Origin of the sequence: Streptomyces sp. NBC_00237, from assembly GCF_026342435.1 — a bacterium.
Lineage (GTDB): Bacteria > Actinomycetota > Actinomycetes > Streptomycetales > Streptomycetaceae > Streptomyces.
The window spans coordinates 1,265,736-1,381,078 of the sequence record NZ_JAPEMT010000002.1 but is presented as its reverse complement, the minus strand read 5'-3'; the positions used below and the strand labels follow the sequence as shown (position 1 = coordinate 1,381,078).

71 protein-coding genes and 1 riboswitch (2 of these 72 cut by a window edge) are annotated in these 115,343 nt (G+C 70.4%); of the genes, 53 read left to right on the top strand and 18 right to left on the bottom strand.

Annotated elements, in window-relative coordinates; all coding sequences use genetic code 11:
- Positions 1–2,108 carry the 5' portion of a DNA topoisomerase (ATP-hydrolyzing) subunit A gene (locus tag OG897_RS20020; RefSeq protein WP_266658568.1) on the bottom strand. 346 nt of this gene lie to the left of the window's left edge, so the window shows 2,108 of its 2,454 coding nt (coding positions 1–2,108); the start codon lies at positions 2,106–2,108; the stop codon falls past the left edge of the window.
- Positions 2,109–2,383: 275 nt separating this feature from the next.
- Between OG897_RS20020 and OG897_RS20015 the strand changes: the two genes are divergently transcribed.
- The 4 genes from OG897_RS20015 (at position 2,384) to OG897_RS20000 (ending at position 7,250) form a co-directional block, all read left to right on the top strand.
- Positions 2,384–3,781: a pitrilysin family protein gene (locus OG897_RS20015; RefSeq protein WP_266658567.1), complete on the top strand. Its 1,398-nt coding sequence runs from the start codon at positions 2,384–2,386 to the stop codon at positions 3,779–3,781.
- 47 nt (positions 3,782–3,828) lie between these two features.
- Positions 3,829–5,196: a pitrilysin family protein gene (locus tag OG897_RS20010; protein ID WP_266660335.1), complete on the top strand. Its 1,368-nt coding sequence runs from the start codon at positions 3,829–3,831 to the stop codon at positions 5,194–5,196.
- 259 nt (positions 5,197–5,455) lie between these two features.
- Positions 5,456–5,624, top strand: a riboswitch (cyclic di-AMP (ydaO/yuaA leader).
- Positions 5,625–5,637: 13 nt separating this feature from the next.
- Complete coding sequence (locus tag OG897_RS20005; RefSeq protein WP_266658566.1) at positions 5,638–6,432, top strand: M23 family metallopeptidase; 795 nt, start codon at positions 5,638–5,640, stop codon at positions 6,430–6,432.
- A gap of 158 nt (positions 6,433–6,590) precedes the next feature.
- A complete protein-coding gene (locus OG897_RS20000) occupies positions 6,591–7,250 on the top strand; it encodes a GntR family transcriptional regulator (RefSeq protein WP_266658565.1) in 660 nt (219 codons plus the stop codon).
- 198 nt (positions 7,251–7,448) lie between these two features.
- Here the strand turns inward: OG897_RS20000 and OG897_RS19995 are convergent, their stop codons facing one another.
- Entirely contained in the window at positions 7,449–7,730 is a 282-nt protein-coding gene (locus OG897_RS19995) for an HPr family phosphocarrier protein (RefSeq protein WP_266660333.1), read from the bottom strand.
- Positions 7,731–7,893: 163 nt separating this feature from the next.
- Here OG897_RS19995 and OG897_RS19990 point away from each other — a divergent pair, with 163 nt between their 5' ends.
- The 4 genes from OG897_RS19990 to OG897_RS19975 all read left to right on the top strand — a co-directional run bounded on the left by OG897_RS19990 (position 7,894) and on the right by OG897_RS19975 (position 13,422).
- Positions 7,894–10,824, top strand: coding sequence for a GNAT family N-acetyltransferase (locus OG897_RS19990; protein WP_266658564.1), 2,931 nt, complete (start codon positions 7,894–7,896; stop codon positions 10,822–10,824).
- Between the two features lie 99 nt (positions 10,825–10,923).
- The gene (locus tag OG897_RS19985) at positions 10,924–11,520 is read left to right on the top strand and encodes a DUF5998 family protein (RefSeq protein ID WP_266658563.1); all 597 of its coding nucleotides are present in this window, start codon (positions 10,924–10,926) and stop codon (positions 11,518–11,520) included.
- Entirely contained in the window at positions 11,520–12,710 is a 1,191-nt protein-coding gene (locus OG897_RS19980; RefSeq protein ID WP_266658562.1) for an alkaline phosphatase family protein, read from the top strand. Before OG897_RS19985 ends, OG897_RS19980 begins: the two co-directional genes overlap by 1 nt.
- A gap of 61 nt (positions 12,711–12,771) precedes the next feature.
- Positions 12,772–13,422: a thymidine kinase gene (locus OG897_RS19975; RefSeq protein ID WP_266658561.1), complete on the top strand. Its 651-nt coding sequence runs from the start codon at positions 12,772–12,774 to the stop codon at positions 13,420–13,422.
- Positions 13,423–13,981: 559 nt separating this feature from the next.
- On the opposite strand, the gene OG897_RS19970 is transcribed toward OG897_RS19975, so the two are convergent.
- The 4 genes from OG897_RS19970 to OG897_RS19955 form a co-directional block, all read right to left on the bottom strand.
- Complete coding sequence (locus tag OG897_RS19970; RefSeq protein WP_266658560.1) at positions 13,982–14,437, bottom strand: nuclear transport factor 2 family protein; 456 nt, start codon at positions 14,435–14,437, stop codon at positions 13,982–13,984.
- 29 nt (positions 14,438–14,466) lie between these two features.
- On the bottom strand, positions 14,467–15,390 hold the full coding sequence (locus OG897_RS19965) for an NAD(P)-dependent oxidoreductase (RefSeq protein ID WP_266658559.1): 924 nt from the start codon (positions 15,388–15,390) through the stop codon (positions 14,467–14,469).
- The gene (locus OG897_RS19960) at positions 15,390–18,221 is read right to left on the bottom strand and encodes a non-ribosomal peptide synthetase (RefSeq protein WP_266658558.1); all 2,832 of its coding nucleotides are present in this window, start codon (positions 18,219–18,221) and stop codon (positions 15,390–15,392) included. Before OG897_RS19960 ends, OG897_RS19965 begins: the two co-directional genes overlap by 1 nt.
- Positions 18,222–18,326: 105 nt before the next feature.
- The gene (locus OG897_RS19955; RefSeq protein WP_266658557.1) at positions 18,327–18,863 is read right to left on the bottom strand and encodes a 4'-phosphopantetheinyl transferase superfamily protein; all 537 of its coding nucleotides are present in this window, start codon (positions 18,861–18,863) and stop codon (positions 18,327–18,329) included.
- A 660-nt stretch (positions 18,864–19,523) separates the two neighbouring features.
- On the opposite strand from OG897_RS19955, the gene OG897_RS19950 reads away from it, so the two are divergent.
- The 24 genes from OG897_RS19950 (at position 19,524) to OG897_RS19835 (ending at position 39,075) form a co-directional block, all read left to right on the top strand.
- Complete coding sequence (locus OG897_RS19950; RefSeq protein ID WP_266658556.1) at positions 19,524–20,255, top strand: DNA-binding response regulator; 732 nt, start codon at positions 19,524–19,526, stop codon at positions 20,253–20,255.
- A 79-nt stretch (positions 20,256–20,334) separates the two neighbouring features.
- Complete coding sequence (locus OG897_RS19945; protein WP_266658555.1) at positions 20,335–21,129, top strand: LuxR family transcriptional regulator; 795 nt, start codon at positions 20,335–20,337, stop codon at positions 21,127–21,129.
- A 235-nt stretch (positions 21,130–21,364) separates the two neighbouring features.
- The gene (locus OG897_RS19940) at positions 21,365–22,288 is read left to right on the top strand and encodes an ACP S-malonyltransferase (protein ID WP_266658554.1); all 924 of its coding nucleotides are present in this window, start codon (positions 21,365–21,367) and stop codon (positions 22,286–22,288) included.
- A gap of 32 nt (positions 22,289–22,320) precedes the next feature.
- Positions 22,321–23,073 (top strand): thioesterase II family protein, encoded by a 753-nt coding sequence (locus OG897_RS19935; protein WP_266658553.1) that lies wholly within the window; start codon positions 22,321–22,323, stop codon positions 23,071–23,073.
- A gap of 23 nt (positions 23,074–23,096) precedes the next feature.
- Complete coding sequence (locus tag OG897_RS19930; protein WP_266660332.1) at positions 23,097–23,837, top strand: IclR family transcriptional regulator; 741 nt, start codon at positions 23,097–23,099, stop codon at positions 23,835–23,837.
- Positions 23,838–23,962: 125 nt separating this feature from the next.
- A complete protein-coding gene (locus OG897_RS19925; protein WP_266658552.1) occupies positions 23,963–24,217 on the top strand; it encodes an acyl carrier protein in 255 nt (84 codons plus the stop codon).
- Between the two features lie 33 nt (positions 24,218–24,250).
- Entirely contained in the window at positions 24,251–25,513 is a 1,263-nt protein-coding gene (locus OG897_RS19920; protein ID WP_266658551.1) for a beta-ketoacyl synthase, read from the top strand.
- Positions 25,510–26,661, top strand: a complete 1,152-nt coding sequence (locus OG897_RS19915; protein WP_266658550.1) for a beta-ketoacyl synthase — start codon at positions 25,510–25,512, stop codon at positions 26,659–26,661. Before OG897_RS19920 ends, OG897_RS19915 begins: the two co-directional genes overlap by 4 nt.
- On the top strand, positions 26,658–27,530 hold the full coding sequence (locus OG897_RS19910; RefSeq protein ID WP_266658549.1) for a beta-ketoacyl synthase N-terminal-like domain-containing protein: 873 nt from the start codon (positions 26,658–26,660) through the stop codon (positions 27,528–27,530). The genes OG897_RS19915 and OG897_RS19910 overlap by 4 nt, the downstream gene beginning before the upstream one ends.
- Positions 27,531–28,379 (top strand): alpha/beta fold hydrolase, encoded by an 849-nt coding sequence (locus tag OG897_RS19905; protein ID WP_266658548.1) that lies wholly within the window; start codon positions 27,531–27,533, stop codon positions 28,377–28,379.
- The gene (locus OG897_RS19900) at positions 28,376–29,350 is read left to right on the top strand and encodes a hypothetical protein (protein ID WP_266658547.1); all 975 of its coding nucleotides are present in this window, start codon (positions 28,376–28,378) and stop codon (positions 29,348–29,350) included. Before OG897_RS19905 ends, OG897_RS19900 begins: the two co-directional genes overlap by 4 nt.
- A 2-nt stretch (positions 29,351–29,352) precedes the next feature.
- On the top strand, positions 29,353–29,703 hold the full coding sequence (locus tag OG897_RS19895) for a hypothetical protein (RefSeq protein ID WP_266658546.1): 351 nt from the start codon (positions 29,353–29,355) through the stop codon (positions 29,701–29,703).
- A complete protein-coding gene (locus tag OG897_RS19890; protein ID WP_266658545.1) occupies positions 29,704–30,111 on the top strand; it encodes a hypothetical protein in 408 nt (135 codons plus the stop codon).
- Entirely contained in the window at positions 30,111–30,545 is a 435-nt protein-coding gene (locus OG897_RS19885; RefSeq protein WP_266658544.1) for a hypothetical protein, read from the top strand. Before OG897_RS19890 ends, OG897_RS19885 begins: the two co-directional genes overlap by 1 nt.
- Before the next feature lie 31 nt (positions 30,546–30,576).
- Complete coding sequence (locus OG897_RS19880; RefSeq protein ID WP_266658543.1) at positions 30,577–31,695, top strand: beta-ketoacyl synthase N-terminal-like domain-containing protein; 1,119 nt, start codon at positions 30,577–30,579, stop codon at positions 31,693–31,695.
- A gap of 48 nt (positions 31,696–31,743) precedes the next feature.
- Complete coding sequence (locus OG897_RS19875; RefSeq protein ID WP_266658542.1) at positions 31,744–31,995, top strand: acyl carrier protein; 252 nt, start codon at positions 31,744–31,746, stop codon at positions 31,993–31,995.
- Positions 31,995–32,399: a 3-hydroxyacyl-ACP dehydratase FabZ family protein gene (locus tag OG897_RS19870; RefSeq protein WP_266658541.1), complete on the top strand. Its 405-nt coding sequence runs from the start codon at positions 31,995–31,997 to the stop codon at positions 32,397–32,399. The genes OG897_RS19875 and OG897_RS19870 overlap by 1 nt, the downstream gene beginning before the upstream one ends.
- On the top strand, positions 32,396–32,899 hold the full coding sequence (locus OG897_RS19865) for a 3-hydroxyacyl-ACP dehydratase FabZ family protein (protein WP_266658540.1): 504 nt from the start codon (positions 32,396–32,398) through the stop codon (positions 32,897–32,899). Before OG897_RS19870 ends, OG897_RS19865 begins: the two co-directional genes overlap by 4 nt.
- Positions 32,900–32,928: 29 nt before the next feature.
- Entirely contained in the window at positions 32,929–33,675 is a 747-nt protein-coding gene (fabG, locus tag OG897_RS19860; RefSeq protein WP_266658539.1) for a 3-oxoacyl-[acyl-carrier-protein] reductase, read from the top strand.
- Between the two features lie 54 nt (positions 33,676–33,729).
- Positions 33,730–34,371 (top strand): 2-hydroxychromene-2-carboxylate isomerase, encoded by a 642-nt coding sequence (locus OG897_RS19855; RefSeq protein WP_266658538.1) that lies wholly within the window; start codon positions 33,730–33,732, stop codon positions 34,369–34,371.
- Between the two features lie 2 nt (positions 34,372–34,373).
- The gene (locus tag OG897_RS19850; RefSeq protein ID WP_266658537.1) at positions 34,374–34,589 is read left to right on the top strand and encodes an MbtH family protein; all 216 of its coding nucleotides are present in this window, start codon (positions 34,374–34,376) and stop codon (positions 34,587–34,589) included.
- Positions 34,590–34,708: 119 nt separating this feature from the next.
- Entirely contained in the window at positions 34,709–35,422 is a 714-nt protein-coding gene (locus OG897_RS19845) for a thioesterase II family protein (protein ID WP_266658536.1), read from the top strand.
- A 41-nt stretch (positions 35,423–35,463) separates the two neighbouring features.
- Positions 35,464–36,288, top strand: a complete 825-nt coding sequence (locus OG897_RS19840) for an SDR family oxidoreductase (protein WP_266660331.1) — start codon at positions 35,464–35,466, stop codon at positions 36,286–36,288.
- Between the two features lie 75 nt (positions 36,289–36,363).
- Complete coding sequence (locus OG897_RS19835) at positions 36,364–39,075, top strand: non-ribosomal peptide synthetase (protein WP_266658535.1); 2,712 nt, start codon at positions 36,364–36,366, stop codon at positions 39,073–39,075.
- On the opposite strand, the gene OG897_RS19830 is transcribed toward OG897_RS19835, so the two are convergent.
- Entirely contained in the window at positions 39,066–39,647 is a 582-nt protein-coding gene (locus tag OG897_RS19830) for a hypothetical protein (RefSeq protein ID WP_266658534.1), read from the bottom strand. The genes OG897_RS19835 and OG897_RS19830 overlap by 10 nt on opposite strands.
- A 155-nt stretch (positions 39,648–39,802) precedes the next feature.
- Between OG897_RS19830 and OG897_RS19825 the strand changes: the two genes are divergently transcribed.
- The 4 genes from OG897_RS19825 (at position 39,803) to OG897_RS19810 (ending at position 76,802) form a co-directional block, all read left to right on the top strand.
- Positions 39,803–64,642: a non-ribosomal peptide synthase/polyketide synthase gene (locus OG897_RS19825; RefSeq protein ID WP_266658533.1), complete on the top strand. Its 24,840-nt coding sequence runs from the start codon at positions 39,803–39,805 to the stop codon at positions 64,640–64,642.
- A 15-nt stretch (positions 64,643–64,657) separates the two neighbouring features.
- Positions 64,658–74,899 carry a non-ribosomal peptide synthetase gene (locus OG897_RS19820; RefSeq protein ID WP_266658532.1) on the top strand — a complete coding sequence of 3,414 codons (10,242 nt, stop codon included), beginning with the start codon at positions 64,658–64,660 and terminating at the stop codon, positions 74,897–74,899.
- A gap of 98 nt (positions 74,900–74,997) precedes the next feature.
- The gene (locus OG897_RS19815) at positions 74,998–76,011 is read left to right on the top strand and encodes an ATP-binding cassette domain-containing protein (protein ID WP_266658531.1); all 1,014 of its coding nucleotides are present in this window, start codon (positions 74,998–75,000) and stop codon (positions 76,009–76,011) included.
- The gene (locus tag OG897_RS19810; RefSeq protein ID WP_266658530.1) at positions 76,008–76,802 is read left to right on the top strand and encodes an ABC transporter permease; all 795 of its coding nucleotides are present in this window, start codon (positions 76,008–76,010) and stop codon (positions 76,800–76,802) included. The genes OG897_RS19815 and OG897_RS19810 overlap by 4 nt, the downstream gene beginning before the upstream one ends.
- Positions 76,803–76,873: 71 nt before the next feature.
- Here the strand turns inward: OG897_RS19810 and OG897_RS19805 are convergent, their stop codons facing one another.
- The 3 genes from OG897_RS19805 to OG897_RS19795 all read right to left on the bottom strand — a co-directional run bounded on the left by OG897_RS19805 (position 76,874) and on the right by OG897_RS19795 (position 80,411).
- Complete coding sequence (locus tag OG897_RS19805; protein WP_266658529.1) at positions 76,874–78,820, bottom strand: AarF/ABC1/UbiB kinase family protein; 1,947 nt, start codon at positions 78,818–78,820, stop codon at positions 76,874–76,876.
- The gene (locus OG897_RS19800; RefSeq protein ID WP_266658528.1) at positions 78,817–79,359 is read right to left on the bottom strand and encodes a hypothetical protein; all 543 of its coding nucleotides are present in this window, start codon (positions 79,357–79,359) and stop codon (positions 78,817–78,819) included. The genes OG897_RS19805 and OG897_RS19800 overlap by 4 nt, the downstream gene beginning before the upstream one ends.
- Before the next feature lie 368 nt (positions 79,360–79,727).
- Complete coding sequence (locus OG897_RS19795) at positions 79,728–80,411, bottom strand: hypothetical protein (RefSeq protein WP_266658527.1); 684 nt, start codon at positions 80,409–80,411, stop codon at positions 79,728–79,730.
- 343 nt (positions 80,412–80,754) lie between these two features.
- On the opposite strand from OG897_RS19795, the gene OG897_RS19790 reads away from it, so the two are divergent.
- The 4 genes from OG897_RS19790 to OG897_RS19775 all read left to right on the top strand — a co-directional run bounded on the left by OG897_RS19790 (position 80,755) and on the right by OG897_RS19775 (position 86,740).
- Positions 80,755–81,726 (top strand): polyprenyl synthetase family protein, encoded by a 972-nt coding sequence (locus OG897_RS19790; protein ID WP_266658526.1) that lies wholly within the window; start codon positions 80,755–80,757, stop codon positions 81,724–81,726.
- A 42-nt stretch (positions 81,727–81,768) separates the two neighbouring features.
- Entirely contained in the window at positions 81,769–83,310 is a 1,542-nt protein-coding gene (locus OG897_RS19785) for an acyl-CoA carboxylase subunit beta (RefSeq protein ID WP_266660330.1), read from the top strand.
- A gap of 74 nt (positions 83,311–83,384) precedes the next feature.
- Positions 83,385–83,633: an acyl-CoA carboxylase subunit epsilon gene (locus OG897_RS19780; RefSeq protein ID WP_266658525.1), complete on the top strand. Its 249-nt coding sequence runs from the start codon at positions 83,385–83,387 to the stop codon at positions 83,631–83,633.
- 119 nt (positions 83,634–83,752) lie between these two features.
- Positions 83,753–86,740, top strand: coding sequence for a BTAD domain-containing putative transcriptional regulator (locus tag OG897_RS19775; protein WP_266658524.1), 2,988 nt, complete (start codon positions 83,753–83,755; stop codon positions 86,738–86,740).
- A 12-nt stretch (positions 86,741–86,752) separates the two neighbouring features.
- Here the strand turns inward: OG897_RS19775 and OG897_RS19770 are convergent, their stop codons facing one another.
- Positions 86,753–87,049, bottom strand: coding sequence for a hypothetical protein (locus tag OG897_RS19770; RefSeq protein ID WP_266658523.1), 297 nt, complete (start codon positions 87,047–87,049; stop codon positions 86,753–86,755).
- Positions 87,050–87,258: 209 nt separating this feature from the next.
- On the opposite strand from OG897_RS19770, the gene OG897_RS19765 reads away from it, so the two are divergent.
- Entirely contained in the window at positions 87,259–89,121 is a 1,863-nt protein-coding gene (locus OG897_RS19765) for a BTAD domain-containing putative transcriptional regulator (RefSeq protein ID WP_266658522.1), read from the top strand.
- A 105-nt stretch (positions 89,122–89,226) separates the two neighbouring features.
- Here OG897_RS19765 and OG897_RS19760 read toward each other — a convergent pair whose 3' ends face one another.
- On the bottom strand, positions 89,227–89,466 hold the full coding sequence (locus tag OG897_RS19760; RefSeq protein WP_266658521.1) for a DUF6269 family protein: 240 nt from the start codon (positions 89,464–89,466) through the stop codon (positions 89,227–89,229).
- A gap of 148 nt (positions 89,467–89,614) precedes the next feature.
- Between OG897_RS19760 and OG897_RS19755 the strand changes: the two genes are divergently transcribed.
- The 3 genes from OG897_RS19755 to OG897_RS19745 all read left to right on the top strand — a co-directional run bounded on the left by OG897_RS19755 (position 89,615) and on the right by OG897_RS19745 (position 92,530).
- Positions 89,615–91,237 carry a tryptophan 7-halogenase gene (locus OG897_RS19755; RefSeq protein WP_266658520.1) on the top strand — a complete coding sequence of 541 codons (1,623 nt, stop codon included), beginning with the start codon at positions 89,615–89,617 and terminating at the stop codon, positions 91,235–91,237.
- 209 nt (positions 91,238–91,446) lie between these two features.
- Positions 91,447–92,094, top strand: a complete 648-nt coding sequence (locus OG897_RS19750; RefSeq protein ID WP_266658519.1) for a thymidine kinase — start codon at positions 91,447–91,449, stop codon at positions 92,092–92,094.
- 52 nt (positions 92,095–92,146) lie between these two features.
- Positions 92,147–92,530 (top strand): hypothetical protein, encoded by a 384-nt coding sequence (locus tag OG897_RS19745; RefSeq protein ID WP_266658518.1) that lies wholly within the window; start codon positions 92,147–92,149, stop codon positions 92,528–92,530.
- A gap of 114 nt (positions 92,531–92,644) precedes the next feature.
- Here the strand turns inward: OG897_RS19745 and OG897_RS19740 are convergent, their stop codons facing one another.
- Positions 92,645–95,737 (bottom strand): VCBS repeat-containing protein, encoded by a 3,093-nt coding sequence (locus OG897_RS19740; protein WP_266658517.1) that lies wholly within the window; start codon positions 95,735–95,737, stop codon positions 92,645–92,647.
- Between the two features lie 191 nt (positions 95,738–95,928).
- Between OG897_RS19740 and OG897_RS19735 the strand changes: the two genes are divergently transcribed.
- Positions 95,929–102,771: an RHS repeat-associated core domain-containing protein gene (locus OG897_RS19735; protein WP_266658516.1), complete on the top strand. Its 6,843-nt coding sequence runs from the start codon at positions 95,929–95,931 to the stop codon at positions 102,769–102,771.
- Positions 102,772–103,696: 925 nt separating this feature from the next.
- On the opposite strand, the gene OG897_RS19730 is transcribed toward OG897_RS19735, so the two are convergent.
- The 5 genes from OG897_RS19730 to OG897_RS19710 form a co-directional block, all read right to left on the bottom strand.
- Positions 103,697–104,731, bottom strand: a complete 1,035-nt coding sequence (locus tag OG897_RS19730) for a serine protease (RefSeq protein ID WP_266658515.1) — start codon at positions 104,729–104,731, stop codon at positions 103,697–103,699.
- Between the two features lie 38 nt (positions 104,732–104,769).
- The gene (locus tag OG897_RS19725) at positions 104,770–105,282 is read right to left on the bottom strand and encodes a CU044_2847 family protein (RefSeq protein ID WP_266658514.1); all 513 of its coding nucleotides are present in this window, start codon (positions 105,280–105,282) and stop codon (positions 104,770–104,772) included.
- Between the two features lie 132 nt (positions 105,283–105,414).
- Positions 105,415–105,600 (bottom strand): hypothetical protein, encoded by a 186-nt coding sequence (locus OG897_RS19720; protein WP_266658513.1) that lies wholly within the window; start codon positions 105,598–105,600, stop codon positions 105,415–105,417.
- Positions 105,601–105,656: 56 nt separating this feature from the next.
- A complete protein-coding gene (locus OG897_RS19715; RefSeq protein ID WP_266658512.1) occupies positions 105,657–106,478 on the bottom strand; it encodes a class I SAM-dependent methyltransferase in 822 nt (273 codons plus the stop codon).
- Entirely contained in the window at positions 106,475–107,812 is a 1,338-nt protein-coding gene (locus OG897_RS19710; protein WP_266658511.1) for a cytochrome P450, read from the bottom strand. Before OG897_RS19710 ends, OG897_RS19715 begins: the two co-directional genes overlap by 4 nt.
- Positions 107,813–108,239: 427 nt before the next feature.
- Here OG897_RS19710 and OG897_RS19705 point away from each other — a divergent pair, with 427 nt between their 5' ends.
- The 8 genes from OG897_RS19705 to OG897_RS19670 all read left to right on the top strand — a co-directional run.
- The gene (locus tag OG897_RS19705) at positions 108,240–108,608 is read left to right on the top strand and encodes a hypothetical protein (protein WP_266658510.1); all 369 of its coding nucleotides are present in this window, start codon (positions 108,240–108,242) and stop codon (positions 108,606–108,608) included.
- A 72-nt stretch (positions 108,609–108,680) separates the two neighbouring features.
- Positions 108,681–109,625, top strand: a complete 945-nt coding sequence (locus OG897_RS19700) for an ABC transporter ATP-binding protein (protein ID WP_266658509.1) — start codon at positions 108,681–108,683, stop codon at positions 109,623–109,625.
- Positions 109,616–110,533 carry an ABC transporter permease gene (locus tag OG897_RS19695; RefSeq protein WP_266658508.1) on the top strand — a complete coding sequence of 306 codons (918 nt, stop codon included), beginning with the start codon at positions 109,616–109,618 and terminating at the stop codon, positions 110,531–110,533. Before OG897_RS19700 ends, OG897_RS19695 begins: the two co-directional genes overlap by 10 nt.
- A gap of 62 nt (positions 110,534–110,595) precedes the next feature.
- Entirely contained in the window at positions 110,596–111,822 is a 1,227-nt protein-coding gene (locus OG897_RS19690; protein WP_266658507.1) for a cytochrome P450, read from the top strand.
- Positions 111,815–113,077 (top strand): FAD-dependent oxidoreductase, encoded by a 1,263-nt coding sequence (locus OG897_RS19685; RefSeq protein WP_266658506.1) that lies wholly within the window; start codon positions 111,815–111,817, stop codon positions 113,075–113,077. Before OG897_RS19690 ends, OG897_RS19685 begins: the two co-directional genes overlap by 8 nt.
- The gene (locus tag OG897_RS19680; protein ID WP_266658505.1) at positions 113,074–114,123 is read left to right on the top strand and encodes a Rieske 2Fe-2S domain-containing protein; all 1,050 of its coding nucleotides are present in this window, start codon (positions 113,074–113,076) and stop codon (positions 114,121–114,123) included. Before OG897_RS19685 ends, OG897_RS19680 begins: the two co-directional genes overlap by 4 nt.
- A complete protein-coding gene (locus OG897_RS19675; protein ID WP_266658504.1) occupies positions 114,120–114,968 on the top strand; it encodes an alpha/beta fold hydrolase in 849 nt (282 codons plus the stop codon). The genes OG897_RS19680 and OG897_RS19675 overlap by 4 nt, the downstream gene beginning before the upstream one ends.
- Before the next feature lie 121 nt (positions 114,969–115,089).
- On the top strand, positions 115,090–115,343 hold the beginning of the coding sequence (locus tag OG897_RS19670; protein WP_266658503.1) for a hypothetical protein. The gene runs 715 nt beyond the window's last position; 254 of the gene's 969 nt are visible here — the first part of the coding sequence; its start codon is at positions 115,090–115,092; its stop codon lies beyond the right edge, outside the window.

Genomic DNA, 115,343 nt, shown 5'->3' with positions numbered 1-115,343 from the left:
GACAGCTTGATGCCCGCCATGCCGCCTGCCGGGCGGCCCTGCGGACGGACCTGCGCGGCCTGGTAGCGCAGGAGTTGGGCGTCGTCCGTGATGAAGACGAGGTCCTCCTCGCCCGTACGCAGTTCCCGCGCGCCGACGATGCGGTCGCCGTCCTTGAGGGAGATGACCTCCAGCTCGTCCTTGTTGGAGGGGTAGTCGGGGACCACGCGCTTCACCACGCCCTGCTCCGTGCCGATCGCCAGACCGGGGGAGGACTCGTCGAGGGTGGTGAGGCAGATCAGGGTCTCGTCCGCTTCCAGGGAGAGGAACTCGGAGACCGGGGCTCCGCCCGAGAGGTTGGGGGCGGAGGCCGTGTCGGGGAGCTGGGGGAGGTCGATGACGGCCAGGCGCAGGAGACGGCCGGAGGAGGTGACCGCGCCGACGTCGCCGCGGGCCGTCGCGGGGACGGCGGAGACGATCACGTCGTGCTTGGTGCGGCGGGCGTCGTCCAGGGCCAGGGGCTCGCCGTTGGGCGTACGGGCCAGCAGGCCGGTGGAGGAGAGGAGGACGCGGCACGGGTCGTCCGGGACCTCCAGCGGCACGGTGGCGACCGCCGAAGCGCCGGACTCCAGCAGGACCGTACGGCGCTCGGTGCCGAACTTCTTCGCCACGGCGGCCAGTTCGGTGGAGACCAGCTTGCGCAGCTCCACGTCGGATTCGAGGATTCCGGTCAGCTCGTCGATCTCGCCGTTGAGGCGGTCGCGCTCCGACTCCAGCTCGATGCGGTCGAACTTGGTGAGGCGGCGCAGCGGGGTGTCCAGGATGTACTGGGTCTGGATCTCGGAGAGGCCGAAGCGCTCGATCAGGCGCTCCTTGGCCTGCGCCGAGTTCTCGCTGGAGCGGATGAGGCGGATGACCTCGTCGATGTCGATGAGCGCGACGAGCAGGCCCTCGACCAGGTGCAGCCGGTCCCGGCGCTTGGTGCGGCGGAACTCGCTGCGACGGCGTACGACCTCGAAGCGGTGGTCGAGGTAGACCTCAAGGAGCTCCTTGAGGCCCAGCGTGAGGGGCTGGCCGTCGACCAGGGCGACGTTGTTGATGCCGAAGGACTCCTCCATCGGCGTCAGCTTGTAGAGCTGTTCGAGGACGGCCTCCGGCACGAAGCCGTTCTTGATCTCGATGACCAGGCGCAGGCCGTGCGAGCGGTCGGTGAGGTCCTTGACGTCCGCGATGCCCTGGATCTTCTTCGCGCCGACCAGGTCCTTGATCTTCGCGATCACCTTCTCCGGGCCGACCGTGAAGGGCAGTTCCGTGACGACCAGACCCTTGCGGCGCGCCGTCACGTTCTCCACGGCGGCCTTCGCGCGGATCTTGAAGGTGCCGCGGCCCTTCTCGTACGCGTCCTTGATGCCCGCGAGGCCGACGATCCGGCCGCCGGTCGGCAGGTCGGGGCCGGGGACGAAGCGCATCAGCGTTTCGAGGTCGGCGGCCGGGTGCTTGATCAGGTGGCGGGCGGCGGCCACGACCTCGCCCAGGTTGTGCGGGGGCATGTTGGTGGCCATGCCGACCGCGATGCCGGTGGCACCGTTGACCAGGAGGTTCGGGTACGCGGCCGGGAGCGTGACGGGCTCGCGCTCCTTGCCGTCGTAGTTGGGGCTGAAGTCGACGGTGTTCTCGTCGATCGACTCCGTCATCAGCGACGCGGCGTCGGCCATCCGGCTCTCGGTGTAACGCATCGCGGCCGGGGGGTCGTCGTTGCCCAGCGAGCCGAAGTTCCCGTGTCCGTCGACCAGCGGCAGCCGCATGGAGAAGGGCTGGGCCATCCGGACCAGTGCGTCGTAGATGGACGCGTCGCCGTGCGGGTGCAGCTTGCCCATCACCTCGCCGACGACCCGGGCGCACTTCACGTACCCCCGGTCGGGGCGCAGGCCCATCTCGTTCATCTGGTAGACGATGCGGCGGTGCACCGGCTTCAGACCGTCCCGCGCGTCCGGCAGGGCGCGCGAGTAGATCACCGAGTACGCGTACTCAAGGAAGGAGCCCTGCATCTCGTCGACGACGTCGACGTCGAGGATCTTCTCCTCGAACGCCTCGTCCGGCTGCGGGGTCTTCGTGCTGCGGCGGGCCATCGCGCTGCGGCTCCTTCTCACTGTTCAAAGGGGTGGTTGCGGAATCGGTGGTGCGGGACGCGTGGGGTGCTGACGCGGACCATTGTGGACCGCCGCACTGACAACGCCGACCTCGACCCGTCCGTAGCGGTCGCGGAGGCATCCCCGAGGAGAGCCGCGGAGGGGTCCCCGAGAAGAGTGGTGGAACCGGGAACTTCGCGGACTGTCAGTGCGCTTGCATACAGTGGCAGGACTTAATTGCAGGACTTGTCTCATACGCGATCGAAGGGACGTACATGCCCATGGGTCACACGGCCACAACGCAGGCCGGCTCCGGCGGCCTGACAGCGACCGAGCACCGGCTTGCGAACGGTCTGCGGGTGATCCTCTCCGAGGACCACCTGACCCCGGTCGCCGCGGTCTGCCTCTGGTACGACGTCGGCTCGCGCCACGAGGTCAAGGGCCGCACGGGCCTGGCACACCTCTTCGAGCACCTCATGTTCCAGGGCTCCGCCCAGGTGCACGGCAACGGGCACTTCGAGCTGGTGCAGGGCGCCGGCGGTTCGCTCAACGGCACCACCAGCTTCGAGCGCACCAACTACTTCGAGACGATGCCCGCGCACCAGCTGGAGCTGGCGCTGTGGCTGGAAGCCGACCGGATGGGCTCGCTGCTCACCGCGCTCGACGACGAGTCCATGGAGAACCAGCGCGACGTCGTCAAGAACGAGCGCCGCCAGCGGTACGACAACGTGCCCTACGGCACCGCGTTCGAGAAGCTCACCGCCCTCATGTACCCCGAGGGCCACCCTTACCACCACACCCCCATCGGCTCGATGGCCGACCTGGACGCCGCGACGCTCGAAGACGCCCGCGCCTTCTTCCGTACGTACTACGCGCCCAACAACGCGGTGCTGTCCGTGGTCGGCGACATCGACCCCGAGGCCACGCTCGCCTGGGTCGAGAAGTACTTCGGGTCCATCCCCTCGCACGACGGCAAGCAGCCGCCGCGCGACGGCTCGCTGCCCGACGTCATCGGCGGCGAACTGCGCGAGCTGATCGAGGAAGAGGTCCCCGCGCGGGCGCTGATGGCCGCCTACCGGCTGCCCAGCGACGGCACCCGCGAGGCGGACGCGGCCGACCTGGCGCTCACCGTCCTCGGCGGCGGCGAGTCCTCCCGGCTGCACAACCGTCTCGTACGGCGCGACCAGACGGCCGTCGCGGCGGGCTTCGGCATGCTGCGCCTGGCCGGGGCCCCCTCGCTGGGCTGGCTGGACGTCAAGACGTCGGGCGGCGTGGAGATTCCGGAGATCGAGGCGGCCGTCGACGAGGAGCTCGCGCGGTTCGCCGCCGAGGGCCCGACGGCCGAGGAGATGGAGCGCGCCCAGGCCCAGCTGGAGCGCGAGTGGCTGGACCGGCTCGGCACGGTCGCGGGCCGCGCCGACGAACTCTGCCGGTACGCCGTCCTGTTCGGCGACCCGCAGCTCGCCCTGACCGCCGTCGGGCGCGTGCTGGAGGTGACGGCCGAGGAGGTGCAGGCCGTCGCGAAGGCGCGGCTGCGCCCCGACAACCGTGGGGTCCTGGTGTACGAGCCGCTGGCCGCCGCGGAGTCGGACCTCGCGGAGCCCACCGACGCCGCGCACGCCGATGTCGTACAGGAAGTCCAGCAGGACCAGCAGGAAGGGGCGGACCAGTGACGGAGACCGCAGCCACGACGGGCGACACCGCACCCGTGATCAGCGAGATGCAGTTCCACCCGCAGCCGCAGGCGGGCCCCGCCACCCCGTGGGCCTTCCCGGCCCCCGAGCGCGGCGCGCTGCCCAACGGCCTGACGGTGCTGCGCTGCGACCGGCCGGGACAGAAGCTGGTGGCCGTCGAGGTCTTCCTCGCCGCGCCCCTGGAGGCCGAGCCGAAGGGCCTCGACGGCGTCGCCACGATCATGTCGCGCGCCTTCACCGAGGGCACCGACAAGCACTCCGCCGAGGAGTTCGCCGCCGAGCTGGAGCGCTGCGGCGCCACCCTCGACGCGTTCGCCGACCACCCGGGCGTGCGGGTCTCCCTCGAAGTCCCGGTCTCCCGGCTGCCGAAGGCGCTGGGGCTGCTCGCCGACGCCCTGCGCGCCCCGGCGTTCTCGGACGGCGAGATCGAGCGCCTCGTGCGCAACCGGCTCGACGAGCTCCCGCACGAGGCGGCCAACCCCTCCCGGCGGGCCGCCAAGCAGCTCTCCAAGGAGCTGTTCCCCGCGGACCTGCGCATGTCGCGGCCCCGCCAGGGCTCCGAGGAGACCGTCAAGAACATCGACTCGGCGGCCGTGCGCGCCTTCTACGAGGCGCACGTCCGCCCGGCGACCGCCACGGCCGTGGTGGTCGGCGACCTCACCGGCATCGACCTGGACGCCGTCCTGGCCGACACGCTGGGGGAGTGGACGGGCAACACCGCGGCCCCGCGCCCGGTGCCGCCGATCACCGCCGACGACAGCGGACGGGTCGTCATCGTGGACCGCCCCGGCGCGGTCCAGACGCAGCTCCTGATCGGCCGCATCGGCGCCGACCGGCACGACCGCGTCTGGCCCGCCCAGGTGCTGGGCACGTACTGCCTCGGCGGCACCCTCACCTCGCGTCTGGACCGCGTCCTGCGCGAGGAGAAGGGCTACACCTACGGCGTGCGCGCCTTCGGCCAGGTGCTGCGCTCCGCCGAGGACGGCACGGGAGCCGCCATGCTGGCCATCAGCGGCTCCGTGGACACCGAGTCGACCGGGCCCGCCCTGGACGACCTCTGGAAGGTCCTGCGGACGCTGGCGGCCGGGGGTCTCACCGACGCCGAGCGTGACGTCGCCGTGCAGAACCTCGTCGGGGTGGCCCCGCTCAAGTACGAGACGGCCTCGGCGGTCGCGGGCACGCTGGCCGACCAGGTCGAGCAGCACCTGCCCGACGACTTCCAGGCCCAGCTGTACGCGCGGCTCGCCGCGACCGGCACCGTGGAGGCCACCGCCGCCGTGGTGAACGCCTTCCCGGTGGACAGGCTGGTCACGGTCCTGGTCGGGGACGCCTCGGTGATCGCGGATCCCGTACGGGCGCTGAACATCGGCGAGGTCACGGTCGTCACGGGCTGACTGACCGACTGACCGGCTGACCGGCTGACCGATCAAAGACCGATCCAAGGCCACCCGGGCAACCGGTGAAAAGCAGGACAAGTGGGGCCCCGTTGACTTCCGAGTCGTCGGGGTCCTCCTTTATGTCCGGTTTATTGGAGAGGTTGCCTGTCTGCCGTGTGGGCTCCTTCACAAAAGCGGCCGTCTGTTTGGTGATTGAAAGAAGGGCCGCTTAGCGTCGACCCGGCTGTCCGTCAGAGCGCGCCGCAACCGCGGCACCGGGCAGTCATCGCCGAGTCCCCGTCAGGCGCGAGCCTGGGGAGCCGGGGACCCAATCAGTCCCTGGGGTGAATCGGACGCCATCGCCCTTCACGGGCAGGTGGGGCCCGTAGGAGACCTTCCTGCTCCGAACCCGTCAGCTAACCCGGTAGGCGAGAAGGAAGGAAAGGAAACAGCCACTCCATGGCGTTCACCCGTGCCGCCGGGAAGCACCGGCGTCCCTCCGTGCTGTCGCGCAAGAGCGCCAACATCGCCGGAGTCGCCGCCCTCACCACGACCGGTGTCATCGGAACGCTGGCCCCGCAGGCCATCGCCGCCGAGCAGGACCTGGCCGCGGAAGACACCGGCTCCATCCGCGCCGTCGCGCTGGACCACTCCGCCGCAGGCACCCTGACCGCGCAGGTCGAGGCCCAGGCCCTCGCGCAGCAGGAGGTGCTGGACCAGGCCGAGGCCGAGCGCCAGGCGGAGATCAAGCGCAAGGCCGAGATCAAGCGCAAGGCCGAGGCGAAGGCCAAGAAGGAGCGCGAGGAGCGCGAGCGCGCCGCCCGCGAGGCCGAGCGCAAGCGCCTCAACACCTTCCGCCTGCCGGTCGCCGACTCGTACGTCTCCACGAGCTACAAGTCCGGCGGCTCCCTGTGGTCCTCCGGCAGCCACTCCGGCGTCGACTTCCACGCGTCCTCCGGCTCCTCCGTCGTCGCCGTCGGCTCCGGCACGGTCGTCGAGGCGGGCTGGGGCGGCGCGTACGGCAACAACGTCGTGATCCGGATGAACGACGGTTCGTACACCCAGTACGGCCACCTCGCCTCGATCAGCGTCTCGGTCGGCCAGAGCGTCGGCTCCGGCGACCAGATAGGTCTGTCCGGCTCGACCGGCAACTCCACGGGCCCGCACCTGCACTTCGAGGCCCGCACCTCGCCCGAGTACGGCTCGGACATCGACCCGGTCTCCTACCTGCGTCAGCACGGCGTCAGCGTCTGACCGCGCCTCCCGCTCGAAATGCCCCGGCTCCGTGTGAGCCGGGGCATTTCTCGTACCACGGCATGGCTGATTGCCGTACCGGCGAACCGCCTTCCGTAATTCCCGGTCGCTGCAATAGAGTTGACGGAACAATTCAGTGGGCAGACGGAGGTCCGGGCATGCGCATTCCCGCGCATTCGGTGTGTACGGCGATCCGCGACGACATCGTCTCCGGCGTCCTGCCGCGCGGCAGCAGGCTCACCGAGGAAGTGCTGGCCCGCCGGTACGGCGTCTCGCGCGTTCCCGTCCGCGAGGCGCTGCGCACCCTTCAGGCCGAGGGCTTCGTCACCACCCGGCGGCACGCGGGCGCCTGTGTCGCCGAGCCGACCGCCCAAGAGGCCGCCGACCTGCTGGAGATGCGGACGCTGCTGGAGCCGCTGGGCGCCGCGCGAGCGGCCTCCCGGCGCACCGACTCGCACCTCAAAGTGCTCCGTGGCCTGGTCAGGCTGGGGCAGGAGCGGGCGAGGCGGCCCGAGACCGCGGATCTGTCGGCGCTCGGCGGCTGGTTCCACGAGACGCTCGCCCAGGCGTCCGGCAGCCCCGGGCTGATCACGCTGCTCCTTCAGCTCAAGCACAAGATCGCCTGGATGTACGTCGTCGAGGGCCAGCAGCGGCCCGTCGAGGTCTGGGCCGAAAGGGGCGCGATCGTGGACGCGGTGGCGCGGCGGGACGCGGAACGGGCCAGGGCGCTGACCGCGCTGCACGCGGAGCGGGCGGTGTCCGCGTACCGCATGAGGATTCCGCAACGTGCCGTCAACATGACGGGCGGCCGGATTTAACACGCGGGGCCTATAAAAGACGGAGAGCAATTCCCGTGCCGTGAATTCACGGGCAAGGACAGCACCGTGAATTCACGGGCGAACGACAGAAGCCGCGGCCCCCGAATGCGGGATGCCGCGGCTCCTGTGCGAGAATTCGCCCGTACGGGCGCGACCTCATGGGCCGTGAAGTCCGGGGCGAGAAGCCCTCGGGCAGCCTCAGACGGTCTCGGGGAGCTCGTCCAGACCCTCGGCGACCAGCTTCGCGAGGCGGTCCAGGGCTGCGTCCGCGCCCTCGGCCTCGGACGCCAGCACGATCTCCTCGCCGCCCTGCGCGCCCAGGCCCAGCAGCGCCAGCATCGACGCGGCGTTGACCGGGTTGCCGCCCGCCTTGGTGATGGTGACGGGGACGCCGGTGGCCGTGACGGCGCGGACGAAGATGGAGGCGGGGCGGGCGTGCAGGCCCTCGGCCCAGCCGACGGTGACGCGGCGCTCAACCATGATGGTGCCCTTCATGTGCTTATTGGTTGTCTAGACCAGTCTCTCACGTGGTGCGGGCTGCTCTGCCCGGCGAAAGTCCCGAACGGGACGGGCCGAACAGGACGGGCCGAACAGCACCAGACTGCCCCGCTCTCCGGATGCCCGCGAGTCGTAGGCTGCACCCATGGCCAAGGCTGCGGACGGTGCGGATCAGGTGGAGCACGACCAGCGAGGGGGCGAGGCCGACCACGCCTACCCCGACCACTGGGAGGCCGACGTGGTGCTGCGCGACGGCGGCACCGCGCGCATCCGGCCCATCACCACCGAGGACGCGGAGCGGCTGGTCAGCTTCTACGAGCAGGTCTCGGACGAGTCGAAGTACTACCGCTTCTTCGCGCCCTACCCCCGGCTGTCCGCCAAGGACGTCCATCGTTTCACCCATCACGACTACGTCGACCGGGTGGGTCTCGCCGTCACCGTCGGCGGCGAGTTCATCGCCACCGTCCGCTACGACCGCATCAACGCCGACGGCCGTCCCGCCTCGGGTCCCGACGCCGACCAGGCGGAGGTCGCCTTCCTCGTCCAGGACGCCCATCAGGGGCGCGGCGTCGCCTCCGCCGTCCTCGAACACATCGGGGCCGTCGCCCGCGAGCGCGGCATCCGGCGCTTCGTCGCCGAAGTGCTGCCGGCCAACTCCAAGATGATCAAGGTCTTCACGGACGCGGGCTACCAGCAGAAACGCTCCTTCAAAGACGGCGTCGTCCGCCTCGAATTCGACCTGGAGCCCACCGACCGCTCCCTCGCGGTGCAGCGCGCCCGCGAACACCGCGCCGAGGCCCGTTCCGTGCAGCGGCTCCTGGCCCCCGGCTCCGTCGTGGTCGTCGGCGCGGGCCGCTCCCCGCAGTCCGTGGGACGCACGGTGCTGCGCAACCTCCTCGGCGCGGGCTTCACCGGCCGTGCGTACGCGGTGAACGCGGCGCTCGACCCCGGCACCACCGAACTCGAAGGCGTCCCCGCACACCGCTCCGTCGCGGAGATCGGCGCCCCGGTGGACCTCGCGGTGGTCGTCGTACCGGCCGACAGGGTTCCGGCCGTGGTCGCCGACTGCGGCGAGAGCGGGGTGCAGGGGGTGGTCGTGCTGGCCGCCGGATACGCCGAGAGCGGGGCCGAAGGGCGGGAGCGGCAGCGGGAGCTGGTGCGGCAGGCGCGTTCGTACGGGATGCGGATCATCGGCCCCAACGCCTTCGGCATCATCAACACCTCCGACGCCGTGCGCCTCAACGCCTCCCTCGCGCCCCGCTCGCCCGAGCGCGGCCGGATCGGCCTGTTCACCCAGTCCGGCGCGATCGGTATCGCGCTGCTGTCCGGGCTCGACCGGCGCGGTGCGGGCGTGTCGGCCTTCATCTCCGCCGGGAACCGGGCCGACGTCTCCGGCAACGACTTCCTCCAGTACTGCCACGAGGACCCGGACACCGACGCCGTCCTCCTCTACCTCGAATCCATCGGCAACCCGCGCAAGTTCACCCGCCTCGCCCGTCGTACGGCCGCCGCGAAGCCGGTCGTGGTGGTCAAGGGCGCACGCCACAGCGGGAGCACGCCGCCGGGGCACGCGGTGCCGGTGGCGCGCATTCCGGACGCCACGGTCTCCGCGCTCTTCCGGCAGGCGGGTGTCGTCCGGGTCGACACGGTCACCGAACTCGTCGACGCGGGGCTGATGCTGACCGGCCAGCCCCTGCCGCGCGGCCCGCGCACCGCGATCCTCGGCAACTCCGAGTCGCTCGGCCTGCTCACGTACGACGCCTGCCTCGCGGAAGGACTCCGTCCGCTTCCGCCGCGCGACCTGACGACGGGAGCCACCCCGGCCGACTTCCGCCGCGCCCTCTCCGAGGCCCTCGCCGACCCGGCGTGCGACGCGGTCGTCGTCACGGCGATCCCCTGGGTGGGGGAGGGCGGAACGATGGAGTCCGGCGACGGCGAGGTGCTGGCCGCCGCCCTGCGCGAGGCGGCGGCGACGGCCCCCGCGAAGCCGGTGGCGGTGGTCCACGTCGAGATGGGCGAACTGGCGGAGGCCCTGGCGGCGGCGACGAGCACGGCGCCGGGCAGGAACGCGGCGACGAGCACGGCGCCGGGCGGGAACGCGGCGACGAGCACGGCGCCGGGCAGGAACGCAGCGCCGCTAGCTCGGGAGACGGCCCCCGTCGCGCCCGTAACGCCCGCCGAGCCGCCCGCCGACGCCCCCGCCCCCCACTCCATCCCCGCCTACCCCGCCGCCGAGCGCGCCGTACGGGCGCTCGCCGAAGCGGTGCGGTACGCGCAGTGGCGGCGCGAGGCCGCGGAGCCCGGGAAGGTGCCCGAGTACGAGGACATCGACGAGGCGGGGGCCGCCGCCCAGATCGACGCCCTGCTCACCGAGGACGGCGACCCGCGCGGTCTGCCGCTCAAGCCGGACGCCGCCCGTGAACTGCTCGGGCGCTACGGCATCGACGTACGGGACGCCCGCCCCGCGCCCGACCCCGGCACGGCCGTCGCGGCGGCGGCCCGCCTCGGCTACCCCGTCGCCCTCAAGACCACCGCCCCGCACCTGCGCCACCGCCCCGACCTCGGCGGCGTACGGCTCGATCTGGCGGACGAGGACGACCTGCGGCGGGCGTACGGGGAACTGACCGAGGCCCTCGGCAAGCCCGAGGAACTCCTCCTCGTCGTGCAGGCCATGGCCCCGCGCGGCGTGGACACCGTCGTACGGGCCGCCATCGACCCGGCGGTCGGCGCCGTGCTCTCGTTCGGGCTCGCCGGGGCCGCGTCCGAGCTGCTCGGGGACACCGCGCACCGGCTCGTTCCGGCCACCGACCGGGACGCGGCCGGGCTGATCAGGTCGATCAGGACCGCGCCGCTCCTCTTCGGCTGGCGGGGGTCGGCCCCGGTCGACACCGCCGCCCTGGAAGAGCTGCTGCTGCGGGTCTCGCGGCTGGTCGACGACCACCCCGAGGTGGTCGGCGTCGCCCTGGAACCCGTGGTCGTGGCCCCCGACGGGCTGTCCGTCCTGGGGGCGACCGTACGACTGGCACCTCCCGCCGTACGGGACGACCTCGGCCCCCGCCGCCTCCCGAGCTACTGAGCCCCCGCCTCCCGAGCCGCCGAGCCCCCGGGGGTGTCCCCACGTCCCGCCCCCGGCTCAAGGGACATCCGCCCTCCCGGGCCCCGTAGGATGGAAGGCATGGCGAAGACCGGTACGACGACCCAGGGGCTGCGGACAGCGATCGAGCGCAGCGGCTACTACCCGGCTCTTGTGGCCGAAGCGGTGGAGGCCGCCGTCGGTACGGAGTCCGTTTCGTCGTACCTCGTGCACCAGGAGACCACGTTCGACTCGAACGAGGTCCGCCGTCACGTCACTGTCCTGGTCCTCACCGGCACCCGCTTCATCGTCAGCCACACCGACGAGCAGAACGCGGACACCACCTCCCCCTCGCCGTACGCCACGACGTCGACCGAGTCCGTGAAGATCGGCCGGATCTCGTCCGTCGTGGTCAGCCGGGTCGTGGCCAATCCGGAGAAGTACGTTCCGGGGACGCTGCCGCGCGAGGTCGTCCTGACCATCGGGTGGGGCGCGGTCGCCCGCATCGACCTGGAACTCGCCGCCTGCGGCGACCCCGGCTGCGACGCCGACCACGGTTACACCGGCAGCTCCACCGCCGACGACCTGAGCCTGCGCGTCAGCGAGGCAGGCGACGGCCCGGACACGGTCAAGCAGACCCTCGTCTTCGCCCAGGCGCTGTCCGAGGCGACGGCCGCGACCGGCTCGTCCGCCCGCTGATGGCGCTGCCCGCCGCCTGGCAGGACCCCGTCCCCCTCGCGCTCGACACCGCCCCGGTCCCGGAGTACGGCTCCGGCTCCCTCGCGGACCTGCTGCCGACCCTCGTGGCGGGCATGGACGTACCCGGAACGACCGCCTCCATCGACGAGTTGACCCCCGCCGACCGGAACTGCGTGTTCCTGATCGACGGCCTCGGCTGGGAACAGATCAAGGCACACCCGGACGAGGCCCCGTACCTCCACTCGCTCCTCGCCACCTCGCGCGGCGGCACCGGCCGTCCCCTCACCGCCGGATTCCCCGCCACCACCGCGACCTCGCTCGCCTCCGTCGGCACCGGGCTCACCCCCGGCGTGCACGGCCTGGCCGGGTACACGGTGCGCGACCCCGACACCAACGCCCTGATGAACCAGCTCCGCTGGCGTCCCTGGACCGACCCGCACGTCTGGCAGCCGTACCCCACGGTCTTCCAGCTCGCTGACGCGGCGGGCGTGCACACGGCGCAGGTGTCGTCCCCCGACTTCCAGCACACCCCGCTGACCAAGATCGCGCTGAGCGGCGGCACCTTCCAGGGCCGCCTCACCGGCGAGGACCGGATGGACCTCGCAGCCCGGCACCTGGCGGCCGGGGACCGCTCGCTGGTCTACACGTACTACAGCGAGGTCGACGGTGCGGGACACCGCTTCGGCGTCGACTCCGACGCCTGGCGCGGCCAGTTGATGCACGTGGACCGGCTCGCCCAGCGCCTCGCGGAGCAGCTGCCGCCGCGCAGTGCCCTGTACGTCACCGCCGACCACGGCATGATCGACATCCCCTTCGACGAGCAGTCCCGCATCGACTTCGACGAGGACTGGGAACTGGGCGCGGGCGTCGCCCTGCTCGGCGGCGAGGGCCGGGCCCGGCACGTGTACGCCGTCCCGGGCGCGACCGGCGACGTGCTCGCCGTGTGGCGCGAGGTGCTCGGTGAACAGTTCTGGGTGGCGAGCCGCGACGAGGCGATCGAGGCGGGCTGGTTCGGTCCGTACATCGACGAGCGCGTCCACGGCCGGATCGGCGACGTCGTCGCCGCCGCCCACGACGACGTGGTGATCACCGCCTCCCGCAACGAGCCGGGCGAGTCCTCGATGGTCGGCATGCACGGCTCGATGACTCCCGTGGAGCAACTCGTTCCGCTCCTGCAAGTACGCTCGTAATCCGCCCGTTTCTCCCTCTCCCTCCCCCTCCTCCGCACGGCCCCGAAAGGCTCAACTCCTCATGTCCGAGCTCGTGTTCTTCTCTGGAACGATGGACTGCGGGAAGAGCACCCTGGCGCTCCAGATCGGTCACAACCGGTCGGCGCGGGGTCTTCAGGGCGTGATCTTCACGCGTGACGACCGGGCCGGTGAGGGGAAGCTGTCGTCGCGTCTGGGGCTGGTGACGGAGGCGGTCGAGGCCGATGAGGGCATGGATCTGTACGGGTACGTGGTGGACCAGGTGTCGCGGGGCGGCCGGGTCGACTATGTGATCGTGGACGAGGCGCAGTTCCTCGCGCCGGAGCAGATCGACCAGTTGGCGCGGATCGTGGACGACCTGGACCTGGACGTGTTCGCGTTCGGGATCATGACGGACTTCCGGACGCGGTTGTTCCCGGGTTCGCGGCGGCTGATCGAGTTGGCGGACCGGCTGGAGACCTTGCAGGTCGAGGCGATGTGTTGGTGCGGGGCGCGGGCGACCCACAACGCCCGTACGGTGGGTGGCGAGATGGTCGTCGAGGGTGAGCAGGTCGTGGTGGGGGACGTGGACCGGCCCGCGGAGGCCGTGGGGTACGAGGTGCTGTGCCGACGGCACCACCGCAGGCACATGACGAGTGCGTCGGCGCACGCGGGGGCGTTGTCGCCGGACGTGCTGCCGGTGTCCTCCATCTGAGGCTGGTGGGGCGGGGGCGCGGGGCCCGATCCGGGCTGTACCCGGCGTACAGGCCGACTCGTCTGCCGCTATGGCCCTGACCAGGGATTTTTCCTTGGGCGGGGCCATATTTCGTTGAGTGGGTCTTCCCGCTGTGACCTGCGATTTCCCGGAATTTCCCGCGCGGGTGTGCACGCGTTGTGCATGCGGGGCTTGGGCTGACGCCAGGCAATGGGCGCTGGGAGGCTGGCCGCAGGGCTGAGTCTTCGGCAGAAGCCACAAAACATGGCTGCTCAATCGGACGTCGCGCCGCGTGCGAGCGGAGGAACAGCGTGTTGCGGCTGCGATCGATGTGCGCGTCGACGTCGAGGTCGATGAGTTCGTACGTACCCCCCGGGTCCGGCTCGACGGTCCTGAGCTCCCGCGCAAAGCGTCCCTGGCCGCCCGGGGCGTCCTGGCACGACCTGCGGTCGCGGCCGTCCTCGCGGTGGGTCCGGGGGAGGCTGCCGAGGGCGTCGTGCAGGGTGCCGCAGCACCTCTGCGACCAATCTGGCGGACGCGGACCGCTGGGCGGCTGCTGTCAGCTCTCGATCAGCGAGTGGAGGAGCACAGTGTCGAAGATGTCCTCCATCCGCACGGCCCGGCCCTTGCTCAGGGTCCAGGAGTGGACGAAGGGCATCGTTTCCGTACGGCCGCGTCTCGATGTCACCTGGCGGGTGCCGAAAACCACCACCCGGTCGCCCGACTGCACGAACTCCCGTGGGTCCAGGCGCATTCCGCCCAGCACCGACGGGACGTGGGCCAGGAACTCCAGGACACCGTCATGGCCGTGCTTGGTGCCCCCCAGGCCGTACTCCGCCATCCCGTCGGGGTGGACCCACTCGATGTCCGGGGAGAGCGTGTCGAGGAGCGCGTCCACGTCATGGGCCAGGAAGGCCCGGTAGGCGCGGTGGATTATGTCGAGTTCGAGGGTCCTGCCGGGGTGCCGGGTCAGGTAGTCCGTCGTTACGAGGGTCTCCATGCGGGTCTCTATCACGGTGTTGTCTCCTTCAGTGACGGACGTGCTCAGTGACGGACGTGCTCGGGGTGCAGCGCTTCAAGCGTGCGGTGGATGCCGTCGCGCCAGGCGACCCGGCACGGACCGGTCAGCTCCCGGCGCAGCGTGGGGTCGAACTGATAGGTCTCACGGGTGACTTCACTCGGCACGAGCTTCGCCTCGACCCCGGTGAGGGCCTCCATGTGACGTACGCAGTCGGTGATGCCGACCGGCTGGTCCCCGCCCCAGTTGACCACCCGCGCCGGAGCGGTGGCGGCCCTCCACAGCGCGGGCACCTGCGCCACGAGGTCGTCGGTGTGCAGGAGGGAGCACCAGTTCTGCCCGCTGAGGGGAACCGGGATGGGCTCACCGGCGAGCATGCGCTGGAAGTAGAGCATCGGGACGCCGCCGTAACCCCCGGGCCCGTACACGATGTTCAGCCGGGCGATGGTGGTGGGCAGGCCGAGCACCTGGGCGAAGGCCCGTACCGCGCCCTCGGCGGCGATCTTCCCCACGGGGTAGGCGGGCAGCCAGTCGGCGACACCGTCGACCGGGTCGGTCTCGGTGTACTTGTGGTCCAGGGTCTGCCGTGCGTAGAGGGCGCCGGTCGACACGTACAGGAAGGACTCGGCGGTACGGGTGTGCGCCATCAGCCGCCCCGCGGCCACCGAGTTGACCTCGGCCGCCGCGTTGAAGTCGCCGTCCTCGCCCCGTCGTACGGCGGAGTGGATGACATGGGTGAAATCCTCGGGGAGGTCTTTGAGCGCGTCACCCGAGAGGTCGTCCATGTCCCAGTGCCAGGTGGTGATGGATCGCCGGTTGAGCTCCCGCTCGATACCGGGGGTGCCGAAGCGGCCCAGGCACCAGACGTCGTTGTCCTCGGCGAGCGACTCTGCCACGGGCCGGGCGACCTGCCCGGTACCGCCGGTGACCAGGATCTTCTTGCCCTTCATCAGGAGGTCTCTCCTCGTCCGGCGGTGCCTTCGGCGGCAGCGGTACGTGCGGCACTGGCGCGGTCGGCCTCGCCCAGGGCCAGGTCGAGCTCGCGGCGCAGGATCGCCTGGAAGGTGGCCACATGACGGGGGTTCATGAGGGTGTAGTGCTCGCCGGGGACCTCGATGTAGCGGTTCGGACTCCTCGTGTACTGGTCCCAGCGGCGCAGCTCGTTGTGCAGCCAGTCCTCTCTGGAGCCCCGCAGCGGGGTGGCGTGGAAGACCTTCACCGACTCCACCGACCCCCCGGGCTCGTAGGTGCGGCCCAGGGCGGTCAGCCGGTCGGCGAGGTCCGCCCAGGCGCCGAACTCGACGATGCCCAGGTCCAGTTCGGCTAGTCGCTCCGGTGACGCGAGCGCCATGATCCGCTCCAGCTGCTCCTCCTCGGGCAGCGCGCGCAGTTTGCCGGGGAGCTCCAGGGACTGCTTCTTGTCGATCAGGGCCAGGAAGAATGCGAGGCTGGTGGCGGTCTCCACGAAGTCCAGTTCCTCCATGCGGTACTTGATGTGCGGCGGCAGGTTGAAGCTGCCGACGAAGTCGACGCGTTCCCCCTGGGACTCCAGTGCCTTGGCGATCTCGAAGGCCACCACACCGCCGTAGGAGTATCCGGCGACGGCGTACGGGCCGTGCGGCTGCCGGCCCCGGATGGCCGCCACGTACGAGTCCACCATCTGCTCGAAGGTCGCGTGCGGCTTCTCGCCGTCGTTGAACCCGCGGGCCCGCAGCGCGTAGAACGGCCGGTCGCCCACGAAGTACTTGGCGAGGTTGACGAAGACCAGCACCTCCCCGACGCCCGGATGGACGCAGAACAGCGGCGTTTTGGTACCGCTCGTCTGCATCGGCACGATCGGGTCGTACTGCCGCTCGGCAGTACTCGACCGGCCGTCGGCACCTGTCTGCTCGCCGATCCAGGCGGCGAGTGCGCGCACGGTGGGCGCCGTCAGTACCGTGACGATCTCCAGCCCGGACACCCCGAACCGCTGGGCCACCTTGCTGCGCAGCCGCAGGATGTCCAGTGAAGTGCCCCCCAGATCAAAGAAGTTGGCGGTGGCGCTGATGGTGGTTGCGTCGGTGTCGAACATCTCGGCGTAGATCTCCGCAAGCGTCTCCTCGGTCCGGCCCACGGGTGCGGTGTAGCCGCCGAGCATGCGCAGGGTGAGGTCGGCGACCCGGCTCATGTCCGTGTCGTACGCACCCGACTCGAGGCGACGGCGCATCAGTGAGCGCTGGATCTTGCCGAGGCTGCTCTTGGGGAAGGCATCCTTGGCCAGCGGCAGGAGGAGGGAGGGCCGGATGCCCCAGTGCATCACCACACTGCTCCGCACGGCGGTCAGTACCCGGTGGAGCGCGGCCGGGTCGTCCGCGGGTGCATCGGCGTGGAAGGCGATCACGAGCTGTTCGGTGTCGTTGCCCGCCGGGCGGACGGGGAAGGCCGCGAGGTAGGAATCGGTGACCCCGTCGAGCTGTTCGAGCGCAGTCTCCAGCTCATGGCTGAAGTAGTTGACGCCGTTGATGATGATGCTGTCCTTGCAGCGGCCCACCAGGGCCAGCCGGCCTCCGTCGATCCGGCCCAGATCGCCGCTGCGGAACCAGCCGTCGGCCGTGAACGCCATTGCGGTGGCACGGGCGTTGCGGTAGTAGCCACGGGTGATCATCGGACCGATGAGCTGGAGTTCACCCACCTCGCCGGCCGGTAGTTCCCGGTCGGCAGGGTCGGCGATCCGGATGCGCAGACCCTCGACCGGGGTGCCCAGGCCGGCGAACTCCTTGCCGCGGTCGATGTCGGGGAAGGCCGCCCGGGAGTAGACACTGCCCGCGCAGGTCTCGGTCATTCCGAAGGCGGGCCAGAGGGCGTTCCGGGCGAGACCGTGCGGGGCGTACCGGTCGAGGAAGGTCTCACCGGTGGCGCAGACCACCGCCTCGCCGCCACTGATGATGTGCCGCAGTCGGGTCAGGTCGAGTTCCTCGCCGGCCTCGGTGAGGCGATCCGCCGAAGAATTGAGCATCCCCAGAAGGAAGTTGGGGGTGAAGGTCATGGTCACGCCGTGCCGGGAGGCGAGGCGCAGGAACTCCAGGGGTTCGCCGATGACAACCGGGGGCTCAACGTGGAGTTGGCGGCTGCCGGTGGACAGCGGGAGGAGGTGGCATTCCAGCAGGGCGGCCACATGGTCGAAGGAGACCCAGTTCAGGGTGGTGTCGGCGGCGGTGAGCCGGTGGTGGCCGTTCTTGCCGGCCATCGACGCCACCAGATTGGTGTGGCTGAGCATGACCGCTTTGGAGTTCCCGGTCGAGCCCGAGGTCAGCACCAGGACGGCGGTGTCCTCGGGAGCGGCGGTGTACGGGATCGCGGGCTTCGCACAGTACAGCCGTTCCAGCGGGACGACGTCGAGGCCGGCCACCGGCGGGAGGTCTGCGGCCAGGGACTCGCTCGTGACCACCAGGGGGTTGTCGAGCAGCGTGTTCACGTGAGTGAGCTGGGCGGCCCAGCGCTCGGGGTCGGCGCGGAGCGGAGCCATCGGGCAGGGCACGCAGCCGCCGAGCACGGCTGCCCAGAACGCGGTGAGGAATTCCTGCGGGCGCTCCAGTATCAGGACGACCTTGTCGTGTGGACGCAGCCCCTGGGCGCGCAGCCCCGTGAGGACCCGGCGGGCGTCGTCGAGGAGTTCCGGGTGGCTCTGGTCCTGGAACTCCGCGGCGGCGCCGCCCAGGCAGTAGCGGATGCCGGAGTCGGGATGGTGCTGGGCGGCGCGGAGGAGGAGGTCGGCGATGGTCTGAGGAGGGGGCGTCTGCACGATGGTCTGTCCTCCGTTGCGTCAGTGCGCGGTCGTCTCAGTGCCCGGCTCGGTGCTCAAGGTGGCGAAACTCGGTAGTGCGGGGGGCTCGGTGGTGCAGGGGGTTCAGAGATGTCGCACAGTGACGTCTCTGCCTGCTGCGGCCGGTAGTGCCAGGGCGGCGGCCCAGCCCTCGGGCACGGGGACGTCGGCCACCCGCCACGTGGACGGGGCAACGAGTGCGTCGACGGTGACTTCGGCGGGCCCCTCGGACCAGGCGCGGGTCTCCAGCAGGGTCAGATCGGTGACGATCCCGATCCCCACGGCCTTGAGCACCGCCTCCTTGCGGGTCCAGCAGCGCAGGAATGCCTTGGTGCGGGCAATGCCTTCCGGTTCGGCGAGCACGGAGAGGCGCTCGCGAGGCGTCAGTACGTTTCCGCTGATGTTTGCGACCGGGATGTCTCGGACAGCCTCGGTGTCGATCCCGACCGGGAAGGGGGCGGCGGCCAGCATCGCCAGGCCGGCGGAGTGGGAGATGCTGAGATCACGAGGAGTTCCGGGACCGAGCAGGGCCGGGGGTCCGTGGTCCGCGCTGCCGCACCCCGGGCACGGCTTTCGGCCGAGCACGATCTCGCCGACCGGAATCTCAAGATATGTGGCCAAAAGGCGACGTACCGACGCATGACACGAAATGTATTCAGCCGCAGCGTTCGCCGATCTGAATTGGTGCGCGCGGGCGAGTTCCGAGCTGTCGAGCAATTCCAGGTCGGCACTTGTGTACATGCCTGCCACTGTCAGCCACGACCACACCTGAACGTCGGCGGTGGCGGGCGGGGCCGACGGGCCGCCCGGTGCGTGAAGCAGCTGTGTGCGAGATGTGGTCACCGGGTGACCATAGGCCGGAAACGCTCGGTGCCGGATATGCCGTGACAGCAAATGGTCACGGGGGGAACAGCTCGTGAGGGTACGGATGCCCAAGGTGACCTAAGCGGAATTGGGGGCGTTCGGTTCCGGGTGTTGGAGTGCAGCTTGTTGCCAGGTGGGGCGAACGGGCCGTTCTTCCGGTGGAAGGTGCCGACTCTGCGTGTGCTGGAGAAGCGCCCTGTGGGTCCGGATATTGTTGACTGGCTCTGATTCAGCGAACTATTGTCTGGCGGGGAATCGGTGGCCCTTCTGGCGCGAAAGTAATTTTCGATTGAACTGTTTTCGCGGTCATCGCCTTGGCTAGTGACACCAAAAAATTTCTGGCGGCCATTGCGGGTACTGAACACCAACGGGGAGAACGTGACGGGTGCAGTTATTGATCCACTGGACACGGGCGGGTTGGACGACGCGAATCCCGATCACCCCGCTGCCCGCCTGGAGCAGACGCTGCTCCAGGCGCGGGCACTGATCGAGTCGACCGTCTCGATGCACAGGCAACGGTCTGTCGCGGCGCCCACGGACATTGCGGTGCTCGCCGAGGCGCTCGACCGGATCATCGGCAGGGCCCGGTACTCGGTCGGCGTCGCCCTGACCGGTTCCCGGGAATTCGCCGACTCCGTACTGGCGCTGCTCGCCGCGGTGCCCACGAGTGTCGCCGTGCGGGTGCTCTGTTCCGCCGAGGCTGCGGACGCCTCGCTCGCGCGGCTGAGCCAGATCCCCGAGTCCCGCATCGAAGTCCGGGTCCTGGAAGGGGAGTTACGCGAGATCGTGGTGGTCGACGGCGCGGCGGCACTGGTCCGGGGAGTCGACAGGGGTGACGGACCGCAGGTCACCGCAGTCAACGACGCCGCTGCCGTCCGCGCACTGGACCTGCTCTTCGCCGGGGCCTGGTCCCGGGGTCGAAAGCTCGCTGAACACCTCGCGTTGAGCCCACGCCTGCGCAGCGAACTGACCCGGAAGATTCTGGAGCAGCTGCGGGGCGGCCACACCGACGACGCCGCGGCGCGTGACCTGAAGGTGTCACTGCGCACGTACCGGCGGCACGTCGCGGAGATCATGCGCGAACTCGACGCCCACTCCCGGTTCCAGGCCGGTGCCCGCGCGGTGGAACTGGGGCTGCTCTCGGAATAGTCGACAGGTGAGTGCGGGGGGAGCCGCCCACCGGGCGGCCTGTCGAGTGAGGTGCCAACGGGGGATGGTGGAGAGCGACGTGTCCACAAGGCCAGAGGACGAATTGGAGCGGGCGCTACTTGAGGTCCGGGCGCTGATCGAGTCGACGGTGGCCATCCACCGCGACCAGAGCGTTCGTGAGCAGCAGATCGCCACGGTCGACGGCGATTACAGCGCTGTGCTGGACTGTGCTCTGGAGCTGATCGACGGAGCCACGAGAACCATCGACATCGTGCACGCGCGGATGCAGGCGTCCGATGAGCAGCCCGACCCGGGGAGCAGCCCCGAGCGCGATCTGATCTACCGGGCGGGCGCGTCGGTCGCCGTGCGGCTGCTCACCAGCCCCACGCTGCTCGACGAAGAGTACGTGCGTGAACAGCTCGGAAGGGAGCATCCGGCGGCGATCAGGGTGGCCAGGTTGCCACCCCTCCAGGCGCTGCTCGTGGACGGCACCAGCGCCCTGGTGGTGGCCGAATCCGCAGTCGGCCGCCGGGCCTCACTGATCCGGGCCCCCGAGGTGATGCGCACCCTCAACGCCCTCTTCTCGAGCGTCTGGAGCAACGCTGTGCCCGCGGGCGAGCGCATCGTCTTCGGCGACCGTGACAGGGCCGCGCTCGCCCTGCAGATCCTGGGCGCCCTGCGGGCGGGTGTCACCGACGAGGTCGCTGCCCGGGACCTCTCGGTCTCCGTCCGTACCTACCGGCGCTACGTCGCGGAGATCATGAAGCTGCTCGGCGCCAATTCCCGCTTCCAGGCAGGGGTACGGGCAGCCGAGTTGGGACTGCTCCCGGCGCCGAAGGGACCGCTTTCCAGCGGTCGTGGCCCCCGGCAGTAGCCCCGGGGACAGCCGTCGGAAAGGCATGCTGGCAGCTTCCTGAAAGGACCGTTGCCGCCCTTCGAGGCGGGCAGTTGTATGGGTCGTCAGGTACGGGATTCCAGGTCTGCTGGAAACCCCTTCCCTGGCGGCGGCTACCCCCCCCAGCACGCCGCCAGTGCACGGGGGCTCCGGGTGCCTGGCAACGGATCCGGATCCCCGTGCTCTCTGGCGAGCATCGTGCGGAAGGCGGGCCATGAACCAATTGCCGATCGGTCTGGTGTTTCCCGGACAGGGAACACAGAAGCAAGGAATGGGCGAACCCTGGCGGGAATCCCCGTCGTGGGAACTCACTGCGGAAATCTCCGAGGTCTCCGGGGAGGATCTCCAGGAACTGCTGCTGCACACCCCGGCCGAACAGCTCCGGCGCACCGACCTGGCACAGCTCGCCGTGTTCGCGGTGGCCGTCGTCGCCCACGTTGAGGCGCAGCGGCTCGGAGCGCTCGGCGGACGGGTGGTCGCCTGCGCCGGCCACAGTCTGGGCGAGTACGCGGCGCTCACCGCAGCCGGTGCCCTCACGGTCGCCGCCGCCGCCGAACTGGTCGCCGTCCGCGGCCGGGCGATGCGGGACGCGGCCCAGGCGCGCGAGGGCACCATGGGCGTCCTGGTCGCCGCACCCCTGGCGGAGGTCGAGCAGCTGGTGCACGGGATGCGTGCCGAGGGCTGTGACGTATGGGTCGCCAACATCAACGCCCCCGGCCAGAGCGTGGTGTCCGGCTCCCGCGAGGGGATCGACGCGCTCGACGCGCGGGCCCCCTCCATCGGCGCCAAGATGATCCGCCTCCAGGTCGGCGGCGCGTTCCACAGTCCCTACATGGCTTCCGCCGCCGAGAGTCTGCGCGACGCCCTCAAGCGGGCCCCGTTCAGCCCCGTACACCTGCCGGTGGTGGCCAATGCCGACGCCGAGCCGCACGGGGGTGACAGCGACTGGCCCGAGCTCTCCACCCGTCAGCTCACCGCCCCGGTGCTGTGGGAGCAGAGCGTACGGACCCTCACCGGCCCGCTCGGCTGCCGCCGCCTGGTCGAACTCGGTCCGGGACGCACGCTGGCCGGACTGATTCGCCGGATCGACCCGGACACCGAGGTCGTGTCCGTGAACTCTCCCGGCGACCTGGACTGAAGCCCCCACGCGAGCGAGGAGAGCGACGCATCATGGCACTTGGCACAGACAGCATCTGGTTCCGCAGGTACGCCACTGCGGTACCGCCCCGCATGAGACTGGTGTGCCTGCCGCACGCCGGTGGCTCGGCCAGCTTCTTCCACTCCTGGGGCCACGCTTTCGGGGCCGACGTGGAGGTCATGGCCGTCCGCTACCCGGGGCGGCAGGAACGCATCGCCGAGAACCCCGTCACCGGGATGGAGCGGCTCGCGGAGGCGGTCACCGAGGCACTCCTGCCCTGTATCGACACCCCGCTCGCGCTCTTCGGCCACAGCATGGGCGGCTCCCTCGGATACGAGATCGCCCTGCGGCTCCAGGAGCGGCACGGGGCGCCACCGTCCGTCCTGATGGTCTCCTGCCGCAAGGCACCGCATCTGCTCACCGCCCGGACGGCCGCCTTCAGCAGCGACGACGAGCTCGTCGCCGAGGTGCAGCGCCTCGGCGGCACGGACACCTCGCTGCTCGACGATCCGGACCTGCGCGAGTTGATCCTGCCCGCCATCCGCGCGGACTTCGGGACCGTTGCCGGGTACACCGCGCGCCCCGGAGTCCCGCTGGACTGTCCCGTCGTCGCGTACGTGGGCGACAGCGACCCGGACGTGGACGTCGAAGAGGTCAGGGGATGGCAGGGTCTTGCCCCCAAGGGCTTCGACCTGAAGGTGCTGCCCGGCGGTCACTTCTACCTGGTGGACCGCCGCGACGAGCTCATCGGGGACATCCGCGCACGGCTGGCCCCCGAGCTGTGAGCACCACGACCGAGCAGCGGCGGATGAGCGGGGTCGGCGTACTGGACAAGGCATCGATCCTGCTGAGCCTGGTGGAGAGCGGCCCCATGTCGCTGGCGGAACTCGTCGCCGGCAGCGGACTTCCCCGGCCCACCGCGCACCGTATCGCCGTCGCGCTGGAGCGGCTCGACCTGCTCATGCGGGACTTCGGCGGCCGGTTCGTGATCGGGCCCAGGCTCGGCGGCCCCTCCGTCGAGACGCAGCGCGATCGGCTGGCGCAGGTCGCCGTCCCGGTGCTGGCGGAACTGCACGACCTGACCGGTCTCGTCGCACGGCTCTACCGGCGGTGGGGTGCACTGCAGGTCTGTGTCGCCACCTCTTTGGACCGCCCCGTCGGCGCGGAGCCCGTCCCGGTCGGTACGTCCCGACCGGCCAAGGCGGGGCCCGTCGCCCAGGTGCTGCTCGCCTGGGAGGATCCCGAAGAGCTGTACGAAGTGCTGCGGGGCACCCGGTTCACCGCAGCCCAACTGGCCCTGGTGCGCCGCCGGGGCTGGGCGTACGGACCAGACGTCGTGGTTCCCGACACCGTTGCGTACGCCGTGCCCGTACGTACGCGCGGCAACGGGGTGATGGCTGCGCTGGCACTGGCGGGCCCGTCGGCGCAGGTCCCCCTCGTGCAGGGCCGCATGCTCAGCGGCGCACTGATCGATTCCGCCGCCCGGATCAGCGACGCGATGCTGCGCGCGCAGGGCGAATCCGTGCGTCCGAGGCTGCCGGGAAGCTGAATTGAGGACAGCGGTGGCAGCTTGTTGCAGCAACCGTTGTGGCGAATAGGGCTCACCGCGACTATTCATTTGCGAGTAAACCGCCGCGCGTTATCGGAGCGGCGAATCCGAAAAGGGGTATTGGCGTGTCCACTGCTACGCGCGACGAGCGTTTCGTCACCATCAGGGAAATAGTCTGCGACATTCTTGAAATCGAGGAGGACGAGGTCAGCCCCGTCAGTCTCTTCAAAGAGGACCACGACGCCGATTCGCTGCGTGCCATTGAGATTCTGGCTGCGCTCGAAAAGGAATTCGGCGTCGTCATCAACCAGAGCGAACTGCCGCGCATGGTGAACCTGACAGGCGTCTACGAGGTCGTGTCGGAGCCGGCCGGCTGGTAGTCCGGTCCCACTGCGGTTGATTGGGAGGTTGGCATGACGGCAGTGCGCGGTACCGGCCAGGTCCGGACCGAGCGGCACCGGGTCGTCCTCACGGGACTCGGTGTGGTCTCCAGCATCGGGCTGGGGGCCAAGGAGTTCCTGCAGGGACTCCGCGAAGGGCGCAGCGGGGCGCGGCCCATCACGGTGTTCGACACCGAGGGCTTCGCCCACGCGAACGGGTGCGAGATCACGGACTTCGACCCGCGGGAGTGGATCAGCACGCTGGACGTGGAACAGCTCGGCAGGGCCGCGCAGTTCTCGGCGGCGGCCGCCCGGATGGCCCTGGAGGACTCGGGACTCGACCTGGCGGAGCTGCGCACCCGCCGCGGGCTGATCTCCATCGGCACCACCGACGGCGAGAGCTACGACCTCGACCAGCTGGTCGAGAGCGAACTCGCCGACGGCGTCGGATCGTTCGACCCGGCGGCTGCCCGGCGGGTGCCCGCCGGGCGGCTGTCGGTGGCCATCGCCCAGGAACTGGGACTCTGGGACGTGGAGGCGCTCACCATCCCCACCGCCTGCTCCGCGGGCAACTACGCGATCGGGTACGGCTTCGACGCGGTGAGCTCCGGCGAGGCGGAGTTCGCCTTCTGCGGAGGCGCGGACGCGATGTGCCGCAAGACCTTCACCGGCTTCTACCGCCTGGGCACCATCGCCCCCGACCGCTGCCAGCCCTTCGACGTGGACCGCAAGGGGATCCTCACCGGAGAGGGCGCCGGCGTACTCGTCCTGGAGCGTCTCGACTCCGCTCTGGAGCGGGGCGCCACCATCTACGCCGAAGTGCTCGGCTACGGCCTCAACTGCGACGCGCACCACCAGGTCGCCCCCGACCGCGACAGCGTCGCCGAACTGATGCGGCTCGCACTGGACAACGCCGGCGTCGCACCGCACGAGGTGGACCTCATCTCCGCCCACGGCACCGGCACCAGGGCCAACGACATCACCGAGGCGGGCGCCATCCGCCAGGTCTTCGGAGACACGCCTCCCCGCACCGTTTCCATGAAGTCGATGCTCGGCCACAGCATGGGCGCGGCCAGCGCGCTCGGCGCGATCGGCTGCGCCCTCGCCATCCAGAACCGCTTCATCCCGCCCACCATCAACCACGTCACCACCGACCCCGAGTGCGACGTCGACTGCGTGCCGAACCAGGCGGTCGAGGCCGACCTGCGGATCGTTCAGAACAACGGTCTCGCCTTCGGCGGCAACAACGCGGCGGTGCTGCTCGGCCGGTACGACGCAATCAAGGAGGCGTCATGACGATCCGCCCCATCATCGGGATGGGCGCCGTCGCAGCGACCGGCTCCGGGGTCGACGAACTCTTCGAGAGCCTGTGCCAGGGCCGCAGTGGCCGGGCCGAACTCCGCGGCTTCGACCGCACCCGGTTCCGGGCCCAGCACGCCTACGAGGTGGACGACCGCCCCGTGCCCGGCGAGGACATACCCGGCCGCGCCACCCGGCTGCTCCTCGACGCGATCGGACAGGCAGCGGCGGACGCCGGACTCGGCGAGGACCTGAGCGGCATCCCGATCCTGATCGGCACCGGACTGCGCGAGCTGCGCTCGCTCGAACTCTGGTGGCGCGACGGCTCACCGTTCGCCGACTCCGGGCTGCACTTCGGCACCAAGCTGCGTGAGCGCTTCAACGCCGATGTCACCCACACCTTCTCCAACGCCTGCTCGGCCTCCCTGTACGCGCTGGCGCTCGGCTCCGACCTGCTGGACCAGGAGGGCGACGACGCCCCCGACACCGTGATCGTCGCCGGTGTCGACGTACTGACCGAGTCCATGTACGGACTCCTGGAGCGCGTCCATCCGGTGCCGCCGGATCGGGTGCGCCCCTTCGACCGCAACCGTACGGGCGTCCTGATGGGCGACGGCGCCGCAGCGATCGTGCTGCGCCGCACCGACCGCGACGCTCCCCAGGTGTACGGGCGGCTGCGCGGCGTCGCCGTCAACTGCGACGCTTACCACGTCACCGCCCCGTCGCCGGACGGCATCGCCGAGGCCATGCGCGCCGCGCACCGCATCGCCGGGGTCAAGCCCTCGGACGTCGACCTCGTGATGCTGCACGGCACCGGCACCCTGCTCAACGACGAGGCGGAGGCCACCGCGCTCGCCGCCGTGCTCGGCGACGACGCGGACCGGCCGCTCATGACGGCCGTGAAGTCGATGACGGGGCACACCTCGGGGGCGTCCGGTCTGCTCAACCTGGTCGTGGGCGTACGCGCCCTGAACGAAGGGCGGGTGCCGCCGACCGTGGGCCTGGACGAGCCGGTCGAGGAGGCCGCGCGGTTCCGCTTCGTCACCGGCGAGGCGGCCGACGGCCGGCAGCTGAACGTGGCGCAGCTCAACGCTTTCGGATTCGGCGGCATCAACGCCGTCACCATCGTGGAAGGAACCCGATGAGCACGCGGAGTGCTGCTGTCGTCGTCACCGGGGCTGCCGTCCTGCTGCCGGGCGCCGACACCGTACGGGCCCTCGCCGAAGGACCCGCGCCGGGCGGTGCCCCGGTCGAGCCCGCGGGTTACGTGGGCCGCAAGGGCCTTCGCTACAAGGACCGTGCCACCCAGCTCGGTTACTGCCTGACCGCCGCGGCGCTCGGCGACGCGGGACTGCTGGGCGAGGACGGACTCACCGTGCCCGCCGAATCCGTCGGCATGGTCGTCAGCTCCAACTTCGGCAACCTGGACACCGTCGTACGGGCCCTGGACACCATCAGGGACGAGACCGTCACGGCGACCAGCCCGATGGACCTGCCCAATGCCTCCAGCAACGTCATCGCCTCCTCGGCTGCCATCCGTTACGGCCTGCGCGGACCCAACCTGATGGTCTGCAACGGCGAGACGTCCGGTCTCGACGCCGTCCACTGGGCGGTCACGATGATCACGGCCGGCCGTACGGACCGGGTCCTCGTCCTGGGCGTCGAACCCGACAACGACGTGGTGCGCCGGCTCCTCGGCGGCACCCGTGCGGTGGACGGCGGCGCGGCTCTGCTCCTGGAGTCCCGGACGGCCGCGGTGGAACGCTCGGCGAACGTACGTGCCGTGGTCGGCCCCTACAGCCGCAGGGCCGGCGACCCGGGGCCGGCCCTCGGCCGTCGCTGGCAGCTCCCGGAACACCTCGGGCGGGCTTCCGGGGCGTACGGAGTCCTGCAGTGCGCCGCCGCCGTCGGATGGTTCGATGTCGGCGAGCGGGGCCCCGTCCAGGCAGTCGTGGGCACCGCGTCGAACGACGCGAGCGCGGAACTCCTGCTGCTTGCGCCGGAGGCGGCATAGGTGAACACCAACCTCGATCTGCGACCGGTCTCGGTCGAACGGCGCACGGCGGGAACCGGCGGGCGGATGCTGCTGCTGCACGGGCTCGCCGCCAACGACAGCGTCTGGGACCGCACGCTCGGCCTCCTCCCCGAGGACGCCGAGATCTGGACCGCCCGGCTTCCCTGGCGTACCGACGGCATCACCGAATGGGGCCAGGACCCCAATCTGAGGGGCTGGCTCGCCCGGGCCCTGGAGCTGGTGCCGGGCCGCGCCGAGACGCTCGTCGCCCACTCGATGGCCGCCAACGTGCTCCTCGACCTGCTCGACCAGAAGGCCAGGGGCGGCACCGACGCGCTGCGCCACTACGGCATCCGCTCGCTGGTGCTGGTGTCCCCCTTCTTCCGGGCGGACCAGGAAGAGTTCGACTGGGATTCGATCAGCTACTACCTGAACGAATTCCACCTGATCATGGAAGAGGGGATCCGCGTCCACTCCGGCGGCAGGCTCTCCGCCGACATCCAGCAGGCCATGGGCCGGCGGGTGCGCGACCGGGTCGGGCCCTACGGCTGGCTGCGCTTCTTCGAGCTCTACCTGCGCACCCCCTCACTGCAGACCGGCCGGATCACCGCGCGCACCCTCGTGCTGAGCGGTGAGACCGACTTCGCGGCGCCGCCCGCCGAGAGCTTGGCGCTCGCCGCTGCCCTGCCCGATGCGTACGCCCACGTAGTGCCGGGCTGCGGGCACTTCCCGATGATCGAGGCGGCCGAACAATTCGCCGCGCAGATACGGGAGTTCCTCCACTCATCACCGGGCGGGACCCCGCTCCGGCGGACCGCCCCCCTCGACGCCCTGGAGTCCCAGCGATGACCCTCGTCACGGAGACCGCCGTCAAGGCGCTCCTCACCACGACCACCACCACGCAGGTCCGCCCCCGGTACGAGGGCTCGAACATCTGCACCTGGATCGGGTTCAAGCACGTCAACTACCTCATCGAGGAAGCCGTGCTCGACCACTTCCGTCAGACCGGACTGCCGGCCCGGGCGCTCTACGAGACGCACGGCCTCGGCCTCGACCTGGTCTCCATCGACAGCCGCATCCTGCACGCCTTCCACATGGACGACGTCGCCGAAGCCGAGGTCGTGCCGTGGACCCCGAAGGGCGAGGCCGGGGCCGCCACCATCGGCTTCAAGGTCACCATCCGGTTCGAGCGGGGCGGCGAGACGCTCAAGGCGGTCACCGCCAAGGTGCGGGTTTCGCTGCGGATCGACACCTACCTGGAGGCGGCCGGCGACATCCCGGCCGAGCTGGCCCAGTACGCCGTGGCCACCCTCGGTGACGACCTGGAGCGCGAGACCCCCGCAGTGGCCCCGGCCGAGGCGGAGATCCTCGCCTCGCTCACCGCGGGGCGCAACGCGTACGCCTGGAAGTGGAACATTCCGTACCCGTACTGCCACTTCACGGAGCGCATCCAGATGTCCGGCTACCTGCGGCTGATGGAGGAGGGCAAGGACCGCTTCGTCGCCGACCGCGGCATCTCCATCAAGACCCTTCTCGATGACCGCCGCTGGATTCCGGTCGTGCCCCGCTCCGACATCCGCATCCTCGACGAGGCGCTGATGGAGGAGGACCTCTACACGGTCTACACCGTCGAGGACGTCTTCAAGGACTTCACCTACACCTCGCGGATGGACTTCTACGTACTGCGCGAAGGCAAGCTGGTGAAGACCGCGACCGGCAGCATCGTGCACGGGTACGCGGTCATCGAGAACCGCCGCGACTGGAGCCTGGTCAGCCTCGACCAGCGGGTCGTCGACGCGATCAACGGCAAGGCGCCGTAGACGTGACCGAGATCTGGGAGAGCGGTGCCCCGCCCCGGCTGCTGCTCATCGAGAGCCACGGTCGGGTCATGCGGGACGCGGGCGGCTTCCGGCGCGATGCCGTCACCCAGGCGCTCATCGGGCACTCCGTACTCCTCTTCCTGGTCCAGGACGGTGTCGTGCTGGCGGTGCCGGGCAGCGACGAGGACCTGGACCGGTTCCAGAAGGGGGGCGGGGTACTGGCCGCCGACGGGTTCTCGCTCGCCCAGCGGGGACTCGACCAAACCCCGCTCAGGCCCGAACTCCGCGTGGTCGCCATGGACGAGGTTGCGGGCTGGATCCTCGATCCCGCCGTCCGGGTGGTGTGGCACTGAGTGGCCAGGACCATTCCGCACACGGATGTACTGATCACCCTCATGGGTGCGCCGCACGACTCCGACCAGGTCACCACCGCACTCAGGCTGACCCAGTCGCTGCTGGAACGGGGCGCCGCCGTGCAGGTGTGGACCTGTGGATACGCGACGCTGCTCACCCAGCGCGCCCTGGGCCCGGAAAAGCCGCGCAACCTGGCCGACTGGAACCGCGAGTACCCGTCCACGGCGGCCCTGGCCCAGGAGCTGCTGGCCGCGTTCCCCGACCGTCTGTACTGGTACGGCTGCCGGTTCTGCAGCGACGACCGGGGCGTCGTCGACCACCTGCCGGAGGTCGTGCTGCGGCCGCCGGGAGGATACGCCGCCAACGTGGCCGCGGCCACCAAGACCCTTCTGATGGGGGTGATCTGATGGCCACTCAGGAGAACCGGGCGGGCACGGACATCGACCGTCCGGACGGGCGGGTGCTCGCGATCGTCGAGCGCGGACACCGGGGTGCGTTGGAGAAGCAGTTCTTCGACGAGTTCTACCTCGCCGCCGAACTGCACCGGCAGCTCGGCGGCCTCGACATCCTGCTGCGCGGCCAGGCCGTGACGTATGCGCTGAACGCGGGCCCGCCCCCGCCGCTGCGGATCGGAAACCGCACGGTGGACACCCTCAGCGACCCCCGCAAGGGGCTGCGCACGCTGATCGAAGCGGGCGTCGGCGTCTGGGCGGAGGAGCCCGGTCTCGCGGCGGTCGGTGCGGCGCACTCGCCCGGCCGGCTGCTCGACGGCATCCGGGTCGCGCGGGACGGCGAACTGGCCACCCGCTGGACCGAGTACCGAATGGTCTGTTTCTTATGAGTTGTTCGAGCGGAAGGAATGCGTGACGGTCATGTCCACACTCACCACGGGCGCCGGACACCCGGTGATCACCGCCTGGTCGGCCGTGTCCTCGTACGGCATCGGCAGCTCGGCGTTCGCCGACGGCCTGCGCGAGCGGCGCGCGACCGTCACCGAACTCGGTCCCGAGCACGGCGTCACCCCCGACGGTTACGGCTGCGTCGTGCCCTCCTTCAGCGTCCGTGAGGTGCTGGGCAAGAAGGGCACCCGCTCCATGGACCGGGTCACCGGGCTCGCCGTCACCACCGTCGGTGCCCTCCTCGACGACGGCGAGCGCAACCGGGCCGTCGGCACGGGGGAGGGGGCGGCCTTCGCGCTCGGCACCACTACCGGCAGCGCCCAGTCGATGATGGACTTCACCCGGGAATCCCTCACCGGTGACCAGCCCTTCTTCGTCGACCCGGCGCGCTTCCCCAACACGGTGATGAACTGCGCCGCCGGACAGAGCGCCATCTGGTACCAGCTCAAGGGCCCCAACGCCACCATCGCGGGCGGCCGCACCGCCGGGCTGTACGCTCTCAACTACTCGCGCAGGCTGCTGAGTTCGGGGCGCGCCCGAACCGTCCTGTGCGGCGCCGCCGAGGAGTTCTCGCAGGCCCGCTCCTGGCTGGAACGCCGGTCGGCCGACGACCCGGACGAAGGCACCGGCACGACCGCCCCGCTCGGGGAAGGCTGCGCGATGCTCCTGGTCGAGCCGTACGACCCCGACGACCCCGGCCAGCCCGTCCTCGCCGAACTCCTCGCCGTCGAACTCGGTGTGGTGCTCGACGGCGACACCCGCCCCACCCTCGTCTCCTGCCTGCGCTCCGCGCTGCGCCGGGCCGGCGTCGACCCGGCCCAGGTGGTCGCCGTCGCCCGCTCCGGAGCACCGGGACGCGAAGGCAGGGGCGAGAGCGACGCCGTGCTGGAGGTCTTCGCAGCGGTGAATCCCACCGATCTGACACCCACCTCCCTGATCGGCGACACCGGAGCTGCCGCGGCGGCCTTCCAGACCGCCGCACTGCTGTCGTACGCCGCCGACCGGCCCGAGCTCGCGGCCGGCCGGATCGGCGTGATCACTTCCGTGGACCGCACCGGCACCGTCGGCTGCGCCCTGCTCGGCCTGCGCTGAGCCTGTCCGCCCGCCCCGCCCCGCAGTTGACGAGAGGAACAGGAACCCATGCTGGAGAAGGAAGAGCTCCGCGCCGTAGTGGCACAGGTACTGGACGTCGAGGTGTCCGAGGTGACCGACGACGCCAGGTTCGTCGACGACCTGGAGGTCGACTCGCTGATGGCTCTGGAGGTCGTCGTCGTCCTGGAGAAGAAGTACGGCATCAAGCTTCCGGAGTCCGAGCTCAAGCAGATCGTCACCCTGCAGAGCGCCTACGACCTGCTGCTCGGCAAATTCGACGCGGCGCAGCAGGCAGCCTGATGCCCGCCGCGAGCCCGCTCGCGGGACCTGTCGAAGTGCTGCCCGCCGAGGACGAGTCGCACACCGCGGCCCGCTTCACCGTCCGGGACACGGAGACCGTGCTGCCCGGCCACTACCCGGGCTTCCCGATCTTCCCCGGCGTCTGCCTGGTGGAGTGCGCCCACCTCGGTGCGGTGGCCACCGCGCCCGGCGGAGCGAAGGACCCCGAGCTGGCCGCCGTCGAATCGACCCGGTTCACGGGCCCCGTCTTCCCAGGTGACCGGGTGGACATCGCCATGGGCTGGAAGCAGACTCCGGGCGGGGACTGGCAGTGCAGGGCGAAGCTCACCACCGGGCGCGGCGCCGCCGCCACGGTACGGCTGCGCTACCGCACCCGCACTGCCCGGACGGAGGCGGCGCGATGAGCGGCCAGCGCGACATCAGGGCCCGGCTGCCGCACCGCTTCCCGATGCTGCTCGTCGACCGGGTCGTCGACGTCGTACCCGGCGAGCGGCTGACCGCGCTCAAGGCGGTCACCTGCAACGAACCCTGGTACGAGAAGCTCGGCCCGGACAGCCCCGACGAGGACTTCGCCTACCCCGCCGCGCTCCTGGTGGAGTCCTGGTGCCAGTCGGCCGGGGTCCTCGCCACCTGGGACGACCCCAACCCGGACGTCCTGACGGGGCAGGTGATGCTCTTCGGTGCCATGACCGGCGTCGAGTTCCACCGGCCGGTGCTTCCCGGGGAGGTCCTGGAACACAGGGTCAGGCTCGACCGCAGGATCGACGACACCCTCCTTTTCGAGGGCGAGAGCCGCTCGGCGGGCGAGACGGTGATGACCGTCGCCCGGATCGTCATGGCCTTCCGTCCTGCCGAGGAGCTGCGTCCTGCCGAGGAGCCGCGCCCCGTCGCCGCCACCACCTGACCCGACCGCACACTGAGGAATGAGACATCATGGGAGACAGCACGAACCGGGTGGCCCTGGTCACCGGTGGGTCGCGCGGCATCGGCCGGGCAACGGTCCGCGCACTGGCCCGCGACGGATTCGACGTCGCCTTCTGCTACCGCTCGGACGACACGTCCGCCCGCACCCTGGAGAAGGAGACCGGGGACAGCGGCACGAGGGTGACGGGCACCCGGGTCGACGTCACCGAGGCTGCTTCCGTACGGGCCTGGATCGCCGCGACCGAAGACCGGTTCGGTCACATCGACGCGGCGGTCACCGCCGCGGGCATCACCCGCGACAACCCGCTGGTCCTCATGGAGGACGAGCAGTGGCGCCAGGTCGTCGCCACCAACCTCGACGGCGTCTACCACGTCTGCCGTGCCGTGGTCTTCGGCATGATGAAGCGCCGCAGCGGGGCGATCGTCAATCTCTCCTCGGTCGCCGGTGTTTACGGCCATGCCACCCAGACCAACTATTCCGCGTCCAAGGCCGGGATCATCGGTTTCTCCCGCGCCCTGGCCAAGGAGACCGGCCGCTCCGGCATCAGGGTCAACGCGGTTGCCCCCGGCTTCATCGAGACCGACATGGTCACGGCGATGAACGACAAGGCCCGCAAGGAAGCCCTCTCCTCGATCCCGCTGCGCCGCATGGGCACCGCGGAGGAGGTCGCCGACCTGGTCGCCTACCTGGTCTCGGACAAGGCCGCCTACATCACCGGCTCCGTACTGCAGATCGACGGCGGCATCACCATCTGACCTGACCTGACCAGACCCGACCGATCCATTCCCCCGAGCCCATTGGAGGCGGAGATGGCACGAAGAGGGCCTCGCTGGTACTTCTCGTTCCGCAGCCCCTACTCCTGGATGGCCTACCGGGATCTGCTGGGGCAGTACCCGGACGTGGCCGACCAGATCGAATGGCTTCCCTTCTGGGAACCGGACGAGCCCGCACTGGACCATCTGGAACGCAACAACATCACCCTGCCGTACGTGCCGATGTCCAAGGAGAAGCACCTCTACATCCTTCAGGACGTCCGCCGACTGTGCCGGGCCCGCGGCCTGGACATGGTGTGGCCGGTGGACACCGAGCCCCAGTGGCAGGTTCCGCACCTGTCCTACCTGGTGGCCCAGGAACTGGGCGCGGGAAGGGAGTTCATCGCCGCGGTCTACCGGGCCCGCTGGGAGCTCGGCGAGGACATCTCGCAGCCCGACACCATGCGCCGGGTCGGCAAGGAGCTGGACCTCGACCCGGAACTGCTGGCCGGCGCCCACGAGAACGACGAGGTGCGCGAACGCGGCCACGCGGCGCTCGACTCCCTGCACCGCGACGGTGTGTTCGGAGTCCCGTACTTCATCAGCGGATTTGAAAAGTTCTGGGGTGTGGACCGGCTCCCCGACTTCGTCGAGACGGTCCGTGCCCGTGCCCTGAAGATCACCCAGAAGGAGAACTGACCATGGCGACCAACCCTTTCGAGAATGACGACGCCCGCTACCTGGTCCTCACCAACGAGGAGAACCAGCATTCGCTCTGGCCCGCGTTCGCCGAGGTCCCGGACGGCTGGACCGTGGCACACGGTGAGGACACCCGCCAAGCGTCGCTCGACTACATCAACGAGCACTGGACCGACATGCGCCCGAAGTCTCTGGCGGACGCCATGGACGCGGTCTGAAATCCCCCTCCCGGGTGCCGGGCAACGGGCGTTGGCAGCATTGTGCAACGCCCGTTGCCCATGGACTCCGCCAATGTGAACGTGGCACTCACACAGCTTCTGAGAAAGCGATGCGGCTCATGACTCATTCACTGGTGTGCCTTCCCTTCGCCGGAGGCGGCGCCGGTTTCTACCGCGCCTGGAAAGCACTTCCCGACCACGCGCCGCGCATTGTTCCGCTCCAACTCCCGGGCCGTGAGGAGCAATTCGTCGACGAGCCGTTCCGGGACGTCGCAGCGGCGGCCGACGCACTCGCGCCGAGCGTCGCGGGCCTGGTGGGGGGTGACCCCGTCGCCCTCTTCGGGCACAGCCTCGGCGCCGTACTCGCCTACGAGGTGGCCCGCCGACTGGAGCAGGACCCGGCCGTCGAGCTGACCCATCTCTTCGTGAGCGGATCTCCCGGGCCATGGACGGGGCGCAGCCGCCGGGCCACCGGGCTGGCGGACGACGAATTCCTCGACCGGGTACAGGAGTTCGCCGGGTACGAGCACGACGCGCTTGCTGACCCCGACATGCAGGAGCTGCTGCTGCCGATCCTGCGGGCGGACGTGGAGATGCACGAGAACTACAAGCCCGTATCGGACGGGTTGCTGCGCACCCCCGTCACCTCGCTGCGCGGCACCGACGACCGGCTGGTCGGCCGGGAACGGGCCGCCGAGTGGCAGCACGCCACCTCCGCCGCGTTCCGGCTCGTGGAACTGGCCGGGGAGCACATGTACCTCACCGAGTCGCCGCTGCCGCTCATCGACGCGGTCACCCAAGCGTTGCGGCCGCAACCGGCACCGCAGCGATGACCCGTACGACACGGACGCGGACGGCAGGGAAGGGCCAGGACATGCTGCTCCAGGACAAGATCATCGTGGTGACCGGTGCGGCCCGCGGGCTCGGCCGGTCCTGCGCCGTGCGCTTCGCGCGGGAAGGCGCCGACCTGGTCCTCGTGGACATCGCGAAGGACCTGGCCGCGGTGCCCTACCCGTTGGGATCGGCGGACCAGCTGCAACACACCGCCGAACTCTGCCGCAAGGAGGGTGCCGCCACCGTGACCGTGGCCGCCGACGTGCGCGAGCCCGAGGCGGTGCGGGAGGTCGCACGGCAGGCGTTCGACCGGTTCGGGACTGTTGACGTGCTGCTCAACGGTGCGGGAATCGCGGCGCCTTCGGGCAAGGCGGTCCACGAGATCAGCGAGGACGAGTGGGACCTGATGGTCGGCGTCGACCTGACGGGCGCGTGGCGGATGACGAAGGCCGTCGTCCCGGCCATGATCGAACAGCGCTCGGGCAGCGTCATCAACGTGGCGTCGACCGCGGGCCTCGTCGGATACCGCCACTTCGCCGGCTACGTCGCGGCCAAGCACGGTCTCATCGGCCTGACCAAGGCCGCGGCGCTCGACTACGGGCCGTTCCGGGTACGGGTGAACGCGCTCTGCCCGGGCTCCGTCCGCGACGATCCGCTGCACGAGGGCCGGATGCTCGCCGAGATCGCCCGGTCCCTCGACGTGGATGTGGACGAGCACGAGGAGATCTTCGTGCAGTCCCAGCCCATGAACACACTCATCGAACCGCAGGACATCGCCGGCGCGGCCGTCTGGCTCGCCGGGAACGACTCGCGCCAGGTCACGGGAACCACCCTCACCGTCGACGGCGGCTTCAGCGCCCGCTGACCACCTCCACGCCCGAGGCCCGCGCCACGTATCCCGTCCTTGTCCGTCCCTCCGTACTGCATCAGGAGTCCGACCATGTCGAGAAGTCAGGCCAGGTCCTGCCACAGCCTGGTGGTCCGTGTGCCGGGCCCGATCGATGCCGGGGATCTGCGGCAGCGCCTGCGCGCCCAAGCGAGGGGCCCCTGGCCGGAACTGGCGCAGCTGAGGCTGTGGGAGGACGCCCTGCCCTTCGGGGCGGAGCATCCGGACGCCGGGGCCCGGGTCAGGCAGGAGGCGGAGCGCCCGCTGCACACCACCGGCCTGCCGCTCCGCGCCGTACTGCTGCGCTACGCCGACGGCGACGCCGATCTGGTCCTGGTGGCCCGCCACGAACTCACCCTTGAGCAGGGCCTTTTCGCCATCGGGCGGAGTGCCGCAGGCGCCGCCAGGACCTCGGACGGCTCCGGCCCCGCACTGGACTGGGGTCTCGGTGACCCGGCCGGCGCGGGCCGCACCGGTGAAGTGCCGGTGGTGCTGCCGGCGCAGCCGTCCACCGGAGTACGCGCCGGGTGGCGGGCCCTGCTCCCGGCGGCGACCGCGCTGGTGCTCGCGCGGTACGGCGCGGGCGAGACGGTCGACGAGGACCAGCGGATCTGCGACTACCTCGCCGGGTGGGAGGGCTCCTACGGCGGCGGGCTGCTGCCGCTGTCAGGTGTCGGCGTGCTCATCGAGGAGACCGGGCGCGGTGAGCGCCGGCTGTCCTCGCTCGCCCCCGAACTGCCCGCCGTACTGCACTTCGCCCTGTACGACGACGGCAGCGCCTCGGGGGTGCTCCGTCATGATCTCGGCGACCTCGCTCCTGTCGTCGCCGACCGGTTCGCGTCTCATGTCGCCCGTGTCGCCGCCCAGTTGGCGGACGGCGGCGAACGACGGCTCGACGCCGTCGAGCTGCTGGGTCCGCTGGAGACCGAGGCGGTGCTGCGACTGGGCGTCACGCCCCCCGTCCGCACCGGCGGGGCGGATCGTACGGTGCACGGACTGTTCGCCGAGGTCGTGCGTGAACGTCCCGACGCGGTGGCGCTCACCGCGGGCGGCACCAGCCTCAGCTACGCCGAACTGGACGAACGCGCCGCACGGACCGCGGCAGGTCTGCGCGCGCTGGGCGTCGCCCCCGGCAGCATGGTCGGCGTGGCTCTGGAACGCGATGCCGACCTGGTCGTGACCCTTCTCGGAATCCTCAAGGCCGACTGCGCCTACGTGCCGATGGACCTGCACTACCCCGAGGAGCGGCTGCGCTACACCGTGGAGAACGCGGGCGTCACGGTAGTCGTCGGCGGTCTCGACGAAGCCTTCCCGGCCGTCCAGGGAACACATGTCGTCACCCCCGCCGAACTCCGCGCCCTCGGCGGCGGCGCCGCGCCGACTCCGCTCCCGGCGGACGGCTCGGCCCCCGCGTACGTCATCTACACCTCGGGGTCCACCGGCCGGCCCAAGGGCGTCGTGGTCCCGCACCGGAACGTGGTGGCCCTTCTCGACGCGACCCGCGGGGACTTCGCCCTCGGAGGGGACGACGTGTGGACGCTGTTCCATTCCAGCGCCTTCGACTTCTCCGTCTGGGAGATCTGGGGCTGCCTGCTCACCGGCGGCCGGCTGGTGGTCGTGGACCACTGGGTCACCCGTGACACCGAGCTCTTCCACGAGCTGCTCGTGACGGAGCAGGTCACCGTGCTCAACCAGACTCCGTCCGCGTTCGCCCAGGTGATCGAGGCGGACCGGCGGGGGAGTGCCGAACTTGCCGTACGACTGGTGGTCTTCGGCGGTGAACCGCTCGACGTGCGGATGCTCACGCCCTGGTTCGCCAGGCATTCTCCCAGCGGCTGCCGGCTGGTGAACATGTTCGGCATCACCGAGACCACGGTCCATGTCACCGCGCACACCGTGACTCCTGCCGACGTCCTGGCGGCCGGCCGCCAGGTCGGACCCGCGCTGCCCGGCTGGACCCTGTCGGTCCGCGACCCGCGCGGCCGGTTGCTGCCGGTCGGAGCCGCCGGGGAGATCTGCGTCGGCGGCGCAGGCGTCGCCGACCGCTATCTCGGACTGCCCGAACTCACCGCGGAACGCTTCGTCGACGATCCGTACGGCGGTGGCCGGATCTACCGCAGCGGCGACCGAGGCAGGCTGCGCCCCGATGGCGGCCTCGATCACCTCGGACGGCTGGACAGCCAGGTCAAGGTGCGCGGCCACCGCATCGAACTGGACGAGATCCGCAACGTCCTGCTGAGCCACCCCGAGGTGTCGGGGGCGGCGACGGTGCTGAACCATGAGGTACCCGGGGACTCGGCGACCGCCCGCATCGACGCTTATGTGGCGCTGCGCGGCCAGGCAGCCGGCGCCGACGTGCTCGCCCACGCCCGGCGCGTACTTCCCGCGTACATGGTTCCGGCCTCGATCACCGAACTCCCCGCCATCCCGCTCACCATCAACGGCAAGGTCGACACGGCCGCACTGCCTGCCCCGGCCCCGGCTCCGGTCGCGGTACGGCCTGCGCAGGGGCCCGGGGAATCTGTCGTGCCCGGCGCAGGTCACGATCCGCTGGCCGCGCAGCTCCTCAAGCTCTGGGGGCATGCGCTGAACGCCGAAGTAACCGAGCAGGACAACTTCTTCGAGCTCGGCGGGAATTCGCTGCTCGTTATCCGGCTGCTCCGTGAGATGCGAGAACTCGGCCTGCCGAAGGTTTCCACCCAGGACTTCTACCGAAACTCGACGGCAGGCCGGTTCATCGAACTCATCAGGGATTCTCAGGGCTGATCGGAAGGGCGGCGGCCGGAATACTTCGAGGAGTTCTTACGGTCGCCGTCGACCCGTCGTTTGATCGCGGAGAGAAGTGCGATCCTGATGATTCCGCTCGGTATGCGGATCAAGAACCAGTACCGGCCGAAGTTCCGCCGGGTCTGCTCGTCGGTGGCGAGTATCCTGGTCTCCGTCGTCAGTATCCCGTCGGAATAGTGCATGTTGAAACCGACCTTGGTGCAGCCCGGTTCCGCGTAGTCCCTGAACACCTCCGGCATGGGCAGGTCCGGGCGCACGGGGCCGGCCTGGGAGCCGATGCCCCCGTACAGCAATTCGTTGTCGGAGAGCTCCAGTACGGTGTCCCCGCCCATCGCGAAGTCGTCGAGGACCCTGCCGTCGGCCTGCAGTTTGTTCCGGGTGAAGGCCAGGAAGAAGCGCGCCACCGGAGCCTCTCGCCAGGTCATCTCGCGGGCCGCGCGCAGTACTTCTTCGCGGGGTGCGGACACGGCCACCCAATGTTGTTCACGGAAATGCCATTTCGGCATGTAGTGATCGATCAAGGTGGCTTCTAATTTTCCTTCTCGGGTCATGGTTGCGACGCTAGCATGCGCGGTCTGCGAGGGGGGTGGCAGGTTTCTGCAAGTGCCGTTGTCCCGGCCGAAACGGGACTGTTAAACATGGTCGTGTTGTCACTCGGCAATTCTCTTCCGTGCTTGTTCGATCATTTCATTGAGGGTGAGTGGTTGTGTCTGACCTTCGGGGCGCCCTTCTGCCGTTGACCGCTGCCCAGTCGGGCGTCTGGTACGCGCAGCAGTTGAATCCGCAGAACACGATCTTCAACACCGGGGAATTCCTGGAAATCGACGGCCCGGTCGACGTGGCCCTGTTCGAGGCCGCGCTCCGGCGCGTCGTCACCGAGGCCGAGACGCTGCGTCAGCGGTTCGTCGAGACCGACGACGGCCCGGCGGTGCGGATCGTTCCTGCGGGCAGCCTCGACTGGTCCCTGCACGTCGTCGACGTCAGCGGCGAGAGCGACCCCTGGGCCGCCGCCCGCGCCTGGATGGCCGAGGACTTCGCACGCCCCCTGGACACCGCGCGCGACCAGCTCTTCCTCTTCGCCCTCTTCAAGGTCGCCGAGGACCGTCACCTCTGGCTGCACCGCTACCACCACCTGCTGGTCGACGGCTTCACCGTCAACATGGTCGTCCGGCGGACCGCGGCCGTGTACTCGGCGCTGGTGGCCGGCGAGCAGATACCGGAAGGACCGTTCGCCCCGCTGGCGCAGCTGCACGCGGAGAAGGACGCCTACCGGGACTCCGAGCGGTTCGGCACCGACCGCGCCTACTGGATCGACCGGCTCAAGGAGTGCCCCGAGCCGGTCAGTCTCTCCGGCGAACAGCCCTCCCTGGCCACGTCCCTGGCGCGACGCACCGCCCACCTCGACGCCCAGGACACCGACCGGCTGCGCGCGCTGGCGAGCGACGCCTCCGTCACCTGGCCGCCCGCCCTGATCGCGGCCGTCGCCGCCTGGATGCAGCGGCTCACGGGCGCCCCCGAGATCGTGCTCGGCCTGCCGGTCTCCACCCGGCTCGGCAAGAGCGCCCGCAGCGTGCCCGGCATGGTCTCCAACGTGCTGCCCCTGCGGGTCGCGATCAAGCCGGGAATCACGGTCGAGGAGCTCCTGCACCAGGTCTCCGCGGAGATGCGCGCCGCGCTGAAGCACCAGCGCTACCAGTTCGAGGACCTGCGCAGGGACCTCGGCATGCTCGCCGACGACCGGCGGCTGGTCGGTCCGCACGTGAACATCATGATGTTCGACTACGACCTCACCTTCGCCGGACATTCCGCCAGGCCGCACAACCTCTCCATCGGCCCCGCCGACGACATCTCCTTCATCGTGTACGACCGGGGCACCGGCGGAGGACTGCAGATCGACTTCGACGCCAACCCCGACCTGTACGGCGACGACAGAATCCAGGCGTACCAGGGCACGTTCCTCGACTTCCTGCGCCGGCTCGGCAGCGCCGCCCCCGACCGCCCGGTGGACTCCATCGAGCTGGACACCGAGGGGCTCGCGCCGCGGTGCGAGGCGCCTGCCACCGAGGCCCCGGCGCTCGCCACGGGAAGCGCCGGGGCCCGTGGCCCGCGCACCACCGAGGAGGAGGTCCTGTGCCGGCTCTTCGCCGAGGTGCTCGGCGAGGCCCACGTCACGGTGGACGACAACTTCTTCCTGCTGGGCGGCAGTTCACTGCAGGTGACACGTCTCGTCGGCCGGATTCGCAAGGATCTGAAGGCCGAGCTGACGCTGCGGACCGTCTTCGAGAACGCCACGGTCGCCTCCCTCGCCGAGGCACTCGGCTTCGCCGCAGGAGCCCGTCAGTCCCTCACCAAGCGGCTCAGGCCGCGGGTACTTCCGTTGTCCGCAGCACAGAACCGGCTGTGGTTCCTCAACCAGATGGAGCGCGGCGGGGCCACGTACAACGACGGGCTCACCGTCGAACTGGCCGGCCGGCCCGACACCGATGCGCTGCGCGCCGCCCTCGGCGACGTCGTCGCACGCCACGAGAGCCTGCGCACCGTCTTCCCGGTCCAGGACGGCGCCCCGTACCAGCACATTCGCACGCCTGCCGACGCGCTCCCCGAGCTTCTCGTCGCGAACGCCACCGCCGACAGCCTCGACGGTGAGCTCGCGGCCGCGGCCGCCCGCGGATTCAACCTGGCCGTGGAGATCCCGGTACGCGCCCACCTGTTCACGCTCGCCCCCGAGCAGCACGTCCTGCTGGTCGTCGTGCATCACATCGCGGGCGACGGCTGGTCGGTGGCACCGTTCACCCGTGACCTGAGCCACGCGTACGCGTCCCGACTGAGCGGTGGCGCACCGGAGTTCACCCCGCTGCCCGTGCAGTACGCCGACTACTCCCTCTGGCAGCACGACCTGCTCGGCGACGAGAACGACCCGCAGAGTGTGCTCTGCCAGCAGATCGCCCATTGGAAGGAAGCGCTCGCCGGACTTCCCGAGGAGCTGACGCTCCCCACCGACCGCCCCCGCCCGGCCGTCGCCGGCCATCAGGGCGGCCACCTCGACTTCCGGCTCGGTGCGCGGACGCACGAGCGTCTCGTCGCCCTCTCCCGGGAGAGCGGTGCCAGTGTGTTCATGGTGGCGCAGGCCGCGCTCGCCGCGCTGCTCGGCCGGCTCGGTGCGGGTGAGGACATTCCTGTCGGTACGGTCATCGCGGGGCGTACGGACGAGGCGTTGGACGATCTGGTCGGGTTCTTCGTGAACACGCTGGTGCTGCGTACGGATCTGTCGGGTGATCCGTCGTTCCGTGAGCTGGTGGAGCGGGTCCGGGAGACGGACCTGGCGGCGTACGCGAACCAGGACGTGCCCTTCGAGCGGCTGGTGGAGGTCCTCAACCCGGTCCGTTCCCTGGCCCGCCACCCCCTCGCCCAGGTCACGCTCGCCATGGAGGACAACCAGGCGCCGGTGCTCGACTTCCCGGGACTTGTCGCGACGGCCCGGAACCTGGAGACCGACACCGCCAAGTTCGACCTTTCCTTCCGGCTGGGGGAGCGCTTCACCGACGGCGGCGGGCCCGCCGGGGTCGAAGGCCGGATCGAGTTCGCACTCGACCTGTTCGACCACGAGACCGTGCGCACCGTCGGTGACCGGTTCCTGCGCCTGTTCGACGCCCTCGTCGCCGCCCCCGACACCCCCATAGGTGCCGTCGGCATCCTCGCCGACGACGAGCGGGACCGTGTTCTGGTGGGCTGGAACGACACCGCGGTCGACGTGCCGTACGCGACCGTCCCCGAGCTCTTCGCCGCGCAGGTCACCGCCACCCCCGACGCCACCGCCCTCGTCTTCGAGGACACCTCGCTGACCTACCGCGAACTCGACACGCGGGCGGCGCGGCTCGCCCGGCTGCTGCACGACCGCGGCGTGGGCCGGGGCAGCCCGGTGGCCGTGGCGCTCGGCCGCTCCGTCGACACGATCGTCTGCCTCCTCGCGACGATGAAGGCGGGTGCGGTATACGTGCCGGTCGACCCGGCCTACCCCGCCGAGCGGATCGCGTACATCCTCGGCGATGCCCGGCCCGCCGTCGTCCTCAGCAGCACCGCGCTCCGGTCCGCGCTGCCGGACGACGGTCTTGAGCGACTGCTGCTCGACGAGGTGCAGCTCCCCCCGGACGGCCTTGCAGCGGGCGAACTCCAGCCGCTGGACGCCGCGTACATCATCTACACCTCGGGCTCCACCGGCCGCCCCAAGGGCGTCGTCGTCAGCCACGCGGGTGTCGCCAGCATGACCGCCGCTCACCGCGCCGCCTTCGGGGGCGGCCCCGGCCACCGGGTCCTGCAGTTCTCCTCGCCCAGCTTCGACGCCTCGATCTGGGAGATCCTCACCACCCTGCTGTCCGGATCCGCGCTGGTCCTGGCCCCCACCGAGCGGCTGGCCGCCGGTGAACCCCTCGCCGGACTCCTCACCCAGCAGCAGGTCACCCATGCGACCCTGCCGCCCGTCGTGCTCGCCGCCATGGGCGACGCCCGCCTTCCCGAGGGCATGAGCCTGGTCACCGCCGGTGAGGCATGCTCCACCGAGCTCGTCGGCCGCTGGTCCGCGGGCCGTCGCATGGTCAACGCCTACGGCCCCACCGAGTCGACGGTCTGCGCGACCATGAGCGGCCCCCTCCAGCAGGGCACCGGCGCCCCGCCGATCGGCCGCCCCATCACCAACACCCGTGTGTACGTGCTCGACGCCACCCTGCAACCGGTGCCGGCCGGAGTGCCGGGCGAGCTGTACCTCACCGGGGCCGGTCTGGCCCGCGGCTATCTCGGCCGCCCCGGGCTGACGGCCGAACGCTTCGTGGCCGATCCGTTCGGCGCCCCCGGCGCCCGGATGTACCGCACCGGCGACCTCGTCCGCTGGACCGCCGGGGGAGAGCTGCAGTACCTCGGCCGGGCGGACGACCAGGTCAAGATCCGCGGATTCCGGATCGAGCTCGGCGAGATCGAAGCCGTCCTCGTCGGGCACGGGAGCGTCGCCCAGGGCGCCGTGATCGTCCGTGAGGACCGTCCGGGCGACAAGCGCCTCGTGGCCTATGCCGTGCCGGGCGCCGGCGACTCCATCGACCCCGCCGGGCTGCGCGCGCACATCGCGGCCACACTGCCCGACTACATGGTCCCCGCTGCCGTCCTCGTGCTCGACTCCCTGCCGGTGACCACGAACGGCAAGCTCGACCGCAGGGCGCTCCCCGCCCCGGACTTCGGCGGTACGGGCGCGGGCCGGACGCCGCGCACCCGCCAGGAGACCGTGCTGTGCGCCCTGTTCGCCGAGGTGCTCGACGCCACGGCAGTCTCCATCGACGACGGCTTCTTCGACCTCGGTGGCCACTCGCTCCTCGCCACCCGGCTGATCAGCCGCATCCGTACCGTCCTCGGGGTCGAACTCACCGTGCGCGCACTCTTCGAGACCCCCACCGTGGCTGCGCTCGCCGCCGCCCTCGACGGCGCGCAGGGCGCTCGCGAGCCCGTGCGCCCGCGTCGGCGCCCCGCAGCGATCCCCCTCTCGCACGCACAGCGCCGGCTCTGGTTCCTCGGTCACTTCGAGGGCCCCAGCGGCACCTACAACCTGGGCCTCTCCCTGAGGCTGCGTGGCCGCCTCGACACGGCCGCGCTGGAAGCCGCACTCACGGATGTGACGACACGTCATGAGGCGCTGCGCACGATCTTTCCCGATGTGGACGGCCACCCCCGGCAGCTCGTCCTCGACGCCGCCGACCCGGCCGCCCGGCTGCGGCTGCACCGCGTCGATGCCACCCCCGAAACGCTCGACGACGTCCTGGCGCGCACTGCGGCCGAGGGCTTCGAGGTGGTCCGTGAGATCCCGGTCCGCGCCCATCTGATCACCCTCACGCCGGAGGACCACGTCCTGCTCGTGGTGGTGCATCACATCGCGGGTGACGGCTGGTCGCTGGCGCCTCTGGCCCGTGATCTGGGTGTGGCGTACGCGGCTCGTGTGTCGGGTGGTGTGCCTGAGTTTGATGCTCTGCCGGTGCAGTACGCGGATTACACGTTGTGGCAGCGGGAGGTTCTCGGTGCCGAGGACGATCCGGTGAGTGAGCTGTCGCGGCAGGTGGACTACTGGCGGGGTGCGCTGGCGGGGCTGCCGGAGGAGCTGACGCTGCCCGCGGACCGTCCGCGTCCGGCGGAGATGAGCCACCGCGGCGACACCGTCGGCTTCCACATCCCGGCCGAACTGCACGCCCGGCTCGGCGAACTCGCCCGTACGACCGGCACGAGCCTGTTCATGGTCGTCCAGGCGGCACTCGCCACCCTGCTGCACCGCCTCGGCGCCGGCACGGACATCGCGCTCGGGTCGCCCGTCGCGGGGCGTACGGACGAGGCGTTGGACGATCTGGTCGGGTTCTTCATCAATACGCTGGTGCTGCGTACGGATCTGTCGGGTGATCCGTCGTTCCGTGAGCTGGTGGAGCGGGTCCGGGAGACGGACCTGGCGGCGTACGCGAACCAGGACGTGCCCTTCGAGCGGCTGGTGGAGGTCCTCAATCCGGCCCGCTCCATGGCCCGCCACCCGCTCTTCCAGGTCTCGCTGCAGTTGCAGAACATTCCGTCGGCCGAACTCGAACTGCCCGGCGTGGCAGTGAGCCGGCAGCCGGTCCGTCTGGACACCGCGAAGTTCGACCTCTCGTTCACTCTCGCCGAGGCGGCGGACGGTCTGGCGGGGAGCGTGGAGTTCGCGGTCGATCTGTTCGACCGGGTGTCGGTGGAGGGGATCGCCGGGCGGCTGGTACGGGTGCTGGAGGCGGTGGGCGCCGATCCGGGGGTACGGGTCGGCGCGGTGGAGGTGCTGTCGTCCGGCGAGCGGGAGCTGGTGCTCGGGCCGTGGGCAGGTGCGCGGCAGGTGGTGGAGCCGGTGTCGTTCCACGGTCTGTTCGAGGCATGGGTGGAGCGGACTCCCCACGCGCCGGCCGTGGCGGGTGCGGGGTTGGTGTTGTCGTACGCGCGGGTGGAGGAGCGGGCGAACCGTTTGGCGCACTGGCTGATGGGCCGGGGCGTGGGCCCGGAGGGTGTGGTGGCGTTGGTGCTGCCGCGCTCCGTGGACATCGTGATCGCGCAGCTTGCGGTGCTGAAGGCGGGAGCGGCGTACCTGCCGGTGGACCCGGACTACCCCGCGGAGCGGATCGCCTACATGCTTCAGGACGCACACCCGGTCCTCGTCCTGAGGGAACTGCCCGCGCTGGACGACGAGATCTCGGCTGCGCGGCCCGGTGTGGTGGTGTCCCCGTCCAGTCCTGCGTACGTGATCTACACATCGGGGTCGACGGGCCGCCCCAAGGGCGTGGTGGTCACGCATGGTGGTGTGGGGAGTTTCGCGGCCACCGGGGTGGAGCGTTTCGCGGTGGACGCGGAGAGCCGGGTGCTGCAGTTCGCCTCGCCGAGCTTCGACGCGTCGGTGCTGGAACTGGTGATGACGTTCGCGGCGGGTGCCACATTGGTGGTGCCCGCGCCGGGTCCGCTGGCCGGTGAGGTACTGACCCAGGTGCTGGTCTCGCAGGACATCACCCACGCTTTGATTCCGCCGGCGGCGCTGGCGAGTGTTGCGCAGGGCGGCTTCCCGCGTTTCCGTTCGCTGATCGTGGGAGGCGACGCCACGTCGGCGGAGCTGGTGGACCGGTGGGCGCCGGGGAGGCGCATGGTCAACGCGTACGGGCCGACCGAATCGACGGTTGCGGCCACGATGTCCGCGCCGCTGGTGGCCGGATCCGGTGTTCCGGGGATCGGCACCCCTGTGCTCAACACCCGTACCTACGTTCTGGACGGTGCTCTGCGTCCGGTCGTACCGGGAGTGGCGGGGGAGTTGTATGTCGCGGGTGCGGGGCTGGCCCGGGGCTATCTCGGTCGCCCGGGGCTGACGGCGGAGCGGTTCGTCGCCGACCCGCACGGCCTGGCGGGCACCCGGATGTATCGCACGGGTGATGTGGTGCGCTGGTCCCGCACCGGTGAGCTGGAGTATCTGGGCCGTACGGACGATCAGGTGAAGGTGCGCGGATTCCGGATCGAGCTCGGTGAGATCGAGACCGTTCTGGGCGGCCACGACACGGTGGGCCAGGTCGCGGTGGTCGTGCGGGAGGACCAGCCCGGCGTCAAGCGCCTGGCCGCCTACCTCGTCCCCGCACCCGGTGGGGTTCTTGCCCTGGACGTGCTGCGGGCGCATGTCGCGGCCACGCTGCCGGACTACATGGTCCCCTCCGCCTTCGTGGTCCTCGACGCGCTTCCCCTGACCGTCAACGGCAAACTCGACCGCAAAGCCCTCCCGCTGCCCGAGTACACCGGGGCCGGTCAGGGGCGGCTGCCCCGCAGTGCCCGGGAAGAGACCCTCTGCGGCATCTACGCCGAGCTGCTCGGTCTCGATTCCGTTTCCGCCGACGACAGCTTCTTCGAGCTGGGCGGCGACAGCATCGTGTCGATTCAGCTGGTGAGCCGGGCGCGGAGGGCGGGGTTGGTGTTCTCTGCGCGTGAGGTGTTCCAGCACCGGACGCCGGAGGCACTTGCTGTCGTTGCGCAGGGTGTGTCGGCGGAGCGTGCCGAGGAGCCGGAGGCGGGTCTGGGGGCGGTGGTGGAGACGCCGATCGTGGGGTGGCTGCGTGAGCTGGGCGGTTCCGCGGACGGGTTCAACCAGGCGATGTTGTTGCGGACGCCGGCGGGGGTGACGTTCGAGGGTCTGGAGTCGGCGCTTCAGGTGCTGCTGGACCGTCACGATGTCCTGCGTTCGCGTTTGGTCCGTGCGGAGGGTGCCTGGGGTCTGGAGGTGGCGCGGCCGGGGTCGGTGCGTGCGGGGGATGTGCTGTGCCGGGGCGAAGGTGGCATCAGCGCTGGGGCGCGTGCCGCGCAGTTGCGGCTGGCTCCGGAGGCCGGGGTGATGGTGCAGGCGGTGTGGTTCGAGGATGCGGGCCGGCTGTTGCTCATGGTCCATCACCTGGTGGTGGACGGGGTGTCCTGGCGGGTGCTGCTGCCGGATCTGGCGCAGGCGTATGCGGGTGGGGAGCTGGAGGCGACGGGTACGTCGTTCCGGCGCTGGGCGCGGGAGTTGCATGCCCTGGCTGCGGAGCGTGCGGCCGAACTCCCGCTCTGGGAAGCCGTGCTGGCCGGTGGGGAGCCGCTGATCGGTGCCCGGCCGCTGGACCCGGAGGTCGATACGGCCTCCACCGTCCGGCATCTTTCCCTCACTCTCCCCGCCGACGTCACCGGACCGCTGCTCACGCAGATTCCGGCCCTGTTCCACGCGGGCGTCAATGACGTCCTGCTCACCGCGTTCACCCTCGCTGTCACGGAGTGGCGCGGCACGGGCTCCGGCAGTGTTCTCGTGGATCTCGAAGGACACGGCCGTGAGGACGTTGTCGAGGGAGTGGACACGTCCCGGACCGTGGGCTGGTTCACCAGCATGTTCCCGGTCCGGCTCGACGCGGCGGGAGCCGGTGACCCCGGCCGTGCCCTCAAGGCGGTCAAGGAGCAGCTGCACGCCCTGCCCGACAACGGCATCGGCTACGGCCTGCTGCGGTATCTGAACCCGGAGACCTCCGGCGTTCTGTCCCAACTGCCCACCCCGCAGCTCGGGTTCAACTACCTGGGCCGCTTCGACGCGGCTGAGGGCGGGGCGGCTGCCGACTGGGCCCTGTGCTCCGACGCCGACCTCGGTGACGGCCGGGACCCCGGCATGCGTCTCACCCATGCGCTCGACCTCAACGCCGTCACCCAGGACCATGCGGAGGGGCCGCGCCTGGTCGCCGACTGGTCCTGGCCGGACGCGCTGTTCACCGAGGACGAGGTGCGTACGCTCGCCGAGGGATGGTTCCGTGCCCTGCGGTCCCTCGCCGCTCAGGCGGCCGACCCCGATGCGGGTGGGCTCACCCCCAGTGACCTGCGGCCGATGGTCTCGGTGACCCAGAAGCAGCTCGACGGGTTCGAGACCGAGTACGGCCTCCTCACCGACGTACTGCCGCTCTCCCCGCTCCAGCAGGGCCTCTTCTTCCATGCCGTCTACGACGAGCAGGGCGACGACGTCTACACCGTCCAACTCGCCCTCGACATCGAGGGACCGCTGCGTGCCGAAGCCCTTCGGTCAGCCGCCCACGCCCTGCTCGGCCGCCATGGCGGCCTGCGGGCCGCGTTCCGGCACGAAGGACTCGACGCGGCACTCCAGATCATCCCCGTAGGATTCGAACTCCCCTGGCAGGACGTCGACCTGACGATTCTTCCCCAGGAGGAGCGCGAGCCGGCACTGCGCCGCTGGATGACCGAGGACCGGGCCGTGCGCTTCGACCCGGCACGCCCGCCGTTGATGCGTTTCGCGCTGCTGAGGACGGGCGCCGACCGGCACCGGCTGGTCGTCACCAACCACCACATCCTGCTCGACGGCTGGTCCATGCCCGTCCTGGTCAAGGAGCTGCTGACGCTGTACGGCAGCTCCGGGGACGGCGCCGCCCTGCCGCGTGTGACCCCGAACCGGGACTACCTGGCGTGGGTGGCCGCACAGGACCGTACCGTCGCGACGAGCGCCTGGCGGCAGGTCCTCGACGGCCTCGACGAGCCGACCCTGGTGGCCCCCGCGGGCCGTGACGGCAGCCCCGCCGCCCCCGACCGCGTCACGGTGGACCTCCCGGCCGCCCTCACCGAGCGGCTCACCGCTGTCACCCGCACCGGAGGGGTCACCCTCAACACCCTCTTCCAGGCCGCCTGGGCGATGGTGGTGGGTCAGCTGACCGGCCGTCAGGACGTGGTGTTCGGCGGTACGGTCTCGGGCCGTCCCCCGCAGATACCGGGCATCGAGTCGATGGTCGGGCTCTTCATCAACACCCTTCCGGTACGGGTCCGGCTGGACCCGTCTGAGACCCTCGCCGCACTCCTCGGCAGGCTCCAGGACCAGCAGGCCGGGCTCATGGACCACCAGTACCTCGGCCTGACCGACATCCAGCAGACGGCGGGTCTGGGCGAACTCTTCGACACCCTGGTGGTGTTCGAGAACTACCCGCTCGACGCGGACGTGCTGGAGGTCGGGGGCGGGCTCCTCGTCACCGGCATCGAGGGCCACGACGCCACCCACTACCCGCTCATCCTCACTGCCGTACCCGGTGAACGCCTCCAGCTGCGGCTGGACTTCCGCACCGACCTCTTCGACGCCACCGCGGCGGACGCGCTGATGGGCAGGCTCGTACGGTTCCTGGAGAACGCTCCCGAGCAGTACGACACCCCCGTCGGCCGGCTCTGCCTGCTCGGCGCGCAGGAGCGGCACCAGCTGCTCGTCACCTGGAACGAAACCCAGCAGAACGAGTCCGAGGGCCGGTCGGTCCCCGAACTCTTCGCCGACCTCGCGGCCTGGTCACCGAACAGCGAGGCCGTCGTCTCCGACACGGGAGTGCTCTCCTTCGGCGAACTCGACGCCCGTGCCAACCGTCTCGCGCACCACCTCATCGCCATCGGCGTACGGCCCGAGGACCGGGTGGCGCTTCGCATGGAGCGCTCGTCCGACCTGGTGGCGGCCGTGCTGGCAGTCCTGAAGGCGGGTGGCGTGTACGTGCCGCTCGACCCGCGCTTCCCCGATTCCCGCGTGCGGCACATCCTCGCCGAGACGGGCGCGAACGTTCTGATCACCGATGCGGTGTCCGCCCCCTCCGGCGCCACGGCAGACGGGCCGTCGGGCCCGACGTCGGACCTGACGGTGATCGAGGCCGGTTCGGTCCTGACCTCACCTGACCACCCCACGCACGATCCGGGTGTCACGGTACGTCCGGACCAGCTGGCCTACGTGATGTTCACCTCCGGCTCCACCGGTCTCCCCAAGGGGGTCGGCGTCACCCACCGCGACATCGCCGCACTGGCAGCCGACCGCCGGTTCGAGTTCGGGCACGACCGGGTGCTGATGCATTCGCCGACCGCGTTCGACGCTTCCACCTACGAGCTGTGGGTGCCGCTGCTCGGCGGCGGCCGGATCGTCGTCGCCGCGCCGGGCGACCTCGATGCGGTACGTCTGCGGGAGACCATCACGCGCCACGGAATCACCGCGCTCTGGCTGACCGCAGGACTGTTCCGGCTGATCGCCGAGGAGGGGCCGGGCTGCCTTGCCCGCCTCAACCAGGTGTGGACGGGCGGAGACGTGGTGCCCGCCGCGGCGGTGCGCCGGGTGCTCGACGCCTGCCCCGGTCTCGTCGTGGTGGACGGCTACGGGCCCACCGAGACCACGACCTTCGCCACGACGTACACGATCAGGTCCGCGGCCGATATCCCGCACACCGTTCCCATCGGCCGGCCACTGGAGTCCATGCGGGTGTACGTCCTGGATGCGGGTCTGCGGCCGGTGCCGGTGGGGGTTGCGGGGGAGTTGTATCTGGCGGGTTCGGGTCTGGCGCGTGGGTATCTGGGGCGTCCGGGGCTGACGGCCGAGCGTTTCGTGGCTGATCCGTTCGGTGCGTCTGGTACGCGGATGTACCGGACGGGTGACCTGGTGCGGTGGAGTGCGCAGGGGCAGGTGGAGTATCTGGGCCGTACGGACGATCAGGTGAAGGTGCGTGGTTTCCGGATCGAGCTCGGTGAGGTCGAGGCGGTGCTGGCGGGTCATCCGGCGGTGGCGCAGGGTGCTGTGGTGGTCCGTGAGGACCGGCCCGGTGATCAGCGGATCGTGGCGTACAGCGTTCTGGTGCCGGGTGTTGCCGTTGACCCGGCGGAGTTGCGTGCCCGTCTGGCGGCCGCTCTGCCCGAGTACATGGTGCCGTCCGCCTTCGTGACCCTGGACGCGCTGCCGCTGACCGCCAACGCGAAGGTCGACCGCAAGGCGCTGCCGACCCCCGAGCTCGCCGGTTCGCCGGTAGGCCGGCCGCCGCGCAACGCTCAGCAGGAAATCCTCTGCGCCCTCTTCGCCGAAGTGCTGGGTCTGCCCGGGGTCTCCATCGACGACAGCTTCTTCGACCTCGGCGGGCATTCCCTGCTCGCCACCCGGCTGGTCAGCCGCATCCGTTCGGTGTTCGGCGCCGAACTCGCCGTCCGCACCCTCTTCGAGGCACCCACCGCCGCCCTCCTCGCGGGGCGGCTCGCCGACGCAGGCCGGGCCCGCCAGGCGCTGACCTCCCGCAAGAGGCCCGAGGAGATCCCGCTGTCCCCGGCCCAGCGCCGCCTCTGGTTCCTGAACCGCTTCGAGGGCCCCGGTTCCACCTACAACCTGCCGATGGCCCTGCGGCTCTCCGGCACCCTCGACCGGGCCGCGCTGCGACACGCTCTGGGAGATGTGGTCGTACGGCACGAGAGCCTGCGCACCGCCTTCCCCGAGATCGACGGACGGCCCCGCCAGCTCGTCCTGCCCGCCGGGGTGGCCCGGCCGGACCTGCCCGTCACCCGCGTCACGGCGGCCGGTCTCGACGAGGCGCTCGACGAGACCGCCGCCCAGGGCTTCGACCTCTCCGTCGAGCCGCCTCTGCGCGCCCGGTTGTTCCAGATCACCGGCGCCGCAGCACGAACCGACGACGCCGCCACCGATCACGTACTGCTCGTCGTGGTGCACCACATCGCGGGCGACGGCTGGTCGCTGGCCCCCTTCGCCCGGGACCTGGGCCACGCCTACGACGCCCGGCGCTCGGGCGCGGCACCGGCCTGGGAGCCGCTGCCGGTCCAGTACGCCGACTACACCCTGTGGCAACGCGAGGTGCTCGGCGACGAGAGCGACCCTGCGAGCCCGCTGGCCCAGCAGATCGACCACTGGCGGACCGCACTCGCGGGACTGCCCGAGGAGCTCGCGCTGCCCGCGGACCGGGCTCGTCCCGCCGAGGTGAGCTACCGGGGCGGAAGCGTCCCGCTGCGGCTCTCTGCCGAGGTGCACAGCCGGATCGTCGCGGTGGCCCGCGAGAGCCACGCGAGCGTCTTCATGGTCGTGCAGGCCGCGCTCGCCACGCTGCTCGGACGGCTCGGCGCCGGTGACGACATCCCCATCGGCAGCGTCATCGCGGGCCGTACCGACGAAGCCCTCGACGACCTGGTCGGGTTCTTCGTGAACACGCTGGTGCTACGCACGGACCTGTCGGGCGACCCGACCTTCCGCGAGCTGGTGGAACGGGTCAGGGAGAGCGACCTCGCCGCCTACGCCCACCAGGACGTCCCCTTCGAGCGTCTGGTGGAGGTCCTCAACCCGGCCCGCTCGCTGGCCCGCCACCCGCTGTTCCAGGTCATGCTGGCGTTCCAGAACAACGCCGAAGCCACCCTGGACCTGGACGGTCTGAGGGTCACCGCGCAGCCCGTGGGGAGCGCCGCCGCAAAGTTCGACCTGCTGTTCTCCCTGGAGGAGACCTTCGCGGCGGACGGCGGCCCGGCCGGTCTGGGAGGCGTCGTCGAGTACGCGGCCGACCTGTTCGACCGTGCGACCGCAGAGGCCATCGGCGACCGGCTGGCGCGGGTGCTCGACACTGTTACCGCCGACCCCGGAGCCCGCGTCGGCTCGGTCGACATCCTCGCCGGTGACGAGCGTCGTCGCGTACTCACCGAATGGAACGACACCGACCGTGAGGTCCCGGCAGCCACCCTGCCCGAGCTGTTCCAGGCCCAGGCCGCCCGTACGCCCGGCAACGCGGCGGTGGGACACGCGGACACCGAACTCACCTACGCCGAACTCAACGCACGCGCCAACCGTGTTGCCCGGCTGCTGATCGAACAGGGCGCCGGCCCCGAGCAGTTCGTCGCCCTGGCACTGCCGCGCTCCGCCGACATGATGGTCGCGCTGCTGGCCGTCCTGAAGTCCGGCGCCGCCTATCTGCCGATCGACCCCGGATACCCGGCCGACCGCATCGAGTTCATGCTGGCCGACGCCCGGCCCACACTCGTCCTCACCACCGAGGAGGCCGCCGCGGCACTGCCCCGAGGGACCGACCCACTGGTGCTCGACGGACCCGAACTGCGCGGGAGGATCGCCGGGTTCCCCGACACCGACCCGCACGACGTGGACCGGGCCCGGCCGCTGGACCCGCAGCACCCCGCGTATGTGATCTACACCTCGGGGTCCACCGGCCGGCCCAAGGGCGTCGTGATCACCCACCGGAACGTCGCCGACCTCGCCGCCTGGGCGATCGCCGACATCGGACCCGAGCGGCTCGCGGACGTACTCGCCGCGACTTCGCTCAACTTCGACGTCTCCGTCTTCGAGATGTTCGGCCCGCTGCTCAGCGGCGGACGCATCGAGGTGGTGCGTGACGTGCTCGCCCTGCTGGAGTCCGACGGGCGGGCTTACAGCCTGATCAGTGCGGTCCCGTCGGCCCTCGTGCACGCCCTCGGCCAGGGCAGGGACGCCCGGTTCGGCGCCGGTCTGGTGGTACTCGCGGGTGAGGGCCTCCAGGCCCACACCGCCAACACCATCCGGGCCGCCGTCCCCGGCTGCACGCTCGCCAACATCTACGGGCCGACCGAGGCCACCGTGTACGCGACCGCCTGGTACACGGACACGGACAGCGCGCTCACCCCGCCGATCGGACGTCCGCTGCACAACACCCGCTCGTACGTCCTGGATGCGGGTCTGCGGCCGGTGCCGGTGGGGGTTGCGGGGGAGTTGTATCTGGCGGGTTCGGGTCTGGCGCGTGGGTATCTGGGGCGTCCGGGGCTGACGGCCGAGCGTTTCGTGGCTGATCCGTTCGGTGCGTCTGGTACGCGGATGTACCGGACGGGTGACCTGGTGCGGTGGAGTGCGCAGGGGCAGGTGGAGTATCTGGGCCGTACGGACGATCAGGTGAAGGTGCGTGGTTTCCGGATCGAGCTCGGTGAGGTCGAGGCGGTGCTGGCGGGTCATCCGGCGGTGGCGCAGGGTGCTGTGGTGGTCCGTGAGGACCGGCCCGGTGATCAGCGGATCGTGGCGTACAGCGTTCTGGTGCCGGGTGTTGCCGTTGACCCGGCGGAGTTGCGTGCCCGTCTGGCGGCCGCTCTGCCCGAGTACATGGTGCCGTCCGCCTTCGTGACCCTGGACGCGCTGCCGCTCAACCCGAACGGCAAGCTGGACCGCCGTGCCCTCCCCGCACCCGACTTCGGCTCCGCGGCCGGCACGGGCCGGGCGCCGCGCACCGAGCAGGAGGAGTCGCTCTGCGCGGTCTTCGCGGAAGTGCTCGGTGTGGAGCGGGTCTCCATCGACGACAGCTTCTTCGACCTCGGCGGGCATTCCCTGCTCGCCACCCGCGTGGTCAGCCGCATCCGTTCGCTGTTCGGCGCCGAACTCGCCGTCCGTGCCCTCTTCGAGACCCCGACCGTGGCGGCGCTCACCGAACGCATCGGCGATGCCGCCGACGCCCGCCAGGCCCTGGTGGCCCGGGTCCGCCCGGAATCGGTCCCGCTCTCACCGGCCCAGCGCCGACTGTGGTTCCTCAACCGTTTCGAGGAGCGCAACGGCACTTACAACCTGCCCCTGGCCGTGCGCCTCACCGGCGCCCTCGACCCGGACGCCCTGCGCGAAGCGCTGGCCGACGTGGTCGTGCGCCACGAGAGCCTGCGCACCGTTTTCCCCGACACCGAGGGAAGGCCGCGTCAGCTGGTCCTGCCGCCCGAGCAGGCCCGGCCCGAGCTGCTGCGCACCCCGGGCCTCCATGCCGCCGCGCTCGCCGAAGCCGCGGGCAAGGACTTCGACCTGGCCACCGAGATCCCGCTGCGCGCCCAGTTGTTCGAGATCTCGGCGACCGAACACCTGCTGCTCGTCGTCGTCCACCACATCGCGGGCGACGGCTGGTCCATGGCACCCCTCGCCCGCGACATCGGTGTGGCCTACGACGCCCGGCGCTCGGGCGCGGCACCGGCCTGGGAGCCGCTGCCGGTCCAGTACGCCGACTACACCCTGTGGCAACGCGAGGTGCTCGGCGACGAGAGCGACCCGGGCAGCGGCCTCGCCCGGCAGATCGACTTCTGGCAGCACGCCCTCGGCGCACTGCCCGAGGAGCTCGAACTCCCCGTGGACCGGCCCCGCCCCGCCGAGATGAGTTTCCGCGGCGACACGGTGCCGTGCGAGATTCCGGCCTCGGCGCACGCACCGCTGGCGGAGCTGGCCCGGGAGAGTCGTGCGAGCGTCTTCATGGTCGTGCAGGCCGCGCTCGCCGCGCTGCTCGGACGCCTCGGCGCCGGTGACGACATCCCGATCGGCTCGCCGATCGCCGGCCGTACCGACGAAGCCCTCGACGACCTCGTCGGGTTCTTCGTGAACACGCTGGTGCTGCGCACGGACCTGTCGGGCGACCCGACCTTCCGCGAGCTGGTGGAACGGGTCAGGGAGAGCGACCTCGCCGCCTACGCCCACCAGGACGTCCCCTTCGAGCAGCTCGTCGAGACTCTCAACCCCGAGCGCTCGCTGGCCCGTCACCCCCTGTTCCAGGTCATGCTCTCCCTCCAGAACAACGCGGAGGCGACCCTTCACCTGGACGGCCTGCGGATCGAGCCCGAGCAGGTCACCGTGGACGGGGCCAAGTTCGACCTCTCCTTCCAGCTCGCCGAGACGTTCGCGGCGGACGGCTCCCCGGCCGGCATCGGCGGACGCATCGAGTACGCGACGGACCTCTTCGACCGCGAGACCGTCCAGCAACTGGCCGCCCGCCTGGTGCACCTGATCGGTGCGCTGGTGAGCGGCCCGGACGAGAAGGTGCCCTCGGTGGACGTCCTGACGGCCGACGAACGGCACCAGGTGCTCACCGGCTGGAACGACACCGCCCGCGACGTCCCGGCCGTCACCCTGCCCGAGCTCTTCGAACGGCAGGCGGCGCTGACCCCCGACGCCACCGCCCTGGTCGCCACGGACGGCCGTCTCACCTTCGCCGAACTCGACGCCCGCGCCAACCGCATCGCCCGGCTGCTCGTCCGGCACGGCGTCGGCCCCGAGCAGTACGTCGCCGTGGCCCTGCCCCGGACCACGGACCTGGTGGTGGCCGTGCTCGCCGTCACCAAGGCGGGCGCCGCCTACGTCCCCGTCGACCCGGCACACCCCTCGGACCGGATCGCCCTGCTCCTCCAGGACGTGGGCACTGCCGCCGTTCTCACCGCGGCAAGCACCCGGGACACCGTCCCCGGGGACCGGGGCGGTCTCCGTATCGACCTGGACGACCCGGCTGTCGTCGAAGCACTGCGCGAGCTGCCCGGCACCGCCCCCGGCGATGCCGTACGGAGCGTCCCGCTGCGGCCCGACCACCCGGCGTACGTGATCCACACGTCCGGTTCCACCGGCCGCCCCAAGGGTGTCGTGGTCGCCCACCGCAGCCTCGGCAATCTGTACCACCACCACTTCGAGGAGCTGTACGCGGCCGAGGCGCGGAGCGCCGGCCGTCCGCTGCGCGCAGCCCTCACCGCGGCCGTCTCGTTCGACGCCTCGATCGACCCCCTCCTGTGGATGGTGGCCGGACATGAACTCCACCTGATCGACGACGACGTCCGGCGCGACCCGGCGGAACTCATCGCGTACGTACGCGCAGCGGGCATCGACTTCATGGAGCTCACGCCGTCGTACACGGAACAGCTCCTGGAGGAGGGGCTCGTGCGCGACCCGCAGGCCCGCCCGCGGATCGTCGCGCTGGGCGGTGAGGCCGTGAGCCCGGCCCTGTGGCAGGAGCTCGCCCGGACACCGGGCGTCACCGGCTACAACCTGTACGGTCCCACCGAGGCCACCGTCGACACCCTGACCGCGCGGACCACGGACACGGCACGGCCGCTCGTCGGCCGGCCCGTCACCAACAGCCGCGTGCAGGTGCTCGACGAGTCGCTGCGCCCGGTCGCGCCGGGGGTGGCAGGCGAGTTGTACATCGCGGGTGCGGGTCTGGCCCGCGGCTACCTCGGCAAGTCCGCGCTGACGGCGGAGCGGTTCGTCGCCGACCCGTACGGCCCTCCCGGTGCGCGGATGTACCGCACGGGTGATGTGGTCCGGTGGACCCGGACCGGCGAGCTGGACTATGTGGGCCGCACCGACGACCAGGTCAAGATCCGCGGGTTCCGTATCGAGCCCGGTGAGATCGAGACCGTTCTGTCCCGCTACGAAGGCGCCGCTCAGGCCGCGGTGGTGGTGCGGGAGGACCAGCCCGGCATCAAGCGGCTGGTGGCGTATGTGGTGCCGCGTACCGGTGAGCTGGACCGGGCGGCGGTACGGGCCCACGTGGCCGGGGCGCTGCCCGAGTACATGGTGCCGTCCGCGTTCGTGGAGCTGGCCGCACTGCCGCTGACCGTCAACGGCAAGCTGGACCGCCGCGCGCTGCCGGCCCCGGTGCTCACGGGCGCCGGCACCGGGCGGGCCCCGGGCAACCGGCGCGAGGAGGTGCTATGCCGTCTGTACGGCGAACTCCTCGGTGTGGAACAGGTGTCGGCCGATGACAGCTTCTTCGAGCTGGGCGGCGACAGCATCGTGTCGATTCAGCTGGTGAGCCGTGCGCGGAAGGCAGGGCTGGTGCTCACGGCGCGCGAGGTGTTCCAGCACCGGACGCCCGAGGCGCTGGCTGCGGTTGCCGGGAGTGTGTCGGCGGTGCGGGCCGAGGATTCGACGGCCGGTCTGGGGCGGGTTCCCGAGACGCCGATCGTCGGGTGGCTGCGTGAGCTGGGCGGCCCGGTGGACGGGTTCAACCAGGCGATGCTGCTGCAGACGCCCGCCGATGTGTCGTACGAGCGGCTGGAGTCGGCGCTTCAAGTGCTGCTGGACCACCACGATGTTCTCCGTTCGCGCCTTGTCCGCACCGACGACGCCTGGAGCCTGGAGGTTGCCGAGTCCGGTTCCGTACGGGCGGCGGATGTGCTGTGCCGGGGCGAGGGTGCCATCAGCGCCGGGGCGCGTGCCGCGCGGCGGCGTCTGTCTCCCGAGGCCGGGTCGATGGTGCAGGCGGTGTGGTTCGAGGATGCGGGCCGACTGTTGCTCATGGTCCATCACCTGGTGGTGGACGGGGTGTCCTGGCGGATTCTGCTGCCGGATCTGGCGCAGGCGTACGCGGGTGCGGATCTGGAGCCGACCGGTACCTCGTTCCGGCGCTGGGCGCAGGAGTTGCACGCCCTGGCTGCGGAGCGCGCGGCCGAACTCCCGCTCTGGGAAGCCGTATTGGCCGGAGACGATCCGCTGATCGGTGCCCGTCCGCTCGACCCGGAGATCGACACCGCCTCCACCGTGCAGCACCTCTCCCTCACTCTCCCCACCGACATCACCGGCCCGCTCCTGACCGACGTCGCGGCAAAGTTCCACGCAGGGGTGAACGACGTGCTCCTGACGGGCTTTGCGCTCGCAGTCGCGGAGTGGCGGGGTACGGGCTCCAGCAGTGTCCTCGTCGACCTCGAGGGCCACGGCCGTGAGGACGTCGTCGAGGGAGTGGACACCTCTCGGACCGTCGGCTGGTTCACGAGCATGTTCCCGGTCCGGCTCGACGCAGGGGAGGCGGGGAACACAGGTGACCCGGGCCGCGCCCTCAAGGCGGTCAAGGAGCAGCTGCACGCCCTCCCCGACAACGGCATCGGCTACGGCCTCCTGCGCCGTCTCAACCCGGACACATCCGGCGTCCTCGCTCAACTTCCTTCTCCGCAGCTCGGGTTCAACTACCTGGGCCGCTTCGGCGCCGACGGCGGCGACCCGACCGGAGCGGGCGCCGACTGGGCCCTGCGCTCCGACGCCGACCTCGGTGACGGCCGCGACCCGGAAGGCCGCACCGCGCATGCGCTGGATGTCAATGCCGTCACCCTCGACCATGCCGACGGGCCACAGCTGGTCGCCGACTGGTCATGGCCGGCCGCGCTGTTCACCCAGGACGAGATACGTACCCTCGCCGAGGGCTGGTTCCGTGCCCTTCGGACCATCGCCGCGCACGCGGCCGAACCCGACGCCGGCGGGCTCACACCCGCCGACCTGCGGCCCCTGGTGTCGGTCACCCAGCAGCAGATCGACCGCCTGGAGACCGAACACGGCCGCCTCACCGACATACTTCCGCTCTCCCCCCTCCAGCAGGGCCTCCTCTTCCACGCCGTCTTCGACGAGGACGCCTCGGACGTCTACACCGTCCAGCTCTCCTTCGACATCGAAGGTCCCGTGGACCGGGCGGCGCTCCGAGCCGCCGTGCACACGCTCGTGACCCGGCATGCCAACCTCCGGGCCGGTTTCCGGCACGAGGGACTCGACACACCCGTCCAGGTCATCCCCACCGACTTCGAACTCCCCTGGCAGGAAATCGACCTGACGCCCCTTCCGGAGCACGAGCGCGACGCCGAGGCCGACCGCCTCGTGACCGAGGACCAGACACAGCGCTTTGACCTCGCGGCGCCCCCGTTGATGCGGTTCACCCTCATCACGACCGGCCAGGACCGGCACAGGTTCGCCGTCAGCCACCACCACCTGCTCCTTGACGGCTGGTCCATGCCGGTCTTCCTGGGCGAGCTGTTCACGCTGTACGCACAGGGCACCGGCGCCGCGCTGCCGCGCGTCACCCCCTACCGCGACTATCTCGGCTGGGTGGCCGCACAGGACCGTGAGGCTGCCGAGCATGCGTGGCAGCAGGTCCTGGACGGGCTCGACGAGCCCACCCTCCTTGCCGCCCCCGACCCGTCCCGGGCCCCCGTACTCCCGGTGCGAACCCGACTCGAACTCCCGGAGGAGCAGACCGCCGCGCTGGCGCGCTGGGCGCGGTCGCATGGGGTGACCGTCAATACCGTGGTCCAGGCGGTGTGGGCGATGGTGGTGGGCCAGCTCACCGGCCGTCAGGACGTCGTGTTCGGCGGTACGGTCTCCGGCCGGCCCCCACAGGTCCCCGGCATCGAGTCGATGGTCGGGCTCTTCATCAACACCCTTCCGGTACGGGTCCGGCTGGACCCGTCCGAGACGGTCGGCGCTCTCCTGGAGCGGCTCCAGGACCAGCAGGCCGGCCTCATGGACCACCAGTACCTGCCGCTCGCCGACATCCAGCGGATCGCGGGACAGGGCGAGCTCTTCGACTCCCTCGTCATTTTCGAGAACTACCCGCTCGACGCCGCCGACCTGCGCAAGTCCGCGGGCGGCCTCGGGATCGTCGGGGGTGACAACCACGAGAGCACCCACTATCCGCTCAGCCTCACCGTCAGCCTGGGCCGCTCGCTGGGCCTGGATCTCGCCCACCGGCCCGACCTGCTCGACCGGAGCCACGTCGAGGCGCTCGGAGCCTGCCTGCTGAGGCTCCTCGGCGAGGCCGCCGACCACGCCGAGGAACCGGTGGGCCGGCTGCGGCTGCTGGCACCCCAGCACGAGAAGCTCGTTCTCGGCGACTGGGCGGGCACGGTCGACGCCGGGCACGGCGTCCCACCGCTGACCGAACTGTTCGCGCAGCGGGCCGCCGCGACCCCCGGCGCGACGGCGGTGATCTCCGGGACCGAGCGGATCGGCTACGCCGAACTCGACGCCCGTGCCAACCGCCTGGCCCACCTCCTCGTCTCCCGCGGAGCAGGGCCCGAACGGTACGTCGCCGTGGCCCTGCCCCGGTCGGCGGAGCTGCTGGTCGCGCTGCTCGCCGTCGCCAAGTCCGGCGCCGCCTACGTGCCGCTGGACCCGGAGCATCCCGCGGAGCGGCTCGGTCACATACTGGCGGACGCCCGCCCTTCGCTGCTGCTCACCACCGCTGCCGCCGCAGCCATGCTGCCCACGACGGACGTCCCACCGCTGCTGCTCGACACCCCGGAGACGGCCCAGGAGCTGGCGGAACACCCGGCCGAAGCCCTGGCCGGCGCACCGGCCGACGGCCGGAATCCGGCGTACGCGATCTACACCTCCGGGTCGACCGGCCGGCCCAAGGGCGTCGTGATCTCCCGGGCCGCCCTGGACAACTTCCTCGCCGACATGTCGGCGAGGGTGCCCATGGACGGCACGGACCGGCTCGTCGCCGTCACCACCGTCTCCTTCGACATCGCGGCCCTGGAGCTCTACCTGCCGCTGCTCGCCGGGGCGGGGGTGGTCGTCGCGAGCAAGGACGAAGTTCTCGACCCGAGGGCGCTGGCGGCTCTGATCGGCACCCACGGCGGCACGGTCATGCAGGCCACGCCCTCGCTGTGGCAGACACTGCTCGGCGACGTTCCTGCGGCCCTCGCCGGGCTGCGGATGCTCGTCGGCGGCGAGGCCGTACCCGGAGCCCTCGCCGGGGCGATGGCCGCGGCCGGCCGGCAGGTGATCAACGTGTACGGGCCCACGGAGACGACGATCTGGTCCACCGCCGCCGAACTGGACGGCACCACCGCGGCACCGCCCATCGGGCGGCCCCTCCTCAACACCCGGGTCCATGTGCTCGACGGCGCACTGCGCCCGGTGGCGCCGGGCGTCCCGGGAGAGCTGTACATCGCGGGCGCCGGCCTGGCCCGGGGCTACCTCGGCAGGCCGGGGCAGACCGCGGAACGGTTCGTCGCCTCCCCGTACGGCTTGCCGGGGACGCGGATGTACCGCACCGGTGACGTGGCCCGCTGGGGCGCGGAGGGCGAGCTGGAGTACCTCGGGCGCACCGACTTCCAGGTCAAGGTCCGCGGCTTCCGCATCGAGCTGGGCGAGATCGAGTCGGTCCTGGCACGGCACGCGCAGGTGGCCCGGGTCGCCGTGGTGGTCCGCGAGGACCGGCCGGGCAGCAAAATCCTGGTGGCCTACGTCGTCCCGGCGAGTGCCGCTTGCAACACGGCGGAACTGCGGGCGTACGCCGCCGCGGAACTGCCCGGCTACATGGTCCCGGCCGCGTTCGTCACCCTCGACGCGCTGCCGTTGAACACCAACGGCAAGCTGGACCGCAAGGCGCTGCCCGCACCGGGCTTCGGCGCGCTGCCGGCCGGCCGGGCACCGGTCGGCCCGCGCGAGGAACTGCTCTGCCAGCTCTTCGCCGAGGTGCTCGGTCTGCCCACGGCCGGTGCCGAGGACAGCTTCTTCACCCTCGGCGGCGACAGCATCAGCTCCATCCAGCTGGTCGGCAGGGCCCGCCAGGCGGGTCTGGTGCTGACCCCCCGCGAGGTGTTCCGGCACAAGACCCCCGAGGCGCTCGCGGCGGCCCTGCCCAAGAGCCCGGCCGAACAGGCACCGGCCCCCGACCCGGAGGGCACGGACCCCGCGGTCGGCGCCGTGCCGGCGACCCCGATCATCCGGTGGCTGAGGGAACTGGGCGGCCGTATCGAGGGGTTCAACCAGTCCGTGACCTCACCCGTCCCCGGAGACCTCACCGGTGACCGGCTCGCCGCGGTCATCCAGGTCGTGCTCGACCACCACGACGCACTGCGCGCCAAGCTGGTGCGGACGGACACCGACTGGACGTTGCACATACCGCCGAAGGGAGACGTCCGGGCCCAGGACGTGATCCACCGGGTCGACGTCACGGGGCTCGACAAGCACCGGGTGACGGCGCGCGTCGAGGCGGAGGGCCTCGCCGCGCAGAACCGGCTGGACCCCGACGCCGGGCTGATGGTGCAGGTCGTCTGGTTCGACGCGGGCCCCACCGCTTTCGGCGAGTTGCTGCTGATCGTGCACCACCTCGTGGTCGACGGAGTGTCCTGGCGGATCCTGACGCCTGATCTGATGGCCGCCTACGAAGCGGTCGCGGCCGGACGGGAGCCCGTACTGGAACCGGTGTGGACCTCCTTCCGGCAGTGGGCCCGGAGCCTGGTGGCAGCTGCCGCAGCCCCGGAGCGCACTGCCGAACTGCCGGTCTGGACAGGCATGCTGGCGGGTCGTGTGGAACCGCCGCTCGGAACGCGGGCACTGGATCCCGCCCGGGACATGGCCAAGACCGTGCGCCAGCTCACCGTGACCCTGCCGCCCGAGGTGACGAAGCCGCTGCTGACCACCGTGCCCACTGTTTTCCGGGTCGGCGTGAACGACGTACTGCTCACCGCCTTCGCGCTGGCGGCGACCGAGTGGAACCGCGACCGGGGCCGTCCGGACGACGGCGGCGTACTGCTCGACCTGGAGGGCCACGGCAGGGAGGAGCTGCTGACGGGCACCGTTGTGGAAACGGACATCTCCCGTACGGTCGGCTGGTTCACCAGCCTCTTCCCGGTCCTGCTCGACCCCGGCGTCCCCGACGGCGACTGGGCGGACATCCACTCCGGCGGACCCGCCGTCGGCCGCGCCCTCGCCAGGGTCGCGGGCCGCCTCGCCGAACTGCCCGACAACGGCGCCGGATACGGCCTGTTGCGCTACCTCAACGCCGAGACCGCACCGGCTCTGGCAGCCTTCCCCGCACCGCAGATCGGCTTCAACTACCTCGGCCGGTTCGCCTCCACGGCAGACGGCAACGGCGGCGACGACACAGGCGGTCTCGGCGGCAGTGACGCCGACATGCCCGCCGCGCACGCACTGGAACTGAACGCGCTCACCCAGGACCGCCCGGACGGCTCCCGCCTGGTGGCCACCTGGACCTGGCCGGGCGAGCTGTTCACCGAGGACGAGGTGGCCGCGCTCGCCGAGGGCTGGTTCCGGGCCCTGCGCTCCGTGGTGACCAGGGCCGGCCATCCCGACGCCTCCGCGGTGATCCCGGCGGCACCCCAGCACACCGCGGTGCCTCTGGCACCGCTCCTCGACCTGGACCAGGACGAGATCGACGCATTCGAAGAAGACTTCGGGCTCTGAGTGGAGAAAAGCGAAATGACTACGTCGAAGCCGCGGCTCGAGGGCATCCTCCCGCTCTCCCCGCTCCAGCAGGGGCTGCTGTTCCATGCGCAGTACGACGCGCAGGGCCCGGACGTCTACACCATGCAGTTCATCCTGGACATCGAGGGCGGACTCGATCCCGAGGCGCTGCGCTCCGCCTGTGCCGCCGTGCTGCGCCGGCACTCGGGGCTGCGCGCCGCCTTCCGCTACCGCAAGAACGGCGAGCCGGTGCAGCTCATCCCGTTCGAGGTGGCACCGAACTGGACCTGCACCGACCTGTCGGGACTTCCGACGGCCGACCGCGCGGCCGAGGCCGACCGGCTGGCGGCCGAGGACCGGACACGCCGGTTCGACCCGGCGCGCCCGCCGCTGGTCCGGTTCACGCTCCTCACCCTCGGGGAAGGACGCTTCCAGTTCCTGCTGACCGCCCATCACATCCTGCTCGACGGCTGGTCGAGGGCGCTGCTGGTCGGTGAACTGTTCCAGCTGTACGGGCTGTTCCTCGAGGGCTCCGACGAGAGCGCGCTGCCCCCGGTCGCTCCTTACCGGGAGTATCTCGGCTGGGTGGCTGCGCAGGACCGTGGGGCGGCCGAGGTCGCGTGGCGGCAGGTGCTGGACGGGTTGGAGGAGCCGACGCTGCTGGTCGCCCCCGATTCTTCCCGTGAGCCGGTCACGCCGGTACAGACGCGGTTGGAGCTTTCGCAGGAGCGGACGGCGGCGCTGGCCAGGTGGGCGCGTTCGCGCGGGGTGACGGTCAATACCGTGGTGCAGGCGGTGTGGGCGATGGTGGTGGGTCAGCTGACCGGCCGTCAGGACGTGGTGTTCGGCGGTACGGTCTCCGGCCGGCCCCCGCAGATACCGGGCATCGAGTCGATGGTCGGGCTCTTCATCAACACCCTTCCGGTACGGGTCCGGCTGGACCCGGCCGAGACGGTCGGCGCTCTCCTGGAGCGGCTCCAGGACCAGCAGGCCGGCCTCATGGACCACCAGTACCTCGGCCTCTCCGACCTCCAGCGGATGACCTCCGTGGGAGGGGAACTCTTCGACACCCTGCTCGTGTTCGAGAACTACCCGGTGGACACCGACGGCCTGCGCAGGTCGGCCGGCGGCCTCGGTGTCGTCGACGGCCGCAGCCACGAGGGCACCCACTATCCGCTCAGCCTCATGGTTCACGTGGGGACCACTCTCGCCGTGGATCTGAGCTACCGCGCCGATGTGCTGGACGCCGCCGAGGTCACCGCCGTCGGAAACCGGGTGCTGCGCCTGCTCGCAGCCCTGGACGGAGCCGAGAACACCCCCGTCGGCAGGCTGGAGTTCCTCACCGCCGAGGACCGTGCCCTGGTCCTCGACCGCTGGAACGACACCGCGCACGCCACCGAACCGGTCACCCTGCCCGCCCTGTTCCGCCGGACCGCCGACCGCCACCCCGACGCGGTGGCCGTCCAGCACGGCGACACCTGCCTCTCGTACGCCGAACTCGACGCCCGTGCGAACCGTCTCGCCCGCGTTCTGACCGGCAGCGGTGTCGGACCCGAACGGACCGTGGCGCTCGCCGTCGCCCGCTCGGCCGAGCAGATCGTAGCCCTCTGGGCGGTGCTCAAGGCGGGCGCTGCGTATCTGCCCATCGACCCTGATTACCCGGCCGAGCGCATCGCCCACGTACTGGCCGACGCCCGGCCCGTCCTCGTCCTCACCGACAGCACCACCTCAGCGCAGATCACCGCAGCCGTCCCCGGCGGCGACGTACCGCACCTGGTGCTCGACACTCCCGGAACGGCCCGGTTGCTCGCCGCCGAGAAGGAATCCGACCTCACCGACGAGGACCGCACCGCGCCGCTCTCGGCGCAGACCCCCGCCTACGTCATCTACACCTCGGGCTCCACCGGGCGGCCCAAGGGCGTGGTGATGCCGGGCGGTGCCCTCGCCAACCTCGTCGCCTGGCACGAGGACGCCCTGCCGGGCGGACCGGGCGTGCGCACCGCCCAGTTCACCGCCATCAGCTTCGACGTGTCCGCACAGGAGATCCTCTCCACCACCCTCTCGGGGCGCGCCCTCGTCGTCCCCGACGAGGAGACCCGGCGCGACCCGGCCGTCTTCGTGCGCTGGCTCGACGAGCAGCGGATCGACGAGGTGTACGCACCCAACCTGATCATCGACGCGCTCTGCGAGGAGGCGAGCGGTCAGGGCCTGGAGCTGCCCGCGCTCGGACATCTCGCCCAGGCGGGCGAGGCGCTCGTACTGAGCAAGCGGATACGCGACTTCCACCGAGGCAACGGCCGGGTCCTGCACAACCACTACGGACCGACCGAGACCCATGTCGTCACCGCGACGACCCTGCCCGCGGACCCCGACGACTGGCCCGACCGGCCCACCATCGGCCGACCCGTCCGCAACACCCGGACGTATGTGCTCGACGGCGCGCTGCGACCGGTGCCGCCCGGCGCCCCCGGTGAGCTGTACCTCGCCGGAGCGGGGCTGGCCCGCGGCTATCTGAACCGGCCGGGGCTCAGCGCGGAACGGTTCGTCGCCGATCCGTACGGCCCGGCGGGCACCCGGATGTACCGCACCGGCGACGTGGTGCGCTGGACCTTTGACGGTGAACTGGACTACCTGGGACGCAGCGACCACCAGGTCAAGATCCGCGGTTTCCGCATCGAGCTCGGCGAGGTCGAGGCGGCGCTCACCACGCACGCCTCGGTCGGGCGGGCAGCCGTCGTCGCGCGGGAGGACCGGCCCGGGATCACGATCCTCGCCGCCTACCTCGTACCGGTGCCCGGATGCCATGTGCCGGGCGCCGACGCTCTGCGGGCCCATCTCGACGGCATCCTGCCCGACTACATGGTGCCGACCGCCTTCGTGCCCCTCGCCGCGCTCCCGCTCACCCGCAACCGCAAGCTCGACCTCCGAGCCCTCCCCGTCCCGGACGTCACCGTCGCCGCAGGGCGGGAGCCGCGCACCGCCGGCGAGGCCCAGCTGTGCGGCCTCTTCGCAGGCGTCCTCGGCCTGGAGAAGGTCTCCATCGACGACGGCTTCTTCGATCTCGGCGGGCACTCCCTGCTCGCCACCCGCCTGGTCAGCCAGGTCCGTACCGCCTTTGGCGTGGAGCTCGCGGTGCGGGCCCTGTTCGAGGCTCCCACGGTGGCCGCCCTCGCCGACCGGATCGCCACTGCGGGACGGGCCCGCAAGGCGCTCTCCGCGGGGCCGCGCCCCGAGGCGATACCGCTGTCGCCCGCACAGCGACGCCTCTGGTTCCTCGGCAGGTTCGAGGACGCAGGCGGCAGCTACAACCTGCCGCTGGCCGTACAGCTCTCCGGTGAACTCCGGGTGGGGCCGCTGCGTGCGGCGCTCGCCGACGTGGTGACCCGCCACGAGAGTCTGCGCACGGTCTTCCCCGAGAGTGACGGGCGTCCCCGCCAGCTGATCCTGGACCCGGAGCAGGCCACCCCCACGCTCCCGGTGGTCGGCGTCGACGCGGACGATCTGGAGCTGACTCTCGCGGCATTCGCCGGCAAGGAGTTCGACCTCACGCGTGAACCCCCGCTCAGGGCACGCCTGTTCGCGCTCAACGGCAGCGAGTACGTGCTGATGATCGTCGTGCATCACATCGCGGCCGACGGCTGGTCCATGGCCCCGCTCGCCCGCGACCTCGGCGACGCGTACCGGGCCAGGTGCGCGGGCGTGGCCCCCGGCTGGCAGCCGCTGCCGGTCCAGTACGCCGACTACACCCTGTGGCAGCGCGAGGTGCTCGGAGACGAGGGCGAGCCCGGCACCGAACTGTCCCGGCAGATCGACTTCTGGCGCACCGCGCTCGCCGGGGTCCCCGAAGAACTCGCCCTGCCCACCGACCGCCCGCGGCCCCCGGAGACGAGCTACCGCGGCGACACCGTCGACCTGGACATCCCCGCAGGTGTGCACCGGCGGCTGGCCGCCCTCTCCCGGGAGAGCGGTGCCAGTGTGTTCATGGTGGCGCAGGCCGCGCTCGCCGCGCTGCTCGGCCGGCTCGGTGCGGGTGAGGACATTCCTGTCGGTACGGTCATCGCGGGGCGTACGGACGAGGCGTTGGACGATCTGGTCGGGTTCTTCGTGAACACGCTGGTGCTGCGTACGGATCTGTCGGGTGATCCGACGTTCCGTGAGCTGGTGGAGCGGGTCCGGGAGACGGACCTGGCGGCGTACGCGAACCAGGACGTGCCCTTCGAGCAGCTCGTCGAGACTCTCAACCCCGAGCGCTCGCTGGCCCGCCACCCCCTGTTCCAGGTGATGCTCTCCTTCCAGAACAACGCGGAGGCCACCCTCGACCTGGGCGGCCTGAGCGCCACCGGCCGAGCCGTGGGCCTCAAGACCTCCCACTTCGACCTGTCCATGGTCCTGGCGGAGCGGTTCGACGAGGCCGGAGCCCCGGTGGGTATCGGCGGCGGCATCGAGTTCGCCACGGACCTCTTCGACCGCTCGACGGCGCAGGACCTCGCGACCCGGTTCGTGCGGCTGGTCGGGGAGCTGGTGAGCGACCCGGACCGGAAGCTGTCCTCCTGCGACGTCCTGACGGCCGAGGAGCGCAGGCGGATCCTGGTCGACTGGAACGACACCGCCCGCACGTTCCCCACCGGCACCCTCTCCGGCCTCTTCGAGCAGCAAGTCGCCCGCACCCCCGGCGACACCGCCCTGGTGTTCCAGGACACCCGCCTCAGCTACGCCGAAGTCAACGCCTGGGCCAACCGGCTGGCCCGGCACCTCACCCGGCTCGGGGTGCGGGCCGAACAGCCCGTCGCGGTCCAGCTGCCCCGTTCGGCCGAGTACATCGTGGCGCTTCTCGCCGTGATGAAGGCGGGCGCGGTCTACGTACCCGTCGACGCGGGCTATCCGGCCGACCGCATCGCTCACATGCTCGACGACGCCCGTCCGGTGGCGGTGCTCCGCGACCCGGCCGAACTGCACGCCCTCGACGCCGGGTTGTCCACCGAGAACCTCACGGACGCCGACCCGGGCGATCGGCCGCGCCCGGACAACGCCGCGTACATCATCTACACCTCGGGCTCCACCGGCAGGCCCAAGGGCGTGACCGTTCAGCACCACAGCATCGTGAACCTCTTCCACGACCACGTCGGGCGGCTGTACGCACCGGAGATCGCGAGCGCAGGCGACCGCCGACTGAGCGTCGCGCTGGTCGCGTCGCTCTCCTTCGACGCCTCCTTCGACCCGCTGCTGTGGATGATGGCCGGACACGAACTGCACCTCATCGACGAGGAGACCCGGCACGATGCCGCCGCCCTGTACGCCTACGCCCGGCGGATGGGCGGAATCGACCACTTCGACACCACGCCCGGGCACTACCAGCAGCTCCACGAACTCGGGCTGACCGCCGACGAGTCGATCCGTCCGTCGATCGTGAGCCTGGGCGGCGAGGCGCTCGGCGAAACCCTGCGCACGGAGCTCGCGGACACCCCGGGGCTCGTCGCCCACAACCTGTACGGACCCACCGAGGCCACCGTCGACGCTCTCGGTCAGCGCGTCACAGAGGCCGGCCGGGTGCTCGTGGGACGGCCCCTGGACAACTACCGGGCGTACGTTCTCGACCCGGGTCTGCAGCCGGTGGCCCCCGGTGTGGCGGGAGAGCTGTATCTCGCCGGAGCCGGTCTGGCCCGCGGTTATCTGAACCGGCCGGGGCTCAGCGCGGAACGGTTCGTCGCTGATCCGTACGGCCCGGCGGGCACCCGGATGTACCGCACCGGTGACCTGGCCCGCTGGACGAGGGACGGCCGGATCGACTGCATCGGCCGGGTGGACGACCAGGTGAAGATCCGCGGCTTCCGGGTGGAACTCGGCGAAATCGAGAGTGCGTTGGTGACCCAGGACGAGATCGCCCAGGCCACCGTGATCGTCCGCGAGGACCGTCCCGGCATCAGGGAACTCGTCGCCTACGCCGTACCGGCAGCCGGCCACCGGATGCCCGACGCCGACGAACTGCGGCTGCGTCTCGGCGGACGGCTTCCCGCCTACATGGTCCCGGCCGCCTTCGTCGCTCTTGACCGGCTTCCGGTCACCGTCAACGGCAAGCTGGACCGCAAGGCCCTGCCGGTGCCCGCCCCGCGCACCGGAGCCGACGGCCGGGCGCCCCGTACCGCCCAGGAAAAGGCGCTGTGCGACATCTACGCGGAAGTCCTCGGTCTGGAACAGGTCTCCATCGACGACGGCTTCTTCGACCTGGGGGGCCACTCGCTCCTCGCCACCCGGGTGGTGAGCCGCGTCCGCTCGGTGCTCGGCGCCGAACTCGCCGTCCGTACGCTCTTCGAGGCGCCGACCGCAGCGGCGCTCGCCGAGCGGCTCGGCGATGCCGGACGGGCCCGCACGGCGTTGACCGTGCGCCAGCGGCCGCAGGAGATCCCGCTGTCGTCCGCGCAGCGGCGGCTGTGGTTCCTCAACCGCTTCGAGGGGCGCAGCGGCACCTACAACATGCCGCTGGCCGTCCGTCTCACGGGCGCCCTGGACGCCGCCGCGCTGGAGGCGGCGCTCGGCGACGTGACAGCCCGGCACGAGAGCCTGCGCACCGTCTTCCCCGACGTCGACGGAAGGCCGCACCAGCTGATTCTCCCGGCCCAGGAGACGCGGCCGTCGCTGGAGATCGTGGACTTCGACGGGGGAGAGCTGGCGGAGGCGGTCGCCGCCGGGTTCGATCTCGCCGAGGAGATTCCCCTGCGCGCACAGCTGTTCAGGATCTCGGACACCGAGCACGTCCTGCTCGTGGTGGTGCATCACATCGCGGGTGACGGCTGGTCGCTGGCGCCTCTGGCCCGTGATCTGGGTGTGGCGTACGCGGCTCGTGTGTCGGGTGGTGTGCCTGAGTTTGACGCTCTGCCGGTGCAGTACGCGGATTACACGTTGTGGCAGCGGGAGGTTCTCGGTGCCGAGGACGATCCGGTGAGTGAGCTGTCGCGGCAGGTGGACTACTGGCGGGGTGCGCTGGCGGGGCTGCCGGAGGAGCTGACGCTGCCCGCGGACCGTCCGCGTCCGGCGGAGATGAGCCACCGCGGCGACACCGTCGGCTTCCGGATCTCCGGTCAGACCCACGAGAGGCTGCGGGACCTGGCCAACAGCACAGGCAGCAGCCTGTTCATGGTGATCCAGGCGGCGATGGCGACACTCCTGTCGCGGCTCGGTGCGGGTGAGGACATTCCTGTCGGTACGGTCATCGCGGGGCGTACGGACGAGGCGTTGGACGATCTGGTCGGGTTCTTCGTGAACACGCTGGTGCTGCGTACGGATCTGTCGGGTGATCCGTCGTTCCGTGAGCTGGTGGAGCGGGTCCGGGAGACGGACCTGGCGGCGTACGCGAACCAGGACGTGCCCTTCGAGCGGCTGGTGGAGGTCCTCAACCCGGCCCGCTCCATGGCCCGCCACCCGCTCTTCCAGGTCATGCTCGCCTTCCAGAACACCGGGGAGGCTGCCCTCACCCTCGACGGGCTCCGGATCTCCCCGGAGAGGATCAGCTTCGACGCCGCCAAGTTCGATCTCTCGTTCCAGTTCGCCGAGACGCCGGACGGCCTGGCGGGGAGTGTGGAGTTCGCGGTCGATCTCTTCGACCGGGTGTCGGTGGAGGAGATCGCCGGACGGCTGGTACGGGTGCTGGAGGCGGTGGGCGCCGATCCGGGGGTACGGGTCAGCGCGGTGGAGGTGCTGTCGTCCGGCGAGCGGGAGCTGGTGCTCGGGCCGTGGGCAGGTGCGCGGCAGGTGGTGGAGCCGGTGTCGTTCCACGGGTTGTTCGAGGCCCGGGTGGAGTGCCTGCCGGATGCTCCGGCGGTGGCGGCCGAGGGGTTGGTGCTGTCGTACGCGCAGGTGGAGGAGCGGGCGAACCGGCTGGCGCACTGGCTGATGGGCCGGGGCGTGCGTCCTGGGGGTGTGGTGGCGTTGGTGCTGCCGCGCTCCGTGGACATCGTGATCGCGCAGCTTGCGGTGCTGAAGGCGGGAGCGGCGTACCTGCCGGTGGACCCGGACTATCCGGCGGAGCGGATCGCGTACATGCTCGACGATGCGCGTCCGGTGGCGGTACTGCGGGAACTTCCGGTGCTCGGGGAGGAACTGCCGACGGCCCGGCCGGGGGTGGTGGTCTCGCCGTTGAGCGCGGCGTATGTGATCTATACGTCGGGGTCGACGGGCCGCCCCAAGGGCGTGGTGGTGGCGCACGGCGGTGTGGCGAGTTTTGCTGCGGCGCTGGTGGAGCGGTTGGCGGTGGACGCGGAGAGCCGGGTGCTGCAGTTCGCCTCGCCGAGCTTCGACGCGTCGGTGCTGGAACTGGTGATGACGTTCGCGGCGGGTGCCACGTTGGTGGTGCCCGCGCCGGGTCCGCTGGCCGGTGAGGTGCTTGCCGGGGTGCTGGAGTCGGAACGGATCAGTCATGCGCTGATCCCGCCGGCTGCTCTGGCGAGTGTTCCGGTGGGCGGTTTTCCGTCTTTCCGGTCGTTGGTGGTGGGAGGCGACGCCACGTCGGCGGAGCTGGTGGACCGGTGGGCGCCGGGCCGGCGCATGGTCAATGCCTATGGTCCGACCGAGTCCACGGTGGTGGCCACGATGTCCGCGCCGCTGGCGGCCGGATCCGGTGTGCCGTCGATCGGCACGGCGATTCCCCAGACCCGTACCTACGTTCTGGACGGTTCGCTCTGCCCGGTGGCGCCGGGGGTGGCGGGGGAGCTGTATGTCGCGGGTGCGGGGCTGGCCCGGGGCTATCTCGGTCGCCCGGGACTGACGGCGGAGCGGTTCGTCGCCGACCCGCACGGCCTGGCGGGCACCCGGATGTATCGCACGGGTGATGTGGTGCGGTGGACCCGTACCGGTGAGCTGGAGTATCTGGGCCGTACGGACGATCAGGTGAAGGTGCGCGGATTCCGGATCGAGCTCGGTGAGATCGAGACCGTTCTGGGCGGCCACGACACGGTGGGCCAGGTCGCGGTGGTCGTGCGGGAGGACCAGCCCGGTGCCAAACGGCTGGTCGCCTATCTTGTCGCCGTACCCGGCGGGGTTCTCGCTGTCGATGTCCTGCGGGCCCACGTCGCGGCGAGACTGCCCGACTACATGGTTCCCTCCGCGTTCGTCGTTCTCGACGCACTCCCCCTCACCGTCAACGGCAAACTCGACCGCAAAGCCCTGCCGGCGCCGGGCCACGACCTGTCCGCGGGCGGCCGAGGCCCGCGTTCCGCCCAGGAAGAGGTGCTCTGCGGGCTCTTCGCCGAGGTGCTCAAGGCGGACCGGGTGGGCATCGACGACAGCTTCTTCGAGCTGGGCGGCGACAGCATCACCTCCATCCAGCTGGTCAGCCGGATCCGCTCGGTGCTCGGCGTGAAGCTCAGCAACAGAGGCATCTTCGAAACGCCGACGGTGGCGCAGCTGGCCGACCGGCTCGGCACCGGCTCGGACAGCGACGGCTTCGAGGTGCTGCTGCCGCTGCGTACCGGAGGCGAACACCCGCCGCTCTTCTGCGTCCATGGTGCGGGCGGGCTCAGCTGGCCGTACTCGCCCCTGCTGAAACACATCAGGGCCGAGTACCCGCTGTACGGGCTCCAGGCCCGGGGCCTCGACGGAAAGGAGCAGATCGCGACGAGCATCGAGGAGATGGCGGCCGACTACATCGAGCAGATCCGCACGGTCCAGCCGACCGGTCCCTACCACCTCGTGGGCTGGTCCTTCGGCGGCCTGGTGGCGCACGAGATCGCCACCCGGCTGACCGAGGCGGGGGAGCGGGTCGCACTGCTGGCCAACCTGGACCAGACGCCGTACGACGCCTCGTGGGAGGACAGCGAATACGCCATGCCCACCGAGCGGGACGTCCTGGAAACCCTCCTCGATTTCGTTGGCTACGACCTGTCCGAGCTGCCCGAGGGGCCGCTGGAGCACGGGCGGGTGATGGAGATCATCCGGGGCCGGGACAGTGCGCTCGGCAGCCTGGAGGAGGAGCACATCACCGCGTTCATGAAGGTCGGCATCAACAACCACCAGCTCAGCGCCGGCTACCGACCGCGGACCTTCGACGGCGACCTGCTGCTGTTCGTCTCCACGGTCGGCACCGACGATCCCGCCCGGAAGACGGCGGAGTCGGTGGCCGCCTGGCGCCCGCAGGTGACGGGCGCCATCACGACCCACCCGGTGGCCGCGCACCACGGACATCTGCTCCAGCCGGAGCCCGCGGCCGAGATCGGCAGGGTCGTCCTGGAGAAGCTCATGGAACTCCGAGCAGTCCCCACTGCCTGAACACCCCCCACTGCCTGAACATCCCCCACGACCTGGACATCCCCCACCACCTGAACATCACCCAACACCAGCATCAGTTGAGAAAAGGAGTGGCCGTCATGGAAACGGCAATCTCGGCGGAGGGCCTCCGCAAGCGCTACGGCGACCACCAGGCGCTGAGCGGCATCGACCTCTCCGTACCCGCGGGCACGATCCTCGGCGTCCTTGGACCCAACGGGGCGGGCAAGACCACGACCGTACGCATCCTCGCCACGCTCCTGGAGCCGGACGAGGGGCACGCCACCGTCGCGGGGTACGACCTGGCCACGCAGGCCCGCGACGTGCGCGGCCACATCGGTCTGGCCGGCCAGTACGCGGCGGTGGACGAGCGGCTCACCGGGCGCGAGAACCTCCAGCTGATCGGGGTGCTGCTGCACCTCGGCCGGCGCGGCGCCAGGGCCAGGGCCACCGAACTCCTGGAGAAGTTCGAACTCGTCGACGCTGCCGACCGGTTGGCGAAGACCTACTCGGGCGGTATGCGCCGCCGCCTCGACCTCGCCGCGAGCCTGGTCGCCAGACCACCGGTGCTCTTCCTCGACGAGCCGACGACCGGCCTCGACCTCACCAGCCGGCTGACGCTCTGGCAGATGATCAGGGAGCAGGTGGCCGACGGGGTGACCGTACTGCTGACCACGCAGTATCTGGAGGAGGCCGACCAGCTGGCCGACCGCATCGCGGTCATCGACACCGGCACGGTGATCGCGGAGGGTACCCCCGACCAGCTCAAGCGGGAGGTTGGTGGTGAGCGTCTTGAGGTGTCGGTGACCTCGCTCGCCGATCTGCCCGCCGTGGCCCGGACACTGGCGGCCCTCGCCCCGGGCGAACCGTTGAGGGACCTGGGGTCACGCACCGTCTCCATACCGCTGACCGGGGGAGTGCGCACGATCGCCGCGGCCGCGAGCGGACTCGAACTGCTCGGGATCGAACCGGAGGACTTCGCGGTACGCCGGTCCTCGCTCGACGACGTGTTCCTCGCGCTGACCGGCAAGCAGGGTGCTGCCGCGCCCGGACCCGAGTCGGCGCCGGACGCCGCGGGAACCGACACCACGACCAAGGAGAAGCAGCCGGCATGACCGAGGCACTCAGCGACTCGTTCGCACTCGTGGGCCGCCAGATGCGGCACATCCGGCGGATGCCGGAACAATTGCTCGGCATCACCGTGATGCCGGTGGCGTTCGTCATCGTCTTCGGCTACCTCTTCGGCAGCGCCATGCAGGTGCCCGGCCAGGGTGGCTACAAGGAATACATCATGGCCGGCATCTTCGCGCAGGTGATGCTCACCAACATCACCACCACCGCGGTAGGCGTGGTGGGCGACCTCAACAACGGTCTGGTGGACCGGTTCCGGGCACTGCCCATCTCCCGCTCCTCCGTGCTGGTGGGGCGGACCGTGGCGGACGGCATCCTGGTCACCTGGACCTGTGCGGTGATGGCCCTGGTCGGGTACTTGATCGGCTGGCGTGCACACAACGGTCTGCTGCAGACCCTGGCCGGCTTCGGGTTGCTGCTCCTCATGGGATTCGCGATGTCCTGGCTGGGCGCTCTGCTCGGCCTGGTGCTGCGCAACGTGGAGGCGGTGAGTGCGGTGTCCGGCGTGATCATGATGCCGCTGGCCTTCCTGTCCAACGCCTTCGTGCCGCTGGACGGGCTGCCCGGCTGGATGCGGGCCGTCGCGGAGTGGAACCCGGTCAGCTCGGTGGTTTCCGCAAGCCGGGATCTGTTCGGCAACGAACGGGGCCCGACCAGCGGGGCGTTCCCCGCGGAGCACCCCATCCCCACCGCACTGGTGGTGCTGGTGGTACTGATCGCCGTGGTGGTGCCGATGGCCGGACGGGCGTACCAGAAGGCGGCCGCCCAGCGCTGACGGCCACCGTCGTCCCCAACGCGCGGAGCCCGGCTCCTCTCCACGAGGAACCGGGCTCCGCGGGGAGACGGTCAGCGTTGTCTCGGGCTGATCATCATGAAGAGCACGCGCAGCACCAGTACACAGCTGATCAGCAGAAGGTTGTAGCCGAAGAGCTCGAAGAGCCCGAGACCGTCACTGATCTTCGGCCCACCGGTGGTCCGCAGCAGCTGCACACCGACCAGACCGATGATGCCGCCCAGGAACGACAGCAGTACCTCGTGAACCAGCGACCGCAGGAATCTGCGGTCCTCGGCATCCTTGAACATCCGTACGCCGACCGTGAGCTGACCGCCCTCGATGGCGTTGCCGATCCGCTCGATACGGCGTGGCAGACGGCGCATCATGGGAAGCATCGACAGCAGTTCCTCGGTCACGGAACGTCCCAGCACCTCCGGCCGCAGCTTCTGCAGATGCTGGGTCACGGCGAAGGAGCGGGCCTGGGTGACGATGTCGAAGCCGGGGACCAGCCGTTCCAGAGAACCTTCCATGGTGGCCAGCGCACGAAAGACAGCCGCGATCTCCGGCGGCACGCTGATCCCGTACCGGGACACGATCGCGAAGAGATCCGCGAACATTTCCCGGTCCGGTTTGATGCCGGGCGCGAAATGCCGCGCCAGGAAGCTCCCCAGAGCCCGCTCCAGCTTCCGTTCGTCGACCTGCTCCGGGTGGGCCACCAGTTCGAGCAGGGCGTCGGAGAGACCGGCAGGGTCACCTCGGTGCAGGGCCAGCAGCATGCTGCGCAGAGTGGAGCGGAGCGATCGGTCGATACGCCCCACCGAGCCGAAGTCGAGCATGCCGAGCTGCCCGTCCTCCAGCAGCAGCAGATTGCCGGGGTGCGGGTCGGCATGGAAGACCCCGCTGGTCATGATCTGTCCCAGCAGACACTCCAGCATCGCCTGTGCCAGGGCGTTCCGGTCGAGGCCGCGCTCGTCGAGAACGTCCGAGACGCTGTGCAGCGGTACGCCCTCCAGCCATTCGGTGACCAGGATCCGACGGCTGCTCAGATCCAGGTGCACCTCGGGAACCTTGATCACCGAATCACCGGTGGACTGCTCGACGGCGGCGGCCACGGAGAGTGTGTTGCGTGCCTCGATACGGAAATCCAGCTCCTCGTGGAGGGACACCGCGAATCCCTCGGCAAGGGCCGTGGCCCCCACGCTGCGACCCCAGTCGGTGTGGTGTTCCAGCTTCGCCGCGAACCGGTGGAGAATGTCCAGGTCGTCCACGACGATGGCCCTGGCCCCTGGCCGCTGCACCTTGACGGCGACCGGCTCCCCGCTGTGCAGTACGGCGCGGTGCACCTGGGCGATCGAGCCGGCCGCGATCGGCTTGGGCTCGAACTCCGCGAACACCTTGGCGATCGGTGCCCCCAGCTCCTCCTGGAGCACCTGCTCGATGGCTTTCCACGGTTCGGCGGTCGCTTGGTCCTGCAGGGTGCTGAGCTCGTCGATGAATTCCTGCGGAAGCAGGTCGTACCGGGTGGACATCACCTGGCCGAGCTTCACGAACGTGACCCCGGCCTCCTCCAGCGCGAGCCTGAAGGACGGGGCGAGCACGACGCGTTCGGCGGGAGCCCGGCGAGTCTTTCCACTGAGGAACCGGCCGAGTCCGTGGCGTACGAAGATCCTGCTCAGCCGTGTGTACCGGCGGGTGCGGGCCAGCCGGCGGCGCAGTGCCTTGGGGAATCCCACCAGTCCGCGCACGGTGCCGGACGGGATCAGCACCTCGGTGGCGGCGAGGAACACCATCGCCACCAGCAGGGAGACGCCGATCTCCAGAGTGACGAGGGCCAGCGGCTGTACATTGCGCAGCGGGAAGCTGACAAGGGTGCCGGCGCTGAGCCCCACACCGGCGGTGACCACGGCGCGGCCCTTGCCGATCTCGATGCCGAGCAGTCGTCGGGCAGTTGAGGCGAGGCCGACCATCAGCGCGGTGAGGGAGAGCGCGGCCAGCAGGATGAGCATTGTGTTGCTCACCGCTGCCGCCGCCGCAGGTAGTAGGAGACCGTGACCACGCCGAGCAGCGGGCCCCACAGCAGCAGCGGCACGTAGCACCAGCCCATGATGCTGCGGTGAATTCCGGTGAGGTTGCCGTCGTTCACCTTGTCCCACATGACGTACTGACTGAAGGTCACCGCGGTCATGATCAGCGCACCGAGCGTGGCCGGGACGACGGCCGCCCACGGCCGGACCGGCTTGTTCCCGATGATCGGCACCCAACGAGGGGCCACCAGACCCCAGTTGCTGACCAGCCCGAGGGTGAGCAGTGCCGCCAGTTCCTGGAAGACCGAGATGAGGGGCAGAACGAGGTAGCCACTGCCCGGCAGGTCGTAGTCGGTGCGCAGTACGGCGTCGCTGTATCCGACCGGTACCCCGATGGCCATGGCTAACCGCCACAGCGTCGAGGGCAGCGCGATCAGGGGGACGGCATGGGCTGCCCAGCGCACCCAACGGGGCGGGGGAGGTGTGGAAAGCGCCGTCGAGCGGCGGGAGTCGCGACTGGTATCAGTGGTCATGGGCGTCAGAATGCCAATCTTCTCGAATGCGGCACAACCAGGCAGAGCCCGGCACTCCCGGGTCGCCGTGGTGAACGGTGCGGGAGTGCCGGGCCGATGATGCGGAGGGGTCACATCCCCTTGCCCGCCCCGGATATGGCTCTGCCGTGGTACCGGATCTGAAGTTGGCCGGCAGTTCGACGATGCAGCACCGCAGTGGCCTGCATGGTCCTGAAACCGGTGTGGGGCACGGTCGAGCACCCTGTCCCTTCGGACATGGGACTCCTTACGACGGGCTTCGACGGGGGCGATCTCTGTGAGAGTAGGGAGAGTTCGCCGCCGCATCCCGAGAGATGTCAGGTTGCTGCCATTCGATCCGTATTGGGCACCTATGCGCAGCCCCGCTGAAGGTTCCAGCCGACGAAGCTGTGCTTGAGTTCCACGTCGAAGCGGCAGGAAGCGGTGCCGTCGGCCTTGAGATCCACGTACGAATGGTGCTTGTTGGCGTACCAGTCGCCGGTCGTGTCGAAGATGCCCTTGTACGAGAACTCGGCGTGCGCCTCGTTGCGCGAGACCGTGCAGTCGGTGAGGCAGTCGGCCGTCTTGCTCGACGACTTCAGTGACCAACCGGCGTTCCAGGGCTCACGGTTCCACTCCTGGCGTGCCTCGGTGGCCGCAGTGGTGATCCGGTTGCCTTCGGTGTTCCAGGTGGATGTGGTGGAGAGACCGGTCATCCGGATGTTGCAGCAGTCGTACATCTCCGACCAGCTCTTCACCTGCCGGGTGGCGGCCCCTGCGGCAGCGGCACGGGGAACAGCGCGTGCGCCCGTCGCCGGTACCAGCCGTACGGCCCCCAGCCGCGGCTTGCAGTCCGCCCCGATGGTGACCTCCTGCTGAACTGCCAGACCGGCGGGCGGCGCGGGCAGCGCACCGGACAACTGCACGTTCGTGCAGACCTGCCCGGCCCTGGCGGTCGCCGGGGCGGCGCCCCCGGGAGCAGCGGCGGCCGGCAGGGCCGACAGGCCGAACAGACCGCTGGCGGCCGCCGTGACGATGATGATTCGGTTGCGCATTTCCCTCGCCCTTCTCGGCATTCTCGAAGATTTCCGCTGGAGCGTATCCAGACGCCCCGACAGGTCCGCAGGCGTGGCGAGGGTTGGCAGGAAGCTGACAATTCACTGTTGTCCGGGGAGCCGTGAACCTACTGGCACCTTCATGTCAGCGCCGTTGTCCGGGCGTGGGGAGCAGCAGACAGTGGCGGTCGATGTCCGTGAAACGAAACGGGCTCCGCCGGTGCTAATGAGGGGTTTCCTCGTGGATGTTCAGCAAATGTACGAGGCTCCGACGTCGGCGCCGGATCGAGGGACCGGGATTCTGGGACAACTCGCTCTTGAAGACGAGGAGTTCGAGACCGGCATGCGAGACGCCCTGGCCGCCGCCGAGAAGTGGCTCCAGGACTGCGTGCACAGCGCTCCCGATCCCCGGGTGGCCGCGCTCACCGGCCACCTCGCGGCAGCCGGAGGCAAACGGCTGCGGCCGCTCCTGGTACTGCTCGGCGCCGAGTTCGGTGAGCCCTGGCGGGACGGAGTCACCCAGGCCGCCGTCATCGCGGAACTGGTCCACATCTCCTCGCTCTATCACGACGACATCATCGACGGTGCCGCCACCCGGCACGGGGTCGACAGCGTCAACGCACGCTGGGGCGAGCGTGCCGCCGTGCTCGGCGGTGACTGGCTGCTCGCCCGCGCAGCCCAGTTGGCCGCCGGCCTCGGCGCCGAAGCCATCCACCTCAACGCACAGACCGCCGGCCGTCTGGTGTCCGGACAACTGCGCGAGCTGACCGGCCCCGCTCCCGGCGAGGACCCTGTCGCCCACTACTTCCAGGTGATTGCGGGCAAGACTGCCGCGCTGCTCTCGATGTCGCTGGGTATGGGCGCCCTCCAGGCGGGTGCGTCCGCCGCGCAGGCGGCGGCCCTGACCGAGTACGGAGAGCAACTCGGCGTGGCCTTCCAGATCGCCGACGACCTGCTCGATCTGAGCGCCCCCGCCGAACTGACCGGCAAGGAGCAGGGCAAGGACCTGCTGGCCGGGGTGTCGAGCCTGCCCGTCCTGATCGCCCTGGCGGGTGACGATCCAGCCGATGACGAACTGCGCGCCCTGCTCACCGGCGGACACGTCACGGCGCCCGCCGTACACCGCCGGGTGCTGGAACTCTTCCGTTGCTCACCGGCCGCCGCCGAGGCCGCTGCGCTGATGCGCCAACGCCTGGAGCAGGCCCGGGCCTCCCTCGAAGGGCTGCCGCCGATCCCGGCGCGCCGCGCACTTGTCGCACTCGGCGACTTCGTCGCCCGGCGTACTGCCTGGCCGCCGCTCTGGCCGACCGCCTGACCGCCCTCCCGCACGGCCGTCTGAATGGAGTTGGTCATGACAATGAACGAGCAGATCGGTGAACTGACCCGAATCCGTCAGGAGGTGCTCCGGGGAGTGCCGGAGGCCACCGACGCCCAGCACAGCAAGGGGAAACTGACGGCCAGGGAGCGCATCTCGCTGCTGTTGGACCCCGATTCCTTCCACGAGGTGGAGCAGTTGCGCAGGCACCGGGCGACCGGTTTCGGCCTGGAGAACAAGAAGCCGTACACCGACGGTGTCATCACCGGCTGGGGCACGGTCGAGGGCCGCACGGTCTTCGTGTACGCGCACGACTTCCGGATCTTCGGCGGCGCGCTGGGCGAGGCCCACGCCACGAAGATCCACAAGATCATGGACATGGCCATCTCGGCCGGTGCCCCGCTGGTCTCCCTGAACGACGGCGCGGGCGCCCGCATCCAGGAGGGTGTGAGCGCGCTCGCCGGGTACGGCGGCATCTTCCAGCGCAACACCCGTGCCTCCGGTGTCATCCCGCAGATCAGTGTGATGCTCGGTCCGTGCGCGGGCGGTGCCGCCTACAGTCCGGCGCTGACCGACTTCGTGTTCATGGTCCGTGAGACCTCGCAGATGTTCATCACAGGACCGGACGTGGTCCGCGCGGTGACCGGCGAGGAGATCAGCCAGAACGGGCTCGGCGGCGCGGACGTCCATGCCGGGACGAGCGGCGTCGCGCACTTCGCGTACGACGACGAGGAGACCTGCATCGCCGAGGTCCGCTACCTCATCTCGATGCTCCCCTCCAACAACCGCGAGACACCGCCCCGTTCAACCTCGTCGGACCCGGTCGACCGGAGCTGTGAGCGGCTGCGCGACCTCGTCCCGCTGGACGGCAGCCGCCCGTACGACATGCGCGAGGTCATCGAGGAACTCATCGACGACGGCGAGCACCTGGAGGTCCACGAGCGCTGGGCTCCCAGCATCCTCACCACCCTCGCCAGACTCGGCGGCCAGGTGGTCGGCATCGTCGCCAGCCAGCCGCAGTTCCTCGCAGGAGTGCTCGACATCCACTCCTCGGAGAAGGCCGCCCGCTTCGTGCAAATGTGTGACGCCTTCAGTATTCCGCTGGTCACCCTCGTCGACGTGCCCGGCTTCCTGCCGGGCGTCGGTCAGGAGCACGGCGGCATCATCCGCCACGGTGCGAAACTGCTGTACGCGTACTGCAACGCGACCGTGCCCCGGGTGCAGGTGATCCTGCGCAAGGCGTACGGAGGCGCGTACATCGTCATGGACTCGCGCTCCATCGGCACCGACGTCTCGTTCGCCTGGCCGGCCAACGAGATCGCCGTGATGGGTGCTGAGGGTGCCGCCAACGTGGTCTTCCGGCGGCGCATCCAGGCTGCGGACGACCCGGACGCGATGCGCGAGCAGCTGGTCAAGGAGTACAAGGCCGAGCTGATGCACCCGTACTACGCGGCCGAACGTGGCCTGGTCGACGACGTGATCGACCCCGCCGAAACCCGCAGTGCTCTCATCGGCGCGCTCACCATGCTGCGCTCGAAGCACGCTCCGATACCTGCCCGCAAGCACGGCAACCCCCCGACCTGACGCACCGGTTGCGCCCGTTCGTCAGCCTCGGCCCGACTGCCCGGCCCCCTGACCTCCCGACCCGAGGAGATTCCATGTCCGTACAGCCCGTACCCGTACCGGTGCTCGAAGGGCCGCTGGGTCCCGCTCTGTTCAAGGTCATCAGGGGAGTGCCCACCCCCGAGGAACTGGCGGTCGTCACGGCCCTGCTCACGGCTCTTTCCACGCCGGGGGCCGAGTCGGGGGAGGGCGCCGCATCGTCCCGGGGGCGCACGAGCGCACCGGCCGCTACCTGGGACCTTCCCGACGCCCTGCCGCCCGCGTCCTGGATGGCGAGGGCCTGAGGGGCTGGCAGCATGCTGCCGTCGTCGTTGCGGAGCCCGGCTGAACCCTGTTAATCAGTCTGAAAGCGGCGAATCAGGTCGTAGCAGGTACGGCTGCGGCCGAACAGCGGGAGGCATGCGTGCTTCAGGTGGTGTTCCGGATCCTGGGGCCGTTGGAGATCAGCGCCGACGGGCGCCCCGTCGTGCTCCAGGGCGCCCGTCAGCGCACGATCATGTCGATGCTGCTGCTCGCACCCAACCGGGTGGTGTCCGTGGACGTGCTCGCCGACGCCGTCTGGGACGGCCGCCCGCCGGCCACCGCACGCAACCAGATCGCGATCTGTGTGTCCGCGCTGCGTAAGACCATCAAGACCGCGGTCGGCGTCGAGGACCTCCTGGTCACCAGCCATCCCGGATACATGCTCTTCACCGGTGAACACCGCATCGACGCCGTCGAGTTCAACGACCGTACCGCCAAGGGGCGGGAGGCGGCCCGCAGCGGCAGACTCGAGGAGGCGTGCGCCCACTTCGAGGAAGCACTCGCCATGTGGCGCGGCCCCGCACTCGAAGGCATCTCCGCCGAACGGGTCGAGTCCGAGGCCGCCCAGCTGACCGGGGAGCGCTTCGACGTCTACGAGGAGTACGCGGGCCTGCGCCTCGAACTGGGCCAGCACCGCGAAATGGTCGGCGAGCTGAGCGCGTTCGTCCGCGAACACCCGCTCCGCGAGCAGGCCAAGGGACACCTGATGCTCGCCCAGTACCGGGCCGGACGCCGCGCCGAGGCCCTGGAGACCTACCGCGACGCGCAGCGGCTGCTCGCCGACGAACTCGGCATCGACCCGGGCCCCGTACTGCAGGAGCTGCACGAGGAGATCCTTGCCGACTCGCCCCTCCTCAACCTGCCCGCCGAACCCGCAGTCCTCGTACCCCAGACGGCCGTCCCCGCGCACCTTCCCCCCAACCCGGCCTCGTTCACCGGCCGCAACAGCGAACTCGCCTCGCTGGACCGCCTCCTCGACCAGCTCGACGGCCAGGCGCTGCCGGTCGGCTCGATCATCGGCCCCGGCGGCGTCGGCAAGACCGCCCTTGCCGTGCACTGGGCCCACCAGGTCGTCGCCAGGTTCCCGGACGGCCAGCTCTTCGCCGACATGCGCGGCTACGACGAGGCGGAAGAGCCCCGCAGACCCGGCGCCGTACTCGACCGCTTCCTGCGCGCGTTGGGCGTGCCCGGCCCGCAGATTCCCACCGACGAGAACGAGCGCACCGCCCTGTTCCGCAGCGTTCTGGGCGGCCGCAGGGTGCTCATCGTCCTCGACAACGCCCGTTCCTTCCGGCAGATCCGCCCGCTGCTGCCAGGCACCGGACGCTGCTGCGTCCTGGTCACCAGCCGCGACTCCATGGGCGGCTCGCTCGCCGGCGACTACGCTTTCGTACCGCTGCACCTGGGCTCACTGGAGCAGGACGAGTCGATCGCCCTGCTCTCCAAGGTCGCAGGGGACGAACGCTTCGGGGCCGACCCGGCCGGGGCCGCCCGGCTCAGCCTGCTCTGCGACCGGCTTCCGCTCGCCCTGCGGATCGCGGCCGCCCGGCTCGCCGCCAAACCCCACTGGTCGGTACGGACCCTGGTGGCCCGACTCGAGGACCAGCACCGCAGACTCGACGAACTCAGCATGGACGAACGCGGAGTCAGGGCCGGACTGCGGCTCAGCTACCGCGACCTGCCGGCCGCCGCCGCGCGGATGTTCCGGCTGCTCGGTGTCCTCAACGTCCCCGACTTCTCCGCCTGGGCCGGCGCCGCGCTCCTCGACATCGACCCCGTCGATGCCGAGGACCTGATCGAGCAGCTCGTCGACGCCCAGCTGCTCGAACCACTCAGTGCCACCACCGGTCACGTCCGCTACCGGTTCCAGGACCTGGTACGGCTGTTCGGCCGCGAGTGCGCACGGGACGGGAACACCGAAGAGGAACTGCGGGCCGCCACCCGGCGCGCCTGCGGAGCCTGGCTGGCCCTCGCCGCAGAGGCCCACCGTCGGGTGTACGGCGGCGACTACACCGTGATCCACGGTCCCGCGCCGCTCCACCCGCTCCCCGGCCATCTGGTGGAGAGTCTGCTGGAGGACCCGATGGAGTGGTTCGAGACCGAACGCTCCTCGATCACCGGACTGGTGGAGCAGGCGGCCAGACACGGTGAGTCCGCCCACGCCTGGGACCTGGCGATGACCGGCGTGACCCTTTTCCAGAACCGCAACTACCTGGAGGACTGGCGGGAGTCCGGCGAGCGTGCACTGGAAGCCGCCGTCCAGAGCGGGGACACACTGGGCGAGGCGGCGATGTTGCATTCGCTGGGCACCCTGGAGATCGTCCTGTGGGACTACGACTCCGCCCACCACCGGCTCAGCCGGGCCCTGCACCTGTTCGAGGAGCAGGGGCAGGACCAGGGACGCGCCCTGGTCCTCCGGAACCTGGCCCTGTGCGAACGCCATCGCGGAGATCTGGACCGGGCCAGGGAGAAGGGGCACCGCTCGCTGGAGATCTTCCGCGCGGTCGGTGACCACTACGCCGAGGCCCATGTGCTGGGGCTCCTGGCGCAGATCGAACTGGAGCGGGGCGAGCCGCAGGCGAGTCTGATGCTGTCCTCGGAGGCGGTCGCCAGAAGCCGTGGTCTGGGGACCGTACGGGGCGAGGCTCAGAGCACCGTCCGGCTGGCCGAGGCGCTGATCCATCAGGGGGACGGCCCGCGGGCGGAAGATGCCTGCCGACGTGCACTGGAGCTGGTCCGCGACAGTGGTGACCGCCGCGGTGAAGCTCATGCGCTGCGTTCGCTGGGTGAGGCACTGTGGTGCCAGGGCAGGACCGAGGAGGCCGAGGCGGTTCTGCGGGATGCGCTGCTGACCTCGGGCAAGGTGCCGGACCGCCACCTGGAGGCGCGGGCCGGGGTGGTCCTCGGGTGCGTACAGGCTCTGCACATGGATCGTGCGGGGGCCGCCGCCAGCTTCAAGTCCGCTCAGGATCTCTTCGCGGAGGTCGGTGCGCCGGTCTGGGAGGAACGGAGCGCACGGTTGCTGGCGGTGCTCGGGGATGGTCTGCCGTTGGAATCGGAGCAGTTGTTCGTACTCGTCCGGCCTTGAGGGACCCGGCTGTCAGGTCCACGGGTCGTCCCGGTTCGTCTTCGAGGCACGGGTCCAGGGGTCGTCCCCGTTCGCATCCGAGGCACGGGTCCACGGGTCGTCCCCGTTCGGGCCGGGGGACAGGGTCCACGGGTCGTCGCCCAGCGTGTTCGTACTGGCCTGGTGTGCGGCCGGCTCCACGGCGCTCGCGGTTCCGGCGGTGCCGACCACCGAGCCGGCCACCGTCAGGAGGAGGATCGCACTGGCTACGAGGCGGGCCGCGGGGGCGGTGCGGGAAGAGACCTTGGCCGAGGGGGTGCGGAGCTTCATGATGTCCTCCTGAGACGAGTGCGGTGTCAGTTGCGAGCCGTTGTCCTGCGGTACGACACGAACGCTACGGACGTCCCTTTTTGCGGCTCTTTCGAATCGCTTTCGTAGACCCGAAATCGAACCGATGGCTCGGGAAAACCCCAGGTCAGTACCGTTTTTCGGTAGATGGTCCGCAACCGTGACGGGCCCGCTGATACGGGGAGAGCCGCATGGACCTCAAGATTCTCGGGCCCGTCGCGGCCGACCTCGACGGCCGTACGGTTGCCCTGGACGGCAGCAAGCAGCGCACCGCGTTCGCGGCGCTGCTGCTCGCACACGGCAAGGTGCTGACCGACGAGCGGCTGACCACCCTGCTGTGGGGCTGGGACCCACCGGCCACGAGCACCAAGCAGCTCTATACGTACGTGTCCCGGTTGCGCACCCGCCTCGGTGCGCACCTCGGTCTGGAACGCCACGGGCCCGGCTACCGGATGGACATCGGCGACGCCACGTTTGACTGGGACGTCTTCCGCACTCTTGCCGACGCGGGCCGCGCCGAACTGCGGGCAGCCCGTTACGCCGACGCCGAGCGTGCTCTCACCGAGGCGCTCGCACTGTGGCGGGGGCCGGCTCTCAGCGACGTCACCGGACACCTGGCGGAGGCCGAGGGCCCCCGGATGGAGGAGGCGCGGCTCTCCACGCTGGAGAACCGCACGGAGGCCGCGCTCGCGCTCGGCCGGCACACCGAGGCGGTTCCGGGCCTGACCCGGCAGGTGGCGCTGAATCCGCTGCGCGAGCGGCCGCGCGGCCAGCTGATGACCGCGCTGTCGCGCTGCGGCCGGCAGGCTGATGCGCTGGCGGTGTACGAGGAGGGTCGCCGGGTCCTCGCCGACGACCTCGGCATCGACCCCGGACCGGCACTGCGCACCCTGCACCAGGAGGTCCTCACCGGGACGCTGACGCCGCCGCAGGCTCCGGAACGGCATCGGGCGGAACTGGTGGAGCCGGTGTCGCCGGTGGGACGTGTGCCGCAGCAGCAGGGACCGGGCCCGGACGCAGGTGGCTCCGGCTGGCGGGGGCTTGTTCCCTCGACGCTGCCCGCCGCGCCCGGCGACTTCACCGGCCGGGCGGCCGAGACCGAAGAGGTGCTCTGCGCGCTGGGCGACCAGCAGGACGTCGTGGTCACCGGCGCGCCGGGCACCGGGAAGTCGGCCCTGGCCCTGTGGGCTGCCGAGCGCTGCCGTGCGGACTTCCCCCAGGGCCGGCTCTACGCCGACCTGCGCACCGCACCCGCCGACGGCGGTGGTCCCCGTGCGCCCGGGGAAGTACTGGGCTGGTTCCTGCGGGCGCTGGGCATCGCACCGGACCAGATCCCCGTGGCACTCGACGAACGCGTTCAGCTCTACCGGACGCTGCTGGCGAACCGGCGGATGCTGATCGTCCTCGACAACGCCTCCGACGACACCCAGGTGCGTCCGCTGCTGCCCGGCGGTGCGAGTCGCACGGTCGTCACGGGGGTCCGCTCCCCGCTGGCCTCGTTGGAGGGGACGCGTCTGGTGCGGCTCGGTCCCATGGAACGGGCCGAGGCGAACGCGCTGCTCGTTGCCGTCGCGGGCCAGGGGCGTTTCACCGGGGCGTCCGAAGCAGCCGCCCGCATCGCCGAGTTCTGCGACCGGCTGCCGCTCGCCCTGCGGATCGCCGCGGCCCGTCTCGCGGCTCGTCCGCACTGGCCGGCGGCCCGGCTCGCGGACCGGCTCGCGCCCCAGGAGCGACGCCTCGGCGAACTGCGGATCGGCAGTCTCGACGTGCGGGTCGGTCTCGCTGCCGAACTGGCCCAACTGGGCCCGGCCGACCGGGCCTCGTTCGGCACACTGGCGCGAGCGGGCCTCTCCCGGCTGACGGCGGGTGACGCGGCGGCGCTGCTCGGCACCGGCTCTGACGTGGCGGAAGAGGTCCTGGAACGGCTTGCCGACGCACGGCTGCTCGATGCGTGGAGCGTCGATGACGACTCGTCCCTGTGCTACCGCTTCATGCCGCTCGTGCGGCTGTTCGCGCAGGAGCAGTGCCAGTCGCCGACGCCCGTCCTCGCGTGACGCGAAAAACCCCGCTCCTCCTCTCCTCGTCCTCCTTTCTTCTTCCTGCTCCGTCCTGACCCCTGAACCTGCTACGGCCCGGTGGGCCGTAGCAGGTTCAGGGGTTCAGCCGCAGCCGCCCGCATGCCCCTCGTCCAGGCCGTACGTCGCTATGAATCCGCTGGACCCGGTTCCCGGGGAAGCCAGTTCGTTCAGGGCATCCACATATTCCGCCAGTAGTTCGGCCCAGGGAGTTCCGCTGTCCCGCAGCAGCATTTCCTGATCCTGTGATCCTCGGTGCTCAATGTCTGCCAGAACTTCCAGAGGGTGCTGAACCTGGGCCGGGTCGGACTGGTTGTCGAACACTTTTCCTCCTGTGTGTGAGTCCGGGTCCCGTTCAGGTCCCGCAACAAGAGGTTCGGCCGTACTGCCATAGGAATTATCCGGGCACTCTGTATTCGCCGATACAGGCCGACATGGAATGCGTACAGAGAGGCCGGCGAAGATTTCTGACATGGCTACGGACCCGAGCACCAGCATGGAAAGCGTCAGGAGAATCGTGGTGGTGGGCGGGACGGCCACCGGCTGGACGGCCGCCGTCCGGCTCGCGTCCGCATTCGGTGGCGCCGTGTCCGTCACCGTTCTCGAGATGCCGTCACGAGGGGCAGGCGACTTTGAAACGGGCCAGTTCAGCGCGGTTCCGGCAAGGCTGCAGAGGGACCTCTTCGACCGGCTCGGCGTCCTGGAGGAAGAATGGATGCGGGCGTGCTGCGCATCCTTCCAAACGGCGGTCCGGCATGTGAACTGGCGTACCGGAGGAGCTGCGGCGACGGCGCCCCGGATCGCGGACGGAGGCGGTGCGGACCACTTCTACCGCCCCTGTGCGGAAATCCCCGAGTGTGAAGAATTCCCGCTCTCCGAATACTGGCGCTACCGGCGGAGCAACGGCGAGACGATCGAGCCCTTCGACTATGCGTGCTTCCGCGAACCGCCGCTGATGGACGCCGGGAAATCACCGCGCTGGATGGATGGCCGTGCGGCACTCCCGTACGGCTGGCACGTCGACATCCGCATGTTCACGAACTTTCTGCGGAATCTGGGGATGCGGCGATTCGGCGTACGGTCGATCCGTGACGAACTGCTCCACGCCGAGCGGGACGAACGAGGGATGTTGACCGTGCTGCACACCGAGGAGGGAACTGCGGTCGACGGCGACCTGTTCCTGGACTGCACCGGTTCCGAGGGCCTGCTGTTCGCCGGCATCCTGGGTGAGCCGTTCATCGACGTGCAGGACCGGCTGCCGTGCGACAGCACAGTCACCCTGACTGTGGCGCAGGAGGACGCCCGGGACAGGATCGACCCCTTCACCACGGTGACTGCCCTGCCGATGGGCTGGGCCTGGACGATGCCGCTGCCCGGCCGGGCGGGCGCCGGACTGGTCTATGGACGCGACTGGATGGAGCCGGACGGGGCGGCACGGTTGCTGTGCGGGCTGTGGGGTCTGCGCCCCGAGGTCACCGCGGTACGCCACTCCCGGTACCGCGCCGGGCGGAGCGGCCGTGCCTGGGTGAAGAACTGTGTCGCGCTCGGGGCCTGTGCCTACTTCGTGGAGCCCCTGGCCGACGAGGGCCTGGGCGAGACCCTCTCCCTGGTGGACCGCCTGGTGAGGGACTTCCCGTCGTTGGACGACCGGGAGGCGCCTGCGGCGCGCTTCAACCGTGCGGTGGAGCTCCGCTACCGCAGGGCCCGAGACCTCGTCCTGCTGCGGTACGCCGCGTCCCCGCGCGAGGACACACCGTTCTGGAAGGCCCAGCGCGACCTCCCGCTGTCCGCCGCCCTGCGCGACTGTCTGGCGGGCTACCGCTCGGGCCTGGCCCCGGACCGGGCGGCCCACGAACTGCCCTACTACGCCCTGCTGTCCTCCCTCACCCCCTCGGCAGCCCCCGTCCCGCGACCGGCCCTCGCCCACCGCGTGGCCGCACGCCGGTCGGCGGACGCCCAGTTCCTGCAGATCAAGCGCCAACAGCAGATCCTGCTCGAAACCCTGCCCACGGCGGGGGAGTACCTGCACCGCCTGCACTCCCGCCCGGTGGGCGCCCTGCCGACACCGGCGTCCGTGCACGCAGGGCGCGCATGACGACGCCGGTCAGGCCGGCGCTGCAGCTGGCGCTCACTTCCGGCAGGAGCGTTACCGTAGAAGCCCCCAGCCTGACCTGATGTCAGCAACCTCCGCGTCTCGGGGACCTCACACCGGCGAGCATCGCGTTCAAGTCCTGCTGGTGGGGGATGGCCGTCGGGTCGTCCGTTTCGACGGATCGCCGGAGCGCCCCGAGAGCACGTAGCGACATGCCCTCGACGCCATCTTTAGATGGCGGGTTCCCCAGCAGAAGGACCCTGGCGCTCCAGATCGGTCACAATCGGTCGGCGCGTGGTCTTCAGGGCGTGATCTTCACGCGTGACGACCGGGCGGGCGAGGGGAAGCTGTCGTCGCGTCTGGGGCTGGTGACCGAGGCGGTCGAGGCCGATGAGGGCATGGATCTGTACGGGTACGTGGTGGACCAGGTGTCGCGGGGCGGCCGGGTCGACTACGTGATCGTGGACGAGGCGCAGTTCCTCGCGCCGGAGCAGATCGACCAGTTGGCGCGGATCGTGGACGACCTGGACCTGGACGTGTTCGCGTTCGGGATCATGACGGACTTCCGGACGCGGTTGTTCCCGGGTTCGCGGCGGCTGATCGAGTTGGCGGACCGGCTGGAGACCTTGCAGGTCGAGGCGATGTGCTGGTGCGGGGCGCGGGCGACGCACAACGCCCGTACGGTCGGCGGCGAGATGGTCGTCGAGGGTGAGCAGGTCGTGGTGGGGGACGTGGACCGGCCCGCGGAGGCCGTGGGGTACGAGGTGCTGTGCCGACGGCACCACCGCAGGCACATGACGAGTGCGTCGGCGCACGCGGGGGCGTTGTCGCCGGACGTGCTGCCGGTGTCCTCCGGCTGAGCCGGACGCGCATGTCGACGCTCAGGTCAACCCGCCCCGGAAGGAAGTTGTCGTGAACGAGCGTTGGAAGGATCCCGGCATTCTCGGGGGTGCGGTCAGTGGGGCCGAGACCTTCAGCCTGTCCGGCGCCGAACCCGTACCCCTGCACTTCCTGGTGGAATACGAGGTCGACGGAGCCGGGGCGAGTGAAATCTCGTACACCCTCGGGGACGATGGCGCGGGTGAGACCGTGGTGGAGCAGCCTCGGCTGCCGTGGCGGGCAACAGTGCGCATGTGCGGTACGGAGGCGGTCCCGGCGCTGACCGTGGTGCTTGGCGAGGGCGGGGGACGCGTCGAGGGCGTCATCCGTCTCGACGGAGCGGAGGCCATGCGGTGCACGGCGGTGGGCGCCTCGGGAACCTTGGTGTGCATCGTCGAACCCGGCGGGCTGGACTGACCTAGGAGTTCGGGATGCGCAGGCACGCCGCCTCTCCGGTGCGCAACGGATCGGCCCGCGGCAGAGAAGGGATTCGCTGCCGCGGGCCGATCCGTTGCTGGTGATCGGTTCGTACTAGAAGATTCCCTTGATTGCCTGCCAGCCGCCGGTTCCCACGACGGTGGGGCCGCCGAGCAGGCCGGTCTTGCGGCCCGGGACGAATTCGAGGCCGGCGGTGGCGTTGGCGGTGGTGGTCCAGAGGTCACCGATGCCGTCGCCGTTGGAGTCGCCGGTGGCGGTGATCAGCGGACGCGCGGCGATGGTCCAGCCGGTGGCGTAGGCGGTTCTGCTGGATCCTGCGCCGAGGGAGCTGGGATCAGTGCCTCCGTCGGGGATGTTGTCGCCGTCGGCGTCTCCGTTGCTCTTGCCGTGGTAGAGCCAGACGTCCCCGTTTGCGGTGTTGCGGGCGATGAGGTCGGTGAAGCCGTCTCCGTCGACGTCGCCTGAGGTGCTGAGCTGCATGTTGCCCCAGCCGCTGCTGCCGATCGGGTATCCAGCTTGGATGTTGCTGCTGGAGTAGCCGGGCAGGAACCAGAGTTGGTCCCCGATGACGGCGACGAAGTCCGGGTTCGATCCACCTTCGCTGGGGGTGATGTCTCCGACGGAGACGATCTGTTTGAAGGTGGCCGGGTTGAGGGTGAGACCCGTCTCGGGATCCGCGAAGAAGTAGATCTCCTCCTTGGTGTCCTCGGTGAACCCTCCGATGCCGTCGTTGGGGTAGAACCAGAGTTTTCCGTCCGGCTTACGGGCTACGAGGTCTTCGTAGAGGTCTTCGTTCCAGTCGCTGCGGTGGGTGAGAAGAGCTGCGCCCCAGCTGGCGTTCTCGGAGAGGGGGATGCCGGTGTCCACAGTCCCGGCACCGGCTCCTGAGTACAGGCGGAGGTTGTTGGTGCTGTCGATCGCGAACATGTCGGGCTGGTTGTCCCCGTTGACGTCGCCCGGTTTATCCATGATGCCGGGGCTCTTGACGTAGAACTTGTACGGATACGTGGGCCCGGGGTTCTTTGCGGCGTCGAAGCTCTGGACGTAAAGGGTGTGCGGTCCGGGAGTGAGCGGAGTCAGCTTGACGGTGACACTCGCGCCGGGCGTCGCGGGCTTCTCGATGATGTGCGGCGGGGTGCGGTCAAGGGCCCAGCGGTACTCCGCGACGTCCTTCTCACCTCCCGAACCGAGGACGAACTGTCCTTCGGTACGAGCGAGCGCGCCCTCGGTGTCCTCGGGGTAGACGCCGTTGACGGAGGTCACGGTCGGCATGATGGACGGGGCGGTGGGGTCGAATCCGAAGCGGCAGCCGGAGGCTCCGGAGGTCGGGGTCCAGTCGGAGGCGAAGGTGGAGTCGCCGACGTCCTCGGCCTGTGCCTTCCAGGAGAATTGGCCCCCGCTGGAGGCCATGTGCTGGGCGAGGAGAGCCTTGGGCACGACGATGCTGGCGCGCACGCCCTTGGAGTCCGAGGCGAGGACGGTCTTGCGGACGCGTTTGTCGAAGATGATGCCCGGGCTGCCCGCGTACTTGCCCGTGGGCCAGACGAGGAACTCCACGTTGACGTCGCCACCGTCCTGGTCCCACACCTGTGCGTTGAGGGTGACGTCGGTGTTCCCGACGGTCATGTAGGTGGCGCCGTTGCCGCAGTCCGTGCTGCTGATCCTGGTGCTGGGGATGGTGTCCAGTGCCCAGGGGTTCTTGGGGAGGCGGTTGAACTCGACGATGAGCTTGGCGTCGGGCTTGAACTTCTTCCAGCTGTAGGCGTCCTTGCCGTCCTCGGCGCTCTGGGGCGCTCGCAGGCCGAAGGTGATGTCGGACCAGGAATTGGCCGCGGCCTTCACGGCCGCGTCCTTCGCGGTGAAGTCGACGGCCTTGTCGGGGCAGCCGTAGCTCTCGTTGCCGTGGGCGTAGTTGCGGCTGTCCTGGCGGGTGGACCACGACGGCTGCTTGTTCCACGTGGTCGCAGAACTGATGGACCCGGTGAGGTAGAGCTCAACGGGCTTGGCGGTGCAGGACCAGGAGTGCGTCTCGGTGATCTGGAACTGCGCGTCGATGACCTTCACACGGGCGAGGAACTTGGAGTCGACGCGGAAGAAGGAGCGGGCGGTGCCGCCGGTGGACGACTCATAGCCCACGCGCGCCTCGCTGGTGGTGCCGCCCGACCAGCCCGTGCCGTTGAAGTAGCTGTCGTTCGGATGCGGCTTGTAGGCGATGGTCCACGCCTGGCGAGCGCCTGTCATGCGGGGGTCGATGTAGACCGGGTAGGTCGTGTCCGGCGACTTCAGCAGTTCCTGATCCGGCGTCAGGGTCAACTGGCTGTTCGTGAAGTCGACGCCGACGGTGCTGCTGTTGGTGCCGGGCGTCAGGTCGGAGGGGGTGCGGACTTGCGGCGACGCACTCTTGCCGCGCTTCTGCCCTGCGGGGGCGGATTCGTCCTTGCCCGAGGAGTCCCACATCCGGGCGGTCGAGGTGGAGAAGAGGGTCTGGCCCGCCTCGTTCGCCGCGGTGATGGTGCCCGCGCTGGGGTCCTGTCTGAGCTTCAGCCCTTCGGTCTTGAGACCGAAGTCGATGGTGGCGAGTTCCGGGTTGGCGGCGGCTTCGGCGGACTTGACGATCAGCGCTTGGCTGAACCCGTCGACTCCCGCGGCCACGGCCAGGTCGACGCCGGGCAGGACCTCGGGATAGGTCGCGGTGGAGCCCTCAAGTACGGGGGCCGGCAGTGGCTTCGGCCAGCTGAGCGACACGGATCGGCCCTGATCGGTGACCGTCACCAGCGGAGTGCTGCCACCGGCGGAGAAGGTGACCTTGCCGGCGGCGGCTTTCGGGGAGACCCGGCCTGCGACGGTGGCAAGGGTGGTGTCGATGGGAGACCAGACACCTTCGCGCTTCACTCGCACCGGTGCGGTGTGCTGAGTCCGGCGCAGGTTCCCGTTGGGCAGGGCGTGTGTCTCGCTGGTCTCCGAACGCTCGCTCATGATCTCGACCGGCTCGCCGGTGAGCCGCGCCTTGGCGAGGGCGCCCTCTTCTCCCGTTCTCTCCGCGGGGCCCGCCTGTCGCGCTGCGGATGCTGCCGGACTCAGACCGAGCGGAACGAGTCCCAGCGAGCTGCCCACGACAGTGACGGCGAGGAGTGCCGGTATCGAGCGCCGGGCCGAAGCCCATCTTCGTGTGAATGTCCTTGGCATTTTTGCCCGTTCTTGTCTCTTTTTGGGTTTTCTCGTGAAGATCCCTTGACTTGGCTGTGAACTTTAACGCGTGTTTACTCACTCCGTTCCTGCAGTCCCGTCACTCCTGAGTGGGTTAGGTCATGCAACAACTACTGCGACATATACGCTATTTGGGGCACTGGCATAGATCTGTTTCCTATGTCGTCTTCATGGCGCTTCTCATTGCTTTCGTGCCGGATGATCCCGCTGCGGCCGGCACCGGCAAGATGCGGCTGGAGGGGCTGGAGCGTGATCGTTCCGTCCCCGGCCGCAACCTGGCTTCCCCGCGCAAAGCCGTCACGGACGCCGCGGCGAAGCCCTGGGCTCCGTCGGTGGCCAAGCTTCTGACCGGCGACTACACGGTGCAGGTGACGGAAGGCCAGAAGACCTCGAAGGAATCGAAGTTCACGTTGGGCGGGGCTGCTGTCGGCACGCCGGGCGGAACAGCACCTGGCCTCCTGGACCCGCTGGTCCGCTTGACCCGTCCTTCCGTGCAGGAGGCGAAGTCGACGCGCGCGGCAGGCTCGAAGACTCCCGCGCCGGTCGGCGGAGCGGCCAGGGTTCAGGTCAAGGACCAGGCCACCGCGCGCAAGGCGGGGGTGGAAGGTGTGCTGTTCACTGCCGCTCCGGCCGCCACGGATTCCGCCGAAGCGGTGTCGGGTGCGGTCGAAGTCGAGCTGGACTACGAGGCGATCAAGGACACGTACGGCGGTGACTGGGGATCGCGCCTGCGTCTGGTGCAGTTGCCCGCGTGTGCGCTGACCACTCCGGATCTGCCGGAGTGCCGTACGCGGACCGAGCTGGGCGGCTCCAACGACCCGTCCGCGCACACCGTGAGCGCTACCGTGGACCTGGGTGTTCCGGCCGCACGCGGTGCGGGTGCGCCGATGGTCCTGGCCGCGGCAGCCGCGGCATCGGGCCCTGGCGGCAGCCATGAGGCGACCTCGCTGTCCCCCACCGGGTCCTGGATGGCCGGTAGTTCCTCCGGCGGTTTCTCCTGGTCGTACCCGGTGGAGTCGCCGGAGGTTCCCGGTGGCCCGCAGCCCGAGGTCGCGCTCTCCTATTCCTCGCAGGCGGTGGACGGCCGTACCGCGTCGACCAACGGTCAGTCCTCCTGGCTCGCCGAGGGCTGGGACTACGAACCGGGCTTCATCGAGCGGCGCTTCAAGTCCTGCTCCGACGACAAGGCTGCCGAGGACGGCAAGACCCCCAACAACTCGGGGGAGACCGCTGACCTGTGCTGGGGTTCCGACCACGTCGTGATGTCCCTGGGAGGCAACTCCAGCGAGCTCGTCAAGGACGACGCCACCGGCAAGTGGCGTCCGGCAGACGACGACGGCACCCGTCTGGAGCGCAAGACCGGCGCGGACAACGGCGCCAACGGCGGCGAGTACTGGGTACTGACCGGCACCGACGGCGTGCAGTACCACTTCGGCCTCAACAAGCTCCCCGGTGCCGGAACGCAGCGCACCAACTCCGCCCTGACCGTCCCGGTCTTCGGCAACCATCCCGGCGAGCCCTGCCACGCCACCGCGTTCGCGGACTCCGACTGCGCCCAGGCGTACCGGTGGAACCTGGACTACGTCGTCGACCCGCTCGGCGACGCCATGACCCTGTGGTGGGACAAGTACACGAACTACTACGGCCAGCACATGAAGGCCGACAAGCAGATCGCCTACACCCGCTCCGCCACGCTCACCCGGATCGACTACGGCCAGCGCGCGAACGCCCTGTTCGCCGGGCTCCCGGCGGGTCGCACGGTCTTCACGACCGCCGAACGGTGCATACCCAGCAGCACGTTCGACTGCGCCGAGTCCAAGCGGACGGTGGCGAACGCCAAGTACTGGCCCGACACCCCCCTCGACCAGGAGTGCGCGGCCGGAGCGAAGTGCACCGACAAGTACTCCCCGACGTTCTGGTCCACCAAGCGCCTCACGAAGATCAGCACGCAGGTGCTGGCCGGGTCCGCGCTGAAGAACGTCGACTCCTGGACGCTGGAGCAGTCCTACCCCGACACCGGTGACGGCACCTCTCCGGCCCTGTGGCTGGCATCCATCACCCGTACGGGACTGGGCGCGGGCGGTACGGCGAGCATGCCGAAGGTCAGCTTCGCGGGCACCCAGATGGACAACCGCGTCGACGGCGTCGAGGGCCTGCCCCCCTACTCCCGGATGCGCGTGCACGCCATCGACACCGAGTCGGGCGGCCGCATCGGCGTCACCTATTCGCCCCGTGAGTGCCAGGCGCTGGAGCCACGGAAGATGCCCGCGTCGCCCGAGACCAACACGATGCGCTGCTACCCCCAGTACTGGACGCCCAAGGGAGCGACCAAACCCGTCCAGGACTGGTTCCACAAGTACCTCGCCACCGAGGTCCGCGAGGACGACCTCGTGACCGACGCCCCGGACAAGGTCACCAGCTACGAGTTCATCGGCAGCCCGGCATGGGCCTACGACGACGGCGAGTTCACCGAGCGCAAGGAGCGCACCTGGTCGCAGTACCGCGGCTACGAGCGCGTCCGCACCCGCGTCGGTGGCGGCAGCGACGTCAAGCAGCTCACCGAGCACCGCTTCTTCCGCGGCATGCACGGCGACAAGCTCCCCACCGGCACGCGCACCGCGTCCGTCGTGGACAGCCAGGGCGGCAGCAGCCCGGACCTGCAGCAGTACCAGGGGCAGCTGCGCGAGCAGATCAGCTACGAGTACGACGGAGGACCCGTCGACTCCACCACGCTCACCAGTACCAAGTCGGTGAAGACGGCGGAGCGCAAGCGCACGGGCACCACCCCGCTCCAGGCGTGGATGGCCCGCCCCGAAACCGTCACCACGCGCGAGCGCGTCAAGGGCGAGACCTGGCGCACCTCGACCGAGACCACCACGTACGACAGTGTCGGCCTCCCCACCCAGGTCGACGAGACCACGGCGGGCGGCAAGCGCCTGTGCACGGTCACCTCCTACGCCCGCAACACCGCACTGCACATGCTGGAGTCGGAGTCCCGCGAGCTCACCACTGTGGGCGCCTGTGGCACCTCAGGCGGTGAAGTCGTCGAGGACACCCGCACGCTGTACGACGGTCAGGGCTTCGGCGTGGCCCCCACGAAGGGTCTGCCCACCGAGGTCCAGGAACTGAACGCCAAGGGCGACGGCTACCTGACCATCGACAAGACCGAGTACGACATCCACGGCCGCGAGAGCGCGACGTACGACGGCGAGAACCGCAAGACCACCGTCACCAACACCCCGGCAACCGGGGCACGGCCCACCAAGACGGTCACCACCGACCCCCTCGGCCACACCGAGACCACCGAGTTCGACGACGTCCGCGGCATGCCGGTCAAGGAGACCGACGCCAACAACAAGAGCGCCACGATGCAGTACGACCCCCTGGGCCGACTGCTGAAGGTCTGGGAGATCGACCGCGATTCCGCCACCCAGACCCCCACGGCGACCTACGACTACACCATCCGCCGCGACGGACCCACCGTCGTCACCAACCGCACCCTCAAGGACAACGGCGAATACGCCGTCTCCTACGAACTCCTCGACGGCCTCCTGCGCGAGCGCCAGACCCAGGACGAAGCGGTCGCAGGACCGGGCCGCATCATCAACGACACCTTCTACGACTCCGCCGGGCGGCCGTGGAAGACGAACGACGGCTACTACCACGAAGCGGAACCCACGCCGACAGTCCTCCTGGTCGGCGACAACGAGGTCCCCTCACAGAACCGGACCACCTTCAACGGGCTCGGCCAGCCGACCGCGGAGATCACCTACCACCGCGGCGTGGAGAAGCTCCGTACGACGACTGAACGCGACGGCGACGTCTCCACCGCCATCCCGCCGCAGGGTGACACGGTCACAGCGACCTTCGAGGACGCCGAGGGCCGCACCGCGAAGATCCGCGAGTACTCCAACAAGGAACGCACCACCTGGCGCGACACCTCCTACGAGTACGACATCCACGACAACGTCGTGAAGATCACCGCACCGGGCGGCGCCGTCACCACCTTCGAGTACGACGGAAGGGGCCGACAGGTCTCCTCCACCGACCCCGACGGCGGCAAGACCACGCTGACGTACGACAACAGCGACAACGTCATCGCCTCGACCGACCCGCGCGGCAACACAATCGCGACGACGTACGACGCGGCGGGTCGACCCACCTCACTGCGCGAGGGCAGCGTCACCGGCCCCAAGCGCATGGAGTGGACCTACGACACCCTCGGCAAGGGGCTGCCCACGGCCTCCATCCGCTACGCCAACGGCCGCGAATACCGCGACGAGGTCACCGCGTACGACAACGCCTACCGGATCAAGACCACCAAGACCGTGATCCCGGCAGAAGAAGCGGGGCTCGGGGGGACCTACACCTACACCTACGGCTACACCCCGACCGGCAACATGGCGACGGCGGACGTGCCGGGCGTCGGCGGTCTCGTCAACGAGCGAGTGACGTTCCGCTACAACTCCGACGACCTGCCGATCTCCGTCCGTGGCGAGGCGTCGTACCTGAACGACGTCGAGTACTCCGCGTTCGGCGAGATCCTGCGCACCGACGCGGGCACCGCCACCAAGAAGGTGTACGGGACCTACCTCTACGACGAGTTCACCCGCCGCCTCACCCAGTCGACCTTCGACCGGTCGATCAACCCGGGCCGGATCAGCGACACCCAGTACACGTACGACGAGGCCGGCAACGTCACGAAGATCAAGGACACCCCCGGCGAGGCGGCACCGGACAGCGGCAAGACGGACACCCAGTGCTTCGTCCACAACCAGCTGCGCCAGATGACCTCCGCCTGGACCGCGACGGACGACTGCAAGGCCGCTCCGTCCAAGGCCAACGTCGGTGGCACGGACGCGTACTGGCACCAGTACGAATTCGACGAGGCGGGCAACCGCACCAAGCTCGTGGAGAAGGACACGGCAGGTGACGCCGCCAAGGACGTCACCCGCACCTACACCTACGGCAAGCCCGGCGTCGGAGGCCCCAACGCCCTCGCCGAGATCAAGTCGGCGGGTCCGGGCGGCGAGCGGCTCAACACCTTCGCCTACGACAAGGCAGGCAACACCACCACCCGGCAGCAGAACGGCACCACGCAGACCCTGGAATGGGACATCGAGGGCGAACTCGCCTCGGTCACCGAACCGGTGGAGGGGGGCGGCAGCAAGAAGACCTCCTACCTTTACGGGGCAGGTGGCGAACGGCTGATCCGCACCGACTCCGACGGAAGCAAGACGCTCTACCTGGGCGAAGCCGAGCTGACGGTCAGCGCCGACCAGAGCCAGAAGAAGGCGGAACGGTTCTACCCGCACCCGGACGGGTCGACGACGGTCCGGGCTACCGGCGGCGTTCGCCAGTTGGTGCTGGCCGACCACCACGGGTCCTCCCACACCACCGTGGACATGGTCGCCGCGGGCATGGCGGTCACCCGACGCAAGTTGATGCCGTTCGGCGAACAGCGGGGTCCGCAGCCCTCCACCTGGCCCGGTGCACGTGGCTTCGTGGGCGGCACCGTGGACGAGGACACCGGTCTCACCCGCCTCGGCGCCCGCGACTACGACCCCGCCACAGGCAGGTTCATATCCGTCGACCCCCTGGTCGACTACAGCCAACCCGCCACCATCAACCCGTACGCCTACAGCAACAACGCACCGGCGACGTACTCCGACCCGTCGGGGACCTTCTTCCCGATCCTGATCGGCTTCGCCGCCCGCATGATCATCCAGGCGGCGATCCGCGCGGCGATCCGCCGCGCGGCGGCGATCGCGGCCCGCAAGGCCGCACAGGCGCTGGCCCGCCGCCTCGCGGCGGAAGCCCGCAAGCGCGCCATCGAAGCAGCCAAGAAGCTCGCAGCCAAGCTCAAGCGAGAGGCAGCCAAGAAGGCCGCCGCAGCTAAACGCGCCGCAGCCAAACGTGCGGCGGCGCAGCGTGCCGCGGCCAAACGTGCGGCCCAGCGCCGCGCGGCAGCACAGGCCCGCGCCAAGGCACAGCGCGCGGCGGCCAAGCGCGCGGCAACGAAACGCGCCGCAGCCCGCAAGGCAGCCGCACGCCCCAAGCCCAAGCCGAAACCCCGAGCCCAACCGAAGCCCAAGCCGAAACCCTCAAAGGTCAAGAAGCCCGCAGCCGCTGCGGGCATCGCGGCCGCTGCAAAGAAGGCAGCCAAGGAACTGGCGAAGGACGGCGCCAGGGACAACGACGGGGGTTCCTGCGAAACCAACAGCTTCGCCGGTAGAACCCTGGTCCTCATGGCCGACGGGTCTACGAAGCAGATCAGCCAGATCAAGGTCGGGGAAAAGGTTCTCGCCACCGACCCGAAGACCGGTAAAACCTCACCGCAGGTCGCCACTGCCACGATCATCGGCAAGGGGAAAAAGGACCTCGTCAGGATCACCCTCACTGAACCCGGAAATCCTGGCAGCAATTCCGCCACGATCACCGCTACGGAAGGCCATCCGTTCTGGATGCCGACCCTGCGGATCTGGGCCGAGGCGAAGACCATTCAGCCAGGGACGTGGCTCCAGACATCCGCCGGAACCTGGGTGCAGGTGAAGGATGTTCAACGCTGGACCGAATCGTCCACGGTGCACAACCTCACCGTCAGCGACACTCACACGTACTACGCGCTGGCGGGAGCCACACCGGTCCTTGCTCACAACTGCGGCACCGTCTATCGAAGTGACACTCGGGATCCCGATGAGATTTTCAAATCGGGATTTGAACCGAGAGGGGCTAATATGGATCTCATGGAACATGCTTCCGGATGGTCTACCGACTCTGGATACATCTCAACCACAAAGGAAGAGAGAATCGCCAAGGGTCGAGGCGGAAATGTCTATCACATCGACGGAATGCGTGGAACCGATGTGAACAAGGCTTGGCCTGACAATCCATATTCGAGCGAAAAAGAGATCGCCATTCCGGGACGAGTCGATCCCCGTAGGATTCGCGGCGTCAGGATGCGCGACGGATCGTGGCGGGACAACCCGAACTATCGACCCGTGGGGGATTGATGGAGAAGGTGAAGCTCAAAGCAGGCAACCTGCAAGGGGGCACTGAGGCTGTCGAGCTCGAAATTCGGGATTCCCATGAACCGATGATCCGCCTGGCTCGCGAGAGTGGACAGGGAAGCGTTCACACGGGAGTCGATCTATTCGAGTGCCTGATCGGGGTTCGACGGGTGCTGGAATCGGATGGGCTTCTCATCTTCTGTCAGGGGGCTCGACCGGGGGTTTTCCCTTCTGGTATGGGTCGACAGATGTCGAATGGCCGACTTGCTTATCCGCTGCGGCGTACTCCGCCACTGACGGATGGTGATTTGGTGGACATTTTCGCCCCCGCTACAGCTACAGAAGTGGGGACAGTTGAGCAACAGAAAGAGACTGTGCTCAAATTCTTCAGGTCGTCACGCGATTGAGTCGGACCTGACCTGCAAGTCAGACGCCGGTTCGGGCTAGAGCTTCAAACTCTGGTGAGCGGTTGAAAAGCCTCGTCCACTGTCTGTGGGCGAGGCTTTTCAGTGGCCTGATGGCAACGTCGGCCGGTGGCGTCCCGCCGAGTGGTGTAGTGGGACCAGCCGCCGTATCCGGTGGCGGGGTTCGACCCGGGTGAACCGGCCTGCTATTCGGTCCATCAGGCCCTCGAACGCCTCCTGCCAACGGGCAGGGTCTACGCTGTGACCTGCGGCCACCGCATGATCGTTTGTCTTCACACACCGATGGTCAACGGTGGCCGCACCCATGTCCGCATCGGCGGTGCGCGATCCAGGGCTGGAGTTGGGCCGTCCAGCAGTACAGGCCGGCGTCTCGTCCACCAGCGGTGCGGACGAGACGGGCCAGCCCATCCAGGAGCTCGGTCGCCAACTCCAGATCGGACGTCTCGCCCTCCGCTGCCCGTTCTCGAACCCACAGCTCGCTGACTTCGGCCAGTCTGGGCTGATCAGCAGCGGAAAGCGCCCTCGACGAGCCGCAGCAACTCCTTGTGCTCCGAGGGGGCGAGGAGCAGGGGAGTGAGGGAGAGCCGCCCCGCTTCGAGGACGGCCCGCGCGGCGGCCGGGTCGCCGCCCAGGAGGATGGCGGAGAGCGCCGCCACGGCCCTCGGGTGCTCCAGCAGGAACGCGGCGAACTCGCCGGGGCCGTCCATGGCCGTCCCCACCACCATGTCGCAGGAGCGCGCGACGGCGTGGGCGATGTGCGCCCGGCTGCTGTTCGGGACGAACCGCTCGTAGGCGGTCATCAGCGGGTGGTACGCATGGTCGTTCTCGTACGACGGCCGGGGGCTGACGACGCGGGAGAGCAGGTGCACGCCCGCGTCGTGGAGGTCCCTCTCGATCCGCTGCCAGGGGATCACCCAGCTGCGCCGGATCAGATGCTGCGGGCTGTGCGGGCGGTTCGGGTCCGGCATGTAGTGCGCGGCGACCAGGCCGACCACGTCCCCGTCGTCCATGCGGCACAGCGGCCCTCCGCTGTAGCCGGGCCCGATGGCCATGCCGGTCGAGTCGCCGTCGACGAAGGCGACGGCCTCGCCCATGGCACTGATCGTGGCATCGGCGAAGCTGCTCATCGTGCCGCTGCCGTGCCAGGCGCGCACCCGCTGGCGGTACTGCATCGCGGAGTAGCGCGGCGCGGGCGGGACCATGTCGTCGACGTACTGATCGAGCCGGAGCACGGACAGGTCTCCCAGCCAGTACTCGTCCTCGCCGGGCATGATCCGGCTGCCGTCCTCGCCCGCCGGAGGAATCCACGCCTGGACACAGGCGGACACCCCTTGGCGGATCGAGCTGCCCGGGATCTCGACGGTGACCTCCGCGTCGCCCGGATGCCGCTGCTCGAAGGAGGCCCTGCCGAGGGCGTCGTTGACCACGTGGGCGCAGGTGAGCACCATTCCGCCGCCGAGCAGGACGCCGGCGCCCGAGGACTTGTAGGACTGCGCCCTGCGGATGGAGACCATCGCGTCCGGCGGCCGACTGCTCACCGCGTTCCACCGTGCGGAGGCCCCCTGGAAGGCCCCGGTCACCCGGTGGCCGTCCCTTCCTCTTCCTCTTCCTCGTCTTCGTCGGAGCCCCCGTCGGCCCCCCGGCTCCCGTCGGCGGGGGCCGCGTCGGCGGGCAGCCAGCTCGCGGTGACCGTCAGATGCGCCTGGCCCTTGGAGCCGACGATGCCGAGCTTCAGGTCGCTGCCGACCTGGATGCCGAAGGTCACGCTGACCTCGGAGGGCGGCACGGCGACCGAGGACACTGCCTGGTGGACCTCCTCAAGGAGCGGCTTCACCGGCCGCAGGCTCTGCCGCAGCGTCTCCACCGCCAGGTCGGCGACCAGCTGACCGCCGCGCGCGACCGGCACCGCCGTCCCCATCCCGTCCGGCCGGTCGGCGTACCGCCGCCGGGACTCCGTCGACGGGCTCGGTACGGTCGACGGCTCGGACAGTACGAAACGGACGGGCGTGCCGTCGTCGAAGGACTCGACGGAACCGAAGGGGCCCTGAGGGGCCGGAGTCTGGGGAGACGCTTGGTTCTCGATGGTCATGCTCGCATTGTGCAGAGAGTCCGCCGCCCGGCGCAGCGAGGCGTTCAACTCGGCTACGCAATCGGTGCATTGAGCTCTTCGCGGAGCCGCGGAGCCGCAGAGCTACGGAGTCGTGGAGGCCGTCGCGGAGCCTCAGAGGCGCGGGCGGCGGCTGAGGGCGATCCCGGCGAAGAGGAAGAGGACGCCCAGGACGCCCGCGACGACCGCCGCCGTGGTGCGGGTGGGCTGCTGGCTGGCGTTGAGCACGGCCGTGACCACGCCCATCACGCCGCTGATGTAGCAGAAGATGGTGATGAAGATCTTGACGTTGGGGTTCATGGCGGACGGTCCCATCGGGTCGGGGGCGGGGTGGGGGCGGGGTCTGGAGCGGGGATCTACGGTGCGGTGCCCGCGGCGGTGAGGCCGAGGAGCATGACGTAGGCGTCGGGGTTGGCGCGGAAGCGGTTCCAGCGGTCCGCCGCGAGGGCGAACTCGCCGAGGGAGAGCGCCCCGGAGGCCACCAGGGGCTGGAGCCGGCCCGGACCCAGGTGCGGGGCGAAGTCGGCGGTGGGCCGGTCGTCGTTGGTGGTGGCGAACGGGCGCAGGACGACGTCCGTGCAGCCCGCGCCGCGCAGGAGCCGGGTGAGGCGGCGGCCGATGGTGCGGTCTCCGCCCGCCGACTCCTGGGCGCGGGCCAACGCGGCGTGGACGGAGGCCAGTTCGGGATAGACGGGGTCCGCCAGGCCCCAGCACGAGGCGTCGACCTCCGTGACGATCAGCTTCCCGCCGGGGCGCAGCACGCGCAGGGCCTCGGTCAGGGCGGGCAGCGGGTCCGACAGGTGCTGGAGTACGTAGCGCAGGAGTACGTATCCGGCCGAGGCGTCCGGGAGGGGGAGTGCGGCGGCGTCGGCCACCAGGAGTTCGGCCCCGCAGCCCGCCGCGTGGGAGAGGAGGTCCGCGTCGATGTCCACGGCGGTGTGCGCGAGGTCCGGATGGGCGGCGCGCAGGCGGCGGGTGACCGCGCCCGAACCGGCGCCGACCTCGATCAGGGGGCCGTCGGCCGGGTCGAGGCCCAGGTCGTGGAGGATCCGCAGCTCTTCGGGGAAGGAGAGGTCGGCCTGGGCTTCGAGGCGGGCCAGTTCGCCCGTCAGGCCGCCGGAGGTGGTGGTGGCGGGGTCGTAGGAGCCTGCCGGTGAGGGGCGGGAGACTGTCGTCATCGGGGGGTCACCGTCATTCGCATGCCGTGTCGGGGGCGCAGCGTCACCAGGGCCTCGGGTTCCACCGGGAAGCCGGGTTCGAGGGCGAGGTCGACTGCCTGGAGGAGGGTGGCGAGCACCAGCGTGGCTTCGAACAGGGCGAAGTGACGGCCGATGCAGGTGCGTTCGCCGCCGCCGAAGGGGAGGTAGAGGTGGCTGGGGAGGTCCGGGCCGGTGAAGCGGGCCGGTACGTAGTCCTCGGGGCGTTCCCAGTGGTCCGGGTGGCGGTGCAGGACCCACTGGCTCACGCAGACCAGGGCTCCGGCCGGGATGTCGTACCCGTCGATGACGTCGGGGCCGGTGGCGCGGCGGGAGATCAGCCACACCGGCGGGTAGAGGCGCATCGCCTCGTCGATGGCGCGGCGGCAGTGCACCAGGGCGGGGACGTCGGCGGCCGTCGGGGTGCGGCCGCCGAGGACCCGGTCGAGTTCCGCGCGGATCAGGTCGGCTTCGGCGGGGTGCCGGTCGAGGAGGTAGAGCGTCCAGGTCAGGGCCTTGGCGGTGGTCTCGTGACCGGCCATGATCAGGGTGAGGACCTGGTCGCGCAGCTCGACGTCGCCGAGTTCGCCGATCATCGTGTCCATGAGGGTGCCGTGGGCCTGCGACGCGGCGGGTCCCGAGGTGCGGCGGGCGGCGATCACCGTACGGGCGACGAGCTGGAGGAAGGACCGTGCCTGTACGTATCCCTTGCGGCGCAGCGCGGTGTCCTGGGGGTCGGGGTCCGGGTCGGGTACGTAGTGGCCCATGAAGAGGTTGGCCGCGTCGACCGCCCGGCCGAAGCCCTCGCCCGCGGCCCCCAGGTCCACGCCCAGCACGGCCCGGGTCAGGATCGCCAGGGTGAGGGACGTGAGGTGGTGGTCGACCGGTAGCGCCGTGCCGGGTGCGGCGGCCGAGCGCCAGCGGTCCAGGAGGGCATGGGTCTCGTCGGTGATGATGCCGTCGAAGGTGGTGACGGCGGTGCGGCGGAACGCCGGTGCGCAGAGCCTGCGTTGGCGGGCCCACTCCTCGCCGTCACTGGTGAGCAGGCCGTTGCCCAGGAGGGGGCGCAGCATCGCGTCGTCCGGGGTGTTCACCTTGGTGTAGCGGGCGACGTTGTCCTTCAGGACGTGCCGGGCCAGGTCGGGGCGGTGCAGCATGTAGACGCGCTCGCCGTCGCCGAGGTGGCTGGTGAGGTCGCCGTACTCGCGGTTCATCCGGGTCACGAAGGCCAGCGGGTCGGCGCGCATGGCCGCCATGTCCACGGGGTCCGCGGGCCCCGGCGGCACGGTGCCCGCCGGGGCGGTGGTGGGTGTCATGTGAACCTCCGTGGAGAGAAGGGGCTCGGCCCGGTACGCAGGGCCGTTACGTAATCCCGAATGCGTCGTACGTATGCGGCGTAAGTAATTCGGTAATCGTCGGGGAATTGCCTCACGGGCCCTTCCGGTACGCGCCCGCACGGCAGGTGACGTGAGAGTATGCCAATCCCGCAGGACGTCAATACGCCTTTGGGCGCAGGTAGTTGAATCACCGTAACGCCCGGCCGAGGTCGGCTCAATGCTTATTCGGAGAGGTCCGGGGCGACGCACAATACGTCAGGCGGCAAGGGGTCCGGATTACGTTTCATTGCGTCTTGGCCGGGACGGCGAATGCGTGTGAATCTTTGTCCGTCGCCGACACAACGACCGAAACACCCACGCTTCGAGAACCCGATTCTCAAGAAGCGTCATACAAGGGAGAGTTCGCATGTCTCTGGACCCCCAGCAGCGGGCGGAATTCGTCAACGCCTACACCCGTGTGCTCATCAGCTCCTGGTCCGACGAGGCGTTCGCCGCCCGGCTCCAGTCCGACCCGAAGGCCGCGCTGGCCGAGGCCGGTCTCGAGGTCCCCGAGGGCAGCGAGATCGTCATCGTCACCCAGGCTCCCGAGGGTCACCAGGAGGGCAACCTCGACGTCCAGGTCGCCCTGTGGGAGACCGGTCTGGCCACCCGGCGCTACGAGTTCCACATCCCCGAGACACCCACCGTCGACGCCGCCGAGCTGAGCGAGGGCGACCTCTCGGACGTCGCCGCAGGCTGCAACTACTGCTGCTGCCCCTGCTGCTGCTGCACCTGATCGGCAGCTCGGCACTCAGGGGCCCAGGGCGGGCCCCGACCGCACCACATTCCCCCTTCGCTGGAGTGATCCATGCCCACTGCGCAGGAAGCGCATCCGGTTTCCGTCCGCGGTCTCGCCAAGCGTTACGGCGACACCTACGCGGTCCGCGATCTCAGCCTCGACATTCATCGGGGTGAGGTATTCGCGCTGCTCGGGCCCAACGGCGCGGGCAAGACCACGACCGTCGACATACTGACGGGCGTCAGACGGCGCACCGGCGGAGAAGTGCGGGTCCTCGGCCGTGATCCGGCCGAGGACCCGCGGGAATGGCGCGCGAGAATCGGCGTGGTGCCCCAATCCACGGGCGCCTACGTGGATCTGAACGTCCGGGAGGTCGTCGCGCACTTCGCGGCGATGTACCCGAATCCGCTGCCGGTGGGGCAGGTGCTCGACATGGTCGGGCTGGGCCGGCGCCACTCCACCCCCGCCCTGTCGCTCTCCGGTGGGCAGCAGCGCAGACTCGACGTGGCCGTCGGCGTGATCGGCGACCCCGAACTGATCTTCCTGGACGAGCCCACCACCGGACTCGACCCGGTGGCCAGGCGCGAAGCCTGGGAGCTGGTGCGCTGGTTCGCCGACCGGGGCCGCACCACCGTCCTGACCACGCACTACCTCGACGAGGCCGAGGAACTCGCCCAGCGGGCCGGGGTCATCGTCGGCGGACGGCTCGTCGCCTGCGGCAGGCCCGCGGAACTCGGCGGGCGGGACACCACCCCGGCGAGCGTCACCTTCCGCCGCTGCGACCGCCTGGCGGGCCGGGCACTGCCCGACAGGCTGCCCGCCGGTACGGGGACGGCGGAGGCGGGCGGCGTCATCACGCTGCGAACGTCCGTACCCATGGCGGTACTTGACGTTCTGCTGCCCTGGGCGCACGAGGCAGGGGTGGCCGAACTCACCGAACTGAGGGTGCACAGGCCCACCCTCGAAGAGATCTACCTCGACCTCATCGCGCGGGAGGCAGCCCCATGTCCCTGACCGGAACCGACAGGCCGCGCGAGGCCGCGGGCGCACCCGATCGCGCATCCGGCGGTACGTCCGACGGCGTTCCCGGGAGCGAGGCACCGCCGCAGGCCGGAAAGGGCCCGGTGCCCGGACTGCTGCGGGCGAGCGCCGCCCGCTCCTCGGTGGAGCTCAAGGCGTTCTTCCGCAACAAGCAGTCGCTGGTCTTCACCCTGCTCTTCCCGGTGATCCTGCTCGTGGTGTTCGGCTCGATCTTCTCCGGGAAGGTCGAGGGCACCGACACCGACTTCTGCCAGGTGTTCATGGCAGGGGTGGTCGCGGCGGGCGTCATGAGCACCGCGTTCTCCGGGCTCGCCATCAGCGTCGCCATCGAGCGCGACAACGGCACCGTACGGCGGCTCGCGCTCACCCCCATGCCCAAGGCCGCCTACTTCCTGGGCAAGTTGGCGCGCGTCGTGGTAACCACCGTGCTGGAGACCCTCCTGCTCATCGGGATCGCGGTGCTGGCCTTCGGCCTGCCGCTGCCGTCCACGCCGGGCCGCTGGCTCACCCTCGCCTGGTGCATCACGCTGGGCACTGCGGCATGCGCGCTGGCCGGGGTCGCGTACAGCGCGGTGATCCCCAACAGCCGGTCGGCGTCCGCGATCGTGACGCCGGTCTTCATGGTGCTCCAGTTCATCTCCGGGGTCTTCTTCCCCTTCCACCAGCTGCCGCTGTGGATGCAGAACACCGCTGCCCTGTTCCCGGTGAAGTGGATGGCGCAGGGCTTCCGCTCGGTGTTCCTGCCCGACTCCTTCACCGCCGTGGAGCCCGCCGGGTCATGGGAGTCGGGGCGCATCGCCCTGATCCTCGCCCTGTGGGCGGTCGGCGGGCTCGTCGCGACCGTACTCACCTTCGGCTGGCGCGGACCGCGCGTGCGCTGAATGCCCGTCAGAAAGTTCAGTGAGTGCTGAACGGCCCCCAGGAATAGGAGGGTTGGACTCCCGTGACCACCGCCGCCGTCCGGCTTCCCGCCGGTATCGCCCACCCGTTCGCCCCGGCCGGGCGCGTCGACCCGTACCCGGCGTACACCTGGCTGCGTACGCACGACCCCGTACACCGGGACCCGATGACCGGCATGTGGCTGGTCACCGGGTACGCCGACTGCACCGCCCTGCTGAAGGACCCGGCGTTCTCCGCCGCCGCCGGGCAGCGCGAGCGGGCCAGGGAGGACGACCTTCCGGTCTCGATGCTCACCTCGGACGGCACCGACCACGCCCGGCTGCGGGCCCCCGGCGTCCGGCTCGTCGGACCCGCCGCGACGGCGTCGATCGCCGAAGGGCTCGCCCACGACGCGGACGCCCTGCTGGAGCGGGCGGGCGAACACGGCGCACTCTCCGACGCGGTCGACCAGCTCGGAACCCCCCTCGCCACCGCCGTACTCGCCCGTCTCTTCGGGCTGCGCGAGGAACAGCGGGCCCCCTTCCAGCAGCTCGCCCGCGCGGTGTCCGTCAACCTCGACCCGCTCGCCCCGCCGCCGCTCGCCCGGCTCGGACGGGCCGCGATGGGGGAGCTGACCCGCTACCTCGACGCCCACGTGGACCAGGCGCTGCCCAGCCCGCTGCGGGACTTCGCGGCCGACGGGCGGCTCACCCGGCAGGAGATGCTCGGCGTGCTCGGACTGGCCGTCGTCGGCGGCTGGCAGCCCCTCGCCGAGTCCATCGGCAACGCCCTGTACTGGCTGCTGCCCCGCCCCGAGGCGCGCGCGGCACTCCGTACGGCGGACGGCGAAGCGGCCGGGACCGCCATGGACGAACTCCTCCGCCTCGAAGCCCCCATCCCCTTCACCGCCCGCGTCACCGTCCGCGACGCCGAGCTGCCCGGCGGCCGGATACCCGCGGGGGCGCGCGTGCTGGCCGTGCTCGCCGCGGCCAACCGCGACCCCGCCGTCTTCGCCGACCCCGACCGCCCGGTGTGGGACCGCAGCCCCAACCCGCACCTCGCCTTCGGCGGCGGCCCGCACTTCTGCCTCGCCGCCCGCCTGGTCCGGCAGTCGGGCGCGCTGCTGCTCTCGCGCCTCGTGCGGAAGTTCCCGGCGGCGGCCCTGACCGATGCCGAACCGCGCTGGGCCGCGACGCTGATTCCGCGACGGCTGACCTCGCTGGGCGTCGACCTGACGGGCGCACAGCGCCCTGCGTCGCGGCTTCCCGGGGCGGCGGCCGCACATGCCTGAGGTGATCGTCGTCGGCGCGGGCGTCGCCGGGCTGGCCTGCGCGGCCGACCTGGCACGGGCCGGTGTCGACGTACTCGTCCTGGAGGCCAGGGGCCGGATCGGCGGGCGCGTGCTCACCCACCGGCCCGCCGACGGCGGCCCGGCCGTCGAACTCGGCGCGCAGATCGTGCACGGCGACCGCAACCCGGTCCACGCCCTCCTCGGCCCCCTGCCGCCCGCTCCCCGGCCCTCGTCCGCCTCCGTGGTCCGGGGCCGGATCGCGCGCCCCATGGCGACGCTGGCCCGTGGCCCGCACGCGCCCTGGCTGCTCGAAGCGGGTCTCGTACGGTACGAGGGCGAGCCGTCCGGCGGCGTCACGGTCGCCGACTGGCTGACCCGCAGCGGAGCGGGCGACGCCGAACGGGCGACCGCCGAGGAGTGGCTGCGCCAGACGTGGGCCGCCGACCCGGCGCGGCTCGACGCGGCAGCCGTGGCCCTGGCGATGCGTCAGGACCCGGGCGGACACGGCGAGTTCACCGTTCCCGGCGGTCTCGACCGGATTCCCGCAGTGCTGGCGGAAGGGCTCACGGTGCGCACCGGTGCGCCCGTCCACCGCATCGAGGTCGACGTGCAGAAGGGCGAGGTGCGTCTCGCCGTCGGCGACGGCACGGCGACCGCCCGGCAGGTCGTCGTCGCCGTGCCACCGGTGGTGGTCGACCGGGGCCTCCTGGAGATCGAAGGGCTGGGCGCGGACCGGCGGGAGGCGGCGCGCACCCTGCGCCCCGGTGACGGCTTCGTGGCCGTCGTCACCCTGTCCGCGCCCGCGCCCGCGAGCGTCTCGGTGTTCGACGCCGACGGCGTGGGCGGCTTCCTGTCCTGTGTGCGGGGCCGCCCGGAGGTGCTGGTGGTCGCCAAGGGGGCGGCCGCACCGTACGTGCGAGCCGCCGTGGCGGGCGGACCGTCGGGCGGACCGTCGGGCGGACAACTGGCCGGGCTGCTCGCGGTGGCGCTGCCGTGGACCCGTACCGCCGACGTGGTCGCCGTGGAGAGTGCCGACTGGGGCGAAGACCCCTATGCGGGCGGGGCGTTCTGCGCTCTGGGACCCGGGGTGGCGGACGCCGCCCGGTGCTGGGCGCGGCCGACGGACGACGGGCGGCTGTTCTTCACCGGGGAGGCCGCCGTGGCCGGCCGGGCACTGCCCTGGATGCAAGGGGCGATCGCCGATGGGCGGCGAGCCGCCGACGACGTGACGGAGGCAAGGAAGCAGTGGCAGTGAACGTGCACTCGGGCTGGTACCTGGCAGCCTTCACCTCCGAACTCGCCGGTGACGTGAGCCCGTTGGACATCGGGACGCGGCGGCTGACCGCGGTGCGCGACGCCTCGGGCATCCGGGTCTTCGACGCCGACTGCCCGCACCGGGGCGCTCACCTCGGCCGTGGCGGACGCCTGGACGGCGGCTGCCTGGTCTGTCCCTTCCACGGGCGGCGGGTGCTGCTCGGCAGACCGGAGCGGGAGGGGGCGCGCGCCTGGGTGCGCGAGCACGAGGCCGTCGTCTGCGGCGAGGCCCTGTTCGTACGGCTCACCGACGGGCCCGAGGACGACCGGGGGATGCGCACCGTACTGAAGGAACTGGCGGGCAACCACTCGCTGGTGGCGGCCGTGCACCGGCCGGTCGCCGCACCCGCCGCGCTCATCGTCGAGAACGCCTTCGACACCGACCACTTCACCGCCCTGCACAAGGTCCACCGGGTGCGTGAGATGCGTCATCGGGAGGGGCAGGAGGGGGAGTTGGTGATGGACGGCGAGTTCCCGATGCCCGCCTCGCCGTGGCAGGGGCCGGGGAAGGCGCGGCCGGGCCGGGAGCCGTACGTGCCGCGCTTCTACGCGCGGGCCTTCAGCCCCGGAGTGGTGGTCACCGAGTTCGGCCCGCCGGACGCGGTGCACGTCATCGTCACGGCAGCCGTGCCGACCGCCGACGGCGAGTGCGTGGCACGCGTGGCCATCGGCGTACGGGAGGGACGCGAGCGCGAGCTGCCCATGCTGATCGCCGGGAGCGAGCGGGCGCTCGCCGAGGACATCGCGGTGTGGGAACACCTGGCGAACCGAGGGGAGTTCGGGCCGCAGGGCCCGGGTCCCGCCGACGCGGCGGTCGTCGCCTACCGGGAGTTCTGCGAGGGCTTCGCGGACCTGGGGCGTCCGGCCCCGACGGCGAGCGGTGACTTCGGCGGTCACGGCGGTGGCGGCGGTGACAGCGGTGGCGGCGGTGGCGGCGGCGACTGTGGCCCCGGCGGCCCGGCCGGTCCCTGTCTGGAGGAGCGATGAGCGGCGACCGGTTCCTGCTCCCGCTGCCCGGCGAACTCGCCCACACGCACGACGGGTTGCGCCTGCGCAGCCACGGCAGCGGCCCGACCGTCCTGTGGGTCCACGGCTACACCATGGACTCCACCCTCTGGCGTCCCCTGTGGGAACTGCTGCCCGGGTTCCGTCACGTCGGCGTGGACCTCCCCGGCCACGGCGGCTCCGCGCCCCTGGAGCCGGGGGTGACCCTGCCCGGACTCGCCGCGCGCATCACGGGGGTCGCCCGCGCCGAGGGCGCGACGCGCCTGGTCGGTCTCTCCTTCGGCTCGACCGTCGCCCTCCAGATGGCTCTGGACGCACCGGACGTGGCGGACCGGCTGGTCCTGGGCGCACCCACCCCCTCCGGCGGCCCGCCCGACCCGGCCGCCCGCAAGCGCTACATCGAATTGCTGATGCTGCGCCGGATGCGCGGAGCCGAGGCGGCCGGGGGACTGGCCGACCTGTGGATGTCCGCGCCGCCCGACATCTTCCGGGGCACCGAACGGCATCCGGCGCTGCGGGCCCGCATCAGGTCCGTCGTCGCCCGGCACTCCTGGGCCGAACTGGACAACGGGGCGATGGCCGCGCTGAGCGCCCCTGTCCACACGCCCGCCGACCTCGCCGGGATCAGGGCTGACACCCTGGCCCTGACGGGCAGTGCCGACATGCCGGTCTTCCACGCCAACGCGGCGACGCTCGCGGAGAACGTACCGCGCTGTGCGACCGCCGTCGTGCCCGACAGCGGGCACCTGCCGTTCCTGGAGCGGCCCGAGGAAGTGGCAACGGCCATATCCACCCAACTGGACCGCTCCGTATGGCACTTGGCGTAAAGAATGCACAAAGAATATATCGGGTGTCTGTCAAATACCTTTCTGGTGAAGAACGTTCGAGATCATGGGCACGCCTGTGACGTTAAGGTGAAGGCCGGCCGATTCGGGGGAGTTGCGGGCGATGCCGATATTCATGCTGGATTTCTTCGGGGTGCTGCTCCATGTGATGGGCTCGGTGGACCTGGCGGATCTGTCCTTTCTCTTCGGCCCCCATCTCCGTGAGGAGCTGGGCGTCATCGGTCAGGCCGAACTGTCCGTCCGCTTCGCGTCGGTCGAAGGGGCGGGCCAGGAGGTACGGGTCCACGACGGCGACGGCAGGCTGCTGAGGCGGCACGCCTTCGACGGGCTCGGCGGCGTCCCGCCGCTGCTGCCGCC

What these genes read in the sequence shown, in the direction of transcription:
- OG897_RS19865 (WP_266658540.1), top strand. Translation starts at nt 32,396, where the DNA reads ATGAGCGGCCAGCGCGACATCAGGGCCCGGCTGCCGCACCGCTTCCCG.
- OG897_RS19855 (WP_266658538.1), top strand. Translation starts at nt 33,730, where the DNA reads ATGGCACGAAGAGGGCCTCGCTGGTACTTCTCGTTCCGCAGCCCCTAC.
- OG897_RS19820 (WP_266658532.1), top strand. Translation starts at nt 64,658, where the DNA reads ATGACTACGTCGAAGCCGCGGCTCGAGGGCATCCTCCCGCTCTCCCCG.
- OG897_RS19735 (WP_266658516.1), top strand. Translation starts at nt 95,929, where the DNA reads ATGGCGCTTCTCATTGCTTTCGTGCCGGATGATCCCGCTGCGGCCGGC.
- OG897_RS19845 (WP_266658536.1), top strand. Translation starts at nt 34,709, where the DNA reads ATGACTCATTCACTGGTGTGCCTTCCCTTCGCCGGAGGCGGCGCCGGT.
- OG897_RS19720 (WP_266658513.1), bottom strand. Translation starts at nt 105,600, where the DNA reads ATGAACCCCAACGTCAAGATCTTCATCACCATCTTCTGCTACATCAGC.
- OG897_RS19975 (WP_266658561.1), top strand. Translation starts at nt 12,772, where the DNA reads ATGTCCGAGCTCGTGTTCTTCTCTGGAACGATGGACTGCGGGAAGAGC.
- OG897_RS19770 (WP_266658523.1), bottom strand. Translation starts at nt 87,049, where the DNA reads ATGAAGCTCCGCACCCCCTCGGCCAAGGTCTCTTCCCGCACCGCCCCC.
- OG897_RS19800 (WP_266658528.1), bottom strand. Translation starts at nt 79,359, where the DNA reads ATGACCACTGATACCAGTCGCGACTCCCGCCGCTCGACGGCGCTTTCC.
- OG897_RS19740 (WP_266658517.1), bottom strand. Translation starts at nt 95,737, where the DNA reads ATGCCAAGGACATTCACACGAAGATGGGCTTCGGCCCGGCGCTCGATA.
- OG897_RS19915 (WP_266658550.1), top strand. Translation starts at nt 25,510, where the DNA reads ATGACGATCCGCCCCATCATCGGGATGGGCGCCGTCGCAGCGACCGGC.
- OG897_RS20005 (WP_266658566.1), top strand. Translation starts at nt 5,638, where the DNA reads ATGGCGTTCACCCGTGCCGCCGGGAAGCACCGGCGTCCCTCCGTGCTG.
- OG897_RS19715 (WP_266658512.1), bottom strand. Translation starts at nt 106,478, where the DNA reads ATGACGACAGTCTCCCGCCCCTCACCGGCAGGCTCCTACGACCCCGCC.
- OG897_RS19790 (WP_266658526.1), top strand. Translation starts at nt 80,755, where the DNA reads ATGCGAGACGCCCTGGCCGCCGCCGAGAAGTGGCTCCAGGACTGCGTG.
- OG897_RS20010 (WP_266660335.1), top strand. Translation starts at nt 3,829, where the DNA reads ATGCAGTTCCACCCGCAGCCGCAGGCGGGCCCCGCCACCCCGTGGGCC.
- OG897_RS19880 (WP_266658543.1), top strand. Translation starts at nt 30,577, where the DNA reads ATGTCCACACTCACCACGGGCGCCGGACACCCGGTGATCACCGCCTGG.
- OG897_RS19980 (WP_266658562.1), top strand. Translation starts at nt 11,520, where the DNA reads ATGGCGCTGCCCGCCGCCTGGCAGGACCCCGTCCCCCTCGCGCTCGAC.
- OG897_RS19935 (WP_266658553.1), top strand. Translation starts at nt 22,321, where the DNA reads ATGGCACTTGGCACAGACAGCATCTGGTTCCGCAGGTACGCCACTGCG.
- OG897_RS19850 (WP_266658537.1), top strand. Translation starts at nt 34,374, where the DNA reads ATGGCGACCAACCCTTTCGAGAATGACGACGCCCGCTACCTGGTCCTC.
- OG897_RS19705 (WP_266658510.1), top strand. Translation starts at nt 108,240, where the DNA reads ATGTCTCTGGACCCCCAGCAGCGGGCGGAATTCGTCAACGCCTACACC.
- fabG (WP_266658539.1), top strand. Translation starts at nt 32,929, where the DNA reads ATGGGAGACAGCACGAACCGGGTGGCCCTGGTCACCGGTGGGTCGCGC.
- OG897_RS19765 (WP_266658522.1), top strand. Translation starts at nt 87,259, where the DNA reads ATGGACCTCAAGATTCTCGGGCCCGTCGCGGCCGACCTCGACGGCCGT.
- OG897_RS19780 (WP_266658525.1), top strand. Translation starts at nt 83,385, where the DNA reads ATGTCCGTACAGCCCGTACCCGTACCGGTGCTCGAAGGGCCGCTGGGT.
- OG897_RS19875 (WP_266658542.1), top strand. Translation starts at nt 31,744, where the DNA reads ATGCTGGAGAAGGAAGAGCTCCGCGCCGTAGTGGCACAGGTACTGGAC.
- OG897_RS19830 (WP_266658534.1), bottom strand. Translation starts at nt 39,647, where the DNA reads ATGACCCGAGAAGGAAAATTAGAAGCCACCTTGATCGATCACTACATG.
- OG897_RS19685 (WP_266658506.1), top strand. Translation starts at nt 111,815, where the DNA reads ATGCCTGAGGTGATCGTCGTCGGCGCGGGCGTCGCCGGGCTGGCCTGC.
- OG897_RS19900 (WP_266658547.1), top strand. Translation starts at nt 28,376, where the DNA reads ATGACCCTCGTCACGGAGACCGCCGTCAAGGCGCTCCTCACCACGACC.
- OG897_RS19920 (WP_266658551.1), top strand. Translation starts at nt 24,251, where the DNA reads ATGACGGCAGTGCGCGGTACCGGCCAGGTCCGGACCGAGCGGCACCGG.
- OG897_RS19810 (WP_266658530.1), top strand. Translation starts at nt 76,008, where the DNA reads ATGACCGAGGCACTCAGCGACTCGTTCGCACTCGTGGGCCGCCAGATG.
- OG897_RS19835 (WP_266658535.1), top strand. Translation starts at nt 36,364, where the DNA reads ATGTCGAGAAGTCAGGCCAGGTCCTGCCACAGCCTGGTGGTCCGTGTG.
- OG897_RS19755 (WP_266658520.1), top strand. Translation starts at nt 89,615, where the DNA reads ATGGCTACGGACCCGAGCACCAGCATGGAAAGCGTCAGGAGAATCGTG.
- OG897_RS19710 (WP_266658511.1), bottom strand. Translation starts at nt 107,812, where the DNA reads ATGACACCCACCACCGCCCCGGCGGGCACCGTGCCGCCGGGGCCCGCG.
- OG897_RS19965 (WP_266658559.1), bottom strand. Translation starts at nt 15,390, where the DNA reads ATGAAGGGCAAGAAGATCCTGGTCACCGGCGGTACCGGGCAGGTCGCC.
- OG897_RS19700 (WP_266658509.1), top strand. Translation starts at nt 108,681, where the DNA reads ATGCCCACTGCGCAGGAAGCGCATCCGGTTTCCGTCCGCGGTCTCGCC.
- OG897_RS19930 (WP_266660332.1), top strand. Translation starts at nt 23,097, where the DNA reads ATGAGCGGGGTCGGCGTACTGGACAAGGCATCGATCCTGCTGAGCCTG.
- OG897_RS19725 (WP_266658514.1), bottom strand. Translation starts at nt 105,282, where the DNA reads ATGACCATCGAGAACCAAGCGTCTCCCCAGACTCCGGCCCCTCAGGGC.
- OG897_RS19815 (WP_266658531.1), top strand. Translation starts at nt 74,998, where the DNA reads ATGGAAACGGCAATCTCGGCGGAGGGCCTCCGCAAGCGCTACGGCGAC.
- OG897_RS19795 (WP_266658527.1), bottom strand. Translation starts at nt 80,411, where the DNA reads ATGCGCAACCGAATCATCATCGTCACGGCGGCCGCCAGCGGTCTGTTC.
- OG897_RS19870 (WP_266658541.1), top strand. Translation starts at nt 31,995, where the DNA reads ATGCCCGCCGCGAGCCCGCTCGCGGGACCTGTCGAAGTGCTGCCCGCC.
- OG897_RS19940 (WP_266658554.1), top strand. Translation starts at nt 21,365, where the DNA reads ATGAACCAATTGCCGATCGGTCTGGTGTTTCCCGGACAGGGAACACAG.
- OG897_RS20000 (WP_266658565.1), top strand. Translation starts at nt 6,591, where the DNA reads ATGCGCATTCCCGCGCATTCGGTGTGTACGGCGATCCGCGACGACATC.
- OG897_RS19985 (WP_266658563.1), top strand. Translation starts at nt 10,924, where the DNA reads ATGGCGAAGACCGGTACGACGACCCAGGGGCTGCGGACAGCGATCGAG.
- OG897_RS19750 (WP_266658519.1), top strand. Translation starts at nt 91,447, where the DNA reads ATGCCCTCGACGCCATCTTTAGATGGCGGGTTCCCCAGCAGAAGGACC.
- OG897_RS19785 (WP_266660330.1), top strand. Translation starts at nt 81,769, where the DNA reads ATGAACGAGCAGATCGGTGAACTGACCCGAATCCGTCAGGAGGTGCTC.
- OG897_RS19840 (WP_266660331.1), top strand. Translation starts at nt 35,464, where the DNA reads ATGCTGCTCCAGGACAAGATCATCGTGGTGACCGGTGCGGCCCGCGGG.
- OG897_RS19990 (WP_266658564.1), top strand. Translation starts at nt 7,894, where the DNA reads ATGGCCAAGGCTGCGGACGGTGCGGATCAGGTGGAGCACGACCAGCGA.
- OG897_RS19675 (WP_266658504.1), top strand. Translation starts at nt 114,120, where the DNA reads ATGAGCGGCGACCGGTTCCTGCTCCCGCTGCCCGGCGAACTCGCCCAC.
- OG897_RS20015 (WP_266658567.1), top strand. Translation starts at nt 2,384, where the DNA reads ATGCCCATGGGTCACACGGCCACAACGCAGGCCGGCTCCGGCGGCCTG.
- OG897_RS19695 (WP_266658508.1), top strand. Translation starts at nt 109,616, where the DNA reads ATGTCCCTGACCGGAACCGACAGGCCGCGCGAGGCCGCGGGCGCACCC.
- OG897_RS19885 (WP_266658544.1), top strand. Translation starts at nt 30,111, where the DNA reads ATGGCCACTCAGGAGAACCGGGCGGGCACGGACATCGACCGTCCGGAC.
- OG897_RS19910 (WP_266658549.1), top strand. Translation starts at nt 26,658, where the DNA reads ATGAGCACGCGGAGTGCTGCTGTCGTCGTCACCGGGGCTGCCGTCCTG.
- OG897_RS19995 (WP_266660333.1), bottom strand. Translation starts at nt 7,730, where the DNA reads ATGGTTGAGCGCCGCGTCACCGTCGGCTGGGCCGAGGGCCTGCACGCC.